The 111,484-nt window shown below is 70.4% G+C and carries 111 protein-coding genes and 1 tRNA gene (2 of these 112 only partly in view); 52 read left to right on the forward strand and 60 right to left on the reverse strand.

All coding sequences use genetic code 11. The annotated features are described in order from the left end of the window. Positions 1 to 428, forward strand: the 3' portion of a protein-coding gene (locus AB0J40_RS05570) for a GNAT family N-acetyltransferase (protein ID WP_364448024.1). The gene continues 94 nt to the left of window position 1, outside the view; the window shows 428 of its 522 coding nt (coding positions 95-522); its start codon lies off the left edge, out of view; the stop codon is at positions 426 to 428. Here the strand turns inward: AB0J40_RS05570 and AB0J40_RS05575 are convergent. Further along, positions 393 to 1,412, reverse strand: coding sequence for a glycoside hydrolase family 76 protein (locus AB0J40_RS05575; protein ID WP_364448026.1), 1,020 nt, complete (start codon positions 1,410 to 1,412; stop codon positions 393 to 395). The genes AB0J40_RS05570 and AB0J40_RS05575 overlap by 36 nt on opposite strands. 51 nt (positions 1,413 to 1,463) lie before the next feature. Between AB0J40_RS05575 and AB0J40_RS05580 the strand changes: the two genes are divergently transcribed. After that, complete coding sequence (locus AB0J40_RS05580; protein ID WP_364448028.1) at positions 1,464 to 3,596, forward strand: molybdopterin oxidoreductase family protein; 2,133 nt, start codon at positions 1,464 to 1,466, stop codon at positions 3,594 to 3,596. Between the two features lie 82 nt (positions 3,597 to 3,678). Then, positions 3,679 to 4,647: a cellulase family glycosylhydrolase gene (locus AB0J40_RS05585; RefSeq protein ID WP_364448030.1), complete on the forward strand. Its 969-nt coding sequence runs from the start codon at positions 3,679 to 3,681 to the stop codon at positions 4,645 to 4,647. On the opposite strand, the gene AB0J40_RS05590 is transcribed toward AB0J40_RS05585, so the two are convergent. The 11 genes from AB0J40_RS05590 to AB0J40_RS05640 form a co-directional block, all read right to left on the reverse strand. Next, on the reverse strand, positions 4,648 to 5,304 hold the full coding sequence (locus tag AB0J40_RS05590) for an RNA methyltransferase (protein WP_364448032.1): 657 nt from the start codon (positions 5,302 to 5,304) through the stop codon (positions 4,648 to 4,650). Between the two features lie 14 nt (positions 5,305 to 5,318). Continuing rightward, entirely contained in the window at positions 5,319 to 5,711 is a 393-nt protein-coding gene (locus AB0J40_RS05595) for a DUF2784 domain-containing protein (protein WP_364448035.1), read from the reverse strand. A 293-nt stretch (positions 5,712 to 6,004) separates the two neighbouring features. Further along, complete coding sequence (locus AB0J40_RS05600) at positions 6,005 to 6,430, reverse strand: Asp23/Gls24 family envelope stress response protein (protein WP_364448037.1); 426 nt, start codon at positions 6,428 to 6,430, stop codon at positions 6,005 to 6,007. Between the two features lie 61 nt (positions 6,431 to 6,491). After that, positions 6,492 to 6,794 carry a hypothetical protein gene (locus AB0J40_RS05605; RefSeq protein WP_364448039.1) on the reverse strand — a complete coding sequence of 101 codons (303 nt, stop codon included), beginning with the start codon at positions 6,792 to 6,794 and terminating at the stop codon, positions 6,492 to 6,494. Then, on the reverse strand, positions 6,791 to 7,147 hold the full coding sequence (locus tag AB0J40_RS05610; protein ID WP_364448042.1) for an Asp23/Gls24 family envelope stress response protein: 357 nt from the start codon (positions 7,145 to 7,147) through the stop codon (positions 6,791 to 6,793). The genes AB0J40_RS05605 and AB0J40_RS05610 overlap by 4 nt, the downstream gene beginning before the upstream one ends. Beyond that, a complete protein-coding gene (locus AB0J40_RS05615) occupies positions 7,144 to 7,698 on the reverse strand; it encodes an Asp23/Gls24 family envelope stress response protein (RefSeq protein ID WP_364448045.1) in 555 nt (184 codons plus the stop codon). The genes AB0J40_RS05610 and AB0J40_RS05615 overlap by 4 nt, the downstream gene beginning before the upstream one ends. Next, positions 7,689 to 8,243: a sigma-70 family RNA polymerase sigma factor gene (locus AB0J40_RS05620; protein WP_364448047.1), complete on the reverse strand. Its 555-nt coding sequence runs from the start codon at positions 8,241 to 8,243 to the stop codon at positions 7,689 to 7,691. Before AB0J40_RS05620 ends, AB0J40_RS05615 begins: the two co-directional genes overlap by 10 nt. Before the next feature lie 80 nt (positions 8,244 to 8,323). Then, positions 8,324 to 8,887: an orotate phosphoribosyltransferase gene (pyrE, locus tag AB0J40_RS05625; protein WP_176174031.1), complete on the reverse strand. Its 564-nt coding sequence runs from the start codon at positions 8,885 to 8,887 to the stop codon at positions 8,324 to 8,326. A 27-nt stretch (positions 8,888 to 8,914) separates the two neighbouring features. Further along, positions 8,915 to 11,362, reverse strand: coding sequence for an ABC transporter permease (locus AB0J40_RS05630; RefSeq protein WP_364448049.1), 2,448 nt, complete (start codon positions 11,360 to 11,362; stop codon positions 8,915 to 8,917). Beyond that, a complete protein-coding gene (locus AB0J40_RS05635; RefSeq protein WP_364448051.1) occupies positions 11,362 to 12,096 on the reverse strand; it encodes an ABC transporter ATP-binding protein in 735 nt (244 codons plus the stop codon). Before AB0J40_RS05635 ends, AB0J40_RS05630 begins: the two co-directional genes overlap by 1 nt. A 76-nt stretch (positions 12,097 to 12,172) precedes the next feature. Further along, positions 12,173 to 12,940, reverse strand: coding sequence for an SDR family oxidoreductase (locus AB0J40_RS05640; protein ID WP_364448054.1), 768 nt, complete (start codon positions 12,938 to 12,940; stop codon positions 12,173 to 12,175). 70 nt (positions 12,941 to 13,010) lie between these two features. Between AB0J40_RS05640 and AB0J40_RS05645 the strand changes: the two genes are divergently transcribed. After that, positions 13,011 to 13,670, forward strand: coding sequence for a hypothetical protein (locus AB0J40_RS05645; RefSeq protein WP_364448057.1), 660 nt, complete (start codon positions 13,011 to 13,013; stop codon positions 13,668 to 13,670). Here the strand turns inward: AB0J40_RS05645 and AB0J40_RS05650 are convergent. The 4 genes from AB0J40_RS05650 to AB0J40_RS05665 all read right to left on the reverse strand — a co-directional run bounded on the left by AB0J40_RS05650 (position 13,667) and on the right by AB0J40_RS05665 (position 19,083). Further along, on the reverse strand, positions 13,667 to 14,416 hold the full coding sequence (locus AB0J40_RS05650) for a hypothetical protein (protein WP_364448060.1): 750 nt from the start codon (positions 14,414 to 14,416) through the stop codon (positions 13,667 to 13,669). The genes AB0J40_RS05645 and AB0J40_RS05650 overlap by 4 nt on opposite strands. A 198-nt stretch (positions 14,417 to 14,614) precedes the next feature. Then, positions 14,615 to 17,212, reverse strand: coding sequence for an ATP-dependent chaperone ClpB (gene clpB / locus AB0J40_RS05655; RefSeq protein ID WP_364448063.1), 2,598 nt, complete (start codon positions 17,210 to 17,212; stop codon positions 14,615 to 14,617). A 96-nt stretch (positions 17,213 to 17,308) separates the two neighbouring features. Continuing rightward, complete coding sequence (locus AB0J40_RS05660; protein ID WP_364448067.1) at positions 17,309 to 18,496, reverse strand: MFS transporter; 1,188 nt, start codon at positions 18,494 to 18,496, stop codon at positions 17,309 to 17,311. Between the two features lie 101 nt (positions 18,497 to 18,597). After that, a complete protein-coding gene (locus tag AB0J40_RS05665; RefSeq protein ID WP_364448070.1) occupies positions 18,598 to 19,083 on the reverse strand; it encodes a MarR family winged helix-turn-helix transcriptional regulator in 486 nt (161 codons plus the stop codon). A gap of 236 nt (positions 19,084 to 19,319) precedes the next feature. Here AB0J40_RS05665 and AB0J40_RS05670 point away from each other — a divergent pair, with 236 nt between their 5' ends. The 6 genes from AB0J40_RS05670 to AB0J40_RS05695 all read left to right on the forward strand — a co-directional run bounded on the left by AB0J40_RS05670 (position 19,320) and on the right by AB0J40_RS05695 (position 26,087). Beyond that, on the forward strand, positions 19,320 to 20,495 hold the full coding sequence (locus AB0J40_RS05670) for a globin domain-containing protein (protein ID WP_364448072.1): 1,176 nt from the start codon (positions 19,320 to 19,322) through the stop codon (positions 20,493 to 20,495). 280 nt (positions 20,496 to 20,775) lie between these two features. Further along, positions 20,776 to 21,951, forward strand: a complete 1,176-nt coding sequence (locus tag AB0J40_RS05675) for a globin domain-containing protein (protein ID WP_364448075.1) — start codon at positions 20,776 to 20,778, stop codon at positions 21,949 to 21,951. A gap of 54 nt (positions 21,952 to 22,005) precedes the next feature. Beyond that, positions 22,006 to 22,722 carry a dienelactone hydrolase family protein gene (locus AB0J40_RS05680; protein WP_364448077.1) on the forward strand — a complete coding sequence of 239 codons (717 nt, stop codon included), beginning with the start codon at positions 22,006 to 22,008 and terminating at the stop codon, positions 22,720 to 22,722. 145 nt (positions 22,723 to 22,867) lie between these two features. Then, positions 22,868 to 23,617 carry a lytic polysaccharide monooxygenase gene (locus AB0J40_RS05685; RefSeq protein ID WP_364448080.1) on the forward strand — a complete coding sequence of 250 codons (750 nt, stop codon included), beginning with the start codon at positions 22,868 to 22,870 and terminating at the stop codon, positions 23,615 to 23,617. Continuing rightward, complete coding sequence (locus tag AB0J40_RS05690; RefSeq protein ID WP_364448082.1) at positions 23,614 to 24,147, forward strand: DUF305 domain-containing protein; 534 nt, start codon at positions 23,614 to 23,616, stop codon at positions 24,145 to 24,147. The genes AB0J40_RS05685 and AB0J40_RS05690 overlap by 4 nt, the downstream gene beginning before the upstream one ends. Positions 24,148 to 24,533: 386 nt before the next feature. Beyond that, on the forward strand, positions 24,534 to 26,087 hold the full coding sequence (locus tag AB0J40_RS05695) for an ATP-binding cassette domain-containing protein (protein WP_364448085.1): 1,554 nt from the start codon (positions 24,534 to 24,536) through the stop codon (positions 26,085 to 26,087). Between the two features lie 50 nt (positions 26,088 to 26,137). Here the strand turns inward: AB0J40_RS05695 and AB0J40_RS05700 are convergent, their stop codons facing one another. The 7 genes from AB0J40_RS05700 to AB0J40_RS05730 form a co-directional block, all read right to left on the reverse strand. Further along, the gene (locus tag AB0J40_RS05700) at positions 26,138 to 26,563 is read right to left on the reverse strand and encodes a helix-turn-helix transcriptional regulator (RefSeq protein ID WP_364448705.1); all 426 of its coding nucleotides are present in this window, start codon (positions 26,561 to 26,563) and stop codon (positions 26,138 to 26,140) included. A 5-nt stretch (positions 26,564 to 26,568) separates the two neighbouring features. Further along, positions 26,569 to 27,744, reverse strand: a complete 1,176-nt coding sequence (gene dnaJ / locus AB0J40_RS05705; RefSeq protein WP_364448088.1) for a molecular chaperone DnaJ — start codon at positions 27,742 to 27,744, stop codon at positions 26,569 to 26,571. A 30-nt stretch (positions 27,745 to 27,774) separates the two neighbouring features. Further along, positions 27,775 to 28,482, reverse strand: a complete 708-nt coding sequence (gene grpE / locus AB0J40_RS05710) for a nucleotide exchange factor GrpE (RefSeq protein WP_364448090.1) — start codon at positions 28,480 to 28,482, stop codon at positions 27,775 to 27,777. Next, complete coding sequence (dnaK, locus tag AB0J40_RS05715) at positions 28,479 to 30,350, reverse strand: molecular chaperone DnaK (protein ID WP_364448093.1); 1,872 nt, start codon at positions 30,348 to 30,350, stop codon at positions 28,479 to 28,481. The genes grpE and dnaK overlap by 4 nt, the downstream gene beginning before the upstream one ends. Before the next feature lie 179 nt (positions 30,351 to 30,529). Then, entirely contained in the window at positions 30,530 to 31,975 is a 1,446-nt protein-coding gene (locus AB0J40_RS05720; protein ID WP_364448096.1) for an alpha/beta hydrolase, read from the reverse strand. A gap of 68 nt (positions 31,976 to 32,043) precedes the next feature. After that, positions 32,044 to 32,277 carry a hypothetical protein gene (locus AB0J40_RS05725; protein WP_364448099.1) on the reverse strand — a complete coding sequence of 78 codons (234 nt, stop codon included), beginning with the start codon at positions 32,275 to 32,277 and terminating at the stop codon, positions 32,044 to 32,046. Positions 32,278 to 32,305: 28 nt separating this feature from the next. Continuing rightward, positions 32,306 to 33,076, reverse strand: coding sequence for a DUF4097 family beta strand repeat-containing protein (locus AB0J40_RS05730; RefSeq protein WP_364448102.1), 771 nt, complete (start codon positions 33,074 to 33,076; stop codon positions 32,306 to 32,308). A 169-nt stretch (positions 33,077 to 33,245) separates the two neighbouring features. Here AB0J40_RS05730 and AB0J40_RS05735 point away from each other — a divergent pair, with 169 nt between their 5' ends. From AB0J40_RS05735 to AB0J40_RS05745, 3 genes are all read left to right on the forward strand, one after another. Further along, on the forward strand, positions 33,246 to 33,779 hold the full coding sequence (locus AB0J40_RS05735) for a YbhB/YbcL family Raf kinase inhibitor-like protein (protein ID WP_364448105.1): 534 nt from the start codon (positions 33,246 to 33,248) through the stop codon (positions 33,777 to 33,779). Between the two features lie 81 nt (positions 33,780 to 33,860). Then, positions 33,861 to 34,700: a helix-turn-helix transcriptional regulator gene (locus AB0J40_RS05740; protein ID WP_364448108.1), complete on the forward strand. Its 840-nt coding sequence runs from the start codon at positions 33,861 to 33,863 to the stop codon at positions 34,698 to 34,700. 1 nt (position 34,701) lies between these two features. Continuing rightward, positions 34,702 to 34,872: a DUF397 domain-containing protein gene (locus AB0J40_RS05745; RefSeq protein WP_364448111.1), complete on the forward strand. Its 171-nt coding sequence runs from the start codon at positions 34,702 to 34,704 to the stop codon at positions 34,870 to 34,872. Here AB0J40_RS05745 and AB0J40_RS05750 read toward each other — a convergent pair. Genes AB0J40_RS05750 through AB0J40_RS05760 form a run of 3 tightly spaced genes read right to left on the reverse strand, consistent with a single transcriptional unit; the run spans position 34,850 to position 36,192 of the window. Further along, positions 34,850 to 35,284: a GNAT family N-acetyltransferase gene (locus AB0J40_RS05750; RefSeq protein WP_364448113.1), complete on the reverse strand. Its 435-nt coding sequence runs from the start codon at positions 35,282 to 35,284 to the stop codon at positions 34,850 to 34,852. The two genes, AB0J40_RS05745 and AB0J40_RS05750, sit on opposite strands and share 23 nt — an antisense overlap. Positions 35,285 to 35,305: 21 nt before the next feature. After that, the gene (locus AB0J40_RS05755; protein WP_364448116.1) at positions 35,306 to 35,866 is read right to left on the reverse strand and encodes a TetR family transcriptional regulator; all 561 of its coding nucleotides are present in this window, start codon (positions 35,864 to 35,866) and stop codon (positions 35,306 to 35,308) included. After that, on the reverse strand, positions 35,863 to 36,192 hold the full coding sequence (locus AB0J40_RS05760) for a multidrug efflux SMR transporter (RefSeq protein ID WP_086671101.1): 330 nt from the start codon (positions 36,190 to 36,192) through the stop codon (positions 35,863 to 35,865). The genes AB0J40_RS05755 and AB0J40_RS05760 overlap by 4 nt, the downstream gene beginning before the upstream one ends. A 153-nt stretch (positions 36,193 to 36,345) precedes the next feature. Between AB0J40_RS05760 and AB0J40_RS05765 the strand changes: the two genes are divergently transcribed. From AB0J40_RS05765 to AB0J40_RS05775, 3 genes are all read left to right on the forward strand, one after another. Then, positions 36,346 to 38,559, forward strand: a complete 2,214-nt coding sequence (locus tag AB0J40_RS05765) for a (Fe-S)-binding protein (RefSeq protein ID WP_364448120.1) — start codon at positions 36,346 to 36,348, stop codon at positions 38,557 to 38,559. Positions 38,560 to 38,795: 236 nt separating this feature from the next. Then, positions 38,796 to 39,254 carry a DUF742 domain-containing protein gene (locus tag AB0J40_RS05770; RefSeq protein ID WP_364448123.1) on the forward strand — a complete coding sequence of 153 codons (459 nt, stop codon included), beginning with the start codon at positions 38,796 to 38,798 and terminating at the stop codon, positions 39,252 to 39,254. Positions 39,255 to 39,271: 17 nt separating this feature from the next. Continuing rightward, the gene (locus AB0J40_RS05775; RefSeq protein WP_364448126.1) at positions 39,272 to 40,279 is read left to right on the forward strand and encodes a cation diffusion facilitator family transporter; all 1,008 of its coding nucleotides are present in this window, start codon (positions 39,272 to 39,274) and stop codon (positions 40,277 to 40,279) included. A 3-nt stretch (positions 40,280 to 40,282) separates the two neighbouring features. On the opposite strand, the gene AB0J40_RS05780 is transcribed toward AB0J40_RS05775, so the two are convergent. The 3 genes from AB0J40_RS05780 to AB0J40_RS05790 all read right to left on the reverse strand — a co-directional run bounded on the left by AB0J40_RS05780 (position 40,283) and on the right by AB0J40_RS05790 (position 46,120). Further along, entirely contained in the window at positions 40,283 to 40,975 is a 693-nt protein-coding gene (locus AB0J40_RS05780; RefSeq protein WP_364448129.1) for a CAP domain-containing protein, read from the reverse strand. Between the two features lie 154 nt (positions 40,976 to 41,129). Then, positions 41,130 to 45,533, reverse strand: a complete 4,404-nt coding sequence (locus tag AB0J40_RS05785; protein ID WP_364448132.1) for a hypothetical protein — start codon at positions 45,531 to 45,533, stop codon at positions 41,130 to 41,132. Between the two features lie 116 nt (positions 45,534 to 45,649). Next, complete coding sequence (locus tag AB0J40_RS05790) at positions 45,650 to 46,120, reverse strand: MarR family transcriptional regulator (protein WP_364448135.1); 471 nt, start codon at positions 46,118 to 46,120, stop codon at positions 45,650 to 45,652. 73 nt (positions 46,121 to 46,193) lie between these two features. On the opposite strand from AB0J40_RS05790, the gene AB0J40_RS05795 reads away from it, so the two are divergent. Further along, a complete protein-coding gene (locus tag AB0J40_RS05795; protein WP_364448138.1) occupies positions 46,194 to 47,387 on the forward strand; it encodes an FAD-dependent monooxygenase in 1,194 nt (397 codons plus the stop codon). Here the strand turns inward: AB0J40_RS05795 and dcd are convergent. Both dcd and AB0J40_RS05805 read right to left on the reverse strand, forming a co-directional pair. After that, positions 47,384 to 47,965, reverse strand: a complete 582-nt coding sequence (gene dcd, locus AB0J40_RS05800; protein ID WP_364448141.1) for a dCTP deaminase — start codon at positions 47,963 to 47,965, stop codon at positions 47,384 to 47,386. The two genes, AB0J40_RS05795 and dcd, sit on opposite strands and share 4 nt — an antisense overlap. A 22-nt stretch (positions 47,966 to 47,987) precedes the next feature. Further along, positions 47,988 to 49,181, reverse strand: a complete 1,194-nt coding sequence (locus tag AB0J40_RS05805; RefSeq protein ID WP_364448144.1) for an oxygenase MpaB family protein — start codon at positions 49,179 to 49,181, stop codon at positions 47,988 to 47,990. Between the two features lie 110 nt (positions 49,182 to 49,291). On the opposite strand from AB0J40_RS05805, the gene AB0J40_RS05810 reads away from it, so the two are divergent. Next, positions 49,292 to 49,362 (forward strand) — tRNA-Gly (locus tag AB0J40_RS05810). 47 nt (positions 49,363 to 49,409) lie between these two features. Here AB0J40_RS05810 and AB0J40_RS05815 read toward each other — a convergent pair. The 4 genes from AB0J40_RS05815 to AB0J40_RS05830 all read right to left on the reverse strand — a co-directional run bounded on the left by AB0J40_RS05815 (position 49,410) and on the right by AB0J40_RS05830 (position 52,200). Then, the gene (locus AB0J40_RS05815; protein WP_364448146.1) at positions 49,410 to 49,802 is read right to left on the reverse strand and encodes a nuclear transport factor 2 family protein; all 393 of its coding nucleotides are present in this window, start codon (positions 49,800 to 49,802) and stop codon (positions 49,410 to 49,412) included. 113 nt (positions 49,803 to 49,915) lie between these two features. Continuing rightward, on the reverse strand, positions 49,916 to 51,103 hold the full coding sequence (locus AB0J40_RS05820; protein ID WP_364448149.1) for a DUF6596 domain-containing protein: 1,188 nt from the start codon (positions 51,101 to 51,103) through the stop codon (positions 49,916 to 49,918). Beyond that, on the reverse strand, positions 51,100 to 51,450 hold the full coding sequence (locus AB0J40_RS05825; protein WP_364448152.1) for a YciI family protein: 351 nt from the start codon (positions 51,448 to 51,450) through the stop codon (positions 51,100 to 51,102). The genes AB0J40_RS05820 and AB0J40_RS05825 overlap by 4 nt, the downstream gene beginning before the upstream one ends. Before the next feature lie 99 nt (positions 51,451 to 51,549). Next, positions 51,550 to 52,200 (reverse strand): hypothetical protein, encoded by a 651-nt coding sequence (locus AB0J40_RS05830; protein ID WP_364448155.1) that lies wholly within the window; start codon positions 52,198 to 52,200, stop codon positions 51,550 to 51,552. Positions 52,201 to 52,287: 87 nt separating this feature from the next. On the opposite strand from AB0J40_RS05830, the gene AB0J40_RS05835 reads away from it, so the two are divergent. Next, positions 52,288 to 52,665: a nitroreductase family deazaflavin-dependent oxidoreductase gene (locus AB0J40_RS05835; protein WP_364448158.1), complete on the forward strand. Its 378-nt coding sequence runs from the start codon at positions 52,288 to 52,290 to the stop codon at positions 52,663 to 52,665. A 9-nt stretch (positions 52,666 to 52,674) separates the two neighbouring features. Next, positions 52,675 to 53,205, forward strand: coding sequence for a GNAT family protein (locus tag AB0J40_RS05840; RefSeq protein WP_364448161.1), 531 nt, complete (start codon positions 52,675 to 52,677; stop codon positions 53,203 to 53,205). Here the strand turns inward: AB0J40_RS05840 and AB0J40_RS05845 are convergent. The 4 genes from AB0J40_RS05845 to AB0J40_RS05860 all read right to left on the reverse strand — a co-directional run bounded on the left by AB0J40_RS05845 (position 53,198) and on the right by AB0J40_RS05860 (position 57,281). After that, positions 53,198 to 53,524 carry an MmcQ/YjbR family DNA-binding protein gene (locus AB0J40_RS05845; RefSeq protein ID WP_364448164.1) on the reverse strand — a complete coding sequence of 109 codons (327 nt, stop codon included), beginning with the start codon at positions 53,522 to 53,524 and terminating at the stop codon, positions 53,198 to 53,200. The two genes, AB0J40_RS05840 and AB0J40_RS05845, sit on opposite strands and share 8 nt — an antisense overlap. Before the next feature lie 38 nt (positions 53,525 to 53,562). Continuing rightward, positions 53,563 to 55,254: a bifunctional metallophosphatase/5'-nucleotidase gene (locus AB0J40_RS05850; RefSeq protein ID WP_364448167.1), complete on the reverse strand. Its 1,692-nt coding sequence runs from the start codon at positions 55,252 to 55,254 to the stop codon at positions 53,563 to 53,565. 116 nt (positions 55,255 to 55,370) lie between these two features. Next, positions 55,371 to 56,150: an alpha/beta fold hydrolase gene (locus AB0J40_RS05855; RefSeq protein ID WP_364448170.1), complete on the reverse strand. Its 780-nt coding sequence runs from the start codon at positions 56,148 to 56,150 to the stop codon at positions 55,371 to 55,373. Between the two features lie 51 nt (positions 56,151 to 56,201). Continuing rightward, entirely contained in the window at positions 56,202 to 57,281 is a 1,080-nt protein-coding gene (locus AB0J40_RS05860; protein WP_364448173.1) for a Gfo/Idh/MocA family oxidoreductase, read from the reverse strand. 370 nt (positions 57,282 to 57,651) lie between these two features. Between AB0J40_RS05860 and AB0J40_RS05865 the strand changes: the two genes are divergently transcribed. After that, positions 57,652 to 58,278: a VanZ family protein gene (locus tag AB0J40_RS05865; protein ID WP_364448176.1), complete on the forward strand. Its 627-nt coding sequence runs from the start codon at positions 57,652 to 57,654 to the stop codon at positions 58,276 to 58,278. Here the strand turns inward: AB0J40_RS05865 and AB0J40_RS05870 are convergent. Together AB0J40_RS05870 and AB0J40_RS05875 are read right to left on the reverse strand one after the other, a co-directional pair. Continuing rightward, positions 58,219 to 58,395 carry a hypothetical protein gene (locus AB0J40_RS05870; protein WP_364448178.1) on the reverse strand — a complete coding sequence of 59 codons (177 nt, stop codon included), beginning with the start codon at positions 58,393 to 58,395 and terminating at the stop codon, positions 58,219 to 58,221. The two genes, AB0J40_RS05865 and AB0J40_RS05870, sit on opposite strands and share 60 nt — an antisense overlap. A gap of 393 nt (positions 58,396 to 58,788) precedes the next feature. Beyond that, positions 58,789 to 59,088, reverse strand: a complete 300-nt coding sequence (locus AB0J40_RS05875) for a methyltransferase domain-containing protein (protein WP_364448181.1) — start codon at positions 59,086 to 59,088, stop codon at positions 58,789 to 58,791. A gap of 27 nt (positions 59,089 to 59,115) precedes the next feature. On the opposite strand from AB0J40_RS05875, the gene mug reads away from it, so the two are divergent. From mug to AB0J40_RS05900, 5 genes are all read left to right on the forward strand, one after another. After that, the gene (gene mug / locus AB0J40_RS05880; RefSeq protein WP_364448184.1) at positions 59,116 to 59,676 is read left to right on the forward strand and encodes a G/U mismatch-specific DNA glycosylase; all 561 of its coding nucleotides are present in this window, start codon (positions 59,116 to 59,118) and stop codon (positions 59,674 to 59,676) included. Positions 59,677 to 59,959: 283 nt separating this feature from the next. Further along, positions 59,960 to 60,745, forward strand: coding sequence for a response regulator transcription factor (locus AB0J40_RS05885; RefSeq protein ID WP_364448187.1), 786 nt, complete (start codon positions 59,960 to 59,962; stop codon positions 60,743 to 60,745). A 139-nt stretch (positions 60,746 to 60,884) separates the two neighbouring features. Then, positions 60,885 to 62,720 carry an acyl-CoA dehydrogenase gene (locus AB0J40_RS05890; protein ID WP_364448190.1) on the forward strand — a complete coding sequence of 612 codons (1,836 nt, stop codon included), beginning with the start codon at positions 60,885 to 60,887 and terminating at the stop codon, positions 62,718 to 62,720. A gap of 135 nt (positions 62,721 to 62,855) precedes the next feature. After that, the gene (locus AB0J40_RS05895) at positions 62,856 to 63,131 is read left to right on the forward strand and encodes a GlsB/YeaQ/YmgE family stress response membrane protein (RefSeq protein ID WP_086671054.1); all 276 of its coding nucleotides are present in this window, start codon (positions 62,856 to 62,858) and stop codon (positions 63,129 to 63,131) included. Between the two features lie 150 nt (positions 63,132 to 63,281). After that, entirely contained in the window at positions 63,282 to 63,575 is a 294-nt protein-coding gene (locus AB0J40_RS05900; protein WP_086864128.1) for a GlsB/YeaQ/YmgE family stress response membrane protein, read from the forward strand. Here AB0J40_RS05900 and AB0J40_RS05905 read toward each other — a convergent pair. After that, positions 63,565 to 64,944, reverse strand: coding sequence for an MFS transporter (locus AB0J40_RS05905; RefSeq protein ID WP_364448194.1), 1,380 nt, complete (start codon positions 64,942 to 64,944; stop codon positions 63,565 to 63,567). The genes AB0J40_RS05900 and AB0J40_RS05905 overlap by 11 nt on opposite strands. Positions 64,945 to 65,066: 122 nt before the next feature. On the opposite strand from AB0J40_RS05905, the gene AB0J40_RS05910 reads away from it, so the two are divergent. Further along, a complete protein-coding gene (locus tag AB0J40_RS05910) occupies positions 65,067 to 65,906 on the forward strand; it encodes a helix-turn-helix transcriptional regulator (RefSeq protein WP_364448196.1) in 840 nt (279 codons plus the stop codon). Continuing rightward, positions 65,903 to 66,610: a leucine-rich repeat domain-containing protein gene (locus tag AB0J40_RS05915; protein WP_364448199.1), complete on the forward strand. Its 708-nt coding sequence runs from the start codon at positions 65,903 to 65,905 to the stop codon at positions 66,608 to 66,610. Before AB0J40_RS05910 ends, AB0J40_RS05915 begins: the two co-directional genes overlap by 4 nt. Before the next feature lie 4 nt (positions 66,611 to 66,614). On the opposite strand, the gene AB0J40_RS05920 is transcribed toward AB0J40_RS05915, so the two are convergent. The 3 genes from AB0J40_RS05920 to AB0J40_RS05930 all read right to left on the reverse strand — a co-directional run bounded on the left by AB0J40_RS05920 (position 66,615) and on the right by AB0J40_RS05930 (position 71,109). Then, on the reverse strand, positions 66,615 to 68,510 hold the full coding sequence (locus AB0J40_RS05920) for a VanW family protein (protein ID WP_364448707.1): 1,896 nt from the start codon (positions 68,508 to 68,510) through the stop codon (positions 66,615 to 66,617). A gap of 453 nt (positions 68,511 to 68,963) precedes the next feature. Continuing rightward, the gene (locus AB0J40_RS05925) at positions 68,964 to 69,296 is read right to left on the reverse strand and encodes a co-chaperone GroES (protein ID WP_364448202.1); all 333 of its coding nucleotides are present in this window, start codon (positions 69,294 to 69,296) and stop codon (positions 68,964 to 68,966) included. A 1-nt stretch (position 69,297) separates the two neighbouring features. Beyond that, positions 69,298 to 71,109, reverse strand: a complete 1,812-nt coding sequence (locus AB0J40_RS05930) for an NHL domain-containing thioredoxin family protein (protein WP_364448709.1) — start codon at positions 71,107 to 71,109, stop codon at positions 69,298 to 69,300. Positions 71,110 to 71,273: 164 nt separating this feature from the next. On the opposite strand from AB0J40_RS05930, the gene AB0J40_RS05935 reads away from it, so the two are divergent. Continuing rightward, positions 71,274 to 71,849, forward strand: coding sequence for a hypothetical protein (locus AB0J40_RS05935; protein ID WP_364448205.1), 576 nt, complete (start codon positions 71,274 to 71,276; stop codon positions 71,847 to 71,849). A gap of 47 nt (positions 71,850 to 71,896) precedes the next feature. On the opposite strand, the gene AB0J40_RS05940 is transcribed toward AB0J40_RS05935, so the two are convergent. The 4 genes from AB0J40_RS05940 to AB0J40_RS05955 form a co-directional block, all read right to left on the reverse strand. Beyond that, positions 71,897 to 74,209, reverse strand: coding sequence for an oxidoreductase (locus tag AB0J40_RS05940; RefSeq protein WP_364448207.1), 2,313 nt, complete (start codon positions 74,207 to 74,209; stop codon positions 71,897 to 71,899). Positions 74,210 to 74,270: 61 nt separating this feature from the next. Continuing rightward, the gene (locus tag AB0J40_RS05945; protein WP_364448209.1) at positions 74,271 to 75,029 is read right to left on the reverse strand and encodes an amino acid ABC transporter ATP-binding protein; all 759 of its coding nucleotides are present in this window, start codon (positions 75,027 to 75,029) and stop codon (positions 74,271 to 74,273) included. After that, positions 75,026 to 75,829 (reverse strand): amino acid ABC transporter permease, encoded by an 804-nt coding sequence (locus AB0J40_RS05950; protein WP_364448212.1) that lies wholly within the window; start codon positions 75,827 to 75,829, stop codon positions 75,026 to 75,028. The genes AB0J40_RS05945 and AB0J40_RS05950 overlap by 4 nt, the downstream gene beginning before the upstream one ends. A gap of 81 nt (positions 75,830 to 75,910) precedes the next feature. Next, positions 75,911 to 76,735 carry a transporter substrate-binding domain-containing protein gene (locus AB0J40_RS05955; RefSeq protein WP_364448214.1) on the reverse strand — a complete coding sequence of 275 codons (825 nt, stop codon included), beginning with the start codon at positions 76,733 to 76,735 and terminating at the stop codon, positions 75,911 to 75,913. A gap of 148 nt (positions 76,736 to 76,883) precedes the next feature. On the opposite strand from AB0J40_RS05955, the gene AB0J40_RS05960 reads away from it, so the two are divergent. From AB0J40_RS05960 to AB0J40_RS05970, 3 genes are read left to right on the forward strand one after another with little or no spacing between them, the layout of a single operon-like run. Further along, a complete protein-coding gene (locus AB0J40_RS05960; protein ID WP_364448712.1) occupies positions 76,884 to 78,539 on the forward strand; it encodes a circularly permuted type 2 ATP-grasp protein in 1,656 nt (551 codons plus the stop codon). A gap of 10 nt (positions 78,540 to 78,549) precedes the next feature. Then, entirely contained in the window at positions 78,550 to 79,497 is a 948-nt protein-coding gene (locus AB0J40_RS05965; RefSeq protein ID WP_364448217.1) for an alpha-E domain-containing protein, read from the forward strand. Further along, complete coding sequence (locus tag AB0J40_RS05970; RefSeq protein WP_364448219.1) at positions 79,494 to 80,336, forward strand: transglutaminase family protein; 843 nt, start codon at positions 79,494 to 79,496, stop codon at positions 80,334 to 80,336. The genes AB0J40_RS05965 and AB0J40_RS05970 overlap by 4 nt, the downstream gene beginning before the upstream one ends. Here AB0J40_RS05970 and AB0J40_RS05975 read toward each other — a convergent pair. Next, positions 80,333 to 81,334 (reverse strand): hypothetical protein, encoded by a 1,002-nt coding sequence (locus AB0J40_RS05975; RefSeq protein WP_364448221.1) that lies wholly within the window; start codon positions 81,332 to 81,334, stop codon positions 80,333 to 80,335. The two genes, AB0J40_RS05970 and AB0J40_RS05975, sit on opposite strands and share 4 nt — an antisense overlap. A gap of 85 nt (positions 81,335 to 81,419) precedes the next feature. Here AB0J40_RS05975 and AB0J40_RS05980 point away from each other — a divergent pair, with 85 nt between their 5' ends. Further along, on the forward strand, positions 81,420 to 81,980 hold the full coding sequence (locus AB0J40_RS05980; protein WP_364448223.1) for a helix-turn-helix domain-containing protein: 561 nt from the start codon (positions 81,420 to 81,422) through the stop codon (positions 81,978 to 81,980). Here AB0J40_RS05980 and AB0J40_RS05985 read toward each other — a convergent pair. Then, positions 81,977 to 83,398 (reverse strand): M20/M25/M40 family metallo-hydrolase, encoded by a 1,422-nt coding sequence (locus tag AB0J40_RS05985; RefSeq protein ID WP_364448226.1) that lies wholly within the window; start codon positions 83,396 to 83,398, stop codon positions 81,977 to 81,979. The two genes, AB0J40_RS05980 and AB0J40_RS05985, sit on opposite strands and share 4 nt — an antisense overlap. Positions 83,399 to 83,768: 370 nt before the next feature. Here AB0J40_RS05985 and pdhA point away from each other — a divergent pair, with 370 nt between their 5' ends. Genes pdhA through AB0J40_RS06000 form a run of 3 tightly spaced genes read left to right on the forward strand, consistent with a single transcriptional unit; the run spans position 83,769 to position 87,326 of the window. Further along, positions 83,769 to 84,974 carry a pyruvate dehydrogenase (acetyl-transferring) E1 component subunit alpha gene (gene pdhA, locus AB0J40_RS05990; RefSeq protein ID WP_364448228.1) on the forward strand — a complete coding sequence of 402 codons (1,206 nt, stop codon included), beginning with the start codon at positions 83,769 to 83,771 and terminating at the stop codon, positions 84,972 to 84,974. Further along, entirely contained in the window at positions 84,974 to 85,966 is a 993-nt protein-coding gene (locus tag AB0J40_RS05995; protein WP_364448231.1) for an alpha-ketoacid dehydrogenase subunit beta, read from the forward strand. Before pdhA ends, AB0J40_RS05995 begins: the two co-directional genes overlap by 1 nt. 16 nt (positions 85,967 to 85,982) lie before the next feature. After that, the gene (locus AB0J40_RS06000; protein WP_364448234.1) at positions 85,983 to 87,326 is read left to right on the forward strand and encodes a dihydrolipoamide acetyltransferase family protein; all 1,344 of its coding nucleotides are present in this window, start codon (positions 85,983 to 85,985) and stop codon (positions 87,324 to 87,326) included. Positions 87,327 to 87,360: 34 nt separating this feature from the next. On the opposite strand, the gene AB0J40_RS06005 is transcribed toward AB0J40_RS06000, so the two are convergent. Further along, complete coding sequence (locus tag AB0J40_RS06005; protein ID WP_364448236.1) at positions 87,361 to 87,645, reverse strand: DUF6191 domain-containing protein; 285 nt, start codon at positions 87,643 to 87,645, stop codon at positions 87,361 to 87,363. A 95-nt stretch (positions 87,646 to 87,740) separates the two neighbouring features. Between AB0J40_RS06005 and AB0J40_RS06010 the strand changes: the two genes are divergently transcribed. Further along, the gene (locus tag AB0J40_RS06010; protein ID WP_364448239.1) at positions 87,741 to 88,325 is read left to right on the forward strand and encodes a helix-turn-helix domain-containing protein; all 585 of its coding nucleotides are present in this window, start codon (positions 87,741 to 87,743) and stop codon (positions 88,323 to 88,325) included. Positions 88,326 to 88,345: 20 nt separating this feature from the next. Then, positions 88,346 to 90,292 carry an ABC transporter ATP-binding protein gene (locus tag AB0J40_RS06015; RefSeq protein WP_364448242.1) on the forward strand — a complete coding sequence of 649 codons (1,947 nt, stop codon included), beginning with the start codon at positions 88,346 to 88,348 and terminating at the stop codon, positions 90,290 to 90,292. Here the strand turns inward: AB0J40_RS06015 and AB0J40_RS06020 are convergent. Continuing rightward, a complete protein-coding gene (locus tag AB0J40_RS06020; RefSeq protein WP_364448245.1) occupies positions 90,289 to 91,578 on the reverse strand; it encodes a hypothetical protein in 1,290 nt (429 codons plus the stop codon). The genes AB0J40_RS06015 and AB0J40_RS06020 overlap by 4 nt on opposite strands. 68 nt (positions 91,579 to 91,646) lie before the next feature. On the opposite strand from AB0J40_RS06020, the gene AB0J40_RS06025 reads away from it, so the two are divergent. The 7 genes from AB0J40_RS06025 to AB0J40_RS06055 all read left to right on the forward strand — a co-directional run bounded on the left by AB0J40_RS06025 (position 91,647) and on the right by AB0J40_RS06055 (position 98,868). Further along, positions 91,647 to 92,120 (forward strand): FxsA family protein, encoded by a 474-nt coding sequence (locus AB0J40_RS06025; protein WP_364448247.1) that lies wholly within the window; start codon positions 91,647 to 91,649, stop codon positions 92,118 to 92,120. Between the two features lie 27 nt (positions 92,121 to 92,147). Further along, on the forward strand, positions 92,148 to 92,579 hold the full coding sequence (locus tag AB0J40_RS06030) for a very short patch repair endonuclease (protein ID WP_364448250.1): 432 nt from the start codon (positions 92,148 to 92,150) through the stop codon (positions 92,577 to 92,579). Positions 92,580 to 92,719: 140 nt separating this feature from the next. Next, positions 92,720 to 94,810 carry a helix-turn-helix transcriptional regulator gene (locus AB0J40_RS06035; RefSeq protein ID WP_364448253.1) on the forward strand — a complete coding sequence of 697 codons (2,091 nt, stop codon included), beginning with the start codon at positions 92,720 to 92,722 and terminating at the stop codon, positions 94,808 to 94,810. After that, positions 94,807 to 95,784, forward strand: coding sequence for a hypothetical protein (locus AB0J40_RS06040; RefSeq protein WP_364448256.1), 978 nt, complete (start codon positions 94,807 to 94,809; stop codon positions 95,782 to 95,784). Before AB0J40_RS06035 ends, AB0J40_RS06040 begins: the two co-directional genes overlap by 4 nt. Beyond that, entirely contained in the window at positions 95,784 to 96,692 is a 909-nt protein-coding gene (locus AB0J40_RS06045) for a DUF6339 family protein (RefSeq protein ID WP_364448258.1), read from the forward strand. Before AB0J40_RS06040 ends, AB0J40_RS06045 begins: the two co-directional genes overlap by 1 nt. Positions 96,693 to 96,718: 26 nt before the next feature. Then, positions 96,719 to 97,735, forward strand: coding sequence for a DNA cytosine methyltransferase (locus AB0J40_RS06050; protein ID WP_364448260.1), 1,017 nt, complete (start codon positions 96,719 to 96,721; stop codon positions 97,733 to 97,735). Positions 97,736 to 97,779: 44 nt separating this feature from the next. Then, positions 97,780 to 98,868: a DNA cytosine methyltransferase gene (locus AB0J40_RS06055; RefSeq protein WP_364448262.1), complete on the forward strand. Its 1,089-nt coding sequence runs from the start codon at positions 97,780 to 97,782 to the stop codon at positions 98,866 to 98,868. Here the strand turns inward: AB0J40_RS06055 and AB0J40_RS06060 are convergent. Continuing rightward, entirely contained in the window at positions 98,865 to 99,380 is a 516-nt protein-coding gene (locus AB0J40_RS06060; protein ID WP_364448265.1) for an SCP2 sterol-binding domain-containing protein, read from the reverse strand. The two genes, AB0J40_RS06055 and AB0J40_RS06060, sit on opposite strands and share 4 nt — an antisense overlap. Before the next feature lie 105 nt (positions 99,381 to 99,485). Then, the gene (locus AB0J40_RS06065; protein ID WP_364448267.1) at positions 99,486 to 100,148 is read right to left on the reverse strand and encodes an SCP2 sterol-binding domain-containing protein; all 663 of its coding nucleotides are present in this window, start codon (positions 100,146 to 100,148) and stop codon (positions 99,486 to 99,488) included. Positions 100,149 to 100,274: 126 nt separating this feature from the next. Here AB0J40_RS06065 and AB0J40_RS06070 point away from each other — a divergent pair, with 126 nt between their 5' ends. Beyond that, entirely contained in the window at positions 100,275 to 100,931 is a 657-nt protein-coding gene (locus tag AB0J40_RS06070) for a TetR/AcrR family transcriptional regulator (RefSeq protein ID WP_086670992.1), read from the forward strand. Here the strand turns inward: AB0J40_RS06070 and AB0J40_RS06075 are convergent. Both AB0J40_RS06075 and AB0J40_RS06080 read right to left on the reverse strand, forming a co-directional pair. Next, positions 100,923 to 101,753: a MaoC/PaaZ C-terminal domain-containing protein gene (locus AB0J40_RS06075; protein ID WP_364448269.1), complete on the reverse strand. Its 831-nt coding sequence runs from the start codon at positions 101,751 to 101,753 to the stop codon at positions 100,923 to 100,925. The two genes, AB0J40_RS06070 and AB0J40_RS06075, sit on opposite strands and share 9 nt — an antisense overlap. A 1-nt stretch (position 101,754) precedes the next feature. Beyond that, positions 101,755 to 103,089 (reverse strand): 3-oxoacyl-ACP reductase, encoded by a 1,335-nt coding sequence (locus AB0J40_RS06080; protein WP_364448272.1) that lies wholly within the window; start codon positions 103,087 to 103,089, stop codon positions 101,755 to 101,757. Positions 103,090 to 103,181: 92 nt separating this feature from the next. Here AB0J40_RS06080 and AB0J40_RS06085 point away from each other — a divergent pair, with 92 nt between their 5' ends. Beyond that, positions 103,182 to 104,471 (forward strand): acetyl-CoA C-acetyltransferase, encoded by a 1,290-nt coding sequence (locus AB0J40_RS06085; protein ID WP_364448275.1) that lies wholly within the window; start codon positions 103,182 to 103,184, stop codon positions 104,469 to 104,471. Between the two features lie 49 nt (positions 104,472 to 104,520). Here AB0J40_RS06085 and AB0J40_RS06090 read toward each other — a convergent pair whose 3' ends face one another. Further along, positions 104,521 to 105,060 (reverse strand): DoxX family membrane protein, encoded by a 540-nt coding sequence (locus AB0J40_RS06090; protein ID WP_364448278.1) that lies wholly within the window; start codon positions 105,058 to 105,060, stop codon positions 104,521 to 104,523. A gap of 178 nt (positions 105,061 to 105,238) precedes the next feature. Here AB0J40_RS06090 and AB0J40_RS06095 point away from each other — a divergent pair, with 178 nt between their 5' ends. The 4 genes from AB0J40_RS06095 (at position 105,239) to AB0J40_RS06110 (ending at position 108,884) form a co-directional block, all read left to right on the forward strand. Further along, entirely contained in the window at positions 105,239 to 105,973 is a 735-nt protein-coding gene (locus tag AB0J40_RS06095) for a MerR family transcriptional regulator (protein ID WP_364448280.1), read from the forward strand. Between the two features lie 154 nt (positions 105,974 to 106,127). Next, positions 106,128 to 107,318, forward strand: a complete 1,191-nt coding sequence (locus tag AB0J40_RS06100) for an ATP-binding protein (RefSeq protein WP_364448282.1) — start codon at positions 106,128 to 106,130, stop codon at positions 107,316 to 107,318. 224 nt (positions 107,319 to 107,542) lie between these two features. After that, positions 107,543 to 107,704 carry a hypothetical protein gene (locus AB0J40_RS06105; RefSeq protein ID WP_014467883.1) on the forward strand — a complete coding sequence of 54 codons (162 nt, stop codon included), beginning with the start codon at positions 107,543 to 107,545 and terminating at the stop codon, positions 107,702 to 107,704. 226 nt (positions 107,705 to 107,930) lie between these two features. Continuing rightward, positions 107,931 to 108,884 (forward strand): bifunctional helix-turn-helix transcriptional regulator/GNAT family N-acetyltransferase, encoded by a 954-nt coding sequence (locus AB0J40_RS06110; protein WP_364448284.1) that lies wholly within the window; start codon positions 107,931 to 107,933, stop codon positions 108,882 to 108,884. Here the strand turns inward: AB0J40_RS06110 and AB0J40_RS06115 are convergent. After that, positions 108,857 to 109,429, reverse strand: a complete 573-nt coding sequence (locus AB0J40_RS06115) for a peroxidase-related enzyme (protein ID WP_364448287.1) — start codon at positions 109,427 to 109,429, stop codon at positions 108,857 to 108,859. The two genes, AB0J40_RS06110 and AB0J40_RS06115, sit on opposite strands and share 28 nt — an antisense overlap. A 32-nt stretch (positions 109,430 to 109,461) precedes the next feature. On the opposite strand from AB0J40_RS06115, the gene AB0J40_RS06120 reads away from it, so the two are divergent. Then, a complete protein-coding gene (locus AB0J40_RS06120; protein WP_364448290.1) occupies positions 109,462 to 110,064 on the forward strand; it encodes a hypothetical protein in 603 nt (200 codons plus the stop codon). Here AB0J40_RS06120 and mctP read toward each other — a convergent pair. Further along, on the reverse strand, positions 110,061 to 111,484 hold the 3' portion of the coding sequence (gene mctP, locus AB0J40_RS06125) for a monocarboxylate uptake permease MctP (RefSeq protein WP_364448292.1). Its footprint extends 232 nt past the window's final position; the window shows 1,424 of its 1,656 coding nt (coding positions 233-1,656); the start codon falls outside the window, past its right edge; its stop codon occupies positions 110,061 to 110,063. The two genes, AB0J40_RS06120 and mctP, sit on opposite strands and share 4 nt — an antisense overlap.

Genomic DNA, 111,484 nt, shown 5'->3' on the forward strand with positions numbered 1-111,484 from the left:
CGGGCTGGGAAAACACCCTCGGCGGCATGCACGCCCTCACCTACGAGGGCGACGAGCTGATCGGCCACGCCTCACTGGTGCAACGCCGGCTGCTGCACGGCGGCCGGGTGCTGAACACGGGCTACGTCGAGGGCGTCGCGGTGCACCCGGACCACCGGCGGCGCGGGGTCGCGAGCGCGTTGATGGCGGCGATGGAGGAGCTGCTGCCCGGCTACGAGGTGGGCGCGCTGAGCGCGAGCAGGGCCGGGGCGCCGCTCTACGCGGGACGCGGCTGGCAGCAGTGGCGCGGGCCGACTTTCGCCCTGACCCCTGCTGGGGTCCAGCGCACCGAGGACGACGACGGCGGGGTCTACGTCTTCCCCGGCCGGGCGCCGCTCGACCTGGACGGGGAGCTAACCGCCGACTGGCGGGCCGGCGACGTCTGGTGACAGCGTCGCCGCGGCTTCCAGGAGCATCCAGCCGCCCACCTGCACCGACAGGTCCCGTTCCGGCGCGTCCGCCGGCAACGGCCACGGTGCCGGGCGGTCCCAGTACGCGCTGAACACCGGCCCTTCCGCGGCTCCCGACCAGCACGCCTCCGCCGACGTCAGGACCAGGTCGCGCGCCACCGATCCCTCCGGGCCGGGCAACGCACGCGCCGCCAACGCCAGGTACCGGGCCAGGATCGCGCCGAACAGTCCGCCGTCGCCACCGCCTTGGCCGCGGATCACGCCGCCCGGGGCGCAGTGTTGCGCGACCGCCCGGACCGTCCGGGCCGCATAGTCCAGTTCGGACAGTTCGAGACACGCGCCGAGGTAAACCCCTTGGCAGTACGTGTAAATGTGCTTCACCAGCTCGCCGGTGTCCGCACGGATGCCGTCCCAGACGAGACCTGTCGCCGGATCGACCAAAGTGGACGTCAGCCAGTCCGTCATCTCGCGCGCCCGGGACAGGTTTCCCGACCGTGCGTGGAAGATCGCCGCCGGGCCGTTGGCCGGGGCGTTCTTGAAGTCGTCGCCGCGGCGCCACCAGATGCCGCCGCCCGCCGCGGACGTCCAGCCCGACAGCAGCTGCGTGTCGATCGCCGCCAGCGCCGGGCCGACGTCGACGCCGAGGGACTGAACCCGTTGCAGCGCAAGGCCGAGCCACGCGATGTCGTCGTAGTAGTCGTTGGTCCAGCGGCCGAAGTTGCGCAGCCGCACCGAACGCACGAACGACCGGAGCAAGGCCAGCCGCTCGGGTGAAGCGGCACGCAGCTGGGCGTCGACCAGCGTGTCCAGCAGGTGCGCCTGCCACCAGTAGTTCCAGTGCCAGTGCAGCCGCTGGCCGGGCGACGGGGGCCAGCCGCTGCGGCCGAGGACCGTGCCGGGCAGGCCCCACACCCGGCGCAGGTGCCGTGCAGTCACCGCGCGTTCGGCGGCCGAGACGTCCATGTCGCAATCGTGCCTTGCCCATCGACATACCGCTCGGTATGTTGGGCTGTCATGACGACGGCCCACGTGACCTGCCCGCTGTGCGAAGCCACCTGCGGCCTCGAAGTGACGCTGGATGCGAACCAGCAGGTCACCCGGGTGACGGGCGACCAGAACGACCTCTTCTCGAAGGGCTACATCTGCCCGAAGGGTGCGTCGCTCGGGGCGCTGCACCACGACCCCGACCGGCTGACCGCGCCGCTGCTCAAGCGCGACGGCGAGTTCGTCGAGGTCAGCTGGCAGGAGGCCTTCGACGAGATCGACCGCCGCCTCCCGCCGATCCTCGAGGAGCACGGCCGGGACGCCGTCGCCGTGTACGCGGGCAACCCCGGCGTGCACAACATCGCGCTGACGCTCTACGGCCGCGTGCTCTACAAAGCGTTGGGCACCAAGAACTTCTACAGCGCGACCTCGGTCGACCAGATGCCGAAGCACTACTCGGCCGGCACCATGTTCGGCGACCCGCTCGCCATCCCCGTGCCCGACCTCGACCGGACGCGCCACCTGCTGATCCTCGGCGCCAACCCGCTCGTCTCCAACGGCAGCCTGATGACCGCGCCGGACATCCGCGGCCGGCTGCGCGGGATCCGCGAGCGCGGCGGCAAGATCGTGGTCGTCGACCCGCGGCGCACCCGCACCGCCGCGTTCGCCGACGAGCACCACGCCATCCGGCCCGGCACCGACGCGCTGCTGCTGTTCGCGCTGGTCAACGTGCTGTTCGCGGAAAACCGCGTCGCACCCGGCCGCCTGGCCGAACACCTCAACGGCCTCGACGACGTCCGCGAGCTGGCCCAGCCCTTCACGCCGGAAGCCGTCGCCCCGCGCACCGGCATCGACGCGGCCGAGATCCGCCGGATGGCGCTGGAGCTGGCCACCGAGAACGCCGTGGTCTACGGCCGGATCGGCACCACCACGCAGTCGTTCGGCACGGTCGCGAGCTGGCTCGTCGACGTCCTCAACGTGCTCACCGGCAACCTCGACGCACCCGGCGGCGCGATGTTCCCGCTGGCCGCGTGCCAGCCCACCGGGAACCGGCGGCCGTTCGCGGTCGGACGCTGGCGCAGCCGCGTGCGCGGCTACCCCGAGGTGGTCGGCGAACTGCCGGTCGCGACGCTCGCCGACGAGATCGAAACCCCGGGAGAAGGCCAGGTCCGCGCCCTGATCACAGTCAGCGGCAACCCCTGCCTGAGCACGCCGAACGCCGGGCGGCTCGCCGCGGCGCTCGACAGCCTCGACTTCATGGTCTCGGTCGACGTCTACCTCAACGAGACGTCCCGCCGGGCCGACGTCATCCTGCCCGGCCCGTCACCGCTCGAGCGGCCCCACTTCGACCTGGCGTTCTACCAGCTGTCGGTGCGCAACGTCGCGAACTGGACGCCGGCGACGCTGCCGTCGCGGCTGCCGCAGGAGTGGGAGACGATGCTGCGGCTGACCGGCATCGTCACCGGTCAGGGCCCCGAAGCGGACGTCGCGGCGCTGGACGACTTCGTCGCCGCCGACGTCGCCCGCCGGAACAAGCTCGACGTCACCAGCGAGCGCACCGGGCCCGCGCGGTTGGTCGACCTGCTGCTGCGCGCCGGGCCGTACGACGTCACGCTCGCCGACCTCGAAGCCGCGCCGCACGGGATGGACTTCGGGCCGCTGAAGCCGCGGATCCCGGAGGTGCTGTGCACGGCGTCCGGCCGGATCGAGCTGGCGCCGGAAACGATCGTCGCGGACGTCCCGCGGCTGCGCGAGGACCTGGCGAAGCAGGACGATGGTCTGCTGCTGATCGGGCGGCGCCACCTGAGCTCGAACAACTCGTGGATGCACAACCTCGAGCCGCTGATCCGCGGCGGGAACCGCTGCACGGTCCTGGTCCACCCCGCCGACGCTTCGCGCCTGGGCCTCACCGACGGCGCGCTGGCGTCGGTGACCTCGCGCGCCGGCAAGCTGGAGGTGCCGGTGGAGGTGACGGACGAGGTCCGTCCCGGCGTGGTCAGCATCCCGCACGGCTGGGGCCACGACGTCGAAGGCGCGCGGACCCGCGTGGCGAGCGCGCACCCGGGGGTCAATTCGAACCTGGTCGCGGACGAGACGCTGCTCGACGTGCCGTCGGGGACCTCGGTGCTGAACGGCATCCCGGTCGAGGTCGCCCCCGCCTGACGCTTGACACCGGCCGGGGTCCGGGAGGATTCTCGGCCAGGCATGTTGACGTGAACATCGATCATCGGACATCGGAGTTCGCATGACCCGCCTTCGTCACTGCCTGCTCGCCCTCCTGCTCGTTCCCCTCTTCGCCGTCCCCCACAGCGCGTCCGCCGCGACGAACGCGTTCCGCGGCGTGAACTGGGCCGACGCCCGCGACAACTACGTGGACGGCTGGGTCATCCCGACCGGCCTCACCGCGGGTGACAGCTACGACGTCGTCCGCACCAAGGCGGACGGCATCCTCACCGGCTTCCAGCAGCAGCTCGGCGCGAACACCGTGCGACTGCCGATCAACCCGCAGAGCGTGAACTCGGACTGGTGGGCGCGGTACCGGGGCGCCGCCGACTCGGCGCTGGCCCACGGGATGAAGGTCATCTTCGGGTACTGGGAGGCGAACAAGGACGGGTTCGTCGACGACGTCACCGCGTGGAACACCATGTGGGACAAGGTCACCGGCGACTACGGCGGCAACGCGAACGTCTACTTCGAGCCGATGAACGAGCCGTTCGGCTACAGCCTGACCGCCTGGGTTTCGCTCTGCTCGACCTGGCTGTCCCGGCATTCGGCCATCCCGCGCGGCCGGGTCCTGATCAGCGGCACCGGCTACAACGACAACGTCACCGGCGTCGGCGCGGCGAGCGCGTTGAACGGCACGCTGCTGTCGCTGCACTTCTACGGCTTCTGGGCCTCCGACACCACCCGCGCGGCGTGGACCACCAACCTGAGCAACCGGCTCGGGTCGTACTCCGGCCGCACGGTCATCGACGAGGCCGGCGCCCCGATGACGACCGGGCTGGACTACTCGGCGGGTCACCAGGACGGCAACAACTTCACCGCGTACTTCGCCGCCACCACCGACCTCGCGCGGTCCCGGCAGATCGGCGTCGTCTACTGGCCCGGCCTGCGCTCCGGCGACACCTACTCGATCACGCGGCAGAGCGGCAGCGGCCTGGCGACCAACAACGCGTCGGGCGTGGTGCAGCTGCGCTGGGGCTGGGGGCTCTGACTACCAGGCCGTCGACAGGTCGGCGTGCTGCCGGATCCACGCGTGCATGACGATCCCCGCCGCGACACCCGCGTTGATCGACCGGGTCGTCCCGAACTGGGCGATCGACACCACCAGCGAAGCCGCTTCCTGCGCTTCGGCCGACAACCCCGGGCCCTCCTGGCCGAACAGCAGCACGCACTCGTGCGGGATGTCCGCCGTCTCGACCGGCTGCGACCCCGGGGTGTTGTCCACCGCGACGACGGCGAGACCGTGGTCCGACGCGAACGACACCAAACCGGAGACGTCGTCGTGGTGGCGGAGGTGCTGGTAGCGGTCGGTCACCATCGCGCCGCGGCGGTTCCAGCGGCGGCGGCCGACGATGTGCACCTCCGCCGCCGCGAAGGCGTTCGCCGTGCGGACCACCGTGCCGATGTTGTGGTCGTGCTGGAAGTTCTCGATGGCGACGTGGAACGGGTGCCGGCGAGCGTCCACATCGGACACGATCGCCTCGCGGCGCCAGTAGCGGTAGGCGTCCACGACGTTGCGGCGGTCGCCGTCACGCAGCAGGTCCGGGTCGTACCGCTCGTCCGACGGCCACTCGCCCGGCCACGGGCCGACGCCGACCTCTTCGCGGGCCACCCACTCGGTGGGTCCGGCGTCGGGGGAGGTGCTCACCCCCCGATTGTCGCTCAGCCCAGGCGGACCCGGTGGGTCCGGGCGTCCTCGGCGTGGTCGCGGTGGCGCCAGCGGTGGTAGACGCCGAGGTACGAGTAGCCGACCACCGCGATCGCGACGACGCCGATCACCGGCAGCCACGAGCGCGGGAAGACCGTGTCGTAGAGGTAGTAGGCGTTGAAGCCGCCGGGCAGGTCACCGAGGCCCTGCTGGTGCCGGAAGAAGTTCTCCAGCGCGGTGAACGGGCACGGCACCGGCGCCACGTTGACCAGGACACCCCAGGCCACGCCCAGCAGGTGCACGAAGATCAGCTTGGGCCACCGCCAGGCGACGAAGCCGCCGAAACCGATGAGCAGCAGGGCCAGAATGTGTACCGCGACGGTCACGTCCGCCAGGAACTTCGCCACCACACGCCCCCTTCACCGAACCCCCTACCAGCGACTTTACTCCGCTGATCGGATTCGGCCGCCCCTAAGAGTGCCCGGCTGTGTGATGTTCAACCCTGCGGAGCAACCCGATCACCTCGGCGGTGACGGAGGGGTCACACCCGGTGGGAACTCCGGCGGACGCTTCGCGGGGTACTGCGTCGGCTCCTCGTGCGGGTACGGCTGCGGCTTCTTCCACGGCGGCTGGTGCCCGGGCCGGTCCGGCGGCTCGTCGGGCTTCGACGGCTCTTCCACCCCCTCGACGGTACGCCGGATCAGCTCACCCGGTCGGCCGGCGCGGGTGCCTCGTCGCCGGGCAGGTGGACGTCGTTGACGGTGATGTTCACCTCGACGACCTGCAGCCCGGTCATCCGCTCGATCGAGGTGACGACGTTGCGGCGCACCGACCGCGCGAGGTCGGCGATGGCGACGCCGTAGTCGACGAGGATCTGGAGGTCGACGGCGGCCTGCTTTTCGCCGACCTCGACCGAGACGCCCTGGCCGGCACTGGCCGACGCGCCCGGGATGCGGTCGCGCAGCGCACCGAACGCGCGCGCCGCGCCGCCACCGAGGTCGTGCACGCCACCGACCTCGCGCGCGGCGAGCCCGGCGATCTTCTGCACGACGGTGTCGGCGATCGTGGTGGTGCCCTGCTTGGTGACGAGAGCGGTGGTCTCGGTCTTCTCGGCCGTCGCGGTCATCGTGGTCCTCCCTGGATGTCTCGATCCCTTCGTAGGCAAGGACCCCGGGGCCGGGAGACGATCACTGTGACGTGGGTCTCCCGAAGGCCGCACCGTCGAGGTCCGTGACGACCAGCCGCAGCCGCGCGTCCGCCCATTCCGTGCCGGCGAGCACCGGGCGCACCGCCGCCGCGGCCCGCTCCAGCAACGGCGGGATCGGCAGTCGCGTCGCGATGAGGCGGATCTCGACGATCTCCGCCGAGAGGTCGACGGCCCGGTCCACCGGCAGCCACGGCGTCCCGGGGGAGAGCGGGGTCGCGGGGCGGAGGCCGGCCACGGTTTCGAGGGCGCCGACGATCTTCTCGACGGCTTCGGCGCCGGTCACCGGGGCTCGATGTCCAGGATGGACACCGCGACCCCGGCGACGGCCAGCCCGGTCTGCTCGGTCACGAACCGGCCGACCGAGCGCTGGACCGCCCGGCCCACCGCCGCGGCCTGGTCGGCCGCCGACGTGACCAGGTCGACCTCGACCGTCACCCGGCCGTCCGCGGTGCGGACCCGGACGCCGTCGGCCGGCGCCGGGTCGAGCCCCTTCCACCGTTGGCGAGCCGCGCGCGTCCACGCCGTCACCAGGCCGCGCAGGCCCGGTTCGAGCCGCACCACGCCGGGTGTCGTGATCGCCGCCTTCGCCGCCACGCTGGCGATCACCGGATCGGCGATGACGTACTCAACGCTCATTCCCCTGGCTCCCCGTAGACGTCGTCCACCAGCAGGTCGAGCTTCGCCAGCAGCAGCCCCACCCGGGCCGCCGCCGCGGCGCTCACCCGCTCCCGCACCAGCGTCAACGCTGCACCGCCGGTAGCGTTCCGGAGACTCACCGCGAGGGTGAGTTCGACTTCGACCCCGCCCTCGGCGAGCGTGCGGATCCGGCAGCGCCGGGCCCGGACGCCGTCGACGGTGTCCGCCGCGTACCGCAGCACGGCCGCGACGGCCTGCTCGCTGATCTCGACGAACCCCGGTTCCGGCGTCGGCAGCCCCACCGTGGAGCCGCGCCGCACCTCGGCCCGCACGGCGGACATGATCCGGCCGAACAAGGCGGGCGGCACGTCGTCCTCGGCCGCCAGTTCCGCCGTCGCGTCCCGCAGCGCCAGCAGGCTTTCCCGGGCGGCCCGGCAGTGCGGGCAGGTCAGTTCGTGCTCGTCGGCCAGCCCGGCGCCGACCGCGTCGAGCCGCTCCCACACGTGCTCGACGTCGCGTTCGCAGGGCAGCTCGTAGTCCGTCATCGCCACGGCTTCATCACCTCCGCCAGCTGGGCCCTGGCCCGCGCGATCCGGCCGCGCACGGCGGTCGCGGTCGCGCCGACGACTTCGCCGATCTCTTCGTAGGACCGGCCGTGCACTTCCCGCAGCAGCCAGCACGCCCGTTGCTCGGGCGTCAGCTGTTCCAGCGCCGCGTTCAACGCCGCGAGCTGGCCGTTCACCTGCGCGGCCCGCTCCGGCCGCAGGTCCGTCCGCGGCGACTCGGCGGTGTCGAGGTCGACGTCCGCCCGCGGCTTGCGCGCGCGGATGGCGTTGAGGCACCGGTTCGTGGTGGCCCGGTAGAGCCACCCGACGAACGCGGCGTCGTCCCCGAGCTGGCCGAGCTTCCGCCAGGCGTTGAGGAACACCTCCTGCACGACGTCCTCGGCGTCGCCGCGGTGCGCGAGCAGCTTCACGGCGAGCCGGAACATCGGCCCCTGGTAGCGCAGCACGAGCTGTTCGTAGGCCCGGACGTCGCCGTCTTTGGCGCGCCCGACGAGGGTCACGTCGTCGAGCGGCGTAGCGGTGGTCGGCACGGCACCTCCTCGGGAGGAGGACACCGGCGCGCGGGAAACGTCACGGACCGATTGTGGGTGACCCGGGTCACCCGGGCGACTCAGTCCAGGCCGAGGTCGTCCTTGCCCAGGATGTACCGGTACTCCAGGCCTTCCTTCTCGATGGCCTCCCGCGCCCCGGTGTCGCGGTCGACCACCGTCACCACGCCGATGACGTTCGCGCCCGCTTCACGCAGGGCCGCGACCGCCTCCAGCACGCTGCCGCCCGTGGTCGACGTGTCCTCCACCGCCAGCACGCGCTGGCCGCGGACCTCCATGCCCTCGATGCGGCGCTGCATGCCGTGCTGCTTGACGGACTTCCGGACGACGAACGCGTCCAGCACGACCCCGTCGCTGGCCGCCGAGTGCAGCATCGCCAGCGCGACCGGGTCGGCGCCCAGCGTCAGGCCGCCCGCCGCCACGTAGTCCCAGTCCGCCGTCAGCTGGCGCAGCAGCTTGCCGATCAGCGGCGCGGCCGCGTGGTGCAGCGTCGCGCGCCGGAGATCGATGTAGTAGTCGGCTTCCTTGCCCGACGCCAAGGTCACTTTTCCGTGCACCACGGAAAGATCGGTGACCAGCCTGGCCAGTTCGAGTTTCGCCGCTTGATCCAACCCGGGGTTCGCCACGGCCGAGAGTCTTACACACGGCCCCGCTCACTCCCCGATGGATGTGGCGTCGACCGCACGCCCGCGCGTCGCCGCCCAGGCCGGGACGAGGATCGCGACGAGCGAGAGCACCACGGCGATCGCGAGCACCACCAGGTAGATCGCGAGCGGACCCGACGGCAGCGGCGATCCGCTGACCACCAGGCAGAACGGCACGATCGAGCCCGCCGCGACCAGCGTCCCGAGCAGCACCGCGATGGCCGCGATCAGCCCGCCTTCGACGCCGGCCATCCGCAGCACCTGGCCGCGGGTGAAGCCGCTCAGCCGCTGCAGCCCGAACTCGCGGCGCCGCCGGGAAGTCGCCATCACCAGCGTGTTGACCACCGAGATCACCGTGTACGCGATGATCATCCCGACGAGCAGGTAGTTGACCCACGCGCCGACCTCGTTGCCCTTCGCGTGCGCCGCGATGAGCGCGTCCCGGTCACCGATCGAGACCGGCAATCCCGCGGTCGCCTCGCGCAGCCGTGAAGTCAGCGTCGCGGTGTCGACGCTTTCGGCCGCGCGCACCAGCAGCTGCGGCGCGAGCCCGGCCGTGGTGTGCGGGGCGAGCAGGCCGGCCGGCAGCACGAGCTTCTCGAACCCGGCGCGCTGCTTGACGACTGCGGCCACCCGCACGTCCACCGGCGCGCCGTCGCCGAGCCGCAGCGACAGCGTGTCGCCGACGTGGCGGCCCAGCGTGTCCGGCATCTCGATCGCGTTCCCGGTCAGCTCGCTGACACCCAGCGCGGGCCAGCCGTCGTCGTCGTGGTTCGAGTCGAACGGCTTCTCGATGAACACCGTGCTCGTGACGTACTCCGACGCACTCGCGACCCCCGGGGTCGCGCGCACGCGGCCCAGCACCGACGGGTCCAGGCCGCCCGGGCCGGCGACGACGGCGTCCGCGCGCAGGTCCTCGGTGTACGCCTGGTTCGAGACGGCTTCCTGGGTCGTCTGCAGGTAGATGTTGGCGGTTGCGATGCCGACCGCGAGCATGATCGGGGTGACCGCGCCCGCCGTCCGCACCGCGCCGACGCGGGTGTTGCGCAGCGCGACCCGGCCGGTGACCCCGCTCAGTGCCGCCACCGGCCAGCGCAGCAGCACCGCCGTCACCTTGGTGACGCCGGGGCTGATGGCCGCCAGGCCGAACGCCCACAGCATCACCGCCGGGCCGGCCGTGCTGGCCGCGACCGGGCCGGTCATCACCGCGACCGTGACGATCGCCAGCGCCGTCCCGCCCGCGAAGCAGAGGATCGCGGTGATCAGCCGGATCGGCGTCAGCCAGCGGCGTTCGACGGCGGCCTCGGCCAGCGCCTCGGTCGGCCGGACCTTCGAAGCCCGCCGCCCGGCCACGAAGGACGCGGCGAAGACGGCCAGCAGGGACGCGCCCGCGGCGACGACCGCCGGGATCCAGCCCTGCCCGAACCGCAGCACGTCCGGCACGACATGGTTGGCCGCGAGCTGGTCGAACAGCCAGTTCCCGAGCACCGGCCCGAGCACCACCGCGACGGCGACCGCGAGCAGCCCGACGACGAGCGCTTCGCCCAGCACCATCCGCCGCAGCTGGCGCGGGGTGGTGCCGATCGCCCGGAGCAGCGCGAGTTCGCGCTGGCGCTGCTGGGTCGAGAGCGTGAGCGTGCCCGCGACGACGAACACCATGACCATCGCCGACAACCCGCCCGAGACGGCGGCCAGCACGATCAGGTCCTCGCCGCTCTTGGTCACCTCGGGGAACTCCAGGGCGCCGCGGTCGGCGTCGGTCGTCACGACCCCGGCGTCGCCGACGACCGCCGACACCGCGGCCGCGTCCCCGCCGAAGACGCCGATCGCGTCGAACTGCCCGGGGTGCCCGGACAGCCTTTCCGCGTCGGAAGCCGCGAAGAACAGCGCCGAGTCACGCATGGCCTGCGGCGCCTTCGCGACGCCGGACACGCGGTACTGGCCGACGGTGCCGTGCGCCGCGACGGGCAGAGTGGTCCCGACGGCGATCCCCATGTCGGCGTCAACGACCACTTCACCCGGCTTCGGCGCTTCGCCCGTCAAGGCGTACGGCGTCAACGCGGCGGAATCCCACGCGTGCCCGAGCGCGCTCGCCGCGCCGAGCTGCACCGGGAAGCTGACCTCGCCGACCACGTTCGTGACGCCGGGGACCGCGCGCAGGCGTTCGGCCAGCGCGGCGTCGACCCGGACGCGCTCGGGCAGGGTGGCGTTCTTGTACTTGTGCTTGTCCTCAGGGTCGAGGGTTGCCGGGTCGTCTTCGGGCACCGCAAGCGTTTGCTGCCCGCCGACGACGATCGGCGCCGCGGCCAGCCGCTGCACCGGCGTCTCGGACCGGATGCCGGTCTCCATCAGGCCACCGCACGCCGAGACGATCAGCGCGCCGAAGAACACGGCGACGAATGTCGCCAGGAAGCCGCCCTTGCGCAGGCGCAGCGTCCGCATCGCGAGCTGGAACATCAGGCCGCCACCCGGTCCCAGGCGCCCAGGTGGGTCATCCGCTCGGCGACGGCCTCCGCGGTCGGCCGGGCCAGGCGGCCGGCGATCCGGCCGTCGGCCAGGAACACGACCTGGTCGGCGTAGGACGCGGCGACCGGGTCGTGCGTCACCATGATGATCGTCTGGCCGGACGAGCGGACGGAGTCGCGCAGCAGCCCGAGCACGTCGGCGGCCGTGCGGGTGTCGAGCGCGCCGGTCGGCTCGTCCGCGAACAGCACGGCCGGGTCGGTGACGAGGGCCCGCGCGATCGCGACGCGCTGCTGCTGCCCGCCGGAGAGCTGCCCGGGCAGGTGCTTGCGGCGCCCGTCGAGCCCGACGTGCGTGAGGATCCGCGCGACGAGCCGCTTGTCCGGTCGCTTGCCCGCCAGCTGCAGCGGCAGCACGACGTTCTGCTCGACCGTCAACGCGGGCAGCAGGTTGAACGCCTGGAAGACGAAGCCGACGCGGTCGCGCCGCAGCTTCGTCAGGTACGTCTCGTTCTTGCCGTCGAGGTCCTGGCCGTCGAGCACGACCCGGCCCGACGTCGGCCGGTCGAGCCCGGCGGCGCAGTGCAGGAACGTGCTCTTGCCCGACCCGGACGGGCCCATCACCGCCGTGAACCCGCCGCGCGGGAAGGAGATCGAAACCCCGTCCAGCGCGACCACGCCGCCGTACTCCTTGCGCACGGCCTCGAGCCGCACCGCCTCGTTCGTCATGGGGAAAACGCTATTGAGCCGGCCCGGTCACCACCCTGGTGCGCGCGTGCGTCTTGCGGGTAGGGACAGCCCTACTTCAGGTGCGGCCCTTGCCGCCGAAGCCGCCGCTGATCCGGCGCAGCACCGCCCGCGGCAGCAGCCCGCCGATCGCGACGACGGCCTTGTACTGCAGGCTCGGCACCGAGATCACCTTGCCGCGGCGCAGGTCCGCGAGCGCCTCGCCGACCACCTGTTCGACACCCAGCCAGGCGATTTTCGGGCCCGGTTTCCCGATGCCGGCCCGTTGGTGGAACTCCGTCGCGGTGAAACCGGGGCAGAGCGCCATCATCCGGACGCCCTTGGGCAGCGACGCCGCGATGCCTTCGGTGAACGACGTGACCCAGTTCTTGCTGGCCGTGTACGTCGAGCCGCGGCCGCTGAAGAACCCCGCGACGCTGCTGACCTGGATGATGTCGCCGTGGCCGCGCTGGATCATGCCGGGCAGCACGGCCCTGGTCAGCCGCAGCACGGCCGTGACGTTGACGTCGAGCTGGCGCTGCAGCGCGTCCGGCGGGATGGTCCAGAAGTCGCCGTTGAGCCCGAACCCGGCGTTGTTCACCAGCAGGTCGACCGGGCCGGCCGCGAGCCGCTCCTCGACGGCCGCCCGACCGTCCACTTCGGACAGATCGGCGGGGAGGACCTCGACGGCGACCCCGTGCTGTTCCCGCAGCTCAGCGGCGTAGGCCTCCAGCCGCGCGGTGTCGCGCGCGACGAGCACCAAGTCGTACTTCTCGGCGGCGAGCGTGCGCGCGAACTGCGCGCCGATGCCCGCGGTGGCGCCGGTGATGAGAGCGGTGGTGGTCATGTGAGTGAACGATACCCACAGGTCAGAGCCTCCGGGTGCACCCGATTCTCGGTCGGGCTATCGTCCGCGCATGGGTAAGCACAGCAGGCGCAAGAGCGGCTACCTGCCCAAGGTCGCCGCGCCCGTGGCCCTCCTGTTCGCGGCCCCCGCGACCGCGCTCGCCTCGCCGGCCGACCTCACGCTGCCCCTCGACCACCGGCACACCACGACGCTCGACAACGACGGCGACACGGTGTCGGCGAGCCGCCGCGACTTCGTCGGCAAGCAGCTCGGCGGCGTCCGGGCGGCGGCCGACCAGTCGGAAGCGGTCGCGACACGCGGCGACCGCGCTGGTGCGGTCGAGCGCTCTCGCCAGGGCGTCTGGCTGGGCAACGGCGTCGACGCACTGAGCGAGCACGCCGAGCAACTCGACGCGGGCCTGTTCACGGGCGACCTGACGGGCGGGCTCGCCGCCCGCCACTCGTCCGGCCAGGCCGCCGACCTCGGCTCTTTGGGCGCGGTCGGCATGACGTCGGAAGTGCACGCCATCGGCAGCTTCGCCGGTGACCTCGACGTGGGGCAGGCGCACGAGCTCGGCGGTCAGCTCGGACCGGCGTCCGGCCTGGTCAGGACGACGTCCGGCTCCTTCAGCGGCGACCTCGGCGTCGACCACGTGGTCCACGTCCAGGGCGGCGTGACGTCGTTGCGCGGCACGCTGGCGGCCAGCGTGCTCGACCAGCCGGTGCTCTAGTCCTGCGGGTCGGCGGGCGGCGGGATCGGCGTCCCGGCGGCGGGGGTCGGCGGGTTGCCGCCGGCGGACGGGATCGGCGCGCTCGCCTGGTGGCGGCCCGCGTCGTAGTCCTCGTCGAACGGGTCGACGATGTCCGCGATCTCGCCCAGGTCGCGCAGCAGGCGCTCGAGCCGTGACGGGCCGGCGCTCGGCACGACGCTGGCGAGCACCCACTCGTTCTCCAGCCACGCCACGCCGACGTCACCGCCCAGCTGGTCCGCGGCGTCGACGAGCTCCTGGGTGATGACGACGCGGGCGCCGTCGGCGTCGTCCGCGAAGGCGTAGCGCGAGCCGATCGGGCCGAGCATCTCGGGCATGTCGGCGCGCTGGAACGGCACGCTCGACAGCCACATCTCGATGGGGATCCGGTGCTTCTTGTTGCAGCGCACGGCGACGACGACCGCGGGGATCTGCCCCTCGGACTCGATGTCGAAGATGAACACCGGGCGGCGGCCGTCGGAGGTGAAGGTCGACCCCGCGACGACGTTCACGGCGGCGTCCGCGCCGAAGTAGCCGATCGCGCCGCCGGACCACTGCTGCGGCAGCCGTTCGTCCTCTTCGACGAACTGCCAGCCGCGCAACTGGGCCCAGCGCATGCGCTCGCGGTTGCGCGAACCCTCCTTCGCCCGGTCGGCAGCGAGCAGCCCGAGGCCCGCCACCAGGGCGACGGCCGCGATGACGAACCAGATCCACGCCGGAATACCCACGTCGTGCAGGGTATCGCCTGCTACGCCGAAGAGATGATCGCCGGTACCCGTGTCGCCGAGCCCGTTCGGAGCATTTCCCCGCTCCCGGGTCGACAAATCGGCACAACGCACCACTGTGGACGCCACGCCCGAGTGGTCTGCCGCGGCCGGTCGTGAGTGAGAAACAGGGTTCTAACCCTGTTTCTCACTCACGAGCCGTCAGACGCGGGTGACCGTCAGCGAGTCACCGGCTTCCAGGTCCGGGATGTCGACGCGCACCGTGTCGCCGTCCCGGATCTCGCCCGACAGCAGCTCCTTCGCCAGCTTGTCGCCGATCGCCGACTGGACCAGCCGCCGCAGCGGGCGGGCGCCGTAGATCGGGTCGAAGCCGTTCAGCGCCAGCCACTCGCGGGCGCCGTCGGTGACCTCCAGGTTCAGCCGCCGCTGGGCCAGCCGCTTCGCCAGCCGGGCGACCTGGATGTCCACAATGGACGTCAGCTGCTCGGTGCCGAGCGAGTGGAACACGACGATGTCGTCGAGCCGGTTGAGGAACTCCGGCTTGAACTGCCGCTGGACCACCGACAGCACCGCGTCACGCCGCTGCCGCTCGTCGAGCGACGGGTCGGCGATGGCCTGCGAGCCGAGGTTCGACGTCAGGATCAGGATGGTGTTGCGGAAGTCCACCGTCCGGCCCTGGCCGTCGGTCAGCCGCCCGTCGTCGAGGACCTGCAGCAGCACGTCGAAGACGTCCGGGTGGGCCTTCTCCACCTCGTCGAGCAGCACCACCGAGTACGGGCGCCGCCGGACGGCCTCGGTCAGCTGGCCGCCCTGGTCGTAGCCGACGTACCCCGGCGGGGCACCGACCAGGCGTGCCACCGAGTGCTTCTCGGCGTACTCGCTCATGTCGATGCGCTGCATCGCGCGCTCGTCGTCGAACAGGAACTCGGCCAGCGCCTTGGCCAGCTCGGTCTTGCCGACGCCGGTCGGGCCGAGGAACAGGAACGAGCCGGTCGGGCGGTCGGGGTCGGCGACGCCGGCCCGGCTGCGGCGCACCGCGTCCGCGACGACCTGCACGGCCTCGGCCTGCCCGATGACCCGCCGGGTCAGCTCCTCCTCCATCCGGAGCAGCTTGCCGGTCTCGCCCTCGAGCAGCCGGCCCGCCGGGATGCCGGTCCACGCGCTCACGACGTCGGCGACGTCGTCCGCGCCGACCTCTTCCTTGAGCATCACGTTCTGCTGGCTGGCCTCGCTCGCCGCGGTGGCCGCTTCGAACTCCTTCTCCAGCGCCGGGATGCGGCCGTAGCGCAGCTCGGCGGCCTTGCCGAGGTCGCCGTCGCGCTCGGCGCGCTCGGACTCGCCGCGCAGCTGCTCGAGCTGCTCCTTGAGCTCGCGGACGCGCTCGATCGAGCCCTTCTCGTTCTGCCAGCGCGCGGTCAGCGCGGTCAGCGTCTCGCGCTTCTCCGCCAGCTCCGCACGCAACGCCGCCAGCCGATCGAGAGAAGCGGCGTCGCTCTCCTTCGAGAGCGCCATCTCCTCGATCTCCAGGCGGCGCACGGCCCGCTCGACCTCGTCGATCTCCACCGGCCGCGAGTCGATCTCCATGCGCAGCTTGGACGCGGCCTCGTCGACCAGGTCGATGGCCTTGTCCGGCAGGAAGCGCGCGGTGATGTAGCGGTCGGACAGCGTCGCGGCGGCGACCAGCGCGGCGTCGGTGATCCGGACACCGTGGTGCACCTCGTAGCGCTCCTTGAGCCCGCGCAGGATCGCGATGGTGTCCTCCGGCGACGGCTCGCCGACGAGCACCTGCTGGAAGCGCCGCTCCAGGGCGGCGTCCTTCTCGATGTGCTGGCGGTACTCGTCGAGGGTGGTCGCGCCGACCATCCGCAGCTCGCCGCGGGCGAGCATCGGCTTGATCATGTTGCCCGCGTCCATCGCGCCGCCCTCGCCGGTCGCGCCGGCGCCGACGATCGTGTGCAGCTCGTCGATGAAGGTGATGACCTCGCCCGCGGAGTCGGTGATCTCCTTGAGCACGGCCTTCAGCCGCTCCTCGAACTCGCCGCGGAACTTCGCGCCGGCCACCATCGACCCGAGGTCGAGGGCGACGACGCGCTTGCCGCGCAGCGACTCGGGCACGTCCCCGGCGACGATGCGCTGGGCCAGGCCCTCGACGATGGCCGTCTTGCCGACGCCCGGCTCGCCGATCAGGACCGGGTTGTTCTTCGTACGCCGAGACAGCACCTGCACGACGCGGCGGATCTCGGTGTCGCGGCCGATGACCGGGTCGAGCTCGCCGTTGCGGGCCCGCTCGGTCAGGTCGACGCCGTACTTCTCCAGCGCCTTGAACGTGCTCTCGGGGTCCGCGCTGGTGATCCGGGCCGAACCGCGGACCTTGGCGAACGCCTCCTGCAGCGCGTCCGGCGTGGCGCCGTGGCGCTTGAGCAGGTCGGCCACCTGGCCGCCTTCGGTGGCGAGCCCGACGAGCAGGTGCTCGGTCGAGACGTACTCGTCGCCCAGCTCGGTCGCCAGCTTCTGCGCGCGCGTCAGCGACTTGACGGCGAAGGTGTCGAACTGCGGGCTCGACACCGTCGCGCCGGTCGCGGACGGCAGCGCCGCGATGAGCGGCTCGAGCTCCTTGTGCACCACCCCCGGGTCGGCCCCGACCGCGGTCAGCAGCGGTGCGGTCAGCCCCTCACCCTGCGCCAGCAGGGCGCCCAGCAGGTGGGCGGCCGACACGTGCGGGTTGCCGGCCATGGTGGCCGCCTGCGCCGCGGACGAGATCGCCTGCTGGGTCTTCGTGGTCGGGTTGAAAGCGTCCATCCCTCACCTCATGCTCGGTACTTCAAAAGTCCTGGTGGCAGGCCTGACCGTGACCTGACACTATCCATAACGCACGAAAACTTGAGTCTGTTCCGCTCAACTCTGACCGGGTGCGACGGCGCTCGCCGGCAAGCGCGAGCCGAGCATCCCGAGCCCGGCGACGGCGAGGCCGGCACACGCCCCGACCAGCACCCAGGGTAACCAGTCCGCGACCGAGAACAACGCCACCACGGCGGGCGCGATGACCTGCGCCACGGTGAACGCGTACTGGTACGCGGCCAGATAACGCCCGCGGGCGACCGGAGGTGCCGCGGCTTCGGCGAGCGCACCCGAACGCGGGCCGAAGACTAGGTCGCCGGCGGCGAAGACGAGCGTCGACACCAGGAGGTATGCGACCTGCCAGCCGTCCGGCACGAGCAGCACGCCGAGGGTGACCAGGCACCACGCGGCGAACAGCGCGGAGCCCGCGCGCATCGCCGCGATCCGGGTCAGCCGGGCGGTGAGCCGCAGCGCGAGCGTGCCGCCGACGCTGGTCAGCACGGTCAGCAGGGCGAGGATCGCGCCGGGCAGCCAGGCCGGGCCGTGCAGCCGGTCGAGCACGAACACCGGCGTGCCGATCAGGAAGAAGTCGAGCGAGAGCCCGAAGAGCCCGCTGAAGAGGATCAACGCGAGGTACGGCCGGTCGCGCAGCACCTTCACCGACCGTTCGTCCTGCTGCTTGTGCGGCCGCGCGAGCCGGACGAACAGGGCGAGGATCGACGCGGCCACGAAGAACGTCAAGGCGTCGAGGACGAGCGCGATCCGGTACCCGCCCGCCCCGAGCCAGGTCAGCAGCGCCCCCGCGACGAGCCCACCGAGGCCGAAGCAGCCGGCCCGCACCATCCCCACCTCGGCGAACGGCCGGTCCTTCTGCACGTCACCCGCGACGTCGGCGATGAGCACGAACAGGGAGCTGTAGAAGAGCTGCTGCCCGGTGGCGAGCAGCACCGCGGCGGCCACGACCGGACCGGCGGCGTCGGCGAGCAGGTACGCGCCCGCGCCGGCGGCCTGCAGCAGCTGCGCGCCGATGACCACGGTCCGCGGCCCGACGCGGTCGACGAGCCTGCCCGCCAGCGGCGGTACGACGAGCCCGCCGATGGTGCCCAGCGTGACCGCCGTGCCCGCCACCGCGAGCGGCACGCCGACCACCTGCGTCACGTAGACCAGCGCCAACGGGAGGAACAGACCTGAGCCGAAGTTGTCGATCCCCAGCGCGCACAGCAGTGCGACCCGGCTACGCGTCACCTATCGACGTTAACTCCGTGGCCCGCCGCCGGGTCAGGACCGAACGGAGACTTTCCGTCTTGCGAAATGCAACTGCCGGTGCGCCTGCGCGGGCACTGGCGTCACTTGTTCGTGTCGGCCAGGCAGGCGGCGCTGCCGAGGGCCCGCCGGAGGTCGGCGTTCATCTCGGCGAGCCGTCCGGTGAGGTCGGTGACGCGCTCGTCGTCCCAGCCGCCGAGCGCCCGCTCCATGAACTCGAGGTAGTTGGCCCGCCACCGGGCGAGCTCGGCCCGGCCCTTCTCGGACACGCTGACCAGGGACGCGCGGCCGTCCTCGGGCGCGGGGCGGCGGTCGACCAGCCCGGCGGCGGACAGCTGCGTGATCTGCCTGCTGACCACCGACAGGTCGACGAACCGGCGCTTGGCCAGCTCGGACGGCCTGGCTTCGCCGTTCTTCGCGAGGTCCGACAGCAGCATCGCGGCCGCCGGGTGCAACCCGGGCTCGTCCTGCCAGGCCTGCATGATCCAGGCGTGCTGGAGCTGCGACGCGGTCTTCAGCTCACGCATGAGCTCGACCCGGACGTCGTCGTCGGTGTCGTCGAAGCTCATCTGGCGCCTCCTGCCATATACTTGTGCAATACAAGTTTATGACCGGTCGCTTGCGCGAGCAAGGATCGGTCCGGTGAGGTCGCCCACGCCGTCACCACCCGCGATACACCCGGTCGGAGCAACAATGCGGGCAAAAGGGCGCCCGGCGGCTACCCTGCGGACGGACCGCGCGCGCGGCGCGGCCGAGTGACAGAGGTGCAAGCAGTGGCGATGGATCCAGGAGGCGGCCCCCACCCATGACCGCCGACTCGGTCAGCCCGCTCCCCAGGTCTTCGGCCCCGCGTGAGGCCCCCGCGGCGGTCGCGGCGATGGTCCGGCTCATCCGGGACAGCTGGGCCAAGTCGGAGCCGTACATCGCCGAAATCTCCCAGTTCTTCTACGGGATGCTGTTCACCCTCGCGCCGACCACGCGCGACTTCTTCCCGATCAACATGGAGATCCAGCGCGGCAGGCTGGTGCGCGCGCTGGTGCACATCGTGCAGATGGTCGACCGGCCCGACGACCTCGCGCCGTTCCTGCGGCAGCTGGGCCGCGACCACCGCAAGTTCGGCGTGGTCCCGCGGCACTACGAAGCCGTCGGCACGGCCCTGCTCGCGTCCCTGAAGAACCACCTGGGCCGGGAGTGGACGCCCGAGGTCGAGCGCGCGTGGGCCGAGGCGTTCACCATCGCCGCGCGGGCCATGCAGGACGCCGCCGCGGCGGACACGAACCCGCCGTCGTGGTCGGCCACCGTCGTCGAGCACCGGCGACTGACCTGGGACCTCGCCCTGGTCCGGCTGGTGCCCGACCAGCCCGTGCCGTATCACCCGGGCCAGTACGTGAGTGTCGAAGTCCCGCAGCGGCCGCGGCTCTGGCGCTACCTCTCGCCGGCGAACGCGCCGCGTGAGGACGGCGGCATCGAGTTCCACGTCCGCGCGATCGACGGCGGCTGGGTCTCCCGCGCCATCGTCAGCCACACCCAGCCCGGCGACGTCTGGCGGCTCGGCCCGCCACTCGGCCGGATGACGGTCGACCGCGAAGCGTCACGAGGCGTGCTGATGGTCGCGGGCGGGACGGGCGTCGCGCCCCTGCGCTCGATCCTCGACCACCTCGCGCTCTGGGGCGAGAACCCGAAGACGCACCTCTTCTACGGCGGGCCGGCCCGCGAGGACCTCTACGACCTCGAGGAGCTGCGCGCGCTCGCGTCGGTCAACCCCTGGCTGACCGTGACGCCGGTGGTGGAGCGCGGCGGCGACGTCCCCGGGTTCGAGCAGGGCACGCTGGCCGAGGCGGTCACGCGGTACGGCTCCTGGCCGGACCACGACATCCTCGTGTCCGGCTCGCCGGCGATGATCCGCGCGACGGTGTCGCGCATGCTGGTCGCGGGCAGCGCGCTGGACCAGATCCAGTACGACCCGTTCACGATCGACTAGCAGCCCCGATTTCCGGGCACACCGGTCCGGGGCACAAATCGAACGAACAACGGGAATTGTTACGCGACTCGTGTAAACCGTCCGGGTGATCGTTTTTACGCTGTGCCAGACGAGGTTGACCGCGTGTGGCGAAATTGCTCCGTTCGAGCGGGACCGCGCGGAATCACGCGCATCTGCACGGGAATTCGCCTACAGTCGGGAACCCTCGGGGGCGGCACCGCACGGCGACGCCGCACACACGGCACGAAAGCCTTTGCACGACTGGAGAAAACCGTTCCCGATGAACGCTGAATCACTGCGGGTATCCCCGGTGCCCCCGACCGTTCCCGTTTCGGCCGTGGAAGGCCGCGAGCTCGCCCGGCTTATTCGTGAAAGTTTTGCGGAGATCGAACCGAAAGCCGACGAACTCGCGCAGTACTTCTACGGTGCGTTGTTCGTCATCGCACCCGATTGCCGCGACCTGTTCCCGGTCACCATGGCGAACCAGCGGAGCCGATTGCTGCGCGCGCTGGTGTACGTCGTGCAGATGGTCGACCGGCCCGACGACCTGGTCACGTTCCTCGGGCAGCTGGGCCGCGACCACCGCAAGTTCGCCGTCGTCTCCCGGCACTACGACGCCGTCGGGGTCGCGCTGCTGGCCGCGTTGAAACGGTTCCTCAAGCAGAAGTGGACGCCCGAGGTCGAATGCGCGTGGACGACGGCGTACGGGCTCATCGCCAAGACCATGCGCGAGGCCGCGCAGGCCGAGACCGGGCCGGCGTCGTGGGCGGCGCGGGTGCTCGACCACCGCCGGCTGTCCCGGGACGTCGCGATGGTGCGGGTGCAGACCGAAGGGCTGCTGCCCTACCGCGCCGGCAGCTACGTGAGCGTGGAGGTGCCGCAACGGCCGCGGATGTGGCGGTACCTCTCCCCGGCGAGCGCGCCGCGCGGCGACGGCCAGATCACGTTCCACGTGCGCGTGGTGCCCGGCGGCTGGGTCAGCGGCACCATCGTCAACCACACCAGGCCGGGGGACGTCTGGCGGCTCGGCCCGGCGATGGGCGCGCTCAGCGTGCGCCCGACCGCGACGCGGAGACCGCTGCTGATGATCGCGGGCGGGACCGGGGTCACGCCGTTCGTCTCGATCCTCGACGACCTCGCGCACTGGAAGCGCAACCCGCCGGTGCACCTGTTCTTCGGTGGCCGAAGACCGGAAGACCTGTACGCGCTGGACGACCTCCGGCGGCTGACCGCGGTGTCGAAGTGGCTGACGGTCACCCCGGTCACCGAGGAGGGCGCGGTGCCCGGTGGCGACCGCGGCACGCTCGCCCACGCGGTGACCCAGCGCGGCGAGTGGAAGGACCACGACGTCCTCGTTTCCGGTTCGCCCGAGATGATCCGGGCGACGATCGCGAAGCTGCTGAGCGCCGGCGTCGAGCTCGAGCGCATCCGGTTCGACCCGTTCACCATGGACTGAGCCGGTTCTCAGCCGTCTCGGCGGGCAGCGTCGATTCTCGCTATCTTCGCCGATATGGAGATGACTATTCCGGTTTCGGACGGCACGATCGGCGGCTACCTGGCGGAGCCGCGGGGCGAGGGGCCACACCCGGGCGTGGTGCTCATCCACGACGCGTTCGGGCTGAGCCAGGACACGAAGAACATCACCGACCGCTTCGCCGCCGAGGGCTACCTCGCGCTCAGCCCGGACCTGTACTCGCGCGGCGGGATGCGCCGGTGCGTGCGCCGCGTGTTCTCGGACATGTTCGCGAACCAGGGCCGGACGTTCGACGACATCGAGGCGTCGCGCGCGCTCCTGGCCGCGCGTCCGGACTCGTCGGGCCGGATCGGCATCGCCGGGTTCTGCATGGGCGGCGGCTTCGCGCTCGTCGCGGCGTCACGCGGCTTCGAGGCGTCGGCGCCCTACTACGGGCAGCTGCCGAAGAACCTCTCGGTGCTCGACGACGCCTGCCCGATCGTCGCGAGCTTCGGCAAGAAGGACTTCTCGCTGCGCGGCGCGGCGGCGAAGCTCGAGACGGCGCTCACCGAGCGTGAAATCCCGCACGACGTCAAGGAGTACGACGGCGCGAGCCACGGGTTCGCCAACAAGATCGACGTCGCGGCACCGCTGAACCTGCTGCTCAAGGTGGTCGGGTTCACCTACCACCACGAGGCGTCCGAGGACGCGTGGCGCCGGGTGACGGCGTTCTTCGGCGAACACCTGCAGCAACCGACCCGACCTTCGCACTGAGCCGAGCGGGCTAGCGAAGTTTCCGAACGGCTGTAGTTCGTTGACCGTTGTGCCCGAATCGACTTATGGTCTAGACCACATCTTCCCCGGATGTGCTCGTTCGTCCTCCCCCTGGAACAACGCTGTTCCCCTTCGAGGAGCCGAAATGACCTGGAACAGAAAGCTCTTCGCGGCCGCCGCCGGTGTCCTGCTCGCCCCGGTGCTGGTCGTCGTCCTCCCCGCCACCACCGCGAGCGCCCACGGCTACATCTCCGACCCGCCCAGCCGGCAGGCCAACTGCGCGGCCGGGAAGGTGCCGGACTGCGGCAGCATCGTCTACGAGCCCCAGAGCGTCGAAGGGCCCAAGGGCCTGCGCAGCTGCGACGGCGGCAACTCCCGCTTCTCGCAGCTGTCCGACGAGTCGAAGCCGTGGCCGGCCAAGTCGGTCGGCACGACGGTGACGTTCAACTGGGTGTTCACCGCCCGGCACGCGACCGCGAACTACGAGTACTACATCGGCGGCACGCGCGTCGCGAACATCCCCGGCAACAACCAGCAGCCCCCGGCGACTGTTTCGCACACGGTGAACCTGGCCGGTTATTCGGGCCGGGTGAAGGTGCTGGCGATCTGGAACATCTCCGACACGGCCAACGCGTTCTACAGCTGCGTCGACCTCCAGATCGGCGGCGGTGGCACGCCGCCGCCGACCACCACGACCCCGCCGCCGACGACGACCCGCCCGCCGACCACCACCCCGACGACGCCCCCGTCGAGCGGCACGTGGGCGGCCGGAACGGCGTACCAGGTCGGTGACGTGGTCACCTACGACGGGGTGAGCTACCGCTGCATCCAGCCGCACACGGCGATCGCGGGCTGGGAGCCGCCGAACACCCCGGCGCTCTGGCAGCGCCAGTGAGGGTATGGCTCGCCGCTGTCGCGCTGCTCCTGACGAGCTGCAGCGCGACGGCGGCTCCACCCGCGTACAACGCGGCCGACGTGATGTTCCTCCAGATGCTGATCCCGCAGAACCAGCAGGGCATCGACATCGTCCGGCTGGCGGCGGATCGGCCGTTGCCCCCGGCACTGAAGGAGCTGGCGGCGGCGATCGAGTCGACCCAGCAGACCGAGATCACCGACATGCGCAACTGGCTTCGCGCATGGGGCCAGCCGGAGTCGATGGACACGAACCCCCAGGTGCACGCGGGCCACGGCGGCATGAAGATGACGGCACCGGACGTGGTGGGAGCACTCCACACGGCCCCGGCCGGCGAGTTCCCCCGCAGGTTCCTCGACGTGCTGACCGGCCAGCAGCAGGGCGCGGTCGAGCTGGCCCAGACGGAGAACTCCCCGAACGGCGGCATCAACGCCCCGGCGCGGGATCTGGCCCGCCGGGTGATCGAGTCCCGGACGGCCGAGGTGAAGCAGCTGTTGAACTTCAAGGTGTGACGTTCCCGCGGTCCCGCGAAGCCGGCCGCGAGCAGCCCCTGCCCGGCTGCCCGCGGCCGGCCTCGCTCGCGTCGGCTCGCCCGAGCGCGCCCGCCCCGCCGGGTCGCCCGCATCGCCTGGCTGCTCGGGAGACGGGACCGTGCCCGACCGCGCCGCCCACTTCGCCCCGCCGTGGCCGCCTCGCACCGCCCTGGCCTGCGCGAAATTCGCTTGGCCGCACTCCCGCGCCGCGTTAGCCTCGCGATCATGATGTTCTCCTTCGCCGTCTTCGCGAGGTTGCGCAGCCGCCGCTAGCGGCGGCGCACTTTCCCCTGCCCGCCGCTCCGGTCATCGCCGGGCGGCCTCTCTCGTGCTGCCCGGCTCCTTCCCGAGCTGCGGAGCATCCCTTGAACCCCCTTGCGACCGAACACGCCCACCTGCGCGCGGAAAACGTCAGCGTCACGCTCGGCTCCCGACGTGTCCTGCACGACGTGAGCGTCACCGTCTCGGCCCGGTCCCGGCTGGCGATCGTCGGCGAGAACGGGCGTGGCAAGACCACCCTGCTGCACGTCCTCGCCGGGCTGCGGACACCCGACCACGGCACCGTCCACCGGACGGGCACGGTCGGCGTCGCCCGGCAGGCGCTGCCGTTCCGGTCCGGCGAAACCGTCGGCACGCTGACCACCGAGGCACTTCGCGAATCCCACGACGCGTTGCGAGCGCTCGACGCGGCGGCCCTCGACTTCGACGAAGACCGTTACGCCGCCGCGCTCGAAGCGGCCACGCGCCTCGACGCGTGGGACGCCGAGCGCCGCGTCGACGTCGCGCTCGAAGCCCTTGCCGCCTGCACCGACCGGACCCGCGAGCTGAGCACGCTGTCGGTCGGGCAGCGCTACCGCGTGCGCCTGGCCTGCCTGCTGGGCGCGCGGCACGACTTCCTGCTGCTCGACGAGCCCGGCAACCACCTCGACGCCGACGGCCTCGCGTTCCTCACCGCCCGCCTGCGGGGGCACGACGGCGGCGTCGCACTGGTCAGCCACGACCGCGCGCTGCTCGCCGACGTCGCCGCGGAGTACCTCGACCTCGATCCCAGCCAGGACGGCCGCCCACGCTTGTACGCGGGCGGGTACCAGGCCTGGCAGGACGGTCGCCGCCGCGACCGCGAGCGCTGGGTGCAGGAGTTCGAGGAGCAGCAGGACACGCACCGGCAGCTGACGCTCGCGGTGACGCAGGCCCGCGACCGGCTCAGCACGGGCTGGCGGCCGGACAAGGGCACCGGACGCCACCAGCGCCAGTCGCGCGCACCCGGCGTCGTCCAGGCGCTGAACCGCGAGCGGGCCGCGCTGGAGGCGCACCGCGTGACGGTGCCGGAGCCGCCGTTGTCGTTGCGCTGGCCCGATTTCGGCACCGGATCCCGCCGATCACTGGTCGACGTGCACGAGATCGCCGTGGCCGGCCGCCTCCGGAAGCCGGTCACGCTGACGATCGCCCGCGGCGACCGCCTCCTCGTGACGGGCGGGAACGGCACCGGCAAGTCGACGCTCTTGTCGGCGTTGAGCGGCGAGCTGGCCCCGACGAGCGGCACGGTCCGCCGGGCGTCCGACGCGCGCATCGCGTTGGTGGGGCAGGAAGTCCCGGCGTGGCCGGAGGAGCTGACGGCTCGCCGGCTGTTCGAGCGTGAGGGCGTTCCGTTCTCGGCCATGGGCCTGCTCGACGCGGAGGCGCTGCGGACACCGGTGGGCCGGATGTCCCAAGGCCAGCAGCGACGGCTCGACCTGGCGTTGCGTCTGGCGGGACGCCCGGATCTGCTGGTGTTCGACGAGCCGACCAACCACCTGTCGGCGACGCTCGTCGACGAGCTGACGGAGGCGTTGCTGACGACCCCGGCCGCGGTGGTCGTGGCGACGCACGACCGTCGCATGCTCGCGGATCTGGCCGCCTGGCCCCGATTGGAGCTGTGACGCGAGAAGGCCTCCCCGGTCGCCCGGGGAGGCCTTCTTCGCTCCAGCGGTCAGCGGCGCTTGGGCCGCCAGACCACCATCGCGGTCTGCTGGTTGAGCGGGACCAGGTCCCGCCGGTAAGACGCGTGCGCCGCCGCCGCGGCCTGTTCCGCCGCCGCGTACGCCGCCGCCAGTTCCTCGGTGAGCTCCGTGAGCCGGGCGCGCAGCGCGTCGACCTGGTTCTCCAGCTCGATGATGCGCTTGATGCCGGCCAGGTTCACACCGTCCTCTTGCGACAGACGTTGCACTTCGCGCAGCAACGCGATGTCCCGCATCGAGTAACGCCGTCCGCCACCGGCCGTGCGGCCCGGCGACACCAGGCCTTGCCGGTCATAGGTGCGCAACGTCTGCGCGTGCATCCCGGCCAGCTGGGCCGCCACCGAGATGACGAACACCGGCGTCTCTTCGTCGCCCTCCTGCGGAATCCCGCCGAACACCGCACTCACCTGCCTTCGAGCAGCTCAGTGATCTCGGGCCGGGGGTCGTGCCCGGCCATCGCCTCGGCGTACGCCTGCAGTGCCTCGCGCGCCTTGTCGTCCAGTTTGGCGGGAATCGCCGCCTGGAGGGTGACGAGCAGGTCACCCTGCGAACCGTCGCGCTTGGCGATGCCCTTGCCGCGCACGCGCAGCACCCGTCCGCTCGCGGTGCCCGGCGGCACCTTGAGCGAGACCTTGCCGTCCAGGGTCGGCACCGTGATCGTGGTGCCGAGCGCCAGCTCGGTGAAGTCCACCGGCACGGTGAGCGTCAGGTCGAGCGACTTCGGCTTGCGGCCGAACAACGCGTGCGGAGCCACGTGCACCCGGACGTACAGGTCGCCCGCCTGCGCGCCACCCCGGCCCGGCTCGCCCTGGCCCGCCAGCCGGATCCGCTGGTCGTCGTCGACGCCCGGCGGGATCCGGACGGTCAGCGTGCGGGTCCGCGTGCTGACGCCTTCGCCGCCGCACTCCGGGCACGGGTCGTCGATGATCGTCCCGCGGCCGCGGCAGTCGCGGCACGGCTCGGAGAAGGCGAACGCGCCCTGGCTGCGGCTGACCAGCCCCGACCCGGAACAGGTCGGGCAGGTCCGCGGCGACGTGCCCGGCTTCGCGCCGTTGCCGCCGCACGTCGAACAGGTCGCCGGGCTCGACAGCCGCAGCGGCAGGGTCGCGCCCTTGACCGCCTCGACGAAGTCGATCCGCACGTCCGTCTCGACGTCGGCGCCGCGCTGCGGCCGGTTGGCCGTCGCACCCGCCGTCGTCCGGCCGCGGCCGAACAGCCCGCCCAGGATGTCGCCGAGCCCGCCGAAGCCGCCCTGCTGGCCGGCCCCGGCCTGGCCGAAGATGTCGCCCATGTCGAAGCCGCCGGTACCGCCGCCACCGGGGAAGTTGAACCCGCCCCCGCCGCCGAACAGCCGCCGCGCCTCGTCGTACTCCTTGCGCTTGCTCGCGTCGGAGAGCACGCCGTAGGCCTCGGAGACCGCCTTGAACTTCTGCTCGGCCTGCGCGTTGCCGGCGTTCGCGTCCGGGTGGTTCTCCTTGGCCAGCTTGCGGTAGGCCTTCTTGATCTCGTCCGCCGTGGCGTCGGAGGAGACGCCCAGCTCACGGTAGAAGTCCTTACCGATCCATTCCCGTGCGCTCATCGGGCGTCTCCTCCTCCCACTTGGTTTCTCTTACTGCTGCTGGTCATCGACTCCGCCGTCGAGTGGCAGCTCGCCACCGACGGACGGGTCCACCGGGGCCGCACCGGGCTCGTGGTCGGTCACGCCGACCAGCGCCGCCCGCAGTACGCGGTCCCCGAAGCGGTAGCCGCGGCGCATGACCACGGTGACCGTCGGGCCCGCCACGTCCGGCGAGGTGTTGTGCTGTACGGCCTCGTGCACGCTCGGGTCGAAGGGCTCGCCCTCGGCGCCGAACGACTCGAGACCCGCGCGCTGCAGGCCGCTGATCAGCTTGTCGCCGACGGCCTTGAACGCGCCGGTGAGGTCACCGTGCTGCTCGGCCCGCTCGAGGTCGTCGAGCAGCGGCAGCAGGTCGTTCACCACGGTCGCCTTCGCGCCGAGGACCACCGCCTCGCGGTCGCGCTCGACCCGCTTGCGGTAGTTGGCGTACTCCGCCTGCAGGCGCTGGAGGTCGGCGGTGCGCTCCGCCAGCTCCTTCTCGACGTCGGATACGACCGTCACCGACTCGTCCACAATGGACTCACCGAGCGACGGGCCCGCGTGCTCCACGGGCGCGTCCTCCGGCTCCGGAGCGGCGTGGGCCGGACCGGGCGGGCGGACCTGCCCGGTCTGGGGGTCCACCCGCCGTCGATCCCGCACGACCACCGGCTCCTCGGGGCCGCGGCCCTGGTTCTCGGATTCGTCGTAGCTGTGGGTCACTTCTTCTCGTCCTCTTCGACGATCTCGGCGTCCACCACGTCATCGGCCTTGGCCTGGCCGCCGGCCGCACCGGCGTCACCGGCCGCACCCGCGCCCGCGGCGCCCTCGGCGCCCGCCGCACCGGCGTTCGCGTTGGCGTACAGGGCGGTGCCCAGCTCCTGCGAAGCGGCGTTCAGCTTCTCGATCGACTCGCGGATCTTGGTCGAGTCCGTGCCCTTCAGCGCCTCGTTGGCCTCGTCGATCGCGGTCTTGACCTTGCCCTTGAGGTCCTCGGGCAGCTTGTCGTCGTTGTCCTTGACGAACTTCTCGGTCTGGTAGACCAGCGTCTCCGCCTGGTTGCGGGTCTCCGCCTCCTCGCGGCGCTTCTTGTCCTCCTCGGCGTGCGCCTCGGCGTCCTTGACCATGCGCTCGATGTCGTCCTTCGGCAGCGCGGAGCCACCGGTGATCGTCATCGACTGCTCCTTGTTCGTGCCCAGGTCCTTCGCGGTCACGTGCACGATGCCGTTGGCGTCGATGTCGAAGGTGACCTCGATCTGCGGCACACCACGCGGGGCCGGCGGGAGACCGGTCAGCTCGAACATGCCGAGCTTCTTGTTGTGCGCGGCGATCTCGCGCTCACCCTGGAACACCTGGATCTGCACCGACGGCTGGTTGTCGTCCGCGGTGGAGAAGATCTCCGAGCGCTTGGTCGGGATCGTGGTGTTGCGCTCGATGAGCTTGGTGAACACGCCACCCTTGGTCTCGATGCCCAGCGACAGCGGGGTCACGTCCAGCAGCAGGACGTCCTTGACCTCGCCCTTCAGGACACCGGCCTGCAGCGCCGCGCCGACCGCGACGACCTCGTCCGGGTTCACGCCCTTGTTCGGCTCGCGGCCGCCGGTCAGCTCCTTGACCAGCTCGGCGACGGCCGGCATGCGGGTGGAACCACCGACGAGCACGACGTGGTCGATGTCGCCGACGGAGATGCCCGCGTCCCGGATGACGTTGTTGAACGGCGCCTTGGTGCGGTCGAGCAGGTCCGAGGTGATCTTCTGGAACTCGGCGCGCGAGAGCGTCTCGTCGAGGAACAGCGGGTTCTTGTCCGCGTCCACGGTGATGTACGGCAGGTTGATGCTGGCCGAGTTCGAGCTGGACAGCTCGATCTTCGCCTTCTCCGCCGCCTCGCGGATGCGCTGCAGCGCCATCTTGTCCTTGGTCAGGTCGATGCCGTTCGTGGCCTTGAACTTGTCGACCAGCCACTTGACGATGCGCTCGTCCCAGTCGTCACCACCGAGGTGGTTGTCACCGGAGGTCGCGCGGACCTCGACGACGCCCTCGCCGATCTCCAGCAGCGAGACGTCGAAGGTGCCACCACCGAGGTCGAAGACCAGGATGGTCTGCTCCTTCTCGCCCTTGTCCAGGCCGTACGCCAGCGCGGCGGCGGTCGGCTCGTTGACGATGCGGAGCACGTTCAGGCCGGCGATCTGCCCGGCCTCCTTGGTGGCCTGCCGCTGCGCGTCCTCGAAGTACGCCGGGACGGTGATCACCGCGTCGGTGATGGTTTCGCCCAGGTACGCCTCGGCGTCGCGCTTGAGCTTCATCAGCACCCGGGCGCTGATCTCCTGCGACGTGTAGTTCTTGCCGTCGATCTCGGTCTTCCAGTCGGTGCCGATGTGCCGCTTCACGGACCGGATCGTCCGGTCGACGTTCGTCACGGCCTGGTTCTTCGCCGGCTGACCGGTCAGCACTTCGCCGTTCTTGGCGAAGGCGACGATCGAGGGGGTGGTCCGGGAGCCTTCCGAGTTGGCGATGACCGTCGGCTCGCCGCCCTCAAGGACGGCGACGACCGAGTTGGTCGTGCCGAGGTCGATGCCGACCGCTCGCGCCATGGTGCTTTCCTCCTGTGTAAGCCTGCTATGTTCGTGACCTGCACGTTCGCCGCCGCCTTGAGCGGGGCCTTGGCAAGTTTACTGGGGCTGTCGTGCCGGTCGTCAAGTCGGACTTGAGTCGACTGCACTCAAGCTTCGTACCCGGTCCAACGAGGCACTGCCCGCCGTTGTTCCCGGGTTCACCGGCAGAGTTGGCGATGACCGGGTGTGAGCCCGCTCACCAGGTAGTTCACCTCGGCCTCCCGGGCGCAGGCCGAGTTGAACAGCCCCGTGTGACCGTCGTCCGTCCGGGTGAGCAGGGCCGCGCCGTCGATGCTCGCCGCCAGGCCGCGGGCCCAGGCCAGCGGTGTCGCCGGGTCGTGAGCGCCGCCGACCACCAAGATCGGCGGGGCCCCGTGGACCGGGTGGGGCTGGGGTGGGTTCTTCGCCGGGACCGGCCAGCCGGTGCAGCCGCTGGTGAAGTCCCAGAACTCCGAGTACCGCCAGCTGTGCGGCGCCACCGCGCGCAGCAGCCCGGCCATGAGCCCCAGGTCCGCCGGCCCGGTGAACGGCGACGGGAAGTCGTGGCAGCCGATCGCCCGGTACGCCCCGTAGATCGGGGACAGGAACTGGTTCCGCTCGGTCAGCCCGCGAGCGTCCGGGAACTCGCCGCCCGCCGCGGCCAGCGCCTTGCCCAGCGCCGGCCACTCCCCGCGGATGTAGAGGTGGTTGTAGACGCCCGCCGAGATCTCGTCGGCCGTCGCCGGGCGGCCCAGGTCGCTCGCCCACACCGCGCCGTGCGCCGCCCTGGCCACGACGTCGTCGTAGAAGCCGAGGACGTCCTGGCCGCGCAGCGCGCAGTCGGCCGAGCCGCGGCACCAGTCCGCGAACCGGACCAGCGCGTCTTCGGTCGCCGCGGCCTCCTCGAGGATCGCCTGGCGCAGCGGGCGGGCGTGGTCGACGGCGCCGTCCAGCACCATCGCGCGCACCCGGTCCGGGTGCTTCGACGCGTAGACCGCGCCCAGTTCCGTGCCGTACGACAGGCCCAGCCACGAGATCTTGGCCTCGCCGAGCGCCACGCGGATCGTCTCGATGTCCTCGGCCGCGCTCTGGGTGTCCGCGTTCGCCAGCAGCGGCCCGGTCCGGGCCAGGCAGTCCTCGCCCGCCGCGCGGTTGTGCGCGACCAGCGCGTCGAAGCCAGCCCGGGAAGCCGGGAACCGGTCCAGCGCCGGATCGAACAGCGTCCCGGGGTCGCACGTGATGCGCGGGGAGCTGAACCAGTCGCCGCGCGGGTCGAAGCCCACGACGTCGAACCGCTGCCGCAGCCGCGCGAGGTCCGGTGACGCCAGCCCGCCGAACTGCACGAAACCGACGCCGGAGCCGCCCGGCCCGCCCGGGTTCACCAGCAGTGAACCGAGCCGGCGGGCCGGATCGGCCGCCGGCAGCCGCGCGAGCGCGAGCCGCGCCGACCCGAGCTCCGGTCGCGTGCGGTCGATCGGCACGTCGACCGTCGCGCACTCGGCCGTCGGCTCCTGCTGCGTCGCACACGCGTGCCACACCGGCGAAGGAGACGCCGAAGCGACCGCCGGCACGACCCCCATGACCACGACCGCCGCGATGACCGCGACGACCCGGCGCACGTCCATGATCCCGTTTCCTCCCCCTGCACGCCGTCCTTCGGCGCAACCCATTCCTAACAGCGACCCCCGACAGTTCAGGAGCGGCGGCCGGTCCAGGAAGACAGGAAGAAATCGGGGTTTCCTTGCCGCACAACGACTTCCGCCGGAGTGCCGACCCAGGAAGTCACTCGATAGTGGGAATCCGCGGCGACCGGCACCCCCTGCGCCGGCGCCGCGGGCTCGTCCCCCCGCGTGAACCCCACGACGCCGAACATCGCGACGGCCCCCAGCAGCGCGGCCGCCAGCACGCGCCGTTCGATCTTGCCCATGGTGAAAGTTCCCCCGTAGTAAGGAAAGTCAGGCCGCGCGAACCTTGACGCTGCCGCTGTCGGTGGTGAGGTCGAGCACGTGCTGGGCCAAGCCGTCGGTCTGGACGCCGATGTCTCGGTGGCCGCTGTCGCTGTTGCCCTCGACGCGGTACGGACCGCCGGGCACCTCGACCTCGATGCTGCCGCTGTCGGCCTTCACCTTGACGTCGTTCGCCTGGGTCAGCGCGAATTCGACGCGTCCGCTCTCGGCGGTGACGTCCACCGGGCCGCGCACACCGCGCCCGGTGACACTGCCGGAATCGCTGTGCACGGTCACCTGGCCGACGTCCCGCAGGTCGACGGAACCGCTGCTGAGCCTCAGGTTCACGGCCCCGGAGACGTCCTCGACCTTGGCGCGGCCCGAGTCGGACTGGACGTCCACGCTCGCCACCCCGGCGACGTCGAGCGCACCGGAGTCGAGGCGGCCGCTGACCGGCACGCCCGCCGGGACGACGATCTCGAAGTCGACCGAGCAGTTGTTCCCGCAGTCGGTGAGCACGAGCTGGTCGCCGTCGACGCGGTAGAAGGTGTCGCCGGGCTTGCTGCGCCAGTGGTAGTTGACTTTTTCGTGCACCGTCGACGGTCCCGTGCCGGTGCGGATCTTGACTGACCCGGAATCGCCTTCCAGCTTCACGCTGCGGATGGTCTCCGAGAGCGTCTTGCTGTTCTCGAAGTCCGATCCCCAGCCCCAGCCGAACGCGGTCGCCAGGCCGACGCCGATCAGGACGATGCCACCCAGAGCCAGAAGCGGGCGCGCCATGGTCGTTCCCCTCAGTTGTTTCCTCTGCGTGAGAAACGTTATGGCCGGGTGCGGGGCGCGCACATGGGGGTAACCCCCCGAAAGAACCCTGAGATCCGTCCCTGACACGCGGAGGCGGGTCGAGGGGCCTAACCTGGCGCCAGGCTCAGTTCCGTGATCAGGAGGATCCATGCCGCAAGCACCCGGCCCGTACGAATCCCTGCCCGACGTGCCGTCCTTCACCCTCCGCAGCAACGACGTCGCCGACGGCGAAACCCTCGCCACCCCCCACCTCTCCGGCATCTTCGGCGCCGGCGGCGAGGACCGGTCGCCGCAGCTGGCCTGGGAAGGCTTCCCGGCGGAGACGAAGAGCTTCGCGGTGACGTGCTACGACCCGGACGCCCCGACCGGCAGCGGTTTCTGGCACTGGGCCGTGTTCAACATCCCCGCCTCGGTGACGGAGCTGGCCTCCGGCGCGGGCGACGGCTCGGGCCTGCCGGAAGGCGCGGTGACGTTGAAGGGCGACGGCGGCGTCAAGCGGTTCCTGGGCGCGGCGCCCCCGCCCGGCCACGGCCCGCACCGCTACTACTTCGCGGTGCACGCGCTGGACGTCGACAAGCTGGACGTCCCGGAGGACGCGACCCCGGCGTTCCTCGGCTTCAACATGTTCGGGCACACGCTCGCCCGCGCGGTGATCACGCCGGTGTACGAGAACAAGGGCTGAGGTTTCCCGGGCCCGGCGCTGTTGCGGATCGGCAACGGTGCCGGGCCCGTTTTTGTCGGTGGCCGATGACACACTGCGGTCATGCCACCACCGATAGCGACACCCCGGTCCCGGGCGCTGGGGTTCGGGTTGCGGAAGACGCGCCAGGAGCGCGGGTTCGGGCTGCGCCAGCTGGCCCGGGCCACCGGCGTGCACCCGGCGGAACTGTCCAACTGGGAGCTGGGGCTGCGGGTGCCCAAGGTCGAGGAGGTCGCGCTCCTGCTCGGGCAGCTGAGGGTTTCGGTCGAGGAGCGGGAGCGGCTGTTCGAACTGGCCGAGCACGCCCGCGAGCCGAACTGGCTGGAGAAGGAGATGCCGGACGCACCGGCGATCCTCACGACGCTGGCCGAGTACGAGCGCACCGCGGTTTCGATCTTCAGCTGGCAGCCGATGGTCGTGCACGGCTTGCTGCAGACGCCCGACTACGCGCGGGCGATCCTGGCTCGCGGCGGCACTCCGGCGCAGCTGATCGAACAGCGCCTGCGAGTGCGGATGATCCGCCAGGCCGCGTTGCGCGAGCACCGCGCGCCGCAATGTTCCGTCGTGCTGGGGGAAATCGCACTCCGCCAGCAGGTCGGCGGCAAGGAGACCCTGCTCGAACAGCTTCGCCACCTGCTCGATCTCCCGCGCCGGATCGAGGTGCGCGTGGTTCCCTCCGGCGGCGACTACCACCCCGGGCTCAACGGTTCCTTCAGCGTTTTCGAGTACTACGACCTGCCCGCGATCGTCTTTCTGGACCAGTACCGCGGCAGCGCGTACCTCTACGATGACGATCAGGTGGCGGACTACAAGTCCGCCGCGAAGACCATGGCATCCCTCGCCTTGAGCGCGCCCGAATCGCGTGCGTTCATCGAGGGGGTGATCGCCGAACTGGAGGCCTGACGTGACCTGGCGGAAGTCGAGCTACAGCGGGCCGGAAGCCGAATGCGTGGAGGTCGCGCTCGCTCAGGTGGTGCGGATCCGTGACACCAAGGACCGCCCGGGCGGAACGCTCGAAATCTCCACCCGATCGTGGGACGCCTTCCTGAAGCTCAGCGCAGGGACTCCGCGTTGACGCCTTCGCGCTCCAAGTAGCGGCCCTTGGTGTGTTCACCGAAGCCGAACTGCCGGTACAGCCCGTGCGCGTCGGCCGTGTGCAGCATCCACCGAAACCCCGCACCGGGCCCGTTGTCGATCATCTCCCGCACGATCTCCTTGCCGAGTCCGGTTCCCCGCGCGGAGTCGACGACGAAGACGTCGGCCAGGTACGCCGAAGACACCCCGTCGGAGAAGGCACGGGCGAAGCCGACCTGCTCGCCGGCGCGGTAGGCGCCGATGACCCGCCACGATCCGTCGATCGCGGCCTCGACCTGCGCGCGCGTCCGCCAGCGACCCCAGTAGGCCTCGGTGGAGAGGAACTTCCACACCACGTCGAGGTCCAGCCGTGCCCGGTCGTCGTCCAGCTCGTACTCACCGAAGGTCCGCATGATCCGAAGCTAACGACCCCGTCAACGCGGTTTCAGCAGGTAATCCACCACGGGACGCAGCTCCTCCGCGGACGGCGGCTCGTCGTCGATCAGGCCCTGGATGAGCAGCCCGTCGATGCCCGCGAGGAAGACGCGGAACGCCACTTCGTCGTCGTGACGGACCATCGACGTCAGGACGTCCAGCCAACGGCGCGCGGCCGGCCGCAACTCCGGCTTCCGCGCGGCCAGGAGGTACAGCTCGTACTCGGCCATCGTCCGCCCGCGCCGCGGCCCCAGGGCCTCCGCCAGCAGGCCCGCGACCTCCTCGGCGCCACGCGAACCGCGTGACCGGGCCCGGTCGATCATCCAGTAGACCTCGGTCGCCATGTCGCGGGCGCACGAGATGAGCGTCGCCACGAGCAGGTCGTCCAGCGACGAGAAGTGGTACGTCGTGGACGTCGTCGGCACGCCGGCCTCGGCGGCGACCGTCCGGTGCGTCACGCCCGCGACGCCGTCGCGCTCGATCACGCGCAGCGTCGCCTCGATGATCTCCGCGCGCCGCTTGTCGCCGCGGGCCTTGCGGCCGTCGACCTGCAGTTTCACGTCGATGCACTCCCGATCTCGATCAGCACGACACCGCCGATGACCAGCGCCAGCCCGGCGATCATCGCCGCGTTGACCGGCTCCTTCAGGAACACCACCCCGACGATCGCCACCAAGGCGACGCCGGCCGCGGCCCAGATCGCGTACGCGACGCCGATCGGCAACCCCATCTTCAGCACGTAGGACAACGCGACGAACGCGACCGCGTACCCGGCCACCACGACGATCGACGGCCCGAGCTTGGAGAACCCCTCGGAGAGCTTCAGCGAGACCGTCGCGGAGACCTCCGCGGCGATCGCCAGCGCGAGGAGAAGGTACGCACCCATAGGGTGAAAATTACCTGAACGATCGTCCCAAAACAAAGAGCGACGTACACCACATCGGTGGGACTTAGGGCCACTCAACGGGTTACTCATCAGTAAGGACGGTTAGTCTCCCGGCACCACCACAGTTTTTCCCGGACGAAAGGCACCCGAACGATGGGCGCTCTGCAACTGACGCTCGGCGGGATCTCCGTCGTGCTCGGCCTCGTCGCGTGGGGCATGTTCGCCGCGACGATCGCCCGTTTCGTGCGGGTGATCCGCCTCGGGCAGCCCGACTCGACACGCAACGGGCCGTTCATGCCGCGCATGAAGACGCTGATCAAGGAGTTCGCCGCGCACACGCGGATGAACCGCAAGCGCAGCGTCGGCCCGGCCCACTGGCTCGTCATGTGGGGCTTCCTGCTCGGCTCGCTCGCCCTGTTCGAGGCGTACGGTGAGGTCTTCGTCCCGACGTGGGGCTGGCCGATCCTCGACGACTTCCCGCCGTTCCAGCTGCTCATGGAGCTGCTCGGGCTCGGCACGATCGTCGGCATCCTGGTGCTGATGGCGATCCGCCAGCGCAACCACCCGCGTCGCGCCGACCGCCAGTCGCGCTTCGCCGGCTCCAACTTCAAGTGGGCGTACTTCATCGAGGCCGTCGTCCTGATCGAGGGCATCGGCATCATCGGCGTCCGGGCCGCGAAGTCCGCGCTGAACACGCACGAGGGACCGCTGTGGGCGTCCTTCGTCTCCAACCCGATCGGCCAGCTGCTGCCGGCCAGCCCGAACCTGGTCACGGTCTTCGCGTTCGTCAAGCTGATGAGCGCCACGGTCTGGCTGATCGTCGTCGCGCGCACCATGACCATGGGCATCGCGTGGCACCGCTTCAGCGCCTTCTTCAACATCTACTTCAAGCGCGAGGCCGACGGCGGCGTCGCCCTCGGCGCGCTCAAGCCGATGATGAGCGGTGGCAAGGTCCTCGACCTCGAGGAAGCCGACCCCGACGAGGACACCTTCGGCGTCGGCAAGATCGAGGACTTCAGCTGGAAGGGCTGGCTGGACTTCTCGACGTGCACCGAGTGCGGCCGCTGCCAGGAGCAGTGCCCCGCGTGGAACACCGGCAAGCCGCTGTCGCCGAAGCTGGTCATCACGCAGCTGCGTGACCACGCCTACGCGAAGGCGCCGTACCTGATGGCGGGCGGCAAGCGCGACATGGCCGGGGACGAGATCGGCCTGTCCGGCGACAACATGTACGCGGGCATCGACGTCCTCGCGATCGCCGAGTCGCAGAAGGCACTGGTCGGCGACGACGGGGGCGTCATCGACCCCGACGTCCTGTGGTCCTGCACCAGCTGCGGCGCCTGCGTCGAGCAGTGCCCGGTCGACATCGAGCACGTCGACCACATCGTGGACATGCGCCGCTACCAGGTGATGATCGAGTCGTCGTTCCCCAGCGAGCTGAACGGCATGTTCAAGAACCTGGAGAACAAGGGCAACCCGTGGGGCCAGAACGCCAAGGACCGGCTGGCCTGGACCGAGGACCTGGACTTCGAGGTCCCGGTGTTCGACGGCGACCTCGGCGACACCGAGTACCTGTTCTGGGTCGGCTGCGCGGGCGCGTTCGAGGACCGCGCGAAGAAGACGACGCGCGCGGTCGCGGAGCTGCTGCACATGGCGGGCGTCAAGTACACCGTGCTGGGCTCGGAGGAGTCCTGCACCGGCGACCCGGCCCGCCGCGCCGGCAACGAGTTCCTGTTCCAGATGCTGGCGCAGCAGAACGTCGAGGTCCTGAACTCGGTGTTCGAGGGCCGCGAGCGCAAGGCCCGCAAGGTCGTCGTGACCTGCGCGCACTGCTTCAACACCCTCGCCAACGAGTACCCGGAGCTGGGCGGCCAGTTCGACGTCGTGCACCACACGCAGCTGCTGAACCGCCTGGTGCGGGAGAAGCAGCTGGTGCCGGTGGCGCCGGTCGCCGAGGACGTCACCTACCACGACCCGTGCTACCTCGGCCGCCACAACAAGGTGTACGAGGCGCCGCGCGAGCTGGTCGGCGCGACCGGTGCGCAGCTGCGCGAGATGCCGCGGCACGGCGACAAGTCGATGTGCTGCGGCGCCGGCGGCGCGCGGATGTGGATGGAAGAGAAGATCGGCAAGCGGATCAACGTCGAGCGCGTCGACGAGGCGCTCGGCACCGCGCCGTCGAAGATCGCGACCGGCTGCCCGTTCTGCAAGGTGATGCTGAACGACGGCCTCACGGCCCGGCAGGCCGACGGCAGCGCCAGCGAGAAGGTCGAGATCGTCGACGTCGCGCAGATGCTGCTGGAGGCGGTCAAGCGCAAGCCGGAGCCGAAGCCGATCGCCCTCGGGGCGCCGTCGCTCGCGGAGGAGTGACAGACGGACGAGAAACGCACGGCCCCGATCGGACTTCCGGTCGGGGCCGTTCTCATTACGTGAAACGCGGAAATCGATTACACGAATAACGTTCATAATATTCACCGCAATGGCCCATCAGGGCGGAAACAAACCTTGGCCAAAAGCCCCTCCACCCGGCGTAAGCTGGGCTTTCCTCGCCGCCGCCGCTGCCTGCGAGGCCACTTCGACGATCACGGAATCAGGGGGCAGCGCGGATGGGCGAGGACCTGCGGACCACGGGAACCGGGTTCGGGGAAACCACCGGCCGGCACGCCCTCCGCGATATCCCGCCCGCCGACGAGTACCGCATGGAGCCCTCCGGCCGGCTTCCCACGCAGCGGACGCTCGTCCGCCCGTACGTCCTGACGCGCGGCCGCACGCAGTCGCGGCGGCACCTGGCGATCGAAGCCCTCGTCTCGACCCGGGCCGGCGCGCCCTGGAGCGGCGCCAAGCTGACCGGCGAGTTCCGCTCGGTGCGCTCGCTGTGCCTGCACCCGCGCTCGGTCGCCGAGGTCGCGGCGCGGCTCAGCGTGCCGCTCGGCGTCGCCCGCGTGCTGCTCGACGACATGGCCGAGCAGGGCCTGATCACCATCCACGACACGCGCGTGAACACCGAAGGCCGGCCCGCGGTGGCGCTCATGGAACGCGTGCTGCACGGCCTGCGCCGCCTCTGACCATTACGCTCACCAGGGTGACCGAGGAAAACGGGAACTCCGGTGGCGAAAGCACGCTGACCGTCCTGCTGGCCGGCGGCGTGAACCTGGCGATCGCCGTCATGAAGCTGATCGCGGGCATCATCACCGGCTCCGGCGCGATGCTCTCCGAAGCGGCGCACTCGGTGGCCGACACGTTCACCGAAGTCCTGCTGCTGACGGCGTTGAAACGGTCCGACCGGCCCGCCGACCGCGTGCACCCCTTCGGCTACGGCAAGGAGCGCTACTTCTGGTCGCTGCTGGCCGCCGTGTCGATCTTCGCGTCGGGCTCGATGTTCGCGCTCTACGAAGGCGTCTCGACGCTCTTTGGGCACGGCGAGGCGCAGAGCACGTCGATCCTGAGCTACCTCGTGCTGGCCGGGGCCTTCCTGCTCGAAGGCACGTCGTGGGTGCAGGCGGTGCGCCAGACCCGCCGGGACTCGAAGGCCGAGAACCGGTCGTTCTGGGCGTACCTGCGGCTGATCGACGATCCGGCGCCGAAGACCGTCCTGTTCGAGGACTCCGCCGCCCTGATCGGCCTGGTGGTGGCGTTCGCCGGCATCGGGCTGCACCAGCTCACCGGCTCGGAGGTGTGGGACGGTGTCGCGTCGATCGTCATCGGCGTGCTGCTCGCCTTCGTCGCCTACCTGCTCGGGAGGACGAACCGCGGCCTGCTCATCGGGCGCCAGGCCAACCCGGAGATCGTCCGCGGCGTCCGCGACCACCTCTCGTCGGCGCCGGAGATCGAGGCCGTCGTCGACCTGCAGACCATGCTGATGGGCACCGACCAGGTCCTCGTCTGCACCCGCGTCGACTTCGACGACTCCCTCAGCGCCGGCGACCTCGAACGCGCGTGCGTCCGGCTCGCGGGCGAGCTGACCGGGTCGTTCAACGACGTCACCGAGGTGTTCATCGAACCGGTGCCGCGGACGGATCCGGAACTGCGCGCGACCGTGCTGGCACGCTACGGCGACATCGCGGAGCGGTGGAACGCCCCGAACCAGTAGCTTTCAGTACCCGAAGTCCTGGACCCAGTAGTTGCCCGCCTTGGTGAACCCGACGCCGATCTTGGTCAGCGAGCAGTTCAGGATGTTCGCGCGGTGGCCCTCGGAGTTCATCCACGCGTCCATGACCTGCGCCGGGGACGTCTGCCCCTTCGCGATGTTCTCCGCGCCCGGCTTCGAGTAGCCGGCGTTCTTGATGCGCTGGTCGAACGTCACGCCCTCGGGGTTGGTGTGGGAGAAGAAGTTCCGGGCCGACATGTCGTCGCTGTAGTCCTGGGCGGCCGTGGTGAGGTGCGACTCCTCGGTCAGCGGCTTGCAGCCCGCCTGCGCGCGCTCGTCGTTGACCAGCGAGATGACCTGCGCGGCGGTCGACGGCGCGACGCGGGCGGCGGCCTTGGTGGTCGGCGGCGGGGCCGCTTCGGACGTGGTGGGCGGCGGCGGCGCTTCGGACGTGGTGGGCGCCGGAGCTTCGCTGGACGCCGTCGTCGGCGCGGGCGCTTCGGTCGTGGCCTGCTTCGGGGCCGGGGCCTTGCCGCCCGCGAGCTCGGTTCCGCTGCCGCTGCCGGCGCCGGCCGGCGCGTCGGGCAGTACCAGCGCCGCGGCGCCGAGCTCGGCGGTGTTTCCTTCGGCGGTCGCCATCCAGGTGCCTGTCGCGGCGGAAAAGACGCCGAGCAGCACACTGAGTGACACCATCACCACGCGAGCACGTTCACCAATGGGGGACACGGCGCGAGAACGTATCACGGAACGATTACAGCGAGAACCCTACGAACGCATTGGTCACATTCCCGGTCGGGGCATTCGACGACCGACCCGAATTCCGCGGCAATCGGACGCTCAGGCGTTACTCCGTTCAGCCGCTTCGCACGACGAAGGTGGCCTCGCCGGCCGCCTGGACGGGGCGGCCCGTGGGGTCCTGGCCGGTGACGGTCGCCCTGCCGGTGAAGCCGGTTTTCCCCGCGATCGTCGTGCACGTGTAGGTGATTTCGGCGTCCACGGCCAGGTTCCCCACGGTATGCGCGCACGACGTCGTGTGGTCGTCCACGACGGACACGGCGGTGAGCGGGACGTCGCCGGTGTTCTTGACCAGGATCGAGAACGTGACCGTCGCGCCTTCGCGGACTTCGTACGGCGTCGCGTCCTTCATCAACGCGATCTCCGGATGGACGACGTCGACTTTCGCTTCCGCCGTCGATTGCACGGAGCGATTGCCCGGGTCCATTCCGGTTACTCCGACGGTATCCGTGAAGTCGTCGGCCTGCGCTTTTCGGGTGCAGGTGTAGACCCGCTTTTCCCCGGCCGCCAAAGGGCCGATTTCCTTCGCGCACGGCTCCTTGCCCGTCGCGGACACGCTGGTCAGCGGGACGTCACCGGCGTTCGTGACGGTGATCGTGAAGGTGACGTCGTCGCCTTCGCGGACCGTGCCGGGCTTCGCGTCCTCGGTGATCTTCACGGCCGGGTGGATGACGTCCAGCTCGTCGCTGTCCTCGGCGGCGACGGGCGGGCCGATCGGGGCGGCGGCCGTGGCCTTCGCGGTGCTGACGACGTCGTCCTGCGGTGCGGTCGTGACGCAGTCGTACTTCTTCTCCTGCTTGGCTTCGAGGCGGTCGAAGGCCTTCGCGCACGGATCGGCCTTGACGTCGGTCAGGGCGACGTCGCCGGTGTTCGCGACGGTGATCGTGCTGGTCACGGTGTCGCCGGGGCGGAAGGGGCCGCCGTGGACCTCCTGCGTGACGCTCAGCCCGGGGTGGACGACGCTGTAGGCCGCGTCGTCGGTGGCGCTGACCTGGCGGTTCGTCGGATCGGTGCCTTTCGCGGTGGCGGAGCTCACGAAATTGTCGGTGCCGGCGTCTACCGTGCAGGAGTGGTGCTGAGAAGCGCCGGGAAGGAGGGTGCCGATGGTCTGAGCGCACGCCGGAATGCGACTGTCCGCAATGGACACCCCGGTCAGGGGGACGTCGCCGGTGTTCGTGACGACGAGGGTGAACGTGACGGTGTCGCCTTGCCGTACCTGCGCGGGCGTCGCGTCGTTCGTGATGGTGATCGCCGGGTGGATGACACGGACCGGTTCCCCGGCGGTGGCGGTCACGGGACGGTTCGTGGCGTCGGTACCGGTGACTTGGGCGGTGGCGGTGAAGTCGGCTTCGCCGGCGGTTTGCGTGCAGCTGTAGTTCTGCGTGGCTCGCGGTTCGAGAGAACCCAGGGATTTGGCGCATGCCGGTGCGCCGGGGTCGGCCACGGAGACGTCGTGCAGCACGCTGTCGCCGGTGTTGGCGACGGTGATCGCCGAGGTGACGGTGTCGCCGGGGCGCACGGTCTTCGGGTCGGCGGACCGGGTGATCGCGACGGCCGGGTGGATCACGTCGAGCGCGGCGGTGCCTTCCGCCGTGACCGGCGGGCCGACCGGTGCGGTGGCGGTGATCCGGACCTTGGCGGTGACGTCGTCGGCCGGAGCCGTGAGGGTGCAGCTGTAGGTCTTGGTGGCGCCGGGCTCGAGGGCGCCGTCGAGGACCTGGGCGCACCCGGTGGCTCGCGCCTGCGGTCCGGTGGCTCGCGGGGCGACCGGGGCCGGTGCCGGCGAGTCCGTGACTCGCAAGCCGGTCAGGGACACGTCGCCCGCGTTGCGCACCGAGACGCGCAGCGGCACCGCGTCGCCTTCGCGGAACGGCCCGCCCGTCACCTGCGCGGTGATCGCCACGGCCGGGTGCTGCACCGCGAACGCGGCTTCCGCGCTCGCCGTCACCGGACGGGCGGTCGGGTCGGTACCGGTCACCGTCGGCTTGTTCGTGAGGCCGGTGGCGCCCGCGCGCGTTGTGCACGTGTACGTCTGCTTGCCCTGCGGTGACAGCGTTCCGAGCGGCTTCGTGCACCCCGTGACCTGGTCGTCCGTGACCGTCACGCCGGTCAGCGGCACGTCGCCGGTGTTCGACGCGGTGATCGTCCACGTGACCGTGTCGCCTTCGCGGACGGCCGCGGGTGCGGCCTGCGCGGCGAGCGCCACCGCCGGGTGGATCACGTCGACGGCGGCGTCGTCGGTGACCTTCACCGTGCGGCCGAGCTGGTCCTTCCCCGACGCGGCCGCCGTGCTGGTGAAGTCGTCCGCTGGGGCCGGCGCGGTACAGGTGTACGTCTGCCTGCCCTGCGGCGGCAGCGCGCCGATCGCCTTGGCGCAGGCCGGGGCGCGGTCGTCGGTGACGGCGACGTCGGTCAGCGGCACGTCGCCGGCGTTGGCGACCGTGATCGTGAACGTGACCGGGTCGCCGGCGCGCACGACGCCCGGTGACGCGTCCTGCGTGAGCGTCAAAGCCGGCGTGATCACCGTGACGGTCGCCGAGGCGGTGGCGGTCACCGGCTGTCCCGACAGGTCGGTGCCGGTGGCGGTGGCGTGCGACGTCTTCGTCGTGGACGGGTTCGCCGTGCACGTGTACGTCTGCGTCGCGCCCGGGGCCAGGCCGTCGAACGTGCGCGAGCACGACGTCGTCGTGTCGTCGGTGACCCGCACCGGCGCGAGCGGGCTGTCGCCGGTGTTCTTGACCGCGACGGTGAACGTCACGGCGTCGCCCGCGTGGATCACCGGCGGGTCCGCGGTCTTGGTGACCTCGACGGCGGGCGCGATCGTCGGCGCGGGTGCGTCCGCGGTGGCCGTGACCTGCTTGCCGAGCTCGTCGGTGGCGGCCGCGCTCGCGGTGTTGACCCCGTCGGCGATCGGGGCCTTGGCGGTGCACGTCGTCGTGCGGCTTTCGCCGGGGGCGAGCGTCCCGGCGAGGGTGCACGCCGGCGCCTTCGGGTCGGTGACCCGCAGGCCGGAAAGCCCGGTGTCGCCGGTGTTCGTGACCTTGATCGTGAAGGTCGCGGTGTCACCGGTGCGGTAGGCGGGCTTGTCGGCTGTCTTCGTCACGCCCAAAGCCGGGTGCACGACGTCGACGGACGCGGTCGCGGCGCCGTCGAGCGCGTCGCCGAGGGTGCTCGTGCCGGTGGCCTTCACGGTGTTCGCGAAGTCGTCGGCCGGGGCCGGGCCGGTGCAGTCGTAGGTGACGGTCTGGTGCGGGGCCAGCGTGCCGAGCGCCTTGGTGCAGGCGGGAACGACCGCGTCGGCGGCCTGCACGCCGTTCGCCGGGACGCTGCCCGGGTTGGTCACGGCGACGGCGAACGTCACCGGCTCGCCGGCGTGCGCCTTCGGCCGGGCCGGGCGAACGGCGACGTGGAGTTCGGGCACCGGCACGGAAAAGGCCAGGTTCTGCGCGAGGTAGGTGTCGCCGCTGGTGACGAAAGCGAGCTTCGCGCTCGTCGCGCCGGCGGCGATGGTGTCGATGTCGAACGACTTGGCGTCCACGCTGAGGTTGTTCTTCACGCCCGGTGCGGCGGCGTTGTCCGCATTGGAGATGAAGAAGTTCGACGTTCCGCCGGTCGCGGGCTCGGCGGCCGGGGTGCCGTCGACCAGGAACTGGTCGCCGGAGCCACCCCAGTCGCCGTCGTAGGCGGTGACGCCGATGTGCGCGTCGGCGGCCGCGGCGCGGAAGCCGGTGATCGTCGTTTCGGTGGGGGCGTCGGCGGTCTGGCGGACGTGCCCGTCGTGGACGACGACCTTGCGCTTGTTCGGCGCGAAGTCCGGATTGCGTTCCGGGTACGCGTAGACCAGGGCGATCGACCAGCCGCCGACGCAGTCGAAACCCTTGGGGGCCCAGACGTTGCCGACGGTGACGTCGAGCGGGGCACCGGTCGGCACGCCCGCGAACCGGCTGGTCACGTCGGCGTGCGCGGAGTAGTACGGACCGTCTTCGGCGAACGCCGAAGGTGCGACGTCGGCGGGTTTCGCGCTGCCCACCGAAAGCCGGACGTTCTGCGTGGCGGGGTTGCCGGGCGGCGGGATCGCGGGAACGCCCTCACGGAAGCCGCACGTCGTGCCGGTGGTGTTGCCCGCCCAGTTCAGCCGCGCGAAGACGATTCGCGCGCCGGGCGGGATGCGGACGGACGCGCTCGCCGAGTCGAACGTGCCCGGGTCGGCGTCGACGTCCGCCCACTGCATGAAGAAGTCGTCGTTGACCAGGGTGTCCTTGCGGTCCGCGGTGTTCGCGCACGCCGCGGGCGTGTCGACCGCGCCCGCCGTCGGCGCGTGGTCGGCGGCGAGCGGGCAGCGGAGGACGCCGTTGCCCGCGTACAGGAAGTCGCCGTAGACGACGTCGTCGTAGCCCACCGCGAACGGCGGGGCGCCCGCCGCACCGGCCGACGGCGTGAGCGCGGAAACCGAAATGATCATTGCCAGAACGAGAACCAAGCGAAGCGGCCTATTCGGCAACCGCATTCCTCGCTACCTCCGGGGGCCGGGACGACCTTTCGGAGCCTGGCACGAAAGAGGGGTTTACGCGCCGGTTCTCACCCGTCCGTGGCGCCGGTCAGCTTCGCCGTCGACTCGTGGGTGATCTCCGTGGCCGCCTCGACGAACCCGATCACCGTGCGGAGCTCGTCGTCGGTGTAGCGGTCGCACAGCTCGTACATGCGCTTGACCAGGTGGTCCCACAGGTGCACGCCGCTCGCGATGGCCTGCTGGTCCAGCTCGATGAAGACCCGGCGGCGGTCGTCCGGGTGCGGGCGGCGGCCGACGATGCCCTTGCGCTCCAGCCGGTCGATCATCGCCGTCACCGATGCCGGCGCCAGGCCGGACAGCCGCGCCAGGTCCTTCGGCGTCTGCGGTCCGAACCGCGCGAGGTAGTCCAGGACCTTGGTGTCGACCGCGGACAGCCCACGCGTCTCGGCGATCGCGGTGTGGAACATGACCGTCTCGGTCGACAGCTCCCGCGACTTGAACAGGACGTCTTCGACCAGCTGCGCTCGCTCACTTGACACGGCCGCCAGCTTAGCCCACTCTTTAGTTCGATAGAACGAATTAGTTTCTAAGAGATTCGAGGGGGCGAACGAGATGAGCAAGGCACTGATCATCGGGGGAGGCATCGCGGGCACGATCACGGCCATCGCCCTGCACGAAGCCGGGCACGAACCGGTGTTGTTCGAGGCGTACGACCGGGGCGCCGAGGGCGTCGGCGCGTTCCTCACGCTGGCGGTGAACGGCCTGGACGCGCTGCTGCCGCTGGGTCTCAAGGACGTCGTCAAGGGCGCGGGCTTCGACTCGCCCCGCATGTCGATCGGGCTCGGCAACGGCACCCGGCTGGCCGAATTCCGCCTGGGCGGCGCGCTGCCGGACGGCACGGTGAGCCAGACCGTCCTGCGCTCCGACCTCTACGTCGCCCTGCGCGACGAGGCCGCCCGGCGCGGGATCCACGCCGAGTACGGCAAACGCCTGATCGGCGCGAGCCAGACGTCCGGCCAGGTCAGAGCCGACTTCTCGGACGGCTCGCAGGAAACCGGCGACCTGCTGATCGGCGCCGACGGGCTCCGCTCGCGCGTCCGCACGATCATCGACCCGGACGCGCCGGCGCCGCGGTACGTGCCGCTGCTCAACACCGGCGGGTTCGCCGAAGGCCTTTCCCTCCCGGACGAGCCGGGCGTGCTGAACATGGTGTTCGGCAAGCGGGTGTTCTTCTGCCACGTCGTCAGCCCGGACGGCCGCGTCTGGTGGTTCGCGAACCCGGCGCGCAAGTCCGAGCCGACCGCGTCCGAACTGGCGACGCTCGCCGGGGAGAAGCTGCGCGCCGAGCTGCTGCACCTGGTGGCGCCCGACCGGACGCCGGCGACGGAGATCATCCGCGCGACCCGCGAGATCTACCCGGCGTGGCCGACGTTCGACTTCCCGACGGTCCCGGTCTGGCACCGCGGCCGCATGGTGATCATCGGCGACGCGGCGCACGCGACGTCACCGGCGGCCGGCCAGGGCGCCTCGATGGCCATCGAAGACGCCGTCACGCTGGGCAAATGCCTGCGTGACGTGCCGGACGTCGAGCAGGCGCTGCGCACGTACGAAGGCCTGCGGCGCGAGCGCGTCGAGGCCGTGGTCGCGGCCGGGAAGCGCAACGGCGAGCAGAAGGTGATCGGGCCGGTCGGGCGCGTCGTCCGCGACTTCTTCATCAAGCGGGCGTTCTCGAAGCCGTTCGACGAGGACCCGAACGAGTTCATGTGGAGCCACCACATCGACTGGAACGAGAAGATCGCCGCTTAGCGCCAGGTGTCGACGCGGTGGAAGTTCTTGTACGCCCGGCTCGGGGTCGGGCCGCGCTGCCCCTGGTAGCGGGACCCGGCTTCGGTCGAGCCGTACGGGAACTCGGCCGAGCTGGAGAGCCGGAAGATGCACAGCTGGCCGATCTTCATGCCCGGCCAGAGCGTGATCGGCAGGTTGGCGACGTTCGACAGCTCGAGCGTGATGTGCCCGGAGAAGCCCGGGTCGATGAAGCCGGCGGTCGAGTGCGTGAGCAGCCCGAGGCGGCCGAGCGACGACTTGCCCTCGAGGCGGCCGGCGAGGTCGTCGGCCAGGGTGACGAGCTCGAACGTCGAGCCGAGGACGAACTCGCCCGGGTGCAGCACGAAGGGCTCGTCGCCCTCCTTCTCGACGAGCGAGGTCAGCTCGTCCTGCTGCAGCTGCGGGTCGATGTGGGTGTACTTGCTGTTGTCGAAGACGCGGAAGAACCGGTCGAGCCGGACGTCGATGCTCGACGGCTGGACCATGCCGGCATCGAAGGGGTCGATGCCGAGCCGGCCGGCGTCGAGCTCTTTGCGGAGGTCACGGTCACTGAGCAGCACGGCCGAAGCCTATCCGGTGGAGTCAGGCGACCCGCATGTGCTGCCCGTAGGACGTGTCGGGCGCGAAGATCTTCTCGAGCCGCTTCACGTACCCGCGGCGCCCGGCCTCGCCGATCCGCTCCTGCAGCGCGGTGGCCCCGGGGATGAGCCGCCGCACGGTCTCGGCGGCGAAGTTGACCCCGGCGACGGCGACGATCGCGGCCTGCGCGACGGGGTCGTTCGGCAGCCCGAGGAAGTCGGCGTTGGTCTTCCCGAGCACGAGCCTGCTGATCGACGAGTGCACGGCGACGGAGACGTGCGACAGCACTTTCCCAACGGCGCCGCGCCCCTCACCGACGGCGGCGTTGGCCTCGATCAGCGCCTTGGCGAGCCGCTTCGAGTCGTCGTCCGGGATGAACTCGGTGGCGGCGAGCAGCCAGAGCAGGCGCCAGGCGTCCTCTTCGGAGGTGGGGAGCAGCTCGTCGTCGACGCCCATGAGCCAGCCGATGTACCGCCAGAGGTGCAGGATGTCGCCGCGCTCGCGGGCGGAGTAGCGCAGGCCGAGCAGCTGCGTGCCGAAGACGTAGACGAGGGAGAAGAGCAGGAGGGTGCCGGCGGTCTGAACCTGGTTGACGGGCCGGTCCCAGGCCTCGTAGTCCCAGTCGTCCCGCCGGTTCATGGCGGCGCGCACGTGGGCGTGCACGAGCCGGATCCGCAGGGCGGAGGCGTAGCCCTTTTCGCCGTGCTTGAGGGCACCGGGGGTGGTGACGTCGATCCACCAGGTGGCGGTCTCGACGAGCCGCCGCGTGGCCTTGTATTCGATCTCCCCGGTCCCGACCAGGGCTTTCGTTGCGCGGGACGCGAGGTAGCCGCCCATCAGCGACATGTCACCGAGCGGGAAGAGCCCGAGCAGCCCGGCCCGGGTGATCGCCCGCGCACCGCGCTCGAGCCGTTCGTCATAGACCCAATAGGGCTTGGCGTTGACCTCGTCGAAGAAGTCCTTGAGCGGCCCATCGGCGGCGGCGCCGTTCTTCAGCGCCTCTTCGAAGAGCCGCCGCCCTTCCCCTTTGGGCTGCCGCGCCATCCAGGCGACGACGTCGTCGGCGCGCTGGTCCTGGACCTGCGCGAACTCCCGGATCCGGGCGACCTGCCGCTCGTCACCCCGGATGTCCCCGTCGATGAACAGCCGCTGGGCCAGCCGGAACCCACCTTCCCGGAACAGCTCGGGCTCATCCATGGCGCTCACCTCCGAGGTCGACAACAAGTGTTGTCACTTGAAGCGGAGGAGTCAAGGAGGGAGGGGTCTGGACATGGGTATCACGGCGCCGTGTATGCTGACGACGCACTGCGGATGTAGTTCAATGGTAGAACATCAGCTTCCCAAGCTGAATACGCGGGTTCGATTCCCGTCATCCGCTCTCAACGAAAAGCCCCGGGCGCGAAGCCCGGGGCTTTTCGCATTGTTTCAGGCCCAGAAATTGTCGTCGGCGGCTTCGTCGCTCGAAACGTCCGTCAGTTCCGCGGCCTTGCCGTCGCGCATGCGGAAGACCAGCGCGTGGCGGGTGTCCAGTTGTTTCCCGTCGCGCGTGCCGGTCGAGTGGTAGACCGTCACGACTTCCTCGTCGTTCGCGTAGACCTCTTCCAGCTCCACCTTCAGCGTTCCGCCGCTTCGTTCGGCGAGCTGCCCGTACATCGCGAGGATCGCGTCGCGGCCTTTGTGGTCGCCGGAGAACATGTTGTGGCCGGGCATGTGCTGCACGGCGTCCGGGGCGAGGAGTTCCGACAGCGTGGCGACATCGCCCGCGGAAAAAGCCTCGTAGCCCCGGCGGATGAGAGTGGCGTTCTGGTGTTCGGCCATGGGTGGCCTCCTCGGGGGTAGGACGTCCGTCCATCGAACGCGCCCGTCCGGACCACGGTCAAGACCCCGGTTTTTCACCGGCCGGTAAGGAAAACACCCACCAACCTGCCCGTCTATTGTGGACTCAACCGGCGGCGCAGGTGGGCCGCGTGGGCGGCCGGGAGGCCCGTCTCCACCGCCCGCTCCAAAGCCTCGGCAGCGGTTGGGGAACCCAAGCGGTGCAGCAACTCCGCGCGCGACGCGTGCCACCACGGGTAGTCGGCCAGCCCCGGCAACGCGTCCACCAGCGCCAACCCCGCCGCAGGACCGTCCCGTTCGGCCACCGCGGCTGCGCGGTTCAGGCGCACCACCGGCGTGTCCTGGATCGACAACAACACGTCGTACCAGGAAATCACCGCGTCCCAGTTCGTCTCCGCGTACGACGGTGCCAGGTCGTGGCAGGCCGCGATCGCCGCTTGGACCACGTACGCGTTCGGCGTCGACGGCGTCCGGCGCAACCCCGTCCCCACCAGCTCGACGCCCTCTTTGATCAGCGCGAAGTCCCACGCCGAGCGGTCCTGGTCGGCCAGCAGCACCGGCACGCCGTCGGAGAACCGGGCCGCGCGGCGGGCGTCCTGCAGCAGCACCAACGCCAGCAACCCCAGCGCCGTCGGCTCGTCCGGCATCAGCGACACCAGCAACCGGGCCAACCGCACTCCTTCGGCCAGCAGCGACTCCCGGCCCGTGTAGCCCTCGTTGAAGATCAGGTACACCGTCGACGCGACGCCGGCCAACCGCGAAGGCAGCTCTTCGGCGGGCGGCACCCGATAAGGAATGCGCGCCTGGGCGATCTTCTGCTTCGCCCGTGTCAGACGCTTCGCCATCGTCGCCTCGGGGACCAGCAAGGCACGGGCCACCTCCGGCGTCGACAAACCGCCCAGTGTCCGGAGCGCCAAAGCGACCTGCGTATCCAGCGACAACGCCGGGTGGCAGCACGTGAAGACGAGCCGCAGCAGGTCGTCGCGCACGGAAACCGGGTCCGGCGACGGGTCGACGGCCGGCATCGCGACCGCCTCCTTCCCGAGCCGCTTCGCTTCGCGGCGGACGACGTCGACCGCGCGGCGGCGGGCCGCCACCAGGAGCCAGCCGCGCGGATTGTCCGGGACGCCGTCGCGCGGCCACGTCTCCAGCGCGCGCACGACGGCGTCCTGGACCGCGTCCTCGGCCAGGTCGACGCTGCCGGTGACGCGGACCAGCGTGGCCAGTACCCGGGTGCCCTCGTCCCGGACCAGCCGCGCGACCGCGTCCCCGGCGCCGGTCACTTGCCGAAGTCGACGACCGGACGGACCTCGATCGCGCCGTCCCAGGCGCCCGGGATACGCGACGCGACCTTGACGGCTTCGTCGAGGTCGGCGCACTCGAGGAGGTAGAAGCCGGTCAGGGCTTCCTTCGTCTCGGCGTACGGGCCGTCGCTGGTGACGAGGTCGCCGCCCTTGCCACCGGTGACGCGGACCGTCGTGGCGGTCGCCGTCGGGTACAGCGCCGCACCGCCGCGGATGACGGCCTGGGCGCCGTCGTGGAACTCGTTGTAGTCCTTCATCATGTCGGCGGCCTCGGGCAGCGACGGGTCGACGTCGGAGGCGTAGATGATGGCGGCGTACTGGGGCATGGCTGCTCCTCACAGGTCCTCAACCGGCGCCGATCGCCGGTTCTCACTGTAAGGACGAACGGCGCGGACGTCCTCAGGACAACCGCGCCGCACTTTTTCTCAGCCCTCGACGAGCTCCCAGTCGCTGCCCGGGGTCGCGCGGTCGTACACCTGGCCGGGTGCGGCCTTCAGCACCGTGCGGACGTCCGGGTACAGGCCCGCGACGTGCTCCAGCTCCAGCCCTTCGACCTCGAAGTCCTCCGCCTCGGGGACCTCGAAGCCGACGAACAGCCACGTGCCGTCCTGCTCGCGGACGACCTGGCGGACCGCGCGGACCGGGGCGTCAGGGCCGGTCGGGATCTCCGTCAGGCCGGTGCTGATCTGGGCCTCGTCGTCCGGCGAGCCTTCGAACTTCCAGGCCGCGCGGCGCTGGGTCAGCAGGCGGACGTCCTCGTCCTCGTCGTCGGAACCCGTCACCGACGACAGCAGCCACGTGCGGCGCTCGGGGTCCCAATCGGCGGCCATGCCCGTCGGCATACCGGCGAGAGCGGTCAGCTGCGGCAGCAGCTCGACGGCTTCGCGCAGCGACATCTTCCGGAAGCTCTCGCGGTTGACCAGCACGTCGTCGGACAGCTCGGTGCCGTCGCTGATGAACCAGTCGTCCTCGTCGTCCAGCACGACGAAGCCCAGCGCGTCCGGGTCGTTCACCAGGGCCAGCGCGATGATGACCGGCCCTTCCGGGTCCTGGCGCAGCGGCCATTCGGTCGACATGCGCCATATCCCACCATCGGGCGATCCGGCGACCGAAGCCGGGGTCAGCGCTCGATAAATTCATCACGCGTTGATATTATGCCGGTCATGGTGCTGCCCAAGGGTCTCGCGCGCTTCAACCGCGTGGTGACGAATCGGATCAACAAGTACTTCGTGAACCGGGCGCCGGGTTTCGGCCTGCTCGTCCACAAAGGACGAAAATCCGGCAAGGAGTACCGCACGCCGCTGAACGTCTTCCGCAGCGACGACGGCTTCGTCGTCGCACTCACCTACGGTCCGGACACCGACTGGGTCAAGAACGTGCTGGCCGCGGAGAGCTGCACCCTCATCACGCAGCGGAAAAACTACCGCGTGCACTCGCCCGAGCTCGTGCATGATGAGTCGCGGAAGGCCATGCCGGTACCGATCCGGCAGATCCTCGGCCTGCTGAACGTCCACGACTTCCTGCTGCTGAAGCGGGACTAGGGGGGAGAAATGCTCGAGGGGGAGCTCGTCCGGCTGCGCGCGCTCGAACCGGAGGACGCCGACCGCATCCACCCGTGGCTCGGCGATCCCGAGGTCTGCCGGTGGATGACCAACGACCACCCGCTCTCGCTGGCGCAGGTGCGCAAACGCTGCGAAGAACGCGCCGTCAACACGTACGAGAAGGTCGTCCTCGGCATCGAGGCCAAGGCCGAGCGCAAGCTCATCGGAGTCATCGACCTGCGCGACGCCGAACCCGAGGTCGGGGAAGCCGAGCTGGACGTCTACATCGGCGACGCCGAATACCGCCAGGGCGGCGGCTACGGCACCGAGGCGCTGCGCCTGATGTGCCGCTACGGCTTCAACAACATGCGCCTGCACCAGATCACGCTCTGGGTCGTCGCCGAGAACGAGGTCGCCCGGCACGTCTACCGGAAGATCGGGTTCGTCGAAGAGGGCCGGCACCGCGAGTCCTTCGTCGGCGAGAACGGCGAGCGCCACGACATGATCCTGATGAGCATGCTGCGCGGGGAGCTCACCTGAGCAGCCGGCGCGGCGCCTTCCGCCGCCACGCTTCTTCCAGCAGCTCACGCAGCTGATCGACGTCGACGCGCTCGAGGTCGACGATGATCGAGCCGTGGCCGTCGTAGTGCGGCGTCGTGAAGAAGGCCGCGTCGCCGGAGTCCAGCAACGCGGCCTTCTCGTCGAGCCCGCACAGCACGACCAGGCCGCCTTCGGCCTCGGTGCGCAGCCGCGCGAACCCCTTGCCCGCCACCTTCAGCGCGGGCGTGCGGTACCAGGTCGACGCCTCGGCCTCGGGGAGTCCCGAGGCCAGGCGTACGACGTCTTCCCAGGTCGTCATGGGTTCATTGTCGACCCGCTGTCTTGCAAAAACGGGAGCTACGGCAGCCGGGTGATCCGGTCCGCCGCGGGCGGGGCCAGGTTCGGGTGGGCGCCCAGGTACGCGATCAGCGCGTCCAGGTCCACCGGTCCGCCCGCCAGGTCCGTGCCCTTGGTGAACTCGGTGAAGCCGTCCCCGCCGGCGGCGAGGAAGTTGTTCACCGACACGCGGTAGGTCGCCGCCGGGTCGACCGGCGTGCCGTTGACCGTGATGGCCGAGACCCGCGAGCCGATCGGCGCGCTCGCCGAGTACGAGTAGTGCAGCGAGCTCGAGATCTGGAGGATCTTCGTGCCGCTCGCGGTCCACTGCTGTTCCAGCACGTTCTTCAGGTTCGCGCCGGTCAGCGTGATCGTCTGCATGATGTTCGAGAACGGCTGGACGGTGAACGCCTCGCCGTAGGTCACCACGCCGTCGCCCTCGCCGTTCGGCGACGACTTGTACGTCAGGTCGGCGCGGATGCCGCCCGGGTTGGTGATCGCGACGACCGGGTTGTTCGACTGCGTGCCCGCGAGCTGCGCGTCGGCGATGACGTCGCCGAGCGGTGACTCGCCGGCCGCGTTGCCCGCCGCGGGCAGGTCCGCGGTGATGGTGCCGACCTGCTTGTTCGCGATCGGGCCGGACTTCGCCTTGGCGTCGGCGACCAGCGCGGCCACGGCCGGGTCCGGCGTGACGGTCCGCGTGACGATCTCGTTGAACGCCTTGGTCTGCGACCGCACGACGTCCCGCGTCTTCAGGCTGATCTTGAGGTCCATCACGGAAAGCAGCCGGCCGAACGACGAGCCCTGGATGACCGGCCGCGGCTGGCCCGCCGGGTCGTTGATCACGCAGTTGTACTGCTGGTGGCTGTGCCCGGTGAAGAACGCGTCGACCTTCGGGGTCACCGCGGCCGCGATCGCGGCGGCCGGGCCCGGGCGCAGCTTGCAGTCGTTCGGGCCTTCGACCTCGGTGCCGTCGCCCTGGTGCATCAGCACGACCTGGGCCTTGACGCCGAAGTAGTCGAGCAGGTCCGCGGTGCGGTTGATCGCCTCGACCTCGTCACCGAACTTCAGGCCCTTGATCGCCTCCGGCGTGACGACGGAGGGCAGGTCCTTCAGCGTGGCGCCGATGACGCCGATCGGCACGCCGCCCTCGAACTTGACGGTGAAGGGCAACAGCGCGGGCAGGCCGTTGGTGAAGTACACATTGGACCCGAGGAACGGGAACTTCGCACCGTCGAAGGTCTTCTGGAACTGGCAGCCGTCGGTGGGGTGGCACCCGCCGAACTGCATGCGCTGCAGCTCCTTGTAACCCTCGTCGAACTCGTGGTTCCCGACGACGGACGCGTTCACGCCCAGCATGTTCAGGAAGTCGATCGTCGGCTCGTCGTGGAACAGCGCCGAGGTCAGCGGCGACGCGCCGATGTTGTCACCGGCGGACACGACGAACGAGTTGCGCACCTGCGAGCGCAGCTGCTTCACGTGCGTGGCCAGGTAAGCGGCGCCGCCGGCGTCCACTGTGGTCCCGTCCGACTGCACGACGCGCCCGCTGGAGCCGGACGGCGGCTCGAGGTTGCCGTGCAGGTCGTTGAACCCGATGATCCGGACGTCGGTGGTGGGGTCCGGGCGCTGGCCCGCGGACGCGGGTGCGGTGGTCACCGCCGTCGTCGCCAGCGCGGCCGCGGCGAACACCACGAGCCGGGTTGAAAGCCTCATGCGTGTAATTCCTCCGATTCGCGCCCAAGGTCCCCGAACGGGCGCACGGCGGAGGATTCTGCCTCGCGAAGCAGTCAGCTACCAGGGTCAAAAGACGGACGTAAAGCGAATGTCACCTAACGGCTGCCCTGGAGCAGCACGTCGGCGACGAGCGCCGGGTCGTCGTTCATCGGCACGTGCCCGCAGCCGGGCAGCAGCCGGAACGTCCCGTTCGGCGCGACCTTCCGCAGGTCGGCGACGCGCGGCCGGGCGAGGATCCGGTCGTGCTCGGCCCAGGCGATGGTGACCGGGACGCCGGTGACCGGGCCGGTGAAGCGGAAGTCGCCACGCGACTGCGCGGCGGTGGGTTCGAAGCCCGGCGCGGTCGCGAGCGCGCGGGCGTCCTCGACGACGTCGTCCGGGGTCAGCAGCGCCGGCCGCCCGACGATCATCCCGGTCAGCGCCTTGCGCCCGGCCGGAGTCGCGGCGAGGCGGCGCACGACGTGCGGTGGTGTGCGCTGAGCCAGCGCGCGGTGGGCCTTGAGCGTCGCGATCGCGTACATCTTCTGCGTACGGTTCCAGAGCCCGGCCGGCGACAACGCCGTGACGCTGCGGACGAGGCCCGCCTGCCCGAGTGCGAGCGAAAGCAGGCCGCCGAGCGAGTTGCCCGCGACGTGCGGCCGGTCGAGGCCCAGGTCGGTGAACAGCTCCTTGAACATCACCAGCGCCGGCTCGATGCCGTACCCGCCGGACGGCTCGGGCGACTCGCCGAAGCCCGGCAGGTCCACGGCGATGACGTCGCGATGCGGCGTGAGCAGCGGGAACACCGGCGCCCACGCCTGACGGCGGTGCCCGATGCCGTGGATCAGCACCAGCGGCTCGCCCCGGCCCGCGCGGTCGTAGACAACGTCGTCCATCACCCGAGCGTAAGACGGCCGTAGCGGAAAAGCTACAACCGTCGGTAACAGTTACTCTGCGTCCGGCTGGATCCGCGTCCCGGTGTCGGCCGACCGCTGGACCGCGTCGAGCACGCGGTGCACGCGCAGGGCGTGCGCGAAGTCCGGCAGGTCGCCCTTGAGGTGCCGCGCGTAGGCGTGCGCGACGTTGTACGACGGCTCGGCGCTGCGCCCGGCCAGCTGCGGGAGCTCGTACCGGGCGGGCACGGTGAGCTTCTCCAGCGTGCCGGTCCGGCTGCCGCGCATCGTCAGCTTCGCGATCCAGAACAGCGGGTCCGCGGCGGTGACGACCAGGGTGCCCTCGGTGCCGTTGATCTCCCAGTGGAAGTCCGTGGCGGGCGACGACCCGCCACGCAGGTGCAGCGACGCGACCGCGCCGCCGGTCAGGACACCGGTGACGGCGATCTGGTCCGGCGCGGTCATCGGGACGGACTCGCCGGTGACCTCGTCGCGCACCCGCGGCCGGACGGTCGCCATCGTCGCCGACAGCTCGGCGAAGCGGCCGAGCACCATGTCGAACGCGTCGACGGTGTGCGCGAACGGGATCGTCAGCATGGTCGCCCCGCCTTCGGGGTGCAGCTGGTAGTCGCGCCCGGCCCGGACGCTCGGCCCCCAGTTGCCGCCCGAGCCGATCAACGACGTCGAGAGCACGCGGCCGACGTAGCCGTCCTTGATGAGGTCGCGCAGGTAGCGCAACGCGGGCGCGGACCGCCCCTGCAGGCCCACCGCGGTCCGCTTGTCGCGAGCGGCCTCGACCAGCGCCTCGGTCTCGGCGAGGCTCGCGCCGAGCGGCCACTCGCTGAGCACCTGCTTGCCGGCGGCCAGCGCGGGCTCGATCAGCGCCCGGTGCTCGGACACCTTCACCGCGACGACGACGAGGTCGACCTCCGGGTGCCGCGCCAGCTCCCCGGCGTCGCCGAAGGTCAGCGGCACGCCGTACTTCTCCCCGGCCACCCGCGCCGACTCGGCGCTGCTCCCGCTCAGCGCGCGGAGTTCGTAGCCGTCCACGGCGGCCAGCGCGGGCACGTGCGCGGTGGCGGCCCAGCCGCCGTTCGCGCTGAGCCCGACGATGCCGACCCGGACCGGTGCCATGAGCGTTCCTTTCGTTGCCCCGCACAAGACTTCGACGTGCCGAGCGTTGTGGGCATTCCCCGGTCCGCGCAAGCAGCAACCGGTTATGTCTCGACATGACATCGATCACCGGTAACGGCCGCCCGGACCGCGACGATGAGCCGGACACTACGACGTGTGGGGGACAAGTGGGCATCGAAGTCGTACTCGTGGTCCTGGCCGTCGTCGTGCTGCTGATCGGCGGCACGGTGTTCAGCGCGTGGCGATCCGAACGCTCCGAGGACCGCGAAGACGACTGACCGATCGGCCCGGCCGCGGTCGGCCGAGTGGCCGATGGGGTCCGGCTCTTCGACCGAAGTAGCCGCCGGCCAAGATCCATAACGTCGGTGGCATGACGAACGCACAGGTCACCGCCCTGCAGTACGGGTTCATCGGCTTCCTGGCGCTGTGGACCGTGGTGCTGGTGCCGCAGCTGATCACGCAGCTCGCGCGCTACGGCGGCCTGCGCGTCCGGGGCCTTCTGACGACCGCCGCGGTGCTGTTCTACGGGTGCATGACCCTCGCGGTCGTCTTCCTGCCGCTGCCCGGGCCGGGCACGCGCCGGCTGAGCCAGACCGTGCAGCTGCACCCGTTCCAGTGGATCGCGGACATCCACACGGAGATGCTCAAGCACGGGTCGCAGTGGTTCATGACGCAGACGTTCCAGCAGGCGTGCCTGAACGTGCTGCTGTTCGTGCCGCTGGGGGTGTTCGCGCGGGTGCTGTGGCGCCGCGGGCTCGTCGGGACGCTCCTGATCGGCTTCACGGCGTCACTGCTGATCGAGATCACGCAGCTCACGGCCAACTTCGGGACGGCGCCGTACGTCTACCGCATCTTCGACGTGGACGACCTCATGAACAACGCGGCCGGCGCGGGGATCGGCTGGGTGGTCGGAGCGCTGCTGCTGGCGGTCCTGCGTTCACCGATCGGCGTGCAGCCGACCCGGCGCGAGCGGGTCCACCTCGCCGAGACGCGCTAGCCGGGCTTTCCGCTGCAGGGCGGCCCGCTTGGCGGCCCGGCGATCCTCGAGGACGACGACGAGGGCGGCGACCGCGATGACCAGCGCGACGAGGCCGAGGATGAGCGGAAGCTGCACGAAATCCTCCTCGGTACGGCGCTGTGCGGGAGATCACACAGGTTACGCAGGTCCGTGGCGAATTCGCTACCCCCCGCGACCGGCGAGGGCGGTGAACCAGGTCCGATCCGCGGTGAGCCACCGCTCGAAGACCAGATCAGCCGACGTCAGAACGGTCTCCAGCGCCAACCGGCGGCAAGTGAACTCTTGCTCCTACGACGGGGATCGGCCGCGCGACGGGCTCCGACAGGCGGTGGCTACCACCTGCCGGCCCATCCGGCCCTCACCGGACAGCCCCCGCCCGTCCCTGGGGGGCGTCCCCGGTTCCAGCGTATCGGCGGCCCCCGACAAAATCACCGAACAAGGCTGACTGCCGCCAAGTTGTCCACAACCGCGGCGACCTGTGGACAGACGTCAGCCGACGGGCAGGTGGCTCCCCAGCAGCACCGCGTCGAACGTCCGCCCGAGGTCCAGGTCCCCGATCCGCGCGCACACCGTCGGAGCCCGGACTTGCGCGAGCATCGCCGGCGAATCGTCGACCGCGACCACCGGATGCCCCAGCGCGAGCAACGGATGGGTCACCCGCCCGGTCCCGCACCCCAGCTCCAGGATCGACGCACCCGGCGGCAGCGCCGCGTGCACGATCTCCGGCTCACCGGAAGCCGGCAGCAGCAGGTAGACCTCGACCGGACAGCCGTCCGCGGTGACCTCCACTCCGCCAGCGTGCCGGAAACTGGGGAAGTGAGCACCCGACCCACCAAGGACCAGCTGGCCGCCGCGTACGGCACGACCATCCCGGACGTCATCGCGCCCGGGCTCGACGTCCTCTTCTGCGGCATCAACCCCGGCCTCTACTCCGGCGCGCTGAAACAGCACTTCGCCCGGCCCGGCAACCGCTTCTGGCCCGCCCTCCACCGCGGCGGCTTCACCCCACGCCTGTTCAAGCCCAGCGAACAGGAAGAACTCCTGGCCCTGAAGCTCGGCATCACGAACGTCGTCGCCAGGACCACCGCCCGCGCCGACGAGCTCACCGATGACGAATACCGCGAAGGCGGCAAGATCCTCCAGGCAAAGGTCGAGGAGTACCGGCCGCGGTGGCTCGCCGTCGTCGGGATCACCGCCTACCGGACCGCGTTCGGCTTTCCCAAGGCACGCGTCGGGGCGCAGGAGCACCGGATCTGCGACACCCACGTGTGGGTCCTGCCTAACCCGAGCGGGCTCAACGCGCACTGGACGCCGGACGGGCTCGCCGCCGAGTTCGCCGAGCTGCGGGCCGCATCCCAAGCGCGTCGAAATCGTTGAACAAGGGCGAGCCACCCTCAGTAGCGCCAACTGCCCCATCGGGTCCTCTCCAGCCCGGCCGAACCTCCTCTTCAAGATCGTCTTCTACCCAAAGTTTGCTGTGACCTGCGGATTGGGCCATGAGGGGGAATTGGCGTCATGAGCTGCGCAATCGCGACTCGTACCTAGCAGGAGGAGTCACTTTTGGCCGGTCCCGCAGGGGGGACCGGGCGGTGCCGGACGCGTGAACCGAGGGGATGCGTCCGGCGTCCCAGGAGCGACGTCGCAGAGACGGAGGCCCGCGATGCACGGCATCGAGCCCACCCGCAGGCCCACCGGGCCGATCGGACCCGGCGGGCGCAGTCTCGGCGTGGCGGTCGTCGACCCGGTCCCGATCTTCCGCGACGGCCTCGCCGCGCTCGTCCACCGCAGCCAGGGGCTGCACTGGGCGGGCCAGGCGGCCAGCCACCACGCCGCGCTGCAGCTGTGCGAGCAGGTCAAGCCGGACGTCGTCGTGCTCGATTCGGCGCTCGACCCGAACTGCCACCTGACGAAGCTGCTCAACGCCGGCGACCCGGCACTGATCCTGGTCACGCTGATCCGGGACACGAACCGCACGCAGCAGTACCTCGCGGCCGCGATCGCGGCGGGCACGCACGCGATCGTGCCACGGTCGATCGATTCACGACGGCTCGCCGAAGCGATCCGGCGGGCCCACTCCGAACGCCGGTACATCGACCCGGCGCTCGCCGCGCTCACCGCCCGGCCCAAGCGGGCGACCGTGCCCAAGGGCGACCTCGCCCACGACAGCCCGCCCGCGCCGCGCGGCTCGATGCCGCTGTCCCGGCGCGAGTACCAGGTGCTCCAGCTGGTCGCCGAGGGTCTCGAGAACTCGGCGATCGCGAAGCTGCTGTTCCTGTCCGTCGAGACGGTCCGGACCCACGTCAAGAGCATCCTGCGCAAGCTGTCCGCGCGGGACCGCACGCACGCCGTCACGATCGCGTTCCGCGGCGGGATCCTCGTCGCCCGCGCGGAGGACGGCCACCTGCCGGTGACTGCCGACACAACGGCGCTCCCCGGCCAGCGCTGACCCCGGAAACCGCCCGGATTTCCGCACTCGGAAGTGCGGATCTGCTTGCTCCAGTTACCCGCAGGTAATATCCTGAAGTTACCGGCGAGTAAGGCGAACATGTGCCCGGCCGGGGAGCCGAACACATTGGAGTGACGACATGGGCCACTACAAGAGCAACGTCCGAGACCTGGAGTTCAACCTCTTCGAGGTCCTGGGCGTGCAGGAGCGCCTGGGCAAGGGTGTGCTCGCCGAGTCCGACGAGGAGACCGCCCGCGGGGTGCTGTCCGAGCTCAACAAGCTCGCGACCGGTCCGCTCGCCGAGTCCTTCGCCGACGCCGACCGCAACCCGCCCGTGTACGACCCGAAGACCTTCAGCGTCAAGATCCCCGAGTCGTTCAAGAAGAGCTACCAGCAGCTCATCGAGGGCGAGTGGTGGCGCCTCGGCCTGACGAACGACCTCGGCGGCTTCGGCCTGCCCCCGACGGTCCAGTGGGCCGCGTCCGAGCTGATCCTCGGCGCGAACGCCCCGCTGTTCATGTACATGGCGGGCCCGAACTTCGCCATGATCGTGAACAAGAACGGCACCGAAGAGCAGAAGCACTGGGCCCAGATCATGATCGACCGGCAGTGGGGCGCCACCATGGTGCTGACCGAGCCGGACGCCGGCTCCGACGTCGGCGCGGGCCGCACCAAGGCCACCAAGCAGGAGGACGGCTCCTGGCACATCGACGGCGTGAAGCGGTTCATCACCTCGGCCGAGCACGACATGAGCGAAAACATCATGCACCTCGTGCTGGCCCGCCCCGAGGGCCCCGGCATCGAGACCAAGCCGGGCACCAAGGGCCTGTCGCTGTTCCTCGTCCCGAAGTTCCACTTCGACTCGAAGACCGGTGAGCTGGGCGAGCGCAACGGCGCCTTCGTCACGAACGTCGAGCACAAGATGGGCATCAAGGCCTCGACGACGTGCGAGCTGACCTTCGGCCAGCACGGCACCCCGGCCAAGGGCTGGCTGCTCGGCGAGGTGCACGACGGCATCGCGCAGATGTTCCAGGTCATCGAGTACGCCCGGATGATGGTCGGTACGAAGGCCATCGCGACGCTGTCGACCGGCTACCTCAACGCGCTCGAGTACGCCAAGGAGCGCGTCCAGGGCGCCGACCTGCCGAACATGCTGAACAAGACCGCGCCGCGCGTCACCATCACGCACCACCCGGACGTCCGCCGCTCGCTGATGCTCCAGAAGGCGTACGCCGAGGGCCTCCGCGCGGTCTACCTGTACACCGCGTCCTTCCAGGACCAGCTGTGGACCGGCGAGGGCGACCAGAAGATCGCGCACGGCGTCAACGACCTGCTGCTGCCGATCGTCAAGGGTGTCGGCTCCGAGCGCGCCACCGAGCAGCTGGTGCAGTCGCTGCAGACGCTGGGCGGTTCCGGCTTCCTGCAGGACTACCCGATCGAGCAGTACATCCGCGACGCCAAGATCGACTCGCTGTACGAGGGCACCACGGCGATCCAGTCGCTGGACTTCTTCTTCCGCAAGATCGTCCGCGACAAGGGCGCGTCCCTGGCCTTCGTCGCCGGCGAGATCACCAAGTTCATCGAGTCCGAGGCGGGCAACGGCCGGCTCAAGAACGAGCGTGCGCTGCTCAAGCAGGCCCTTGAGGACACCCAGGGCATGCTGGGCTCGCTGATCGGCTACCTGACCGCGTCGCAGGAGGACCCGCAGAGCATCAACAAGGTCGGCCAGCACACGGTCCGGCTGCTGATGTCGGTCGGCGACCTGCTCATCGGCTGGCAGCTGCTCAAGCACGCCGAGGTCGCGATCGGCAAGCTCGACGCGGGCGCGTCCGCCAAGGACGTCCCGTTCTACGAGGGCAAGATCGCCGTGGCGTCGTTCTTCGCGAAGCAGGTGCTGCCGGAGCTGACCTCCCGCCGCGCGATCGTCGAGGCCGCCGACAACGCGCTGATGGAGCTGGACGAAGCCGCGTTCTGATTGGTCACGAAACGGGCCTTCCTCGCGTGAGGAAGGCCCGTTTTGTGTTTCAGGGTCCCGCGGTGCGGGCATTCCGCTCACCGAGTCCGACGGACCCGAGTGGCCGGGTTCGCGGATCCTTGAGAGGAGAAAGTGATGACTGTCGCCGGCATCGTCAGCGCACTCATCGTCGGGCTGATCATCGGTGTTCTGGGCCGGCTGGTCGCACCCGGCAAGCAGAGCATCCCGATCTGGCTGACCATCGTGATCGGTATCATCGCCGCCTTCATCGGCACGGCCATCGCGCGCGGCCTCGGCTACGCCGACACGAACGGCATCGACTGGCTGGAGATCCTGACCCAGGTCGTGCTCGCCGCCATCGGCGTGAGCATCGCCGCCGGGGCGTACGGGCGCCGGGGCGTAACCAGGTAGCGGTTACTTCGAAGACCCGGCCCGGTCCGGTCCGCTGTCGGGGGCGGACCGGGCCGGGTCTTTTCGTGTCACCTCATCGGGGGTCAGCGCGCGCGGGACGGCGGGATCGGTGCCACCGTGGCGCTTATTGGCCTATCCGAGGAGGCAGCTGTGCTCGGCGGACTTTGGGGCATCATCTCGACGATCATCGTGGGCCTGATCCTGGGCGTGCTGGGCAGGCTCTTCGCGCCGGGCGACCAGAAGATCCCCATCTGGCTGACGATCGTCGTCGGCATCGTGGCCGCGTTCATCGGCAACTGGCTCGCCGGGGTGTTCGGCGTCCGCGACACGGCCGGCATCGACTGGATCCGGCACATCTTCCAGATCGTGGCGGCCGTCGTCGGCGTCATCGCGGCCTCGGCGATCTACGCCAAGGTCAAGGGCGGCAGCCGCACTACCGCCTGAGCGACAGGCCTGCGCCGACGAGCAGCAGCGCGGCGGCGCAGGTCATCGCGGTGGTGAGGGCGGTCGCGGACGACGTCACGGCCAGGGTCAGGAACAGGCTGCCGAACGTGGCCACGCCGACGACCTGGCCCAGCTGCAGCGTGGTGGTCAGCAGGCCGCTGACGTCCGCCGCGCGCTCGAGCGGGACGTGCGTCAGCGCGTTCACCATCAGGGAGCCGAACGCCGGCCCCATCGACAGCCCGAACAGCAGCAGGGCCACGAAGAAGAGCGTCCCGCCGTCCCGGCCCAGCCCGAGCAGCGCGTAGGCGACCGCTGATCCGACGTAACCGGCCGGGGTCAGCCACGCGTGCACGCGCCGCGGCAGCCGGCTCCAGAAGAACCCGCACAGGCCGAAGACGATGCCGCCGGGTGCCATCGCCAGCCCGGCGGCCATCGCCGTCTTGCCGAGGCCCGACTGCAGGTGCAGCGACACGCAGAAGAGGAACCCGCCGTAGGACGCCACCCCCGCCGCGAGCGTCGCCAGTCCCGGGGCGACCCCGCAGATCTTCAGGGCGGCGAGGTCGACGAGCGGATCGGCCACCCGGCGTTCGACGACCACGAACAGCACGGCCAGCAGCGCGCCCACCGCCATCGACGCGAACGTCCACGCCGGCCAGCCGGTTTCGTGCCCGAGCACCAGCGGCAGCACGACGAGCACCACCGACGGCACGGCCATCGCGAGCCCGGCGAGGTCGAGCCGACGTCCGGCCTTCGCCACGCCGCCGGGCACCAGCTTGGCGGCGAGGACGGCCACGAGCACGCCGATCGGGACGTTCACCAGGAAGACCGGCCGCCAGCCCGTGCCGAACAGGTCGGCGCCGACGAGCACCCCGCCGAGCACCTGGCCCGCGACGAACGCGACGGAGATGACGGCGGTGTACGCGCTGAGCGCCTTCGCCCGCGCGCTGCCGGTGAACTGCGCCTGGATGAGGCTGATGACCTGCGGCATCATCAGCGCGGCCCCGGCGCCCTGGGCGATCCGCGCGAGGATGAGGACCGTTTCGCCGGGCGCCAAGCCGCAGACGGCGGAGCAGACGGTGAAGGCGATCGTGCCGGTGACGAAGAGGCGTCGCCGTCCGTACAGCTCGCCGAGGCGGGCGCCGGTGATGAGCAGCATCGCGTAGCCCACGGTGTAGCCGGACACGACGAGCTGCAGCGCGGCGCCGGACGCGTGCAGGTCGGTGCGGATGTCGGTCATGGCGACGTTCACGACGGTGACGTCGAGCAGCGCCATGAACTGGCCGAGCAGGAGGACGGCCAGCATGAACCACGGCCGCCGGTCCGGCCGGGCTTCCCGGTCCGTGGCCGGGGCAGGGGTGGTCAGAGTCATGGCTCCGACCTTGGGGTTCCGCGGTCTTTTCCGGAGAGAGCCTGCGGATGCTGGTGCTGGGAGTACCTGCTTCGCGGGCTGAGCCATCCAAAACTGTCGTACCCCTCCGGCACCATGTCCGCATGCCCCAGACGCAGGTCCACACCAGCCTCCGAGAGGAACTCGGCCAGTTCCTCAAGGCGTGCCGGGCGCGGATCGGCCCGGAGGAGGTCGGCCTCGCGCCCGGCCCGCGCCGCCGGCTCAGCGGGTTGCGCCGCGAAGAGGTGGCGCTGCTCGCCGGCGTCGGCGTCACCTGGTACACGTGGCTGGAGCAGGGGCGGCCGATCAACGCGAGCTCGCAGGTACTCGACGCCGTGGCGCGCACGCTGCGGATGGAGCCCCCGGAGCGGGAGCACCTGTATCGGCTGGCGGAGCTGACGCCGTCGCGGCTGCCGTCGACGGTGGAAACGGTGCCGGACACGGTGGGCGAGGTGCTGCGCGCGCTCGATCCGCTGCCCGCGACGCTGGTCAACGGCCGGTTCGACGTCCTGGCGTCGAACGCGGCGCAGGAGGAGCTGTTCTGGGAGTGGCACAGCCTGCCGTGCCTGCACAAGAACCTGCTCTGGTGCTGCGTGACCGAGCCGAACGCGCGGCGGTTCTTCGTGAACTACGACGAGGAGGTCCCCTACATGGTCGCGCGGATGCGCGCCGAGTACGGCAGGCACGTCGGCGACCCGTCCTGGGAAGAGGACATCCGCCGGCTGTCGGCGCTGAGCACGGAGTTCGCCGAGCTGTGGGCCCGGCACGAGGTCGCCGAACCGCAGGCGCGGCTGCGGCAGCTCGACCATCCGCGGGCCGGCCGGATGAACCTCCGGCTGACCGAGCTGGCGGTGTCCGAGGCGCCGGGGCTGCGGATCCAGGTGTCCACCCCGGACGACCCGCGCAGCTGGGCGTTGCTGCCCCGGACCAGGCGGTCGTCATGACGTCGGTCGAACTGAGCGGCCAGGGGCTGACTTCGGTGCCTTCGTTGCCTTCCGACGTGACGCACCTCGATCTCTATCGCAACTCGCTCTCGGCGGTGCCTTCGTCGCTGTGGTCGCACACCGGGCTGGAGGTGCTCAACCTTGCGGCGAACCGGCTGTCGTCGCTGCCGCCGGGGATCTCGGCGCTGACGTCGTTGCACACGCTTGACCTGGGGCACAACGAGTTCGGCATGCTGCCGGACGAGCTGGGCGACCTGGCCGGGCTCACCGAGTACCTGTACGTCAGCGACAACCGGCTGACGTCGTTCCCGGCGGCTTGGTGCCGGTTGAGCCGGTTGCGGTACCTGGGGTGCACGGACAACCGGATTTCATCGCTTCCACCGGACCTCTCCGGGTTGGCTTCGCTGCGCGAACTCCGGTTGTACCGCAACGGGTTGACCGCCTTGCCGGAGTCGATCGGTGCGCTCGGTGCGTTGCGGGAGCTGCACTTGCGGGGCAACCGGTTGACCGCGCTGCCTTCGTCGATCGGCTCCCTTGGTGAGCTGCGGCAGCTCGACCTGCGGGAGAACCTCCTGGAGACCCTGCCGTCGTCGATCGCTCAGCTGTCCAAACTGGACAAGCTCGATCTGCGGTGGAACAAGCACTTCCGGGAGCCGGCGTGGCTGCGGGACTTCGAGGAGGCTGGTTGCATGGTACTTCGCTGACAACTCAACAGAGAACGGTCGGACGCGGCCCGTAGGTCGCCGTGTGCGAAGTCCGCCGGACTTCGGCGCCGCTCGCGACGTCGTAGAGCACGCGCGTGTCGGTGACGCTGAAGCCGGGCGTCCCGATCGACGGCCGGCACGGGCCCGTGCCGCCGCCGAACTGGACCGGCGGGGGATCTCCGGGGGTTTGCGCGCCGGTCTGGCTCTCGACGCGGTAGTGGCGGGTGCCCCAGATCCGGACGGTCACGGAGTCGCCGGAAACCGTGGCCTGGATGGCGATCCCGGTCGGCGAGTCGTTGGTCAGCTTGAGCTCGACCGGGCTGCCGTCGGCGTTGACGGCCTTGGCGTCGCGGCCGGCGGGGTAGCGGTCGAGGTAGTGGTCGTGCTCGAGGTGACCACCGTCGGCCAGGCCGGCGAGGTAGCCCGCGTTGTACAAAGTGGACGCGAGCTGGGAGACACCGCCACCGACGACTTCGGCGCCGGTGCCGTCTTCGTCGACCGGGGCGGGCACGTAACCGGTGTCGGCGGTGCGCGGGCCGGAGCGGGCGCCGAGGCTGAACGTCTCGCCGGGCTTGACGATCGTCCCGGACACGCGGGCGGCGAGCGTCCGGTTGTTCGTCGCGGCCGGGCCGGCGAGGCCGCCGGTGGTGAACTCGCCGATGACCTCCTTGATGCCGAGCGCGCTGGCGGCGTCGGTGGTCACGCTGGGGCTCGACGCGCTGTAGACGACGGGGAGGTCCCGGCCGTCGGTCTTCTTGAGCACGTCGATGAGCGGCAGGAAGGTCTTCTCCCAGTTGACCTTCCTGGCGTCCTCGGAGGGCTCGACGGCGGGCTGGTCGCCGGTGAAGACGATCTGGGCGTCCTTGCCGTCGGTCTCGGTGCTCGCGAGGGGGTCCTTGAGCGCGGCCTGCAGCTTGCCCTGGTCGATGCGGACCTCGACGGCCCCGCCCTCGACGGCGGCGAACTGGAACGACGAGGCGATGGTGGCGGGCGTGAGCGGCACGTCCTTGCCCTGCCCGCGCACGACGACGGGCTTGGCGACGGCCGGCACGACGATCTGCTGGTAGGCGGCCTGCACCCCGGCGGCGGTGGCCTTCACGGGCGTGATCGCCATGCCGAGCTTGACGCCACCGGGGTCGAGCCAGTGGTCGGTGACGGTCCGCACGGCGCCGGCGAGGTCGGCCAGCTGCTGGCCCTGCCGCGGCAGGATCGGGTAGGGGGTGACGCCGCCGTCGCTGCCCTCGACCGCGACGAACCCGACCGCGCCTTCGGTGGCCGGGTGGTTCAGCCTGCCCTCGGCGAGCTCGCGCACGGCCTGGCTGATCTGGTCCGGATCGGTCCGCGTGGCGACGCCGACCTCGCGGCTGGTGAAGAAGGACATGATCCGCGTGATCGGACTGAGCGGCTGGTGCCCGGCGAGCCCGAGGGTGTTCGGCCAGTCCAGCCCGAGCCCGGACTTCGAGGGCACGAGCTCGGCCTGGACATCACCGGCGTGGATGACGACGGGCCTGGTCAGCCGCGGCTCGAGTTCCTTGCGCAGCTTGGCTTCGGCTTCGGCGTGGGTGAGCCCCCCGACCTCGATCCCGGCAACGGTGACCCCGCGCGGCACATCACCGGCGCTGACGAGGAGATCGACGGCGTAGAGGATGACGAAGAGCCCGAGCGCGATCCCGATGGACATCATGGTCCGGGCAACGCCCTTCCGCAGCTTCCGCGCAGGCGTTTCGGGCGCGGGCGGCGGAGCGGGGGTTTCGAGAAGTTCGCCGAGCAGATCATCGGAGAAGAGATCAGCGGTAACGGCGGCATCATCGGCGGCCGGAGCCAGAACGGTGCCGGCGGGCGCAGCGGCAACCTCGACCGCGGGCGGTTCCGCGGCCACGGGCTCCGCGGGCCAGGCCACGGCAGCCGGCTGGGCAGCCTCGGCGGCGCTTTCGGCGGCGAGCGATTCGGCGGGCTCGGCAGCCGCCGCGGCTTCGGCCGCGGGCCACTCCGCGGTGGGCTCCGCTGCGCTATCAGCGGCGAGCGACTCCGCGGGCTCGGCGACCGCCGCGGCCAACTCGGTGGTGGGCTCGGCTGCCCTTTCAGTGGCGAGCGACTCGGCAGGCTCGGCGACCGCTCCGGCTACCTCGGCCGCGGGCGACTCCGCCGGCTCAGCGGGCTTCTCCTCGGTCGGCCCCGCTGCGGGCAACTCCGCGGTCCCGGCTTCGGTCGGCTCGGGCGCGACCTCGGCCGGCTCCTCCGCCCCAAGCTCGGCCACGGCGGGCTCCGGACTCCCCGGCTCGCGCTCCCGCGTCTCGGCGCGCTCGCGCTTGTCGTCGTCTGGCACGCCCCCTGCCCCTCCGCGGGAGCCGGCTTACAGGTAGAGCCCCGTGCCGTGCTCGGTCCGCTCCGTCGCCACCGCGTGGATGTCGCGTTCGCGCATCACCAGGTGCCCCTCGCCCTGGATTTCGACCTCGAGCTGGTCCTCCGGGTTGAAGAGCACGCGGTCGCCGGTCTTGACGTTCCGCACACTGTTGCCGACGCCCAGTACATCACCCCACGCGAGCCGCCGCGCGACCTGCGCCGTCGCGGGGATCACGATGCCGCCGCTGCTGCGGCGCTCGCCCTCTTCCGGTGACAGCCGCACGAGCACCCGGTCGTGCAGCATCTGGATCTCGAGTTTCGGCCCGGCAGACACGGTTGGCATGCTACTCGGCCGGTGCGCCCGCCATGACCAGGCTCAGCTCCCGCGCCCCGTCCGCCGCCAGGCGGACCGGGACGCCCCAGTCCTGCCGGGTGATCCGGCACGCCGGGTGCTCACCGCCGTCGTCGCAGCTCGCGGCCTGCGCGACGACCTGCAGCACGCCCTCGGTCACCCCGTCGGCGAGCCGGATCGTGCGCTTCAGGTCGGTGCCGGTACCGCCGCCGTCGGCCAGCAGCGACGGCGGCGACGCGCTGATCTCCAGCCGCGTCGACGGGCCGAAGCGGTCGTCGAGCTTCTCGCCCGGCGGCGCGCTGAAGACCACCGAGAAGTCGATCTCGCCCGGCGCGAGCACGGTCGGCGGCCGGCGGACGGCGTGCGCGTCACCGGACACGACCGTCGGGTCGGCGGCGGGCAGCGGGCCGATGCGGTTGCCCGCCGACTCGACGACCAGCAGCTCGCCGTCGTGCAGCAGCAGCCCCTGCGGCTCCGAAAGGCCGGTGGCGATCGTGGTCACTTGACGCGTGAAGACGTCGAAGCGGCGTACGGCGCCGTTGTAGGTGTCGGCGATCGCGATCTTGTCGCCGGGCAGCACCGCCAGGCCGAGCGGGTGCTGCAGCAGCGCCTGGTCGGCCGGGCCGTCGGTGTGGCCGAACGAAAACAGGTCGACGCCGATCGCCGTGTGGACGGTGAACGACTCGCCCTCGGACTCGATCCAGCGCAGTGCCGACGTCTCGGCGTCGACGAGCCACAGCTTGTCGCCGTCCACGGCGAGGCCCGACGTCTGCGCGAAGAACGCTTCGCCGACGTCGCCGTCTCGCAGGCCCTCGACCGTCGTCCCGGCGAAACGGCGGATGCTGCCGGAGACCGGGTCGAACACGCTCAGCGTGTGGTTGCCCGCCATCGCGACGACGATCCCGCCGGCCGGGCCGTACCAGGCGACGTCCCACGGGCTCGTCAGGTCGACTTCGACGCCCTTGCCCGAGTCCGGCCCGCTGCGCCACTGCGCGCCGGTGCCGGCGACCGTCGTCACCTCGCCGGTGATCAGGTCGAGGCCGCGCAGCCGGTGGCCGGCGGTGTCGGCGACGACGGCGTGGTAACCGGCGCGCTCGGCGACGTCGTAGGGCAGCAGCGCGATGCCCGACGGCTCGGCGAAAGTCGCGATGTCGAACGGGCCGTCCTGGCCGCCGCGTTCCCCGCTGCCGAAGCGCCGGATGACGGTCTCGCCGTCGGAGGCGAACTCGACGATCGCGTGGTGCCCGGTGTCCGCGACCAGGACGCGTCCCTCGGCCGTCGCGACGGCCTTGCTCGGGAACCGCAGCTCGCTGACCTGCTCCTCGACCGGCACGTACGGGCTACCGCCGCGGCGAAGCGTCCCCTTCGCTTCGTGCTTCGTCACGAGGTCCGCGATGACGCGGCGAAGCGCCTCTTCGTGCCCTTCGCCCGCGGCGACGTGCACCACGTACCCTTCGGGGTCGACGACCGCGAGCGTCGGCCACGCGCGGACCGCGTACTGCGACCACAGCTCCATCTTCGGGTCGTTGACGACCGGGTGGTGCACGTCGTAGCGCCGGACCGCGGCCTCGATCGACGCGCGCTCGCCCTCGTGCAGGAACTTCGGCGAGTGGACGCCGATGGTGACGAGCACGTCGGCGAACTCGGCCTCGAGGGGACGCAGCTCGTCGAGGACGTGGAGGCAGTTGATGCAGCCGCTGGTCCAGAAGTCCAGCAGCACGATGCGTCCACGCAGCCCGGCGAGGGTCAGCGGGCGGCCGCCGGTGTTCAGCCAGAGGTCGCCGCGCAGCTCGGGGGCGCGCACGCGGGCCTGCGGTCGGGGTGAAGTCACGGCAAGAGTGAACTACACGCGTTCACGCTGTGTTCCGAAGTCCAGCCGATGAGAGAACAAACTCACCCCATGGGGTGCCCCGCCAAAACGGCGGAAAAGGACGCGCGGCGCGGTGAGCCGCCGCTTAGGCTCACCTCATGACCCCCGTCCAGCCGGCCGGCGCCCTCACCTTGGAGGAGGCACGGCACCTGCAGGAGAACCTCCGGGAACCGGTGCGTCCCGGGCTGACCGAACCCGAGCTCGACGACGTCGAGCGCCGGTTCGGCTTCCGCTTCGCCGCGGACCACCGCACGTTCCTGTCCGCCGGCGTCCCGATCGGCGACCGCTGGCCGGACTGGCGCTGCGGCAACCCCGAGCAGCTGCGCAAACGGCTGGCCTGGCCGGTCGACGGCGTCCTCTACGACGTCGAGCACAACGGCTTCTGGCTGCCCGACTGGGGCACGCGCCCGGTCGGCCCGGAGGACGCGGTCCGCGAAGCCCGCCGTCGCCTGGCCGACGTGCCGCAGCTGGTGCCGGTCTGCGGGCACCGGTACCTGCCGGGGCTGCCGGGCACGACGGGCTACCCGGTGCTGTCGGTGTACCAGACGGACATCATCGTGTACGGCTGTGACCTGCGCGATTACCTGAACCGCGAGTTCGCGACGGGCGGTATCAGCACGGCGCCGCCGGACGGGCCGAGGTACATAGAGTTCTGGTCCCGCTTCATCGACTAACGAACTCTGGCGTTCTCTAGCGTCAACGCTAGAAAGCGGGAGAAAGCTCAACTCTCCCGGCGCAGCATCCGGCTCACACCCGCCGCCACCGTCGTCGCCAGGATCCAGCCCGACGCCGTGAAGCCCGCCGCCACCCAGTTGTCCGTTCCGTGCATGTACCAGCGGGACTTGTTGCCGAAGTCGACGATCGGGACCAGCAGGTCCGCCGTGTAGATCACCGGGTTCCACTGCAGGCCGGTGTCCTGCTGGTTGACCACGCACCTCGGGCCGTTCGCGATGATCTGGTGCGTCTCGTCGGTCCTCCAGGTGGTGCAGTCGTCCGTGCCGAGGCCGAACCACAGGCTGCCCAGCACCAGCAGCGTGAACAGCCAGCCCAGCGCGCGCACCGGGCGGTAGCCGTAACCCACCATCGACCGCTGGAGCCAGCTCCACAGCCGTACCCCCGGGCCGAAGAACTTGAAGCCGCGCGCCAGCGCCTCGTACCTGAACTGCTGTTTGCGCAACGCCACCGTCGACGCGTGCTCTTCGTTGCCCGCCGCGCGGAGCATGTGGGCCAGCTGGTCGTACGGGCCCGGACGATAACCGCGCATGGCCTTGCGGAGCAGCTCGATGCGGCGGTCGAGGGCCTTGTCGTCGTCGAGCGGGATTCCCCGGCCCAAGGCGTCGTAGCGGAAGTCCTCCAGCTCGATGCCGCTGGACGCGGCCCAGAACTCGTCGTTGTCCGTCAACGTCCCGCAGTGCGCGCGGCGCAGGACCACCCGGCCGGCCGGGGGCGCGTTCGGCGTCAGCGTGAACTCGTCCGCCGCGACGTCGCCGGCGTCGAGGGCCACGCTGAACGGCGGCAGCGACCTCAGCTCCGAACCCCGCAGGTCCACGCGGCGGGCCACCTGCGCGCCGTCGAGGTTGACGCCGCCCTCCGCGACGAACGGGCGGCCGTTGTTGTCGCGCAGCGTCAGGTCGCGGCCGATCCGGCCGGTGCGGACGTCGAGGGAGAAACTGCTGGTCGCGCGCAGACCCGGCTCGGTCAGCCGGGTGCCCGCCAGGTTGATCGAGCCGCCGACCTCGACACCCTGCAGGCGCAGCGTGCCGTGGATCGTCGCGTCGGTGAGCTGGAAGTTGCCCGCGATCCGCGACCGGCGCGCCGAGAACACGTCCCGGCCCGGGTGGCGGAACATCGAGTTCCAGGCCAGGAAGTTGCCGCCGACCGTGACGTCGGCCAGGCGCAGCTGGCCGGTCGGGACGCGCAGGCTCGTCGCCTCGATGTCGCCGCCGATCTCGGTGCCGTCCAGGTGCAGCGCGCGGTCGTAGTACGGCTGGGACTTGCCGCGCACCACGCTGACCTCGGCGCCGGCCAGCCGCAGCGAGCCGCCGATCCGGGCGTTGACCATGCGCAGCGTGCCGAGCGCCTGCAGGCCGTCGGACAGTTCGACGTTGCCGTCGACGCGCATGCGGTCGGCGACCAGCGCGGGTCGCGGGTCGAGGTAGGGGTCGTTGGACTTCCACGCGTCGACGGCGATCGGGCCCTGCTGGGACACCGTCAGCTTGGCCTCGCGCAGCACGATGTCGCTGTCGACGGTGGCGCTCGGCAGGTACATGATCCCGGTGGCGGAGAAGCGTTTCCGCTGGCTGGCCGGCCCGTAGTTGTCGACCTCGCACAGCAGGCTGCCGCCGATGTGCAGGCCGTTGCCGTTGAGCGCGAAGCCGTCCGGGTTGTTCAGCGTGGCGCCCGAAAAGTTGACGTTACCGCCGGTCCGCAGGCCGGGGAGGCGGACTTCGCCGTTGGCGACCATCCGGTAGGCCAGCAGCGCGCCGGTCAGCACGAGCCGGTCGGCCTGGATCGCCTTGCCGTGCGGGTGCGAGATGACCGTGCGGGTCAGCACCATCGAGCCCTCGATGACGGCGTCGGTCAGGTTGACCGCGGCGTTCGGCATCCCGCGTTCGCGGTCGTCGCCGCGCTGGACGGTCGTCTCCTCGATCTCGCGGTCGGCGCCGTCGACCTGCACGACGCTGCGGATCAGCCGGACGTCGTTGCGGCTGCGCATGTTGCGGGCCTTGAGCCCGGGCAGCCAGCACTTGCGGAACACGAGCCCGAGCAGGTTGGCCTCGCGCACGTCCGGCGGGTGCTCGAACCGGCAGCGCTCGAACCGGAACAGGTACTTGAGGTCCGCGGCGCGCAGGTCGAGCGTGCCGGTGATGTAGGCGTCCTCGACGTAGACGATCGGGGCGTTCGTGGCCTGCCGCCGCCAGCGCAGCAGGCCGCCGTTGCCGGGTTTCAGCAGGTCGGACGCCCTGACCTCGTACCGGCGGTCGGGAATGCCCGCGAAGGGGTCGAGGGGCGGCAGCGCGTTTTCGGTCGTCACGGACTGCCCCCTCCCTCACCCTCCCTCAAAGTAGCGAACGCGAACGAAATTCGCAGGCGTTTCAGTCGTCGAGGCTGTGCGTCGGATCGAGGACCCGCTTCAGGAACGACTTCGTGCGTTCGTGCTGCGGGTCGCCGATCACCTGGCTCGGCGGGCCCTGCTCGACCACGACGCCGCCGTCCATGAACAGCACGCTGTCGGCCACCTCGCGGGCGAACTGCATCTCGTGCGTCACGACCAGCATCGTCATGCCCTCTTCGGCCAGCTGCCGCATGACGGCGAGCACGTCGCCGACCAGCTCCGGGTCCAGCGCGGAGGTCGGCTCGTCGAACAGCATGACGTCCGGGTTCATCGACAGCGCCCGCGCGATCGCGACGCGCTGCTGCTGGCCGCCGGAGAGCTGGCCGGGCAGCGACGTCTCCTTCTCGCTCAGCCCGACCTTCGCGAGGTTTTCGCGCGCGACGCGCTCGGCCTCTTCCTTGCCGCGCTTGAGGACCTTGCGCTGGGCGACGGTCAGGTTGTCCAGGACCGTCAGGTGCGCGAAGAGGTTGAAGCCCTGGAAGACCATGCCGATCTTGCGCCGGGCGGCGTCGATGTCGACGTCCTCGTCGGTGATCTCGTTGCCGTTCACGACGATCTTGCCCTGCTGCGGCTCCTCCAGGAGGTTCACGCAGCGCAGCAACGTGGACTTGCCCGAGCCGGACGGGCCGATGATGCAGACGACCTGGCCGCGCTCGACCTGCAGGTCGATGCCCTTGAGCACCTCGAGCGGGCCGAAGGCCTTGTGCAGGCCGGTAATTTCGACGATCACGTCGCTCACTTGGTACCCCCGGCCACTCCGGCCCCGTATTTCTTCTCCAGCCGCTGCTGCAGGATCGACAGCGGGATGGTGATGACCAGATAGCAGAGGCCCGCGACGACGATCGGGGTCAGGCCCTTCGCCTCCAGCAGCGCCTGGCGGCTGAACTGCGCGAGCTCCTGCTGCGCCGGCGTCGTCCCGAGCAGGAACGCCAGCGACGAGTCCTTCGTCAGCATGATCAGCTCGTTGGCCAGCGGCGGCAGCACGATCCGGAAGGCCTGCGGGATGACGATCGTGATCATCGACCGCGTCGGCGACATGCCGAGCGAGCGGGCGGCCTCGACCTGCCCGCGCGGGACGGCCTGGATGCCGGCCCGGATCGTCTCGGCCATGTAGGCGGAGGACACGATGCCGAGCGCGACCATGATGGAGATGTTGCGCGGCAGGTGGGTGTCCGGGAAGGCGATCGGCACGCCGACGCCGACCGCCAGGAAGATGAGCAGCGCGGGCAGGCCGCGGAAGAACTCGATGTAACCGCGCGCGAACCACCGGTACGGCCCCACCGAGGACAGCCGCATCAGGGCGAGCACCAGGCCGAGGCCCAGGCCCAGCGCGAAGCCGAGCGCGGTGAAGATGATGGTGTTCTTCAGCGCCACCGTGATGACGTCGGGGAACTGCTTCGCCGCGACGTCGAGGTCGAAGAACGCCCGGCCGATCTGGCCCCAGTTGGCCAGGAAGGCGAGCACGACGACGATCACGAGCAACAGGACGTACTGCGCACCCCGGAACGCCGATCGTCGCTGGCGTCGGCTCAGTGCCATTTCACTCCTCGAGCAGGCCCGGAACGGGCATCGGAAACGCCACTGTGGCCGGTGCCGAAGCACCGGCCACAGGCGGGGGTCTTACTGGGTCGGGTTACCGGGCAGCCAGGTGGGCGCCTTGCCGAACCACTTCTGGTAGATCTGCGCGTAGGTGCCGTCCGACACCGCGGCCTTCAACGTGTCGTTGATCGCCGTGACCAGGGCGGTGTTCCCCTGCTTGACGCCGATGCCGTAGAACTCGTTGGTCTTGAACTCGGTCGCGACGGCGGTGTCCGGGTTCGTCTTCACGAAGTCGTAGAGGACGCCGTTGTCGTTGACGCCCGCGTCGACCGTGCCGTTCTTGACCGCCTGCTCCTCGAGGGCGAGGTCGTCGAACGTGACGATCTCGGCGCCCTTCGCGTGCTCCTTGGCGTAGTCGGCGCCGGTCGTGGCCGACTGGACACCGATCTTCTTGCCGGCGACGTTGCTGAAGTCCTTGATCGGCGAGCCCGCCTTGACCAGCAGCGCCTGGGTGGCCTCGAAGTAGGGCTCCGAGAAGTCGAACTTCTGCTTGCGCTTGTCGGTGATCGTCATGCCCGCCGCGGCCAGGTCGCACTGGCCGGAGTTCATGGCCTCGCCCGACTCGATGTTCTCGAAGGCGATGTCGACGATGTTCTGCTGGACGTTCAGCTTCTTCGCGACCAGGTCCACGAGGTCGACGTCGAAGCCGACGATCTTGTCGCCCTGCTTCACCTGGAACGGCTGGTAGGGCAGGTGCGTGCAGGTCGTGAGCTTGCCCGCGGCGATGAGCTGGACACCACCGGCGGCGGTGCCGCCTTCGTCGCCCCCGCACGCGGCCAGGGCACCGGCCGCCAGGGCGAGAGCCGGGATCAGGGCGAGCGCCTTGAGTTGGGGTACTCGGGCCACGTCGTCACTCCTCGTAGTTCTCAGGTTCTGAGAGCACGCATATTGCCACTCATCCATACCAAAGCACAGCACTGTCGAGTTACGGCGACGTTTCGCACCGCGCCCACCTGAACGAGAGTGTCGCGCACGAAGGGGCACGTGGGTGAGGATGTCGTTCATGAACGCGACCCCGCCCCGGCTGCCCCCGTCCGGTCGACGCGCGCGGAAGGCGACTACCCGCCGGATCACCCGGCCGGGGGCGCGGTTCGAGGGGTACCTCTCCCCGGAACGCCCGCACGCCGGCGCCTACGACGAGATGTTCGCGCCGGACGGCACGGTCCGCGGCCCCTACCGCGCGCTCTACGAGTCGATCGCCGCGCTCGACGCGCACGACCTGAACTCGCGGTCGCAGGCGCTGGACCGGGCGATGGTCGACCAGGGCATCACGTTCTCGCTGTCCGGGCAGGAGCGGCCGTTCCCACTGGACCTGGTGCCGCGGGTGATCCAGGCGGCCGAGTGGACGAAGCTCGAGCGCGGCGTCGCCCAGCGCGTCCGCGCGCTCGAGGCGTTCCTCGCCGACATCTACGGCGACCGGCAGATCCTGCGCGACGGCGTGCTGCCGCGGCGGCTGATCACCTCGTGCGAGCACTTCCAGCGGGAGGCGTTCGGCATCAACCCGCCGAACGGCGTGCGCATCCACGTGTCCGGAGTGGACCTGGTGCGCGACGAAGAGGGCACGTTCCGGGTGCTGGAGGACAACCTCCGCAACCCGTCCGGGGTGTCGTACGTGATGGAGAACCGGCGGACGATGGCGCGGGTGTTCCCGGACCTGTTCGCCCAGCACCGGGTCCGCCCGGTCGGTGACTACGCGTCACACCTGCTCCGGGCGCTGCGCGCGGCGGCCGCGGCGAACGTCGCCGACCCGATGGTCGTCGTGCTGACCCCGGGCGTCTACAACTCGGCGTACTTCGAGCACTCGCTGCTCGCGCGGCTGATGGGCGTCGAACTGGTCGAAGGCCGGGACATGTTCTGCCGCGACAACGTCGTCTACCTGCGCACGACCGAGGGCGAGCGCCAGGTCGACGTCATCTACCGGCGGATCGACGACGAGTTCCTCGATCCGGTGCACTACCGGCCGGACTCGGTGCTCGGCATCGCCGGCGTCCTCAACGCGGCGCGCGCGGGCAACGTCGTCGTCGCGAACGCGGTCGGCAACGGCGTCGGCGACGACAAGCTCGTCTACACCTACGTGCCCGAGATGGTGAAGTACTACCTGAACGAGAAGCCGCTGCTGCCCAACGTGGACACCTTCCGCTGCTGGCTGCCCGACGAGTTCGACCACGTCATGGCGCACCTGGACGAACTGGTCGTCAAGCCGGTCGAGGGCTCGGGCGGCTACGGGATCGTCTTCGGGCCGGAGGCGACGCCGGCGGAACTGGCGACGCTACGGCGGAAGGTGCGCGCGAACCGGCGCGGCTGGATCGCGCAGCCGGTGGTCCAGCTCTCGACCGTGCCGGCCAAGGTGGACGACCGGCTCGCGCCGCGGCACGTCGACCTGCGGCCGTTCGCGGTCAACGACGGCAAGGACATCTTCGTCCTGCCCGGCGGCCTGACGCGGGTGGCGCTGCCGGAGGGCAGCCTGGTCGTCAACTCCTCGCAGGGCGGCGGCTCGAAGGACACGTGGGTGCTGGCGTCCCGGGCGTCGACGGCGGAGCGCGAGCTGGAGTCCCCGGCGCTCGGCGCGATGTCCACTGTGGACGGCCTGATCGCCGAGCAGGGGCCCGAGCTGACCTCGTCCCAGCAACAGCAGCAACAGCAGAGCTAGGGGGTCGGAGATGCTGGCACGCAACGCGGAGTCGCTGTACTGGATCGGCCGCTACGTCGAACGCGCCGACGACACCTCCCGGATCCTCAACGTCTCGGTCCACCAGCTGCTGGAGGACGCGACGGTCGACCCCGACCACGCCAGCCGCCAGCTGCTGGCCGTCCTGGGCATCGACACCCCGGACGGCGAGGCCCTCGACGTCTGGAAGCTGACCGAGCTGGTGGCGTACGCGAAGGACAACCCGGCGTCGATCGTCGGCTCGATCAACTCCGCGCGCGAGAACACCCGCGGCGCCCGCGAAGTCGTTTCGACCGAGCTGTGGGAATGCCTGAACGCGACGTGGAACGCGGTCCCGGACCGGCAGCGCTACGCCCGGCGCGCCGGGCCGCACGCGTTCCTGTCGTTCGTGGAGGAGCGCGCGGCGATGTTCGCCGGGCTCGCCGACTCGACGATGTCCCGCGACGACGGCTGGCTGTTCATGGTGCTCGGCCGCTCGATCGAACGCGCCGACATGGTGGTCCGGCTGCTGCTGTCGCGGGTCGCCGACCGCGCGTCCTCGCCGGGCTGGATCACGGTGCTGCGCTCGGCCGGCGCGCAGGACACGTACCTGCGGACGTACCGCGGCGCGCTCGACGCCGGCCGCGTGGTGCAGTTCCTGGTGCGGGACACGCTGTTCCCGCGCTCGGTGTTCCACGCGCTGCGGCAGGCGGAGGAGTGCCTGCAGCGGCTCGACCCGGGTGGCGGCTCGCGCAGCAACGAGAAGTCCGAGGCGTTGCGCCAGCTCGGCCGGGCCCGCAGCGAGCTGGAGTTCCTGCGCCCGGCGGACCTGCTGACCGACCTGCCGCGGCGGCTCGGCGGGTTGCAGACGACGATCAAGGAGATCGGGGAAGCGGTGTCGTTGCAGTACTTCAGCACGTCGCCGTGGGTGGCGTGGAGCGGTGCGGAGGTTTCGCTGTGACGTGGCAGCTGCGGGTGGCGCACCGGACGGGGTACCGGTACGCGACACCGGCGACGCAGTCGTACAACGAGGCGCGGCTGACCCCGCGTTCGGACCGCCGCCAGACGACGGTCGCGACGCGCATCGAGACGACCCCGGCGACCCGGGCCTACCGGTACACCGACTACTGGGGCACGGTCGTGACGTCGTTCGACCTCCACGCGCCGCACACCGAGTTCACGGTGCTGGCGACGTCGGTGGTCGAGACGGCGGACGAAGCGGAGCCGATCCGCACCGCGACCTGGAAGGACCTGCGGTCGGAGACGGTCGTCGACCACCGCACCGAGTACCTGACGCCGACCGACTACACCCCGCGCGACCCCGAGCTGGCGCGCGAGGCGCGCGTGCTGCGGACGGGCCTGGACCCGGCGGACGCCGTTCTCGCGGTCTGCGAGTGGGTGAACAAGCAGCTCAAGTACCAGCCGGGCACGACCGGCGTCCACTCGACGGCGACGGACGCCTGGCAGGCGCGCGAAGGCGTCTGCCAGGACTTCGCGCACGTCACGCTGGTGATGCTGCGGGCCATCGGCATCCCGGCGCGGTACGTCTCGGGCTACCTCCACACGAAGCCGGACGCGAAGCTCGGCGAGGTGGTCGAGGGCGAGTCCCACGCCTGGGTGGACGTGTGGACCGGCGGCTGGTGGGCGTACGACCCGACGAACGCGATCGCGGTCGGCCCGCGGCACGTGTGGGTGGCGATGGGCCGGGACTACGCGGACGTGGCGCCGTTGAAGGGCATCTTCACCGGCGGTGGGCAGTCCACTTTGGACGTCTCGGTCCACCTGACCCGGCTGGCTTAGAGGAGGAAGGTTCCGCCCGCGGCTTCGGCGAGTTCGGCGCCGAGCACGGCCGCCGGTGTTCCGGTGCCGGGCTTGGCTTCGCCGCGCGCGAGCCGGGCCGCCGCTTCGGCCACGGTCGCGGCGGTGAAGTCCATGGCCTCGCCCGCCCGGAGCCAGCCTTCGCGCGTCGTGCCGTCCGGCCAGGTGACGACGGCGTGCCCCCAGGAGTGCGTGCGCGGGCGCGGGGCGGCCTTCGCGCGGACCGCGGCGAGCCTCCGGACGGCGAGCCGGCGCACGGCCGGGATCGCCACCAGCCTGCTGAGCAGCGGCACCAGTGCCCGGACCACCGGAGAGACCGGCGCGAGTCCGGAGTAGACCGTGACGTCCGGCGTGCCGCTCGCGCGCTGGGCGGCGATCAGCTCACCCGAGGGAGCACCCGCCGCCGTCATCGACTCGCCGTCCGGCAGGGCGATGGTCCTCGGGGCCGCGCCGGACCTGGCCGTGGTCAGGGCGTCGACGATGCTGGCGGCCAGCGCGACCCCCACGGCGCCTTCCTCGACGGCGACGGACGCCAGCGCGTCGACCCGCACGGAGGCCGGTGTCGGCCGCCCTTCGCACAGCTTCACCACGACCGCCTCGGTGGCCAGGACGCCGAAGCCCACCCCGGTCAGCAAGGTGCTGCCGCCGGCCTGGGCCTCATCGCGGAGGTCGAGCAGCCGCTGAACGGCAACCACGTCCGCGGCCAGGTCGACGTAGTGCCCGCCGGGCAGGCAGGCTCGCGCGATCGTCGGGGCCGTGGCGGCGTACTCGCCGATCGTGTTGACGACGACCGCCGGCCGGCGACGCCGGATTTCGGCCGCGATGGCGTCGGCACCGTCGGCGACGACGAACTTCCCGCCGAGCGCCTCCAGCCGCGTCTGATCGCGCCCGACCAGCACAGTCTCCAGCCCGCGTTCGGCCAGCGCGGCGGTGACGGCCCGGCCGGTGCGCCCGGACGCGCCCAGGACCCAGATCTCCATGTCGGCTCCTCGGTGATGTCTCAGTGTGTCATCACTGAGGCTAGCACGTGACGACACAGTGAGACATCACTTGTAGGCTGGGGTCGTGGCCAGATGGGATCCCGGCACCGCGGACCGGCTGCGGAAAGCCGCGCTGGAGCTGTTCGCCGAGCACGGGTACGACGCCGTGACCGTGACGCAGATCGCCGAGCGCGCCGGGATCACCCGCCGCTCGTACTTCCGCTACTTCCCCGACAAGCGCGAAGTCCTCTTCGCGGGCGCGGAGCAGCTACCGCCGGCGGTCGCCGAAGCCGTCCTCGCCGCTGAAGAGGCGGAGTCGCCGCTTCGCACGGCGCTCGGCGCGCTCGTCGAGGTCGGCACGCAGGTGACGCGGCTCGTCGACCCGTCGCCGGAACGCCGGGCCGTGATCGCTTCGAGCGCCGAGCTCCGCGAACGCGAGCGGAGCAAGGGCGCGGCGATCACGGCCGCGATCCGAGACGCCCTGGAACGCCGCGGCACCCCGCCTGAGCTGGCGAAACCGGCGGCCCAGGTCGCGGCGATCATCCTCGGCGACGCCTTCGACCGCTGGATCGACTCCGGCGGCGCCGAGGAGTTCCCGGCCTACCTCGACGCCGCGGCCGAGGCGTTCCGGGAAGCCTGCCGCTAGCCGCGGGCGTGCGCGTCCAGGATGTGCGCGACGGCCTCGGTGACCCGCTGCGCGTAGTCCAGGTGCAGCCACTCGTCCGGCACGTGGATGTTCGAGTCGGACCCGCACGCGCCGGTGACCAGGAACTGCGCCTCCGGGTACTTCCGCGAGAGCAGGCCCATGAACGGGATCGACCCGCCCATGCCCGCCGCCCGGTGCGGCTGCCCGAAGACCTCGTCGCTGACCGTGCGCAGGGCGTTCGTCAGCCACGGCGCCTCGGTCGGCGCGTTCCAGCCGTCCTCCGCCTGCGGGTTGGGGCCGAAGGTGACCTTCGCGCCGTACGGGACGTCGGTGCTGAGGGCCTTCTTGACCGCTTCGAGGCCCTTCTCGGCGTCGGCCGTCGGCGGGAGCCGGAAGCTCAGGGTCAGCGTGGTGCTTTCGCGGAGCACGTTGCCGGCGTCGGCGGGCTTCGGGAAGCCGTCGGCGCCGATCACCGACAGCGTCGGCCGCCACGTGTTGTTGAGCGCCAGCTCCAGCGCGTCTTCTGTGATCACCCGGCCGCCTTCGACCAGCGGGAACGCCGTCGAGAGCGCCTCCGGGAAGTCCTGCGAGACGGCCTTGAGCTCGGCCAGCCGGTTCGCCGGGACGTCCACCTTGAGCTCGTCGAGCAGCAGCTCACCGGTCGTGCTGTCCTCGAGCCGTTCGAGCAGCTTGCGCAGCACGCGGAACGAGCTGGCGACGACGCCGCTGGCGACGCCGGAGTGCTGCGCCGAGGCCAGCAGCTGCACGGTGACGTCCAGGTGCAGCATCCCGCGCAGGCTCGTGACCAGCCACAACCGCTCGTAGTCACTGCCGCCGGCGTCGAGGCAGACCACCAGCGAGACGTCGCCGATCCGGTCGGCCAGGTGCTCGACGTACGCGGGCAGGTCGGGGCTGCCGGACTCCTCGCCGGTCTCCAGCAGCACGACGATCCGGGCGTGCTCGCCGCCGGCCGCGTGGACGGCCTGGATCGCCGTCGTCGCCGCGTAGCCGGAGTAGCCGTCGTCGACGGACCCGCGGCCGTACAGCCGGCCGTCGCGGATCACCGGCGTCCACGGGCCGAGGCCCTCGGACCAGCCACCGACGGGCGGCTGCTTGTCGAGGTGGCCGTACATCAGGACGGTGCCCTTGCCCGCCGCGCCCGGGGTCGCCGGGACGTCGACGAGCAGCAGCGGCGTGCGGCCTTCGAGCTGGACGACCTCGAGCGTCGCGCCGGGCAGGTCGCGCGCGGCGATCCACTCGCGGACGTGGTCGACGGCGGCGGCCAGGTGCCCGGTGTTCGCCCAGTCGGCGTCGAAGGCCGGGGACAGCGCGGGGATGGCGACCAGCCCGGACAGGCTCGGGACGACGTCGTCGGTCCACGACGTCACGACGGATTCACGAACGGATTTCTGCTCCACGCCGCCATCGTGCCACGGGGGTACCGGCGTGCGGCACGTCACAAGGTCGCCTACCGCTCGTGAGTGGCTAGGGCGGTTCTGACCGTCCTAACCACTCACGAGCCTGGTGAGCGGGCGGGCCGGATTCCTACTCTCGTAGGTCCGATGCTCGGGCGTCCAAGCGTTTTCCCTGTTCAGGGCCCTCTTCTCAGCAACAAATCAGCATCCGTCACTCACCAAAACGCGGACCTTCGTGCCAGGATGACGGCGAGAACCGTCAACGCCGACGGTGACCGAGCGCTTCGGACCCGATGCGCTGGTCCCCGCCGGTGCAGTCGCTGTGGTCGCCACAAGCGGCCGCCAGAGGCACCGACACCGAGGAGTACTGCGCATGCCGTCCGAACAGTGGACGCACCCGGAGCCCGGAGACGGGCCGGCCGCCGTAGCGGCCCAGCCTTCCCCCGAGCAGGTGATCGCCGGATTGCGGGCAACCAGCGAAGGTGGCGCTGAGCTGACTCAGCTGCTCACCCCCGAAGGCGAACGGGTCCCCTCGCCCCAGTTCGACAAGTACGTCGAGGACGTCGACGCCGAAGCGCTGCGCGGCCTGTACCGCGACATGGTGCTGGTGCGGCGGGCCGACCGCGAAGCCAACGCCATGCAGCGCCAGGGCCAGCTGGGCATCTGGGTCCCGCTGCTGGGCCAGGAAGCCGCGCAGATCGGCTCCGGCCGGGCGTTGAAGAAGAACGACATGGCGTTCCCCAGCTACCGCGAACACGGCGTCGCGTACGCGCGCGGGGTCGACATGAAGGACCTGCTGGGCATCTTCCGGTGCACCGACCACAGTGGCTGGGACTACCAGGGCCACGGCTTCCACCCGTACACCATCGTGATCGGCAACCAGGTGCTCAACGCCGCCGGCTACGCGATGGGCCAGAAGTTCGAGGGCAAGGTCGGTGACGACGACGGCGAAGCGACCATCGTCTACTTCGGAGACGGCGCCACCTCGCAGGGTGACGTCCACGAAGGATTCGTCTGGGCCGCCGTCTACGACGCGCCGCTGGTGTTCTTCTGCCAGAACAACCAGTGGGCGATCTCCGAGCCGACCGAGCGCCAGTCGCGCCTGCCGCTGTACCAGCGCGCCCGCGGCTACGGCTTCCCCGGCATCCGCGTCGACGGCAACGACGTCCTGGCCTGCCTCGCGGTGTCCCGCTGGGCGCTCGACGAGTGCCGCCACGGCAACGGACCCGTCCTGATCGAGGCGTTCACCTACCGGATGGACGCGCACACGACGACCGACGACCCCACCCGCTACCGGCTCTCCGACGAGCTGGAGGAGTGGAAGCTCAAGGACCCGATCGAGCGCGTCCGCGCGTACCTGGCCCGCGGCGGCTACGCCGACCAGGCGTTCTTCGACAGCGTCCAGGCCGAGGCGGACGCCTTCGCCGCCGACCTGCGCGAGTACACGTTCAACATGCCCGAACCGCCGCCGGAGCGGATCTTCAGCAACGTCTACGCCGAGGGCAACCCGGTGCTGGACGCGCAGCGCGAAGAGTTCCTCTCCTACCTCGACGGCTTCGTATCGGCGGGTGAGCACTGATGACCGACCTCCAGAAACTCACCATCGGCAAGGCGCTCAACCTCGGCCTGCGCCGGGCGATGGAAGAAGACCCCAAGGTCCTGATCATGGGCGAGGACGTCGGCAAGCTCGGCGGCGTCTTCCGGATCACCGACGGCCTGCAGAAGGACTTCGGCGAGCAGCGCGTGCTGGACACGCCGCTCGCGGAGTCCGGCATCATCGGCACCGCGGTCGGCCTGGCCGTGCGCGGCTTCCGGCCGGTGTGCGAAATCCAGTTCGAGGGCTTCATCTTCCCTGGCTTCGACCAGATCTCCTCGCAGCTGGCGAAGCTGCACTACCGGACGCAGGGCAAGGTCAAGATGCCCGTCGTGATCCGGGTGCCGTTCGGCGGCGGGATCGGCGCGGTCGAGCACCACTCGGAGTCGCCGGAGTCGCTGTTCGCGCACATCCCGGGCCTCAAGGTCGTGTCCATTTCGAACGCCGTGGACGCCTACTGGGGCATCCAGCAGGCGATCAAGTCGGACGACCCGGTGCTCTTCTTCGAGCCGAAGCGGCTCTACCACTCGGGTGCGCTGCGCGCGGAGATCGACGTCGCGGGCACGCCGGCTCAGGTGTTCTCCTCGCAGGTCGTGCGCGAGGGCACGACGGCGACGGTCGTCGCGTACGGCCCGTCGGTGAAAGTCGCGCTCGACGCGGCCGCCGCGGCCGAGGACGAAGGCAAGTCCCTCGAGGTCATCGACCTGCGCACGCTCTCGCCGCTGGACCTCGGCCCGGTGTTCGAGTCGGTGCGCAAGACCGGGCGGCTGGTCGCGCTGTCGGAAGCGCCGTCCGAGTCGTCGCTGACGTCGGAGATCGCCGCACGCGTCCAGCAGGAGTGCTTCTACTCGCTGGAAGCGCCCGTCCTCCGGGTGACCGGTTTCGACACGCCGTACCCGCCGGCCAAGCTCGAGGAGCACTACCTCCCCGACCTCGACCGGGTGCTGCACGCCGTCGACCGCTCGCTCGCCTGGTAAGGGGGATCTCCGCGCAATGCCTACGTACAAACAGTTCCCCCTGGCCGACACGGCCGAGGGGCTGACCGAAGCCGACATCCTCACCTGGCACGTCAAGCCGGGCGACACGGTGACGGTCAACCAGATCGTGGTCGAGATCGAGACCGCGAAGGCCGCCGTCGAGCTGCCGATCCCGTGGGCCGGGGTGGTCACGGAGCTGCACGTCGAGCCGGGTCAGACGGTGGAGGTCGGCACGCCGATCCTCACCATCGACGTCGACCCGGGTGGCGCTGCCGCTCCCGCGCCCGCCGCTGCTCCTGCTTCGGCTCCGGCCGAAGAAGAAGAGATGAAGCCGCTGGTCGGCTACGGCTCCAAGACAGTGGTCACGCAACGGCGGGCTCGGAAGGGTGCCGCTCCGGCGGCTCCCGCTCCCGCCGCCGCCGTCGTCGCTGCTCCTCCGACGCCTGCTCCGGTTGCTCCGGCTCCGGTTGCTCCTCGCGGTGGGTACGTCCCGTTGGCGAAGCCACCCGTGCGGAAACTCGCGAAGGACCTGGGCGTCGACCTGCACTCCCTGACCGGAAGCGCGGACGGCGGCGTCATCACCCGTGAAGACGTCGAGCGCGCCGCCAACGGTTCGGCGGCTCCGGCCGCGTCCACTGTGGACTCCGCGTACGACCCGGCGACACGTGAGCGGCGCGTGCCGATCAAGGGTGTCCGCAAGATGACCGCGGCGGCGATGGTGCAGAGCGCGTACACCGCTCCGCACGTCACGGAGTTCCTGACCATCGACGTCACGCCGATGATGGAGTTCCGCGAGAAGCTGAAGAAGTCGCGCGAGTTCGCGGGCGTCAAGGTCACGCCGCTGACGTTCGCCGCGAAGGCCGTGTGCCTGGCGGCGAAGCGCACCCCGGACGTCAACGCGGTCTGGGACGAAGCGGCGCAGGAGATCGTCTACAAGGACTACGTGCACCTCGGCATCGCGGCGGCGACGCCGCGCGGCCTGATCGTGCCCAAGGTCCGCGACGCCGACTCGATGTCGCTGAAGGAGCTGGCGGTTGCGTTGACGCAGCTCACGGACGTGGCCCGCGAGGGCAAGACATCGCCGGCGGACATGGCGAACGGCACGATCACGATCACCAACGTGGGCGTGTTCGGCGTCGACACCGGCACGCCGATCATCAACCCCGGCGAGTCCGCGATCCTGTGCCTCGGTGCGATCAAGGACCAGCCGTGGGTGGTGGACGGCGAGATCAAGGTCCGCAAGGTGCTCCAGCTGTCGCTGAGCTTCGACCACCGCGTGGTCGACGGCCAGCAGGGGTCGGAGTTCCTGGCCGACGTCGGCGCGCTGCTCGCCGACCCGGCGATGGCGATGACTTACTGAGTTTCCGCAGGTGAGGGCCGTCTTCGGGCGGCCCTCACCTCTTGCGGAAGACGATCTTCCCGGCGTCGAGGTCGACCTGGGTGTCGCCGCCTGTCTGGTCCTCGACCAGCATCAGCTGCACCTGACGCTGCTCCAGCTCGTGCTGCTTGGTGCCGCCGAGGATCGCTTCGACCTCTTCGGTCGCGACCGCGCTGGCCATGCGCGGGCCGTCGCCGCGGCGGTGCCACGGCAGGAACCGGCGGCCCCAGACCTCGAGCACGGCCAGCAGGAACAGCAGCACGACCAGGATCGGAAACGCCATCGCCCAGAGCACGCCCATGGCCGCGAACCTATACCCATTTGACGGAGTGAGCACTCACTCCGCACACTGGTGACATGACACCAGCACCCGAAACCCGGCGCAGAGCGCCGAGCATGAGCGCCGAAGACCGGCGCGCCATGATCGTGCACGCGGTGCTGCCGCTCCTGATGGAGCACGGCACCGCGGTCACGACCGCCCAGATCGCCCGCGCCGCCGGCATCGGCGAGGGCACCATCTTCCGCGCGTTCAAGGACAAGGACGAGCTGTTCGACGCCTGCACCGCCGAGGTACTGCGCCCCGACCACGTCCTCGACGCGATCGCCGAGATCCCGATCGAGCAGCCACTGCCGGACCGGCTCGTCGAGGCCGCCGAAGCACTCGGCGCGCACTTCGAGCGGATGGGCGCGCTGATGGGCGCCCTGCACGCGTCCGGCAGGCACAAGCAGCGCGACCCCGAGCAGCGCCTGAAGAACCGCACGATGAAGGGCGGCCGCAGCGAGTCGATGACCGCCATGCGCGGCGCGATCACCGAACTGTTCGAGCCCGAAAAGGACCGGCTGCGGCTGACCCCCGAGCAGCTCGCCGCGTTGTTCCTGACCCTGCTGTTCGGCGGCCGCCGGATGGCGCCGATCGACGACGTCCCCACCACGCGCCAGGTGGTCGACGTCTTCCTGCACGGCGCCGTGGAGGCCCAGTGATCCCGGGCGGTGGGGGCGGCATGGAGTTCATGCTGGCCCGGCGCGGCCGTCGGCGGCACGCGACGACGGTGCCGGAGAGCGGGCTCACCGGGCCCGTCGACATTCCCGAACCCAAGCCGGACGACCAGCCGAAGGACCTGCGTTCGCGGCTCAGGCGCGCGAAGACGTCGGTGGCGGGCACGGTCCGCGGCCTGCCGAAGGTCGTCAAGCTGACGTGGCAGGCCAGCCCGGTCCTGACGATCCTCCTGGCGCTGATCACGCTGCTGTCGGGCCTGCTGCCGACCGTGACCGCGTACGTCGCGAAGCTGCTGCTCGACTCGGTCGTCGCGGCGATCCAGCACCGGGGGACCACGGGCGACATCGTGAAGGTCGCGCTGTTCCAGTTCGGCGTGCTCGCCGCGACGGCCGTCAGCAGCGCGCTGACGTCGATCGCGCAGTCGCTGCTGCAGGAACGCATGACGCTGACCATCCGCCACCAGGTGATGGCGCACGCGAGCGAGCTGCACCTGGCGTACTTCGAGGGCTCGACGTCCTACGACATGCTGCGCCAGGCCGCGCAGGAGGCGCCGACGCGACCGCTGTCGATGATGAACTCCGCGCTGGGCCTGGTCCGGACGTTGATCACGTTCGGCAGCATGGTCGCGCTGCTCGTCGCGATCAGCCCGCTGCTCGCGCTGGTCGCGCTGGTCGCGCCGATCCCGGCGTTCATCTCGCAGTCGAAGTACGGCTCGCGCGCGTTCTGGCTGACGTTCCTGATGTCGCCGATCAAGCGCCGGATGGACTACCTGTCCTCGTTGGTCACGACGGACACGTACGCCAAGGAGACGAAGCTGTTCGGGCTCGGCCCGTACTTCGTCGACCGGTTCCGCCGGCTCGGCCTGGTGTCGTACGAACGGCAGCGGAAGCTGACGATCAACCGCAACATCAGCTCGACGTCCTGGGGGCTGCTGAGCACGTTCGCGGGCTCGGCGATCGCGCTGTACATCGCGCTGGAGGCGGTCGGCGGGCGGCTGACGCTCGGCGACCTGGCGCTGTACACGGCGGCGGCCACTTCGGTGCAGACGTCGGTGTCCGGGCTGTTCACGGCGTTTTCGGGGATGTACGAGAACAACCTCTACCTGGACACGCTGTACCGCTTCCTGGACACGAAGCCGGAGATCACGGCACCGGCGTCACCACGGGCGTTTCCGTCCCATGTAGACGGTCACATCGAGTTCGATTCGGTGACCTTCAGCTACCCGGGCGCGGACGAGCCGGCGCTGGACAACGTCAGCTTCGAGATCCGCCCTGGCGAGACGGTGGCGGTGGTGGGCCGCAACGGCGCGGGCAAGTCGACGCTGTTCAAGCTGCTCTGCCGGCTGTACGACCCGACCGGCGGCCGCATCCTGCTGGACGGCGTCGACATCCGCGAGTACGACCCGGTGCAGCTGCGCACCCGGATCAGCGCGATGTTCCAGGACTACGTGACGTACCAGGGGACAGCGGCGGAGAACATCGGCCTCGGCGACCTGGGCCGCCTGGAGGACCGCCCGCACATCGAGGACTCGGCCCGCCGAGCGGGCGCGGACGAGCGCATCGAGCGCCTGCCGTCCGGCTACGACAGCCCGCTGGGCCGCTGGTTCGACCAGGGCGTCTCGCTGTCCGGCGGCGAGTGGCAGAAGATCGCCTTGGCGCGCGCGTTCCAGCGAGAGGCACCGATCCTGATCCTGGACGAGCCGACATCGGCGTTGGACGCGCAGGCCGAGCACGACCTGTTCGCGCGGTTGCGTTCGCTGTCCGAGGGCCGCACGACGCTGTACATCTCGCACCGGTTCTCGACGGTGCGGCAGGCGGAACGGATCCTGCTGCTGGACCACGGAAAGGTGGCGGAGTACGGCACGCACGAGGAGCTGATGGCGGCGAAGGCGGGGTACGCGGAGCTGTTCACCCTCCAGGCGAAGGCGTACCTCGACGAGGTGCCGAGCTAGGACGTCACGTAGTGGCCGGGCAGCGAGGTGCCGCCGCGCAGCTCGTTGCCCGGCCACGGGTGCGGCTGTGGGTTTTCCCCGGTGTCGGCGACGGTCACGGTGTCGAGCACGCAATCCGCGAGCTTGACCCCTTGGCCGCCCCGGCCCAGTTCGATCCGGCACCGTTCGAACCGGCAGTTCTCCACGAGCACCGGCACCAGGGAGGACGGCTGGTCGTCGAGACCGATCGAGAGGTCCAGTTCGAGGTCGGCGAAGTCGCACCGGTCGAACACCAGCCGGCCGAAGACGAAGTCCAGGCTCGAGAAGTCGACCCGGGGCGCCACGAACCGGCAGCGGAAGAAGGCAACCGACGAGGACTGCAGGTACCCGTCGGCGAAGTCCACCTTGTCGCCGGTGAACTCGGCGCCGACGAACTCGGCTTGGCCGCCGGTGACGGTCATGCCGCCGAAGGTCGTTTCGGCCGCGGAGAACCGGGTGCCGTGGAAGCTCAGCTTCCCGAACTCGGCGCCGGCGAACGAAGCGATCCCACCGACGAACTCCGCGCCGTCGAACAGGACCTCACCGCTGAACTCGCGGCGCGCGAAGTCGGCGTTTTCGATGGTCACGCCGGTGAAGTCGAAGTCGAGCGCGGACCAGGACAGTTTCCCGCTCCGGCGGGTGCGGTCGCGGATCACGCGCAGGATCGCCTCTCGCACTTCGGCCTCACCGGCGGCTTCGCGGGTGATCCGGAGGTAGCCGCACAGAACGTCGACGCAGACCTGGCGCTTGTCGGCCCAGTCGTCGGCCAGGCCGGCCATCGCGTAGACGCCGGCGAGCCGGACGGCGGCGTTGTCGTTGGCGAGCTGCTCGGCCGCACTGCCGAACCGTTCGTTGAACTTCTGGACCGCTTCGCGTTCGGCGCGCTGAACGGCCAGGTCATGCTCGTCTTCGGCGACCCGCTGCTTCCGGTAGTTGACGGCGAGCAGCACGACACCGCCGAACCCGGCGACGACGGAGAGGGCGATCTTCAGCAGGTCGAGCATCTGGGCGACGTCGAACTGCCCGGCACTCGGCAGCCGCGGCCAGCCGAGGAACCAGAGCAGGCCACCCCCGGTCACCCCGGCGACGAGCAGGGCGACGACGAGCCAGCCGAGGACCGAGGCGACCATGCCGCGCCGCTTCGTCGTCCGCTGCGGACGGCTCCAGGTGACGCCGGGGAAGCCTCGCCGACGCCGCCCTCGCGTGACGATCAGCAGGGCCAGGACCAGGCACAACGCGATGAGGAGCCAGCGGAGCCAGTCGGACACGAGGGGTGAGAATAGCCGGTGGTCCGAGGGCACGGGAGCAAATCGGACAGCTCGTTCGTTGACCGAGTATGGCTGTCGCGTTCCTGCTCTACGTCTTCGCCGAGATCGCCGCGATCTGGGCGGTGGGCTCGGCCGTCGGCGTGCTCGGCACGCTGGGCCTCCTCCTGGCCGGCGCGTTCCTGGGCTCGTGGCTGGCCCGCCGCGAGGGCGGCAAGGCGATGCGGGCGTTCATGTCGGCGGCCCGTGCTGGGCAGCCGGCGGAGAAGGAACTGACCGACGGAATGCTCGTCGCGCTCGGCGGGGTGTTGATCCTGGTCCCGGGCTTCGTGAGCGACGTGCTGGGGCTGCTGTTGATGCTGCCGCCGTCGCGGGCTTTGGTCCGTCGATGGTGGCTTCGCAGGGTGGAGAAGCGGGCGGTCCGGTTCGCCAACCAGCGTCGGGGGCCGGTGATGGTGGTGGACAGCGAGGTCGTGCCACCTTCGGAGGCAGGCTCGCGCCGCGACCAGCCGACGGTGATCGAGGGCCGGATCATCGAGGGCTGAAAGACAGCCCTTGAACCACGCTCCAGAATGGCGTGGGTGAAGCCGCTTGAGACGACGCCGCAAACTCGCAGTCGAATGAGCCGCCAGAAGTCGCGGAACACGCAGGTGGAGATCGCCCTGCGCAAGGCTCTTCACGCAGCAGGCCTGCGCTACCGGGTTCACCGTCGCCCGGTACAGGGTGTACGCCGCGAGGCGGACATCGTCTTCATCGGCGCCAAGGTCGCCGTGTTCGTCGACGGCTGTTTCTGGCATGGATGCCCCGACCACGCGACTTGGCCCAAGAGCAACGCCCAGTTCTGGCGCGACAAGATCGAGGGCAACCGACGTCGCGACACGGACACCGATACGCGACTTGCCGAGGCAGGCTGGCTTGCCGTTCGGGTCTGGGAGCACGAAGCACCGCATGCCGCCGCGGAGCGGGTCCGCGAGTTGGTCAGTCAACGACGAACGGGCAGTTGAGCCCACTTGCGCGCGCACTTTTGACGACCCGAGCATCAACTGAAATTTGACAGACCTTCCAATGTCAAAATTCAGCTGATACTGTCGGCGCCTGCTGCGGTGTCGCACCAGCAGAACACCTGCCTCGGAAGGAGCACGGGATGAGCCGACAGCAGGGGGAACCGTTCGGTTCCTGGCTGGCGCGTCAGCTTCGCCGGGCTGAGCTGACTCAGGCACAGCTCGCCGAACAGATCCCGGTCACCCGGGCCGCGGTGTCCGCGTGGGTCAACGACCGCGCCGAACCTCGGCCGGAAACCCAGCGGAGGATCGCCGAGATCCTCGGAACCGACCCTGCGTCGATCTACAACCGCACGGACGTCGCATCGGACTCCCCGCTCCGGTGGCACCACCGGGCCGCGCACCTCGACGGCGGGCGGGAATACGGCAACCCCGCCGCCTTTGCGTTCGACGCCGATTTGTCGATGCTGACTCGCGAGGCGACGCAGAACTCGCTCGACGAGCGGTACGACCCGACCAAGCCCGTCCGCGTGCGGTACACCCTGCACGAACTGACCGGCGAAAACCTCGACGCTTTCCTCGACGCAATCCACTGGCCGGCACTCCGCAAGCACTACACCCGCGCGGCGGCCGCCGAACAGAAGGTCTCGCGGAGTCTGCAGGCCGCGCTGGACGACCTCGACCGGAAAAAGTCTCTCACCCTGCTGAAGATCGACGACTACAACGCATCCGGGCTCACGGGTGACGAATACGACGACGGCCGTTTCGCCGCGGTGGTTCGGCGGCAGCTCGACAGCCACAAGAACTCGAACGGAGCCGGCGGCTCGTACGGGCTCGGCAAGGTCACTTTGTGGGCCGCGAGCCGCTTCAGCCTCGTCCTGATCAACTCGACGCTGTCCGAGCCCCACGAAGGACACGTCGAACGTCGGGTCATCGGACGCCTCGACCTGCCCTGGCGCGAGGTCGACGGCGAGGCCTACGCCGGCCCCGGCTGGTTCGGGCAGGCCGACACCGAGCCGGGCCGCAAGAACGTCTCGCGCTCCTGGTGGGCGGATCGACAGACCGTTGCAGACCTCCACCTGGAACGAGTCACGGACGAGCCCGGCACCTCGTTTCTCATCGTGGGGGCCCACGACGCGTCGGGTGCCACCGAATCGCTGCACGACATGCACGAAAAGCTCGTGCAGTCGCTGGCCGACGGCTTCTGGGCGGCGATGATCGGCGGCCGGAACGGCGGGCCGCTGCTGGAAGCGAGCGTCGTCACGATGCGGAACGGTCGCGTCTTCATCGAGGAGGAGCGCGTCGACCCGCGCAAGACGCACGCGGCGCTGAGCCGCGCTTTCCAGGCCTACCTGGACGGTGAGACGGTCGACGAACTGACGTCGAGCACCCAGGTTGCCCGCGCGGACGTGCGGCTCGTCGTCCCGCCTCGGCGGGATGCGGTCGGCGAACGGAAGAAGGGGGCCGAACACGACGCCGTTCTCCTCGTCACGCCCGCGGAAGACGGCGACGAGCAGGTCAACCAGGTCATCTGCATGCGTGGCACGCGAATGACGATCATGGCGAGACGTCCCCGCGAGCTGCCGCTCGGTGCGACGCGGTTCCACGCCGTGCTGCTCGCCGGATCCGCCACCGGTCACGAGACCGACGATGTCGAGCTTGCCGAGCAGTTCCTACGCGCATCCGAACCGCCCGAGCACGATCGCTGGGATCACACCGAAGAGCTGACGTCGATGTACGCGCGAGGATCGCTCAGCCGGCTCCGGGAGTTTCGCGCCGAGATCGACGCGGCAGTCCGCCGACTCGTCGGACGACGCGTCGCCACCCCTGGCGAAGGACCTGCGGCCCTGCGAGAGCTGCTGAAGCTCGACGGATTCGGAGCGTCCGGCCGTCGGGCCCAGGGGTTCCCGACCGTGCGCAGCGTCAGGGCGCACGTCGACGACACGGGCGCATGGAACGTCATGGTCGACCTGAAGCTCCCGGAAGCCGACGACCCGTGGCTGCTCACGCCGGTCGCCAAGTTCGACGTGCGCTCCGGCGGGCGTCCCGCGGTCACCTGGAAGGAGCTCGTCGCCACCGAAAACTGTCTCCGGGAGAACGACAATCTCGTCATCGAGCCCGGTGTGCGATCCGCAAGTTTTTCGGGCATCACCGATCCCGCGACCCATCCGGTTTCGAGCAGCCTGGCCCGCCTGATCATCGATCTCCAGAAAGCGCGTGGTGGTGCGGCATGAAGCCGGTATTTCCGTACCCGACCCTCTTCGGAGTCGTCGACCTCGAGGTCGAAGCCGTCACCATGGACGGCCGGGACCTCCCCTACGCACAGATCTCCAAGGCCGAGCGCACGGTTGCCCTGCACCAGATCGGACGGGCGGACTGGGATGTCGCTCGCCTCCAGTTGAAGGCCGCGCTTCCCGAACAGGAACTCGACAACGGCCCGTGGTCCGAGATCGTCTGCTTGGCCACCCTCTCGGAAAGCGCCACCAACACGCGCAGCAGCGCTCGGCTGACCCGCGGCCGGAACGGCGACTGGCAGGGGACGATCGAACTCCTCCACGACCGGCACACCGATCGGGCAACGCTCGCCCTGGCGGTCGTCGGCGAGGTCGGCGGTGTACCGGGCCGACTGATCGGCGCGACCGAGAGCGACTGGTACGTCGATCTGAAGGCCGCGAGCCCCCGGCGTCAGCGCGAGGTCGACATCAGGGAAGTCGACTTCCGCGAGGGCCCCGAAGAGTGGCTGCGCCCGTTCAAGGACTCGATGTGGGTCGTCGAGACCGCCGGCGACGTCCCGACCGTCTACTTGAACACCACGGGCGTGGAAGGGCTGCTCGAATTGCTCAAGGGCTCGGGCGGTTCCCCGATGGAGAAGCTGCTTCGCGACACGACGTCGAGCCAGATCGCACAGGACGCGTGGACCGCCATGTTCAACGCGGCCATCAGCGAACTCGACCTGGACGACGACGGAACTCCGATCTTGCCGAGCGGGTGGCGTGAGCCGGTCCTCCGCATGATGCTGCCGGACGTCCTGCCCGGCAGGCAGCTGACCGATGCCCTGTTCGACATCAACGACCGCAGGAGGAGCGGTTCCGGCTGGCCGGAACTGCAGACCAGCATCCACTACGCAGCGGGCAAGCGCAGCCAGGTCACCAAGAAGCTGACCAACGCCGTGCGCGCCGTGCACCAAAAGGAAAGGGGCGACGCCTGATGAGTCCCGCCACCGCTGTGGACTATCCGGACGTCCTGGGGCTTCTCTCCGACGCGGCCGTGACGAAGCACCTCAGCCGAGGCATTCAGTCCGGCCAGGAGAACCCGCCTGTCGCGGCACTCCGACGCGCAGCGGTGATGCTGCCCGAAAACGAGCCCCGGTGGCGCGTCGGCCCCGTTCGCGCACTGGTCGACGAAGCCATGAACCGATTCGAGGACCGGCGGTCCCGAGCCGACGCGTGGCTCGCACCACGACTGCACGCAACGTTGCGGATGACGCGCGCGGAAGCGGCCGACCCTCGACTGTGGAACTACCTCGCGATGCTCGTCGCCCCGGACTACGTCGTGTGGCGGCACGGAGCAGACGGGGTCACCAGGGCAGCGCGGTTCAGCGGATCGCACTTCCTGCAGGCCTTCGCCCGCTTGTGGTGGGCCGCGGAGCTGTTTCGGAACGGCGCCGACTACCAGCCGGTGACCAGCGCTTTCGCCTACCAGGACGTCGTGAACAGCGTGATGCGCTTGGACGTCATCGATCACCGCCCGACCGCGGCGGCGATCATCCGGATTGTCGAGCGCCTCGATTCCGAGCAGGTCAAGAACGGATCCGATCAGATCAACGCGCTCTCCAGGGCCGTGAACACCGCGGGCAGCACGTTGATCTTCGACGTTTTGGCGCCCGACGTCCCGGCGGACAGCGACGCTCTCCGCGACTGGATTGCCGATTCGGCGCACATGCCCGAGGTGCCGTGGGACCGCCTCCCCGACGGTCCGGCAGACGGCGCGGTCCCGCGAGATTCGGTGGATGCCCTGGCCTCACTGTTCGAGAAGCTGCTTGCGGAAGCGCCTCGCCGGGATCGGTCGAAGAAGGCGGAGGCGAACTCGGCGACGGCTTCGTCCACAGCGGACTGAAGACGGCAGGACACGAGGGGATCGAAATGCCGAACACCGGGTTTGACCCGACCGAACCGTTTCCGGCGAAAGACCGTCTGACGTCGGTCGAGGTGTGTGCGGGCGCGGGGGGTCTCGCGCTCGGACTGGAACAAGCGGGTTTCGACCCCGTCCTCCTCGTCGACGTCCGCGATGCGGCGTGCAACACCTTGCGGCTCAACCGACCGGGGTGGGACGTCCGGGAGATGGACATCCGAGATTTCGACCCGGCGGACGACAAGCGTGTCTACGACGTGGATCTGCTCTCGGCCGGCCTGCCGCGAGTGAAGGCTTCCGCCGCCGGCAACCGCACCCGCGGGAACGAGACCGAGCTGGAACTCCTCTACGCGGCCGTCATGCTGGTGCCCGGTATCCAGCCGCGCGCCTTCTTGATCGAGAACATGCCGGAGTTGGCGACCGGAGACGGGTACGCCGTGGCCCGGGAGAACATCGAAAAGGAGCTCGACCACCTCGGCTACGTCTCGAACTGGCTGGTGGTCAACGCGTCGGACTACGGCGTCTCGCAAGAACGCAAGCACGGCGTGCTGGTCGCGTTCAAAGGCGGCATGCCGCACGGCTTCGAGCTACCGCGGGCGCAGCCGTTTCCGCCGTCGGTGGGAGAGGTCCTGCGGGAGTCCATGGCGTCCCGCGGTTGGCCCGAGGCCGACCGGTGGTCGGCCCAGGCCGACCGGCTGTCGCCGACGCTCGTCGGAGGCTCGTGGGATCGCGGCGGAGCGGACCTGGGGCCGTCCGGCTCGAAGAGGCGGTGGGCCACCATGGGTGTGAACGGCGGCACGGTCGCCGACCTCCCACCCGGACCGGACTTCGACTGGAGACCCGAGTTGGGCCCGAGGGGCGGCGTTCCCCTCACCGTTGCCCAGACGGCCATCCTCCAAGGCTTCCCGGCGGACTGGCGGTTCTCCGGCCGCAAAACCAGTCAGTACCGCCAGGTGGGCAACGCCACGCCGCCACCGGTGGGTCGAGCGCTCGGAACTGCGATCCGCTGGGCCCTGGAAGGCCGCTGACGCGCCTACGTCGGATAGTCGGGCGCACGAGATAAGCTCCCCGCATGCTCGCCGATCAGTCCATCGCTTCCCCGCCGGGGCCCATCCACATGGTGGATCTCTTCGCCGGCCCGGGCGGGCTGGACGTCGCCGCGCACTGGCTGGGCCTGGTCGTGGACGGGATCGAGTGGGACGACAACGCGTGTGCCACCCGCACCAAGGCGGGGTTGCGCACGCGGCACGCCGACGTCCGCGACCACAAGCCTGCCGACTTCCGCGAGGCCACCGTTCTCGCAGGTGGTCCGCCGTGCCAGACGTACACGGTGGCAGGGAGCGGCGCCGGTCGCCGCGCATTGGAGCAGGTACGCGGGTTCGTCAAGCAGATGGCAGCGGGCGAAGACGTCAAAGAAAGCCTGAAGAATCTCGACGACGTACGGACCGGGCTGGTCCTCGAGCCGCTCAGGTGGGCGCTGGAGGCGGTGAAGGACGGACGCCCGTACGACGCCATCGTGCTGGAGCAGGTTCCCGCGGTGCTGCCGGTGTGGGAAGCCGTCGGCGAGGCACTTGCCGGCGTCGGCTACAAATCGGACTGCGGCATCCTGCACACCGAAATGTTCGGCGTCCCCCAGACGCGACGTCGGGCGATCCTCATCGCCCGACGCGACCGCAAGCCGAGCCTTCCGACACCGACACATCAGCTGTACCGCAAAGGCCTTCCGGCGAACCCGGCAGACCTGGCGCTGCTGCCCTGGGAAACCATGGGCAAGGCGATTACCCGCGAATCGCCTTACGTGGTGATCTCCAACTACGGAACCGGCGGCGACCCGAAAGCCCGCGGACGACGCAGGTCGGACGAACCCGCGGCAACAGTCACCGGCAAGGTTTCCCGGAACCGCCTCGTCACGCACGACGAACGCGAACTACCGCGGTTCACCCTTGCCGAGGCAGGACGATTGCAGACCTTCCCGATCGACTACCCGTGGGCCGGGAACGACATCTCCCAGCAGATCGGCAATGCCATCCCTCCTCGGCTCGCCGCACACGTTCTCGCCGCGGCACTGGGCCTGAAGCTCGACGAGAAGTCACTCGACGAGGCGGTGAACGGTGCCTGGGAAGTCACCAAGGCAAGCAAGCCGCTCGCCGGCAACAGCTAGTCCACGGATGGCTTGGGGATGTCGAAGTAGCTCGAGAACCGGACCGCCGGGGCGTACTCGCCCTTCACCTTCACCCGGCCCGTCACGAACATCGCCGCCACCGCGGCGTTGCCCGTGGCCATCCTGATGAAGTCGTCCACCGACAATGTGATCGTTGTGTCCGGCGTTCGGGACAAGTCCGTTGAGGAAACGCACATCCCGTCCTCGATCACCGTCTGGAAACGGTCGTAGCCGTCCTCGCCTGTTCCCTCGGAAAAGCGCCACGAAACCACGAAATCCACGTGTCGCGCCCGTGTTGGGGAAAAGTGCTCCGACATTCTGCGGAAGATCTCGTCGAGGAACACCGCTCGCAGCTCGGGGTGCTCCGCGATGGCCTTCAGCTGGTCGCGGGAACACCTGCGGACCACGTCCACCAGGACGTCCGTCGACAGGGAGCTCAGCTCTATGCCCGCTCCCGCCGAGCCCAGCATGTGGAGGGTTTCCAGGACCTGGATGAACTGCGCGGGGGTCAAGTTGCCGATGACGAGCTTGTCCGCGAACGCGTTGACCGCGTGGCCGGCGCGTACTCCGCGGGGCCGGGAAAGGCGCCACTTCGCTTTTCGGGGCACAGCGACGGACTATACGGGGTGGGGGAGGTCGAAGTATCCGATCAGACCCGCCGCGAACGCCAAATCGCCCTTGACCTTGATTCTTCCCGTGACGAACAACACCGCCGGCGTTGCCTGGTGGGTGATGAGCCGGAAGAAGTCGGCCGGGGCGATGGTGATCGTGACCCGGGGGGCCGCGTGCATCTCGCGGCTCACCGTGCACGAACCGTGGGAGATCGTCGTCTCGTAGCGGTCGTAGCCGCCCTCGCCCACTCCGCCCGACAGGCGCCAGTGGACCACCGCGTGCAGGTCGCGGGCGCGGTCCGGCCTGATGTGCGCGCCCATGCGGGCGAAGATCTCGTCCAGTACCCGCTCGCGCAGGGGCCGCTCCGCGACGACGCTCTCCAGCTGCGCGCGCGACGCCGACGACACCAGCGACGCGAACCGGGCCGGCTCGACCTTGCTCAGGTCGAACGCCGGGGCGCGCTCCGCCAGGCGAAGCAGCGCGCTCAGGAGTCTTCGGAAGTCGTCCTTGCCGAGGTCGCGCGGGTCGACCGCGTCGGCGAGGGCGTTGACGTCGAGGGCGTGCGCCTCGGGGCTCAGCGGGTCGAGCCGCTCCAGGGCGTCCAGCAGCGCCGCCCCACGGAGCCCCGCGACCTGATCGGCGCTGGTCATCCCGGCGTTGTCGGCCATGGTCACTCCTCTGCAGTTACTCACGCGTAAGGCTACCCGCCAGTAGGTAGGCGGGCAAGCGTGCCGAAATCACCCTGACGGGGCAGCGCCCGGTACCGTCTCCGGTCAGCAACAGGGAGGTCCAGCGTGTCAGAGGATGATCAGCGTCCGCCCGAACGGGCCAGGCGGCTGCCGCGCGCGGTGCGCGAGCGGCAGATCCTGGACGCCGCCGTCCAGGTTTTCTCGCGCCACGGCTACCACGCGGCCTCGATGGACGAGATCTCCGACGTCGCCGGCGTCTCGAAGCCGATGATCTACACCTACCTCGGGTCCAAAGAGGACCTGTTCGGTGCGTGCATCCGCCGCGAGGCGACGCGGCTGCTCGAGGCCATCCAGGCCGGCGTCCAGCCCGATCTGCCGCCGGACATGCAGCTCTGGCACGGCCTGCGGTCGTTCTACCGCTTTGTCGCGGAGTACCGCGAGTCGTGGACGGTGCTGCACCGCCAGGCCCTCACCGTCGGCGGGGCGTTCGCCGCGGAGATCACCGACATGCGGGCGCGCGCGATCCAGCTGGTCGCCGCCCTGGTCGTGTCGGCCGGCACCCGCAAGGGCGTCGGCGAGCAAGCCGAGTTCTCGGGCGAAGGCCTCTCCGCGGCCTTGGTCGGGGCGGCCGAGTCACTGGCCGACTGGGCCCTCGACCACCCCGACATCTCCGACGGCGTCCTCGCGTCCTGGCTGATGAACCTCGTCTGGCTGGGCTTCAACGACCTCATCGAGGGCGAGGTCTGGAAGCCCTCAGAGTGAGGTGATCGTCCCCTCCAGGTGCGGCTTCGACCCGCCCCACAGCTCGAACGCCCAGCCCTCCGGAGTGGACCACGACGTGAAGCCCGCCTTGGCCGGCAGCAGCACCGGCTGCTTGAACTTGACGTCGATCGTGAACGCCGGCGGCAGGCGGCCCTCGAACGCAGCCAGCGCGTGGGCCTTCGTCCACATCCCGTGGGCGATCGCCTTCGGGAAGCCGAACAGCTTGGCCGTCAGCGGGTGCAGGTGGATCGGGTTGCGGTCGCCCGAGACCTCCGCGTAGCGCCGGCCGATGTCGCCCGGGACCCGCCAGATCGCGTCCGGCGTCGGCGGCGCCAGCTGGTCCCGGCGCGACGAGGACGAGCCGCCCCCGCGACGCAGGTACGTGCTGACGTCGACCCAGACCACGTCTTCCCCGGCCCAAGCTTCGCTGACGACGTCGAACTGACGGCCCTTCTCGTGCGGGCGCAGGTTCTCCGCGCGCACCCGGATCGTCAGCGCCTCGCCCAGCCGCAGCGGGCGGTGCTGGGTGATCCGGTTCGCCACGTGCACCATGCCGAGCAGCGGGAACGGGAACGCCGGCTCGGTCATCAGTGCCATCTGCAGCGGAAACGCCAGCATGTGCGGGTACGTCGCCGGCAGTTCGTCGCTCAGCCGGAACCCGCAGACCGCGTTGTACGCGGCGAGGTGCGCCGGGTCGACGACGACACCGGTGCGGACCAGCTCGGTGTCGGGCAGCGATGAGCCCGTTTTGCGAAAGCCGAGCAGGGCCTTCGGGTACAGCGTCGCCAGGCTCGGCGTGCTGTCGAGTTCGCGGATCGCCACCTCACGCCCCCAGCAGGGCCTGGCCGCAGACGCGGACCACGTTGCCGTTCACCGCGGCCGACGCCGGGTTCGCGTACCAGGCGATCGTCTCGGCGACGTCGACCGGCAGGCCGCCCTGGCCGAGGCTGGACAGCCGCCGCCCGGCCTCGCGGATGAACAGCGGGACCGCCGCCGTCATCTTCGTCTCGATGAACCCGGGCGCGACGGCGTTGATCGTGCCGCCGTACTCGGCGAGCTGCGGGGCGCCGACGTTCACCATGCCGATCACCCCCGCCTTCGACGTCGCGTAGTTCGTCTGGCCGACGTTGCCGGCGATGCCCGCGATCGACGAGACGCCGATGATCCGGCCGTTCTCGTTCAGCACGCGATCGCCGAGCAGCTTGTCGTTCACCGCGAGCTGCGAAGCGAGGTTCACCGCGATCACCGAGTCCCACGCGCTCTCGCTCATGTTGCCCAGCGTCTTGTCGCGGGTAATCCCGGCGTTGTGGACCACGACGTCGACGCCGCCGTGCCGCTCCTTCAGGTACTCCGCGAGCTTCGCGGGTGCGCTCGGCGAAGTGATGTCGAGCTGCAGCGACGAGCCGCCGATCTTGTTGGCCACCTTCGACAGGTCGCCGCCCTGGGCGGGGATGTCGAGCGCGACGACGTGCGCGCCGTCGCGGGCCAGCACCTCGGCGATCGCCGCGCCGATGCCGCGGGACGCGCCGGTGACCAGCGCGACCTTGCCGTCGAGGGGCTTCTCCCAGTTCGCGGGCGCGGAAGCCGTCTTGCCTTCGGTGCCGATCCGGATGACCTGCGCGTCGACGAACGCCGACTTCGCCGAGAGCAGGAAGCGCAGCGTCGACTCCGTCGCCTCTTCGGCGCCTTCGGCGACGTACACGAGCTGAGCGGTCGCGCCGCGCTTCAGCTCCTTGCCCACCGATCGGATGAAGCCCTCGAGAGCGCGCTGCGCGATCCGTTCACGGCCTTCGACCTGCTCCGGCGGCGTGCCGAGGACGACGACCCGGCCGGACGGCCCGACGCTGCGGATCACCGGGTGGAAGAAGTCGTAGACCTCGCGCAGGCGCGCGGGGTCGGTGACGCCGGTCGCGTCGAAGACGAGCGCCGCGTGCCGGTCGACCGCCGAGGTGACGACCTCGATGCCCGCGTCGGCGAGTTGATCCTTAAGGGTCTTCTCGAGCCGGCTACCGGGCGCGGCGCCCAGAAGTGCGGGACCCTCGAGGGCGGGTTGCCCGGGCTTGTACCGGCGCAGCGTGGCCGGGTTGGGCAGGCCGAGCTTCGGCACCACGAACTTCCCCAACGGGGTTTTCGTGAACTGCTGGTACCTGTCAGCCATCGGTTGCCTCCCGTGCAGTCTGCGTCACGTCGCAGTCTAACCTACTCCCGAGTAGGTTACAGTGTGAGGGACACGACCAGAGAGGTGAAGTCATGCCACCGAAGAAGACGCCCGCCGTGCGCAAGGTCGCGATCATCGGGGGCAACCGGATCCCCTTCGCGAGGTCCAACGGCCCGTACGCGAAGGCGTCGAACCAGGACATGTTCACCGCCGCCCTCGACGGTCTGGTCAGCCGCTTCTCGCTGCAGGGCGAGGTGATCGGCGAGGTCGCCGCCGGCGCCGTGCTCAAGCACTCGAAGGACTTCAACCTGGCCCGCGAGAGCGTGCTGGGCAGCAAGCTTTCGCCCGCGACGCCCGCGTCCGACGTCCAGATGGCGTGCGGCACCGGCCTGCAGGCGATCGTCAACGTCGCCAACAAGATCGCGCTCGGCCAGATCGACTCGGCCATCGCCGGTGGTGTCGACACCACAAGCGACGCGCCGCTGGCCGTCAACGAGGACCTCCGTCAGATCCTCATCCAGCTCAACGCCGCGAAGACGCTCGGCGACCGCCTCAAGCTCGTCGCGAAGATCCGGCCGGGCCACATCGTCCCGGCGATCCCGCGCAACGAGGAGCCGCGCACGGGCCTGTCGATGGGCGAGCACGCAGCGCTCACCGCGAAGATCTGGGAGATCACGCGCGAGGCGCAGGACGAGCTGGCCGCGAGCAGCCACCAGAAGCTCGCCGCGGCCTACGACCGCGGGTTCTTCGACGACCTCGTGACGCCGTTCCTCAAGCTCGCGCGCGACCAGAACCTGCGCCCGGACTCGACGGCGGAGAAGCTCGCCAAGCTGAAGCCGGCGTTCGGCGGCCCGGACGGCACGATGACCGCGGGCAACTCGACGCCGCTGACCGACGGCGCGTCGACGGTCCTGCTCGCCACCGACGAGTGGGCCAAGGCGCACAAGCTGCCGGTGCTGGCCTATCTGACGTTCTCGCAGACTGCGGCCGTCGACTACGTCCACGGCGAAGAGGGCCTGCTGATGGCGCCCGCGTACGCCGTGCCGCGGATGCTCGCGCGCGCCGGGCTTTCGCTGCAGGACTTCGACTTCTACGAGATCCACGAGGCGTTCGCGTCGCAGGTGCTGGCCACGCTCAAGGCGTGGGAGGACCCGGCGTTCGCCAAGGAGAAGCTGGAGCTGGACGCGCCGCTCGGCGCGATCGACCGGGCGAAGCTGAACGTCAACGGCTCGTCGCTGGCGGCCGGGCACCCGTTCGCCGCGACCGGTGGCCGGATCGTCGCGACGCTGGCGAAGCTGCTGCACGAGAAGGGGTCCGGCCGCGGCCTGATCTCGATCTGCGCGGCCGGCGGCCAGGGCGTCACCGCGATCCTGGAGAAGTAACCGCACGAAAAAGGGCCGCCCCGCACTCGGGGCGGCCCTTTTTCGCGTGCTAGTTGGGGAGCGCCTTCTGGGCCCGCTTCGCGAGCTTGTTCGCGCGCTTCTCGGCCTTGCGGCTCAGCTTGCCGGCCGCGGCGCCGACGTCCTCGGCGGCGTGCTTCGCGCGCCAAGCCGCCGACGGCTTCCCGTGCGTGTCGGCCACCGCGAGGAGCAGGCCACCGGCCAGGCTCGCGTTCTTGAAGAACTGGATCTGCTGCTGCTGGCGCTCGGCCGGGTCCTTGATGGCCCAGAAGCTGTGCGTCGACAGCGTCGTCGGCACCAGGCTGCCGAGCAGCAGCCCGGCCGCGAGCCGCGGTGCCTTGCCGGCCGCGAGCGCGAGGCCGGCGCCGATCTTCACGGCGGCGTCGATGCGGACGAGCGTCACCGGATCGCGCGGAACCTGCTCCGGGACCTTGTCGCCGACCTTCTCGAACGCGCTGTTGAGGAAGGGTTCCGCCGCCTTCGCGTGCCCTTCGGCCTGCCTCAGCGCATTGATTCCGCCCGTCACGAAGATCGTGGCGAGCAGGGGACGTGCCACTCGACGGAGTATCACGGTCGTTTGCCTTCCTCGTACGGGCCGCTGCCTGGTCGAACCTACCGGGTGGGTGCCCGCTCGTCCCGTCGTCGAATCCTCATCGGGGTTTCTCCGGGAATATCGCTCTGGTGATAGATAGCGCTATAAAGCTTTAGCAGTTGACCTTGACGTTGCGTCAACTTCTATCGTCGTCGGCATGGAGTGGTCGATCCAGGACCTCGCCCGCTCGGCCGGGACCACGAGCCGGACGCTGCGCCACTACGGCGCGGTCGGCCTGCTCGCGCCCAGCCGCGTCGGCAGCAACGGCTACCGCTACTACGACGAGCAGGCGCTCGTCCGGCTGCAGCGGATCCTGCTGCTGCGCGAACTGGGCCTCGGGCTCCCGGCGATCGCGGAGGTCCTCGACGGGCAACGCGACAGCGCCGCGGCGCTCGAGACCCACCTGGAGCTGCTCGAACAGGAGCGGCGGCGGATCGGTCGGCAGATCGATTCGGTCCGGACCACGCTGCGGAAACTGAAGGGAGGTGAACGACTGATGGCAGAAGAAGTTTTCGACGGCTTCGACCACACGCAGTACGAGGAAGAGGTCACGCGCCGCTGGGGCGCCGACGCGTACCGGCGCGGTGACCAGTGGTGGAGCTCGTTGTCGGCCGACGAGAAGAAGGCCCACCAGCAGGAGCTGGCGGACATCGCGGCGGCGTTCGGCGCGGCTCGCTCCGCCGGGCTCGCCGCGGATTCCGACGAGGTCCAGGCGATCACGCGGCGGCTGCACGAGTGGCTGCGGCCGGCGGTTTCGTCGGTGTCCGCGGGGTACTTCGCGGGGCTCGGGCAGTTGTACGTCGACGACCCGCGGTACGGGTTCGAGGGCGGAGGAGCCGAGTTCGTCCGCGACGCGATGAAGATCTACGCGGAACGGAACCTCGGCGAGTAGTGCTACGTCGTAGTGCGCGCTGGGGGTAGGGACGAGCAGGGCTGCAGACCTGTTCGTCTCTATGTACGGCCATCCGGTCGAACTCCGGCGACACGCCCTAGCCGTCTATGGCGGAATATCGGGCTCGCGCTAGATACGTCGATAGCTTGGCAGAGTGGACCCCATCCGCAACCCCTTCGCGCCGGGCGCCGGGCAGCGGCCGCCTGAGCTGGCCGGGCGCGAGCGTGAGCTCAAGGCCTTCGAGGTCGTGCTCGAACGGGTGGCGCGGGGGAGACCCGAACGCAGTCTCGTCCTGACCGGGCTGCGGGGCGTCGGCAAGACCGTGCTGCTCGGGGAGCTGCGCGCGATGGCCGTGCGGCACAAGTGGGGCGCCGGGAAGATCGAGGCGCGGCCGGACGCCGAGCTGCGGCGGCCGCTTTCCGCGGCGCTGCACCGGGCCATCCGGGACCTCGCCGTGCGGCACCGGGCTCCGGACCGCGTCGAAGAGGTGCTCGGCGTGCTCAAGGCGTTCGCGCTCCGAGCCAACAAGCCCGACGCGAAGCTGCGCGACCGCTGGCAGCCGGGCATCGACGTGCCCGCCGCGCAGGGCCGCGCCGACTCCGGGGACATCGAGATCGACCTCGTCGAGCTGTTCACCGACGTCGCCGAGCTGGCCGCGGACGTCGGGACCGGCGTCGCGCTGCTCATCGACGAAATGCAGGACCTGCAGCCAGACGACGTCTCGGCGTTGTGCGCGGCCTGCCACGAGCTGTCCCAGTCCGGGGCACCTCTCGTGGTGGTCGGCGCCGGGCTGCCACACCTGCCCGCCGTGCTGTCGGCGTCGAAGTCCTACTCCGAGCGGCTCTTCCGGTACTCGCGCATCGACCGGCTCGACCGCGAGGACGCCGATTACGCCGTGATGGCGCCGATCGAGCGGGAGGACGCCGGCATCGAGCCGGAAGCCCTCGACGCGCTCTTCGACGCCTCCGGCGGCTACCCGTACTTCATCCAGGCCTACGGCAAGGCGGCCTGGGACGCGGCGCCGTCCGACCCGATCACCGTCAAGGACGTCCAGGTCGCCGCGCCCGAAGCGGAGGCCGAACTGGCGGTCGGCTTCTTCGGCTCGCGCTACGACCGGGCGACGCCGGCCGAGCGCGAGTACCTGCAGGCCATGGCCGAGCTGACCCAGGGGCGCGACGAGCCCGCCGGCACCGCCGACGTCGCCGTGTTCCTCGGGCGGAAGCCGTCCTCCCTGTCGCCGGCGCGCGACAGCCTGATGAAGAAGGGCCTGGTCTACTCCGCCGAGCGGGGTCAGATCGCCTTCACCGTGCCGCACTTCGGCCACTACCTGCTCGGCCGCGACTGATCCCTATCCCCGTTCCTAAGGCTCTCTAGCTCAATCGCTAGAGAGCCTTATAAGCATGTAGTGGGTTGCTCCGCCGTGACCGCCGCCACCCCTGATCTCTCCGGCCCATACCCAAGTTTGCCGATGATTCATCGGCACGTGCGCCACATCACCGGATATTCGTTGGCTTCCTTGTGAAAAAAGGCGCATACTAGAGGCACAAGCCACCGAAGACCCTGAAGGGGATGCAGAAACCGATGAACAACATCGCCGCCAAGCTCCGCGCCCGCCGCGCCGAGGTTCGCACTCGCCGGGCGCTGAACCGGGCGATCGACACCGCCGCGACCGCGACGGTCCGTCAGGAACTCATCGCGATCGCGCAGGCTCGCTCGGGCTACATGCGCTGACCTCTGTTTCACCCAGTGGCGGTCGCCCATTCGAGTGACCTATGCCACAAAGTGCTGAAGGTGTAACGACACGCAAAGTGCTGTCGATACCCCCTACGACCCCGTGATGCTGGCGGACCCCCGACCTGGCAGCATCGCGGGGTTTCCCATTTCCCCGAAATTCCCTTGCCGGGACCGGCTTCTCGAGTAACCTTTGACTTCGTCAACGAACTTGTTGAGGTGGTCAATGAACGACGAGCAGCTCGCCGACCGCGTCGCCGCGGTCCGCGCCTTCAACCGGCTCTACACCGGCGTCATCGGTGTGCTCGACGAGGGACCGGCCGACGCCGAGTACTCGCTGCCGGAAGCCCGCGTGCTCTTCGAGCTCGCCCACCAGGACCCGCTGCCGGTGACCGAGCTGCGCAAACGCCTCGACCTCGACGCCGGCTACGCCAGCAGGCTGCTCGCGCGGCTCGAATCGCGCGGGCTGATCGCGCGCGAACGGTCCGATGAGGACGCCCGGCGCCAGCTCGTGCGGCCGACGGCGGCGGGCCGGGACGCGTTCGCCGTGCTGAACGCGCGGTCCACCGAGCAGATCGGCGGCCTGCTGCGCCGGTTCGCCGACGAAGACCAGCAGCGGCTGCTGACCGCGATGCGCACGATCGGCGACCTGGTCGGCGAACGCCGTCGCGACCCGGCGCTCGTGCTGCGGCCGCCACGACCGGGTGACCTCGGCTGGGTGGTGGAACGTCACGGCGCGCTCTACGGCCGTGAGTACGGTTTCGGCCCCCGGTTCGAGGGCTTGGTCGCCCGGATCGTCGCCGACTTCGCCGAGCAGTCCGGCGACCCGCGGCAGGCGTTCTGGGTCGCCGAGCTCGACGGCGAGCGCGTCGGCAGCATCGCGTGCACCCGGGGTCCGGACGACGACACCGCGAAACTGCGGCTGCTGCTGCTCGAGCCGTCGGCCCGGGGCCACGGTGTGGGCAAGCGGCTGGTCACCGAGTGCGTCGAGTTCGCTCGAGCCCACGGTTACCAGGAGATGGAGCTGTCGACGGTCTCGATCCTGACCGCCGCGCGTTCGATCTACCGCGCGGCCGGCTTCGAGCTGGTCCAGGAGGTGGACTTCGACGACTGGGGCCCCACGCTTACCGACGAGACCTGGCGCCTGAAGTTCTACCGCGGCGCGCGGCCGAGCAGGTAGAACTCCGGGTTCGGCCGCAGCGCGGTCAGGTGCGCGAGCCGGTTCGACATCGCGAACAACGCCGTGATCGCGCCGACGTCCCAGATCTCGTCGTCGGACAGGCCCGCGTTGCGCGCGGCTTCGAGGTCGCCTTCGCCGAAGAGCGCCGAGTCCTGGGCGAGCGACAGGGCGAGGTCGACGATCGCGCGGCCGCGCTCGTCCAGCTCCACCTGCCACGGGTTGCTCGACACGCGGTCGGCCAGCTCGGGGTCCTTGGCGCGGATGCGCAGGATGGCCCCGTGCGCGACGACGCAGTAGGTGCAGTGGTTCGCGCCGGACGTGGCGACGACGACCAGCTCGCGCTCGGCCTTGCTGAGTCCGCCGGGCCGTTCCATGAGGGCGTCGTGGTAGTCGAGGAAGGCGCGCAGCTCGGCGGGGCGGTGGCCGAGGGCGCGGAAGATGTTCGGGGTGAACCCGGACTTCTCGGCGATCGCGCCGACGCGCTCGCGCAGGTCGTCGGGCAGGTCTTCGAGTTCCACCACCGGGAACCGGCTCACGTCGCTCATACCCCGCACGCTAGTCGTGGTTGGCTGTGTTCGTGACGGACTACGTCGACGGGTACTGCGAACGCGTCGCGCCCGGGCTCTGGGGTGAGCCGCTCAACGAGCTCAGCAACCTCGCGTTCCTCGTCGCCGCCGTGCTGGTTTGGCGGCTGGCCAAGGGGGATCGGACGGGGCGGCTGCTCGCCGTGCTGATCGGGCTCGTCTTCGTGGCGAGCAGTGTCTTCCACCTGATCGCGACGCGGTGGGCGGGCGCCGCGGACTCGGGCGCCATCCTCGCCTTCGTGCTGGTGTACGCCGTGGTGTTCGTGCGGGAGTACTGGAGCCGGCGGTGGGCTTGGGTTGCCGCGCCGGGGTTTCTCGCGCTCACCGTCGGCACCGCGTTGCTGGGCGGTGGGCTCTACCTCGCCCCATTGATCGGGCTGTTCGGCTTCGCCGCGGTGCTCGCATTCCAGCGCGACACCCACTGGACGCACTTCGCCGTCGCGGGCGCGGTTTTCGCGCTCTCGCTGAGCTTCCGCACGCTCGACCGGGACGTATGCGCATACGTCCCGGTCGGCACGCACTTCCTCTGGCACCTGCTCAACGGCGTGGTGCTCTACCTCGTTTCCCGGGCGGTCATCCGTCCTCAGTGGACTTAGTGGACGCCGATCGGGCGCAGGTCCTTGTCGTGCTCGTCGGCGTGGTAGTCCTCGGCGTTGGTGTCGTCCGTGCCGTTGAACACCTTCAGCTGCCGCGCGATCACGGTGACGATCGCCGCGACCACCAGGTTGGCGATCAGCGCCACGAAGCCGACGTAGATCTGGACCTGGGAGCCCGCGAACGGGTGCCAGCCGAAGATCGACATGTTGCCCAGCGCCAGCGCCGAGCCGCCGAAGTGGAGCTTGCCGTTGGCCGGGTTGGGGATGCCGTACAGCATGATCAGGCCCCAGCCGATGCCGACGATCCAGCCCGCGATCAGGCCCCAGCGGTGGAACCAGCGCGTGTACAGCGCGAGCGCCACGGCGGGGAGCGTCTGCAGGATCAGCACGCCGCCGATGAGCTGGAGGTCGATCGAGAACTGCGGGTCGATCAGGATGATCACGGCCACCGCGCCGAGCTTCACGACCAGCGAAGCCAGCTTCGCCTGCTTCGCCTCCTCGGCCGGGGTCGCGTTCTTGCGGATGTACTCCTTGTAGATGTTGCGGGTCCACAGGTTGGCCGCGGCGATCGACATGATCGCGGCGGGCACCAGCGCGCCGATGCCGATCGCGGCGAACGCGATGCCGGCGAACCACGACGAGAACTGGTTGTCGAACAGCACCGGGACGATCGTGTTGCCGTCCGCCTTGCCGGTCGCCGCGTTCGTCAGCGGCTTGACGCCGGCGGTGATCGCCACGTACCCGAGCAGCGCCAGCAGGCCCAGCACCAGCGAGTACGCCGGCAGCGCGACCATGTTCCGCTTGATCACGTTGCGGCCGCGCGAAGCCAGCACGCTGGTCAGCGAGTGCGGGTACAGGAACAGCGCGAGCGCCGAACCCAGCGCCAGCGTCGCGTACTGCAGCTGGTTGTTGGCGGTCAGCAGGATCGACCCGGCCGGCTTGCCGGTGGCCGGGCTCGGCGTGCCGAGCTTCTTCGCCGCCGCGTCGAAGATGTGCGACCAGCCGCCCAGCTTCGAGGGCAGGTAGATGATCGCCACCAGGATCACGATGTAGATCAGGATGTCCTTGACGAACGCGATCAGCGCGGGCGCCCGCAGGCCGGACTGGTAGGTGTAGAAGGCCAGGATCACGAACGCGACCAGCAGCGGCAGGTGCCCGACGATGCCGGAGCCGTTGATGCCCATCGTCCGCAGCACGGCTTCGAGACCGACCAGCTGCAGCGCGATGTACGGCATGGTCGCGACGATGCCGGTGATCGCCACCAGCAGCGCCAGGATCGGCGAGCCGAAGCGGCCGCGCACGAAGTCGGCCGGGGTCACGTAGCCGCGGACCCGGGAAACCGACCACATCCGCAGTGCCGGGAGCAGCACGATCGGGTAGACGACGATCGTGTACGGCAGCGCGTACAGGCCGAGCGCGC

This window comes from Amycolatopsis sp. NPDC049691 (assembly GCF_040675005.1).
Classification (GTDB): Bacteria; Actinomycetota; Actinomycetes; order Mycobacteriales; family Pseudonocardiaceae; genus Amycolatopsis.

Coding starts and splice junctions, on each gene's coding strand:
- AB0J40_RS05575 (WP_364448026.1), bottom strand. CDS start 1,412: ATGGACGTCTCGGCCGCCGAACGCGCGGTGACTGCACGGCACCTGCGC.
- AB0J40_RS05580 (WP_364448028.1), top strand. CDS start 1,464: ATGACGACGGCCCACGTGACCTGCCCGCTGTGCGAAGCCACCTGCGGC.
- AB0J40_RS05585 (WP_364448030.1), top strand. CDS start 3,679: ATGACCCGCCTTCGTCACTGCCTGCTCGCCCTCCTGCTCGTTCCCCTC.
- AB0J40_RS05600 (WP_364448037.1), bottom strand. CDS start 6,430: ATGACCGCGACGGCCGAGAAGACCGAGACCACCGCTCTCGTCACCAAG.
- AB0J40_RS05610 (WP_364448042.1), bottom strand. CDS start 7,147: ATGAGCGTTGAGTACGTCATCGCCGATCCGGTGATCGCCAGCGTGGCG.
- AB0J40_RS05630 (WP_364448049.1), bottom strand. CDS start 11,362: ATGTTCCAGCTCGCGATGCGGACGCTGCGCCTGCGCAAGGGCGGCTTC.
- AB0J40_RS05635 (WP_364448051.1), bottom strand. CDS start 12,096: ATGACGAACGAGGCGGTGCGGCTCGAGGCCGTGCGCAAGGAGTACGGC.
- AB0J40_RS05640 (WP_364448054.1), bottom strand. CDS start 12,940: ATGACCACCACCGCTCTCATCACCGGCGCCACCGCGGGCATCGGCGCG.
- AB0J40_RS05645 (WP_364448057.1), top strand. CDS start 13,011: ATGGGTAAGCACAGCAGGCGCAAGAGCGGCTACCTGCCCAAGGTCGCC.
- clpB (WP_364448063.1), bottom strand. CDS start 17,212: ATGGACGCTTTCAACCCGACCACGAAGACCCAGCAGGCGATCTCGTCC.
- AB0J40_RS05665 (WP_364448070.1), bottom strand. CDS start 19,083: ATGAGCTTCGACGACACCGACGACGACGTCCGGGTCGAGCTCATGCGT.
- AB0J40_RS05670 (WP_364448072.1), top strand. CDS start 19,320: ATGACCGCCGACTCGGTCAGCCCGCTCCCCAGGTCTTCGGCCCCGCGT.
- AB0J40_RS05675 (WP_364448075.1), top strand. CDS start 20,776: ATGAACGCTGAATCACTGCGGGTATCCCCGGTGCCCCCGACCGTTCCC.
- AB0J40_RS05680 (WP_364448077.1), top strand. CDS start 22,006: ATGGAGATGACTATTCCGGTTTCGGACGGCACGATCGGCGGCTACCTG.
- AB0J40_RS05685 (WP_364448080.1), top strand. CDS start 22,868: ATGACCTGGAACAGAAAGCTCTTCGCGGCCGCCGCCGGTGTCCTGCTC.
- dnaJ (WP_364448088.1), bottom strand. CDS start 27,744: ATGAGCGCACGGGAATGGATCGGTAAGGACTTCTACCGTGAGCTGGGC.
- dnaK (WP_364448093.1), bottom strand. CDS start 30,350: ATGGCGCGAGCGGTCGGCATCGACCTCGGCACGACCAACTCGGTCGTC.
- AB0J40_RS05720 (WP_364448096.1), bottom strand. CDS start 31,975: ATGGACGTGCGCCGGGTCGTCGCGGTCATCGCGGCGGTCGTGGTCATG.
- AB0J40_RS05725 (WP_364448099.1), bottom strand. CDS start 32,277: ATGGGCAAGATCGAACGGCGCGTGCTGGCGGCCGCGCTGCTGGGGGCC.
- AB0J40_RS05730 (WP_364448102.1), bottom strand. CDS start 33,076: ATGGCGCGCCCGCTTCTGGCTCTGGGTGGCATCGTCCTGATCGGCGTC.
- AB0J40_RS05735 (WP_364448105.1), top strand. CDS start 33,246: ATGCCGCAAGCACCCGGCCCGTACGAATCCCTGCCCGACGTGCCGTCC.
- AB0J40_RS05740 (WP_364448108.1), top strand. CDS start 33,861: ATGCCACCACCGATAGCGACACCCCGGTCCCGGGCGCTGGGGTTCGGG.
- AB0J40_RS05750 (WP_364448113.1), bottom strand. CDS start 35,284: ATGCGGACCTTCGGTGAGTACGAGCTGGACGACGACCGGGCACGGCTG.
- AB0J40_RS05760 (WP_086671101.1), bottom strand. CDS start 36,192: ATGGGTGCGTACCTTCTCCTCGCGCTGGCGATCGCCGCGGAGGTCTCC.
- AB0J40_RS05765 (WP_364448120.1), top strand. CDS start 36,346: ATGGGCGCTCTGCAACTGACGCTCGGCGGGATCTCCGTCGTGCTCGGC.
- AB0J40_RS05770 (WP_364448123.1), top strand. CDS start 38,796: ATGGGCGAGGACCTGCGGACCACGGGAACCGGGTTCGGGGAAACCACC.
- AB0J40_RS05785 (WP_364448132.1), bottom strand. CDS start 45,533: ATGATCATTTCGGTTTCCGCGCTCACGCCGTCGGCCGGTGCGGCGGGC.
- AB0J40_RS05795 (WP_364448138.1), top strand. CDS start 46,194: ATGAGCAAGGCACTGATCATCGGGGGAGGCATCGCGGGCACGATCACG.
- AB0J40_RS05805 (WP_364448144.1), bottom strand. CDS start 49,181: ATGGATGAGCCCGAGCTGTTCCGGGAAGGTGGGTTCCGGCTGGCCCAG.
- AB0J40_RS05815 (WP_364448146.1), bottom strand. CDS start 49,802: ATGGCCGAACACCAGAACGCCACTCTCATCCGCCGGGGCTACGAGGCT.
- AB0J40_RS05825 (WP_364448152.1), bottom strand. CDS start 51,450: ATGCCCCAGTACGCCGCCATCATCTACGCCTCCGACGTCGACCCGTCG.
- AB0J40_RS05830 (WP_364448155.1), bottom strand. CDS start 52,200: ATGTCGACCGAATGGCCGCTGCGCCAGGACCCGGAAGGGCCGGTCATC.
- AB0J40_RS05835 (WP_364448158.1), top strand. CDS start 52,288: ATGGTGCTGCCCAAGGGTCTCGCGCGCTTCAACCGCGTGGTGACGAAT.
- AB0J40_RS05840 (WP_364448161.1), top strand. CDS start 52,675: ATGCTCGAGGGGGAGCTCGTCCGGCTGCGCGCGCTCGAACCGGAGGAC.
- AB0J40_RS05845 (WP_364448164.1), bottom strand. CDS start 53,524: ATGACGACCTGGGAAGACGTCGTACGCCTGGCCTCGGGACTCCCCGAG.
- AB0J40_RS05850 (WP_364448167.1), bottom strand. CDS start 55,254: ATGAGGCTTTCAACCCGGCTCGTGGTGTTCGCCGCGGCCGCGCTGGCG.
- AB0J40_RS05855 (WP_364448170.1), bottom strand. CDS start 56,150: ATGGACGACGTTGTCTACGACCGCGCGGGCCGGGGCGAGCCGCTGGTG.
- AB0J40_RS05860 (WP_364448173.1), bottom strand. CDS start 57,281: ATGGCACCGGTCCGGGTCGGCATCGTCGGGCTCAGCGCGAACGGCGGC.
- AB0J40_RS05865 (WP_364448176.1), top strand. CDS start 57,652: ATGACGAACGCACAGGTCACCGCCCTGCAGTACGGGTTCATCGGCTTC.
- AB0J40_RS05885 (WP_364448187.1), top strand. CDS start 59,960: ATGCACGGCATCGAGCCCACCCGCAGGCCCACCGGGCCGATCGGACCC.
- AB0J40_RS05890 (WP_364448190.1), top strand. CDS start 60,885: ATGGGCCACTACAAGAGCAACGTCCGAGACCTGGAGTTCAACCTCTTC.
- AB0J40_RS05895 (WP_086671054.1), top strand. CDS start 62,856: ATGACTGTCGCCGGCATCGTCAGCGCACTCATCGTCGGGCTGATCATC.
- AB0J40_RS05905 (WP_364448194.1), bottom strand. CDS start 64,944: ATGACTCTGACCACCCCTGCCCCGGCCACGGACCGGGAAGCCCGGCCG.
- AB0J40_RS05910 (WP_364448196.1), top strand. CDS start 65,067: ATGCCCCAGACGCAGGTCCACACCAGCCTCCGAGAGGAACTCGGCCAG.
- AB0J40_RS05915 (WP_364448199.1), top strand. CDS start 65,903: ATGACGTCGGTCGAACTGAGCGGCCAGGGGCTGACTTCGGTGCCTTCG.
- AB0J40_RS05925 (WP_364448202.1), bottom strand. CDS start 69,296: ATGCCAACCGTGTCTGCCGGGCCGAAACTCGAGATCCAGATGCTGCAC.
- AB0J40_RS05935 (WP_364448205.1), top strand. CDS start 71,274: ATGACCCCCGTCCAGCCGGCCGGCGCCCTCACCTTGGAGGAGGCACGG.
- AB0J40_RS05950 (WP_364448212.1), bottom strand. CDS start 75,829: ATGGCACTGAGCCGACGCCAGCGACGATCGGCGTTCCGGGGTGCGCAG.
- AB0J40_RS05960 (WP_364448712.1), top strand. CDS start 76,884: ATGTCGTTCATGAACGCGACCCCGCCCCGGCTGCCCCCGTCCGGTCGA.
- AB0J40_RS05965 (WP_364448217.1), top strand. CDS start 78,550: ATGCTGGCACGCAACGCGGAGTCGCTGTACTGGATCGGCCGCTACGTC.
- AB0J40_RS05975 (WP_364448221.1), bottom strand. CDS start 81,334: ATGGAGATCTGGGTCCTGGGCGCGTCCGGGCGCACCGGCCGGGCCGTC.
- pdhA (WP_364448228.1), top strand. CDS start 83,769: ATGCCGTCCGAACAGTGGACGCACCCGGAGCCCGGAGACGGGCCGGCC.
- AB0J40_RS05995 (WP_364448231.1), top strand. CDS start 84,974: ATGACCGACCTCCAGAAACTCACCATCGGCAAGGCGCTCAACCTCGGC.
- AB0J40_RS06000 (WP_364448234.1), top strand. CDS start 85,983: ATGCCTACGTACAAACAGTTCCCCCTGGCCGACACGGCCGAGGGGCTG.
- AB0J40_RS06005 (WP_364448236.1), bottom strand. CDS start 87,645: ATGGGCGTGCTCTGGGCGATGGCGTTTCCGATCCTGGTCGTGCTGCTG.
- AB0J40_RS06010 (WP_364448239.1), top strand. CDS start 87,741: ATGAGCGCCGAAGACCGGCGCGCCATGATCGTGCACGCGGTGCTGCCG.
- AB0J40_RS06015 (WP_364448242.1), top strand. CDS start 88,346: ATGGAGTTCATGCTGGCCCGGCGCGGCCGTCGGCGGCACGCGACGACG.
- AB0J40_RS06025 (WP_364448247.1), top strand. CDS start 91,647: ATGGCTGTCGCGTTCCTGCTCTACGTCTTCGCCGAGATCGCCGCGATC.
- AB0J40_RS06030 (WP_364448250.1), top strand. CDS start 92,148: ATGGCGTGGGTGAAGCCGCTTGAGACGACGCCGCAAACTCGCAGTCGA.
- AB0J40_RS06035 (WP_364448253.1), top strand. CDS start 92,720: ATGAGCCGACAGCAGGGGGAACCGTTCGGTTCCTGGCTGGCGCGTCAG.
- AB0J40_RS06040 (WP_364448256.1), top strand. CDS start 94,807: ATGAAGCCGGTATTTCCGTACCCGACCCTCTTCGGAGTCGTCGACCTC.
- AB0J40_RS06045 (WP_364448258.1), top strand. CDS start 95,784: ATGAGTCCCGCCACCGCTGTGGACTATCCGGACGTCCTGGGGCTTCTC.
- AB0J40_RS06050 (WP_364448260.1), top strand. CDS start 96,719: ATGCCGAACACCGGGTTTGACCCGACCGAACCGTTTCCGGCGAAAGAC.
- AB0J40_RS06055 (WP_364448262.1), top strand. CDS start 97,780: ATGCTCGCCGATCAGTCCATCGCTTCCCCGCCGGGGCCCATCCACATG.
- AB0J40_RS06065 (WP_364448267.1), bottom strand. CDS start 100,148: ATGGCCGACAACGCCGGGATGACCAGCGCCGATCAGGTCGCGGGGCTC.
- AB0J40_RS06080 (WP_364448272.1), bottom strand. CDS start 103,089: ATGGCTGACAGGTACCAGCAGTTCACGAAAACCCCGTTGGGGAAGTTC.
- AB0J40_RS06085 (WP_364448275.1), top strand. CDS start 103,182: ATGCCACCGAAGAAGACGCCCGCCGTGCGCAAGGTCGCGATCATCGGG.
- AB0J40_RS06095 (WP_364448280.1), top strand. CDS start 105,239: ATGGAGTGGTCGATCCAGGACCTCGCCCGCTCGGCCGGGACCACGAGC.
- AB0J40_RS06105 (WP_014467883.1), top strand. CDS start 107,543: ATGCAGAAACCGATGAACAACATCGCCGCCAAGCTCCGCGCCCGCCGC.
- AB0J40_RS06110 (WP_364448284.1), top strand. CDS start 107,931: ATGAACGACGAGCAGCTCGCCGACCGCGTCGCCGCGGTCCGCGCCTTC.
- AB0J40_RS06115 (WP_364448287.1), bottom strand. CDS start 109,429: ATGAGCGACGTGAGCCGGTTCCCGGTGGTGGAACTCGAAGACCTGCCC.